Genomic DNA, 114,682 nt, shown 5'->3' with positions numbered 1-114,682 from the left:
GGCGATCACCCCGCACGCGCTCACCGCGCTGGCGCTGACCAGCGGCTCCGCCTCGCCGGAACGGATCGCGGCAGCCACCGCCATCGACGCCGGCGGTCTGGTGCCGGACCTCGATCCCGTCAACAGCTGGGTGCAGCGGGTGCACGAGGTCAACCCGGTCGAACTGCTCGAAGTGCAGCTGTGCAACGTGACCGCGCCGTTCGTGCTGGTCAGTCGGCTGCGACCGGCGATGGCCGCAGCGACCGCCCGCCGCAAGTACGTGGTGAACGTGTCAGCGATGGAGGGCCAGTTCGCCCGCGGCTACAAGGGGCCGGGGCACCCGCACACCAACATGGCCAAGGCCGCGCTGAACATGCTGACCCGGACCAGCGCCCAGGAAATGCTGGCCGACGGCATCCTCATGACCAGCGTCGACACCGGCTGGATCACCGACGAGCGGCCCCACCCGACGAAGATGCGGCTGGCGGACGCCGGCTTCCACGCCCCGCTGGACCTGGTCGACGGCGCGGCCCGGGTCTACGACCCGATCGTCCGCGGCGAACAGGGCGAAGACCTGTACGGCTGCTTCCTGAAGGACTACGCGCCCTGCGCCTGGTGACCAGCCCGCCCACCCCCGCGGTCGGCCGCCGGGCTCAGGCCGACATGCCGTGACCTGGATCGAACGGACCTACCATCATCGCCGCCGGCAACGACGCCTCGGCAAGCTCACGCCTATTGAGTTGGAACAACAACCCGCACAAGCGGCCTGACCCACCAACCCCACGACTTCCTGTCGGTGGCTGTCGCCGAACCGGCGTGTACGACAGGAGGCCGCCTTCCGCCGTAGGCTGCCTCGCGCACGTGATGGACAGGAGGTCGAGGTGGGCGAGACGACGCCGAGCGAGGCGACGGTGGCCGAGGTGATGGCCGAGCTGGCCGCGCTCGAGGACCCGAAGACACGCGAGGTGAACGAAAAACATGGTGACGATCATGGTGTGCACCTCAGCAAGCTGCGCGCGCTCGCGAAGCGGCTGAAGACGCAGCAGGAACTCGCGTGCCAGCTCTGGAAGACGGATGACACCGCGGCGAGACTGCTGGCGATCCTGATCTGCCGCCCGAAGGCGTTCGAGCGTGACGAGTTGGACGTCATGTTGCGCGAGGCGCGCACATCCAAGGTGCACGACTGGCTCGTGAACTACGTGGTGAAGAGGAACCCGCACGCCGAAGAGCTGCGCCTGGCCTGGTCCGCCGATCCGGATCCAGTGGTCGCGAGTGCCGGCTGGGCGCTGACCACCGAACGCGTGGCGAAGAAGCCCGAGGGCCTCGACCTCGCAGGACTGCTCGACGTCATCGAGGCGGAGATGAAAGACGCCCCGGATCGCCTGCAGTGGGCGATGAACCACTGCCTGGCTCAGATCGGGATCGAGCACGCCGAGCACCGCGCCCGCGCAATCGACATCGGCGAGCGCCTGGAGGTGCTCAAGGACTACCCGACCTCCCCGGGCTGCACGTCTCCGTTCGCGCCCATCTGGATCACGGAGATGGTGCGCCGACAGCACGAGAAGTAGGAAGGTTCGCGCTCACACTCGTGCCGCTACTCCCTACTCTTCGAGTCACACCTGCGGCCGTTTCGCCCGGGCTTGAGGGCCTATGTCCTACCGTCAGGGTTGGGACATGAGGGGGTTGTCATGCGGGTCCGGGACGCGGTCGTCGTGATCACTGGAGCTTCGAGCGGGATCGGACGGGCCACCGCCCTGGCCTTCGCCGACAAGGGCGCGGCGGTGGTGCTTGCCGCGCGGCGCGAGGAGGCCCTGGCGGAGGTCGCCGCTGAGTGCGCGCAGCGCGGCGCTCGGGCGTTGGTCGTACCGACCGACGTCACGGATCCGGCCGCGGTGGAAGCGCTGGGCCGGCGGGCGGCGGAGCGGTTCGGCCGCATCGACGTGTGGGTCAACAACGCCGCGGTTACCGTCTTCGGCCCTTTCGAGGAGACGCCGCTGCAGGACATCCGGCGGGTGCTGGACGTGAACGTCATGGGATACGTGCACGGGGCACGCACCGCGCTGCCGTACCTGCGTGAGCAGGGCCAGGGCGTGTTGGTGAACGTCTCGTCCATCGTCGGGGTGGTGTCACAGCCATACACCCACGCGTACGTCATGGCCAAGTTCGCGATCCGGGCGCTGAGCGCCAGCCTTCGACAGGAGCTGCGGCTGACCGGGCCGCGCGGGGTGCACGTCTGCGCCGTCCTACCGGCGACCATCGACACCCCGCTGTTCCAGCACGGGGCCAACTACACCGGTCGCAAGGCGGTCGCGATGCCGCCGGTGTACGCGCCGGAGCGCGTTGCCCGTACCATCGTCAACCTGGTCCGCAGCCCACGACGAGAGGTCATCGTCGGGCCGGCAGGGCGGATGATGGTGATGCAATCGAGGCTGACGCCCGGGCTGATGGAACGCATGCTGGCCCGGCAGGTCGACAAGGCGCATCTGTCGCGCGACGAGCCGGCCCCGGCGACCTCCGGCAATGTTTTCTCACCCGCGCCGGGCCCCGGTTCGGTCGACGGCGGCTGGGGCGGTCGCCGGCGTACGGCGACGCGACGCCTGGTCACGGCCGCCCTCCTTACGACGGCCGCTGTGGCGGGTGCCCGCCGATGGCGGCGATGAGCAGCGGGAACCCTTCTCAGCTGACAGCGGCGGCCGGCACCCGGATGCATGCGGCAACACTCGGCCCGCCGGGGGCACCCGAGGTGGTGTGCGTGCGCTCGACATGCGCGGCCGGTCCGAGGCGCTCGCCGACTGGCTTGGTCGCCACGGGCCGCTCCGGGGCACCGTCGGTGGCCAACTCGCCCGGCTGCCAAGTCGTGGTTGACCTCGCCTGGCACTCACCGCAGCTTCTGGGGCCAGTTGTCCTCGTCGGTCCCACCATGGACGGCCGGGCACGTTCTGCTGTGCGCCAGATCCTGCGACTGATCCGCGACGCCGAGGCGGCCGTAACCCACCCAGCCCAGTGGACCTGGGAAGGTTGTGCCACAGAGGCCACCGGTCGCTGACTGGGGAGGGGCATTTCTCGGCGTGACGGGTTTGGACTGGCCTAGGCTCGGAGGTGCCACACAAAGCATTCGAGGGAGACTCATGGCCACCGACGCTATCGATCTGCTCATCGAGGATCATCGCAAGATACGCGGGCTGTTCAAGGAATTCCAGCAGGCGGGCGCGGACGCGAACAGGAAGGGCCAGCTGGTCAAACAGATTCTCGAGGCTTTGACCATGCACACCTACATCGAGAACGAGTGCATGTACCCGGAAACCCGCCGGCTCCTGCCGGACCTCGACGAAGCGATACTGGAATCGTACGAAGAGCACCATGTCGCGGACGTTCTGGGCTTCGAACTCGCCATGATGAGCCCTGACGATGAGCACTTCGAAGCGAAGACCATGGTCCTCATCGAGGCCGTTACACACCACATCGAGGAAGAAGAAAAGGAGTGGTTCCCGAAGGTACGCGAGGGTGTCCCCGCTCAACAGTTGCAGAGCCTCGGCGCGCAACTGGCCGAACTGATGAAGAAGGCCCCCCGGAAGCCGACTGCACCCGCTGCGCTGAAGAAGGCCATGGACGCCGTGCGGGCCTGAGCTGACGCTTACCCGTGCTCCCTTCGCCCGAATGAGTGCTGGATGCTGCAGTTGTCTTGTACAGGTCTGCTTGCGCATGGCGGGTGCCCACCTCCAGCCGCGACAGCGTGCCTCACCACCTCATAGCTGTAACGGCGGGTGACAAACAGGCGCTGTCCCTAGGAGATGGTCCTGCTGCAACGCCATCTCTTCGGCCGGGCGGGACCGTTGTCCCAGACCTCCCTGTGGTCTCGTCCTGCCCTCCCCATGTTCCATCCGCAACTGCATCCCCTGACGTTGCCGGAGGCCCCGTGATCGTCGAATCGACCACCCGCACCCCACCGTCTCGCTGGCCGGTCAACAACAGCCGGCCGGCGCCTGCCTGGCGGAGCCAGCCAACCCGTCCCCGGCAGCAGCCACCCCAGCGGCCGAACAACTGGCTTCCGTATGTGGTGTTGGGCGTCACCGCCCTGGTGATCGGAAGCCTCGCCACGATCGTGGTCGTCCTGGCTCGATAGCCAACCCTGGCCCCAGCCGACAGCGCGCTGGACGCATCTGACGGCAGCCGCGTGGTCAGGCGAACAGACAACCCTGCCACTCGTCGAGCTGATGGTTCGCCTGCCCAGGTCGGTCCCGTTACTGCCCGGGCTGATCGGTCAGAACCTTGCAGTCGTTGCCCGCTGCCGCGAGTAGTGCGCCCGCGGTGTCGAGCCGGCCGACCGCGCGGTGGGTGGCGGCGAGGGTTTTCCACTGAAGCGGGTCAACGGTCAGCACCGCCGCGGCCGGGTGGTTGACCAGGAGGTCGAGCCGGTCGGTGTCGGTGACTGATCGGGCTGCCTCGGCCAGGCACATCACGGGTAGCCCGAAGAGGCACCCCTCGTCGGCGACCTTGGCGATCGCCTCGCCCACGGCGGTCGAGCCCTCGGTGAACGCGAGGATGGCGGATGTGTCGAGGATGAGCCGGATCGGCAGGTTCTTCAGGGCGGGGACGGGCTGGTTTGGGCGGTTGGGTGGGGTGGATGAACGGTCGCGGGGCCGACGCTGCCTTGGAGTGCGCCACATGGGGTAGGTCGTGCTGCCGTCCGGGAGAGTGAAGGGTTCGAGGGGGACGTAGCCGTGCCGTGCGTACAGGTCTCGGTCGGCGAGGGTTGTCACCTCTGTGTAGGTGGGCAGCAGCGCCTGGCCCATCCGAGCGTTGCTGGTGGCGAGCAGGGTGCTGGCACGCCGGACCCGGTACGGCTTTGGTGCGACGGTGAAGAACGCCAGGTGGTTGTGCGGGCCGCGGGGTCGGTGCGTGTGCAGAACGTCGTCGAGGTGCAGGAAGCGGTCCACGTATTCGCCGGAGGCGACGGCGAGCCGCTCGCCGTACGCGGTTGGCGGGGAGAGGGGACCGTAGCGGTGCAGCCACACGGCGACGGCGGAATTGTCCTGCAGGAGACAGGCCTCGCCGAACAGCAGAGCGTGTTCGGTCCAGACGCGGACGACGGCGCTGAGAATGTCCCGTCGGCGGTGTTCGTCGGGTACGAGCCATGCGCCGATCGCGCTGTCGGCGAAGGGGCCGACAACAAGATCGACGATGTGGGGGATGTCGTGCCAATGGGCGCGGCAGACGGGCAGCTTGTTGATCACACGGTTCTCCGGATAGCAGATGCGGCTGCTCAGCGATGGCGTTGTCGCCGGCTGCGCAGAGTTCTGGGACGTCATGACGTCCGGAAGCAGAGGCGGCTTCTTCTTCACGAACCGTGCCGATGAAGCCAGGAGCGGTACGGGCAGAAGCGGTTCGGCAGGGCCGTGTAGGCGGGACCGGACCCCACGGGGCAGCGTTGATGACGGTGCCTGTGGGGGGAATGGTGGTCGCGGCTGTCCCGCCCCGGGCGAGGGTGGCCGGGGTTGCTCAGGCGGGCCTGATGTCCGGTTGACCGGAGCGGCTCGCGAGCTTCTCGCATCCGATCACGTAACCGCCGGCAGGCTGCAGGGCCGGGGCCCAGGAGCGCGGCGAAGCGTCAGCCGGGATTCCTGTCCCGGCGGCAGCGGAGCCGTGGCCGGCGGCGTTGGCGGGAGCGCCCTGAGTCAACCCGAGGGTGTGGACCAGGTCGCCTGCCCACTGCACGTGACTCGTCCCGACCGCCTTCGGCGACCGCGGGTCAAGGCTTGCTGTCACGGACGTCCGCGCCGGCTCCGGGGCTGGCTGCTGGACCGCGACCATCGGCGGTACGGGCCGGACGATCGTGGTGGGCGTCGCGACCGGCGGCGCCTCATCCGTCGACGCCGGCGTGTCGACGGCGGGGCCGGCGGGAGGCGTCGACGGTGCGGCGGGTGAGCGGATGATCGGCTGGATCAGGTCGAGCACCGGCGCCAGAGCGGGCGGTAGAACGTCAACAATCGGCTCGGTCACTGCCCTGACGACAGTGCCGACCGGTTCCAGCAGGCCTGCCCCGGCGGACTCTTCCACGACTGGCGACGCCAGGCCCACTGGACGCGTCGCCGAGGTGCCTTTCTCGACGACCGTTTCGGCCTCGGCGGCTGCCGTCGGGTCCACCACCTGGCCTACTGCAATCTGCACACCCGCCGACCGCTCATCCGCCGGCATTCGCCCCGGTAGCGGTATCTCACTGCCGACGCGGTCTGAGCGGCTTTCCATCGGGGCGCCGGTGGGCGATGAGGGCGCACACTCCAGGGAGCCGCCGAGGAGGGTTCCGCCGGCGCTGAGCAGGTTGCCGAGGGTGCAGGACGCCGCGGGCCCGGCGGCCAGAGCAGCGTCATCCGCAACCGCCTCGTGAAAGCCCCAAAGAGCGACGACGCCTCCGATCAGGAGAGCGCCACGCAGCGTCCACCGAGCCAGCCGGCCTGGACACCGCAACAACAGGCACCTCCATGGAACGGCCTTCGTTCACCCAACGCCTGCGATTGTGCCGGAGTGACCGTCCCGGCACCCTCCGACACACCGCGGAGTCGACGCCACCGCCCAGGCGCCGAGGCGACGGTCGGTCGCGCGCGACGGCGCTGACAGATCCTGTCCTGCCTCCGCCAATGTGGCATGGCCGCACCCCGCCGCATCACGTGTGAGAGCGGTTGACCGAGCCAGCGGGCGCGACGTCTCTGATCAGCCCGCCCACGGATGAGCAGGACGAGCGCAAGCAGGCGCCGCGCGCCTGGCAGCCGAATACGTCATCACCCGCAGCCCGGACAACCCAACCGGCGCCGGCGGTCCGGACGCCGGCTGAGGCCGTTTGCCCTGGGAAGCTCCGGGAAGACGATGGGCGACAGTGGTGCGGAGCCGCCCGCGCCACCGCACGACGGGGAGGTCGAGATGGGTAACCGGGATCAGCTGCACGATCTTCGCCAGCAGGCGCACAACGCGGGCATCGAGGGCAACTCCAAGATGACCGAGGAGCAGTTGCGCAAGGCGCTGCACAAGGTCGGCAAGGGTGAGCAGCCCGAGATGGCCAAGCACGAGGCCAAGCGATGACACCGTGAGCAGGCCGGCGCCGGCGGGGTGCCGGTGCCGGCGTCATCGGCGTCAGCTGATGGTGGCCAGCAGGTTTCGGCAGGCTTGCTCACCGGCGCGACACGCGTCGGCGCAGATTCGGCAGTGCTCATGCTTGCCGGCATGCGCCGCGCACTCGTCACCACACGACTGGCACGCCGTGGCGCACGCCTCGAGCACGCCGCGGGTGATGTTCGCGTCGTAGCCGGTGTGCCGGGACAGCACGCGGGCTGTGGTCGCGCAGATGTCGGCGCAGTCCAGGTTCGTCCGTACGCACTTGGCCAGCTCGGCGACCATGTCCTCGCTCAGGCAGGCGTCCGCGCACGCGGTACAGGCCTGGGCGCAGTCGTTGAGCGCCTCGATCGCGGCAGCCAGCTTCGTGCGGTCCACATTGATCGGCTTTGGGTACGTCTCCAGCATCGGCATCGTGGTGCCCGGCATCAGGACTCCCGTCTCTCGCTTCCCTGCCGCCGTACCCGGTGACCGCCGAGCCATACCTCGTCGCGCCTGTTTACCTGGTGCCGACGTCAGCGGTTACCGCCCCCGCATGCCGCCGCCCGTGCTCAGCGCCGCCAGCTGGGTGCTGTGGCAGGTGATCTTCCTCGCCGTACCGTTCCTGCGCTTCGCCCGTGCCGCCACCCTGCTGCGCGCCCCCGCGCCACCGGCGTGGTGGCCGGCGTCCGCGGCTCCCGCTCGGCGGGCCGGCTGTTCACCGACCGGCTGGCCCGGCTCACCCGCTCGTATCCCGCCTTCGGTCAGGCCCTGCACGACGCCGCCCTCGCCACCATTACGAAGCGACCCCGGCCGCACTTCCACCGCCCCGGCGGTCTCGTTCAGACGGTCCTGGTCGATTTGCGCCGTTTCGGTGCCGGCACGTCCGAGCTGGTGATCAAGGCTCGGATTGAACAGCACCACGCGGGGGGATGCAGCGGTGCATGAGGGCCGCATCTGTAGCAGCCGGCGCAGCCATGGCGGTATTGACCGTGGCGGGGTGCAGTTCGGCGACCGCCCGCGGTGAGGCGGCGGCTGCCGTCGCCGTGCGGATGCTGACCGCCGTCACGGAGAAGGACGGGGCCGCCGCCTGCGCCGCGCTGGCACCCGACACCGCCGCCGAGCTCGAGCAGTCCGCCGCCAAGCCGTGCGCGGAGGCGATTCTCGACGAGAACCTGCCCCAACCCGGCTCGGTGTCGGCCAGCGACGTGTACGGCCAGTGGGCACAGGTCCGGCTCAGCGGCGACACCGTCTTCCTCGCCGTCTTCCCCGGCGGCTGGCGCGTGGTCGCCGCCGGCTGCACCGCTCGCGGCGACAGGCCCTACGACTGTGCGATCCAGGGAGGCTGAGCCATGCGATTCCAGTTCGTTCTGCTGCTGCTCGTGGTCGCCGCCGGTCTCGTCTACTTCTCCGCGCTGGGGGTGCTGCACCGGTGAAGAAGTTCCTGCGCGACAACTCCCTGGGCCTGGCCTTCGGTCTGCTGTTCCTCCTGGCGCTGATCGGTCAGGCGTTCGCCGGGCACGCCGACTTCAACCAGCAACAGCTCAGCGAAGGCCTGCAACCTGTCTCGTTCGGCCGGTACGTCACGTCGGCGAGCTTCGCCGTCGACGTCACCGAGAACTGGCAATCGGAGTACCTGCAGTTCTTCCTCTACATCTTCCTGACCGTCTGGCTCCTGCAGAAAGGCTCACCGGAGTCCAAGGAACTCCACAAGGCCGGCCGCGAATCCGACAAGGACCAGATGGTCGGCAGGTACGCCACCGACACGTCGCCGGCGTGGTCACGGGTCGGTGGACTGCGACAGGCGCTGTTCGCCCACTCATTGGGCCTGGTCATGGGCGCGATCTTCCTGCTGTCATGGCTGGCCCAGTCCATCAGCGGGGTCGCCGCGTACAACGAGGAGCAGCTCGCCAACCTCCAAGATCCGGTGTCCTGGAGCCGCTACCTGATCGAGCCCGACTTCTGGAACCGCACCCTGCAGAACTGGCAGTCGGAGCTACTGGCCGTGACGTCGATGGTGGTCCTGGCGATCTACCTGCGGCAGCGCGGATCGTCGCAGTCCAAGCCGGTCGGCGCCGCGCACGCCGCCACCGGAGTGGAAGGCTGAGCCTGGACGCCAGCCCATGTCGACGGCACGACGGCGATGACGGCGCGGTGTCCGCCTCTCGTGCCAAGGCACCAGCCTCGGGCGGCCCGGATGCTCCGTATCACCCAGTTCGGGTGAGGACTTCTCCTCCTGAAACTGTCTAGCGTCGGGGTCATGGCGCAGATTCGTCCGACGCCGGCGGATCCCCGCCCTGGGGAGTGTCGTGATCCTGAGCAGCGTGTCGCGGAGGCCCGGGCGATGCCTCCGGATCTCGGTGCCAATTCGGTGGCCCTGGTCAACGGGTCGACGTTCCTGCTGTCAGCGCCGAACGGTGATGTGCCGTCGGGCAGTATCGGCGGTCTGGTGCACCTGGACACCCGGCTGCTCAGTCGGTGGGTGCTGCGCATCAACGGGACGCCGCTGCTGGCGCTGCGTTCGGACACGGTGGACACGTATTCGGCCCAGTTCTTCGTCACCAATCCCCCGTTGCCCGGGGTCCGGGAGGACACCGTCGCCGCCCGCCGGCTGCGTTACCTGGGCGACGGCCTGCACGAACGCATCGAGATCACCTGCTACTGCCAGGAACCCCTCCGAATCGAGGTGCGCCTGGAGACCGGCACCGACTTCGCCGACATCATGGAGATCAAGTCGGTGGTGCTCGACCGCTCCGACCGCATCCGCCGCCAGCACGCCCCCGACGGGTCACGGCTGGTGTTCACCTATGAACATGAGGGATTCTCCTCGCAGACCGTCATCAGCGCGTCGCCAGCGCCGCAGCGCCTTGACGGTGATGACCTGGTGTGGGCTGTCGAGCTCGCTCCGCACAGCACCTGGAGCGTGGACCTGCACATCCCGTTGCCAGCTGGTACGGAGATGCCGAACCGGGTCAGCGGCGACATCTCCGACGTCTTCCATCACCGTGTCGAGGATCCGAGCGCCCGGTGGGAGGCGCAGGTGTCCCGGCTGTCGAGCGAGCAGCCGCTACTGGAGCGGGTGCTGGCCCGCAGCCGCGCGGACCTGGTGGCGATGCGCATGGAGATGGAGATCCACGGGGAATGGGTCAGCCTGCCCGCCGCCGGGCTGCCCTGGTTCCTCACGCTGTTCGGCCGGGACACTCTCATCACCGCCTACCAGTCATTGGCGTCCGGGCCGCGTCTGGCCAAGGGCGCCCTTCTCGCCCTGGCGAGGCTGCAGGGCACGCGCTGCGACGACTTCAGCGACGAGGAACCCGGCAAGATCCTGCACGAGGTGCGCAGCGGGGAGCTGACCCGCCGTGGTGTCAAACCCTACGACCCCTACTACGGGGCCGCGGACTCCACGCAGCTGTGGCTGATCCTGCTGTCGGAGTACTGGCGGTGGACCGGCGACGACGACCTGGTCAGGTCACTGCGGGACAACGCGATGGCCGCCTTGGCCTGGATCGACACCTACGGCGACCGCGACGGCGACGGCTACGTCGAGTACGCCACCCACTCCACCGAAGGCCTGGGCAACCAGTGCTGGCGCGACTCCTGGGACGGAATCCGCTTCGCCGACGGCGCAATGCCCGTGCTGCCCATCGCCACCTGCGAGATTCAGGGCTACACGTACGACGCGAAGCTGCGCCTGGCCGAACTCGCCGACGGGCCGCTGGCCGACCCCGGCCTCGCCCGCCGGCTGCGCGCGGCCGCCGCGGAGTTGCGCGCCCGTTTCGACCGTGACTTCTGGATCGACGAGCGTGGCGGCTTCTACGCCGTCGGACTCGACGGTGACAAGAACTGCATCGATTCGATGACCTCCAACATGGGACACCTGCTGTGGAGCGGCATCGTGCCACCGCAGCGTGTCGACACCGTCGCCCGGCAACTGCTCTCGCCGCAGATGTTCTCCGGTTGGGGCATACGAACGCTCTGCACTGACGACCGCCCCTACAACCCCATCGGCTACCACCTGGGCACCGTCTGGCCCCACGACACCTCACTGGCGGTGCTCGGGCTGTGCCGCTACGGTTTCCGCGACGAGGCCAACACCCTCGCCCTCGCACTGCTCGACGCCGCCGCGCAGTTCGACTACCGACTGCCGGAAGCTCTCGCCGGCTATCCGCGCCATCAGACGACCTTTGCCGTGCCCTACCCAACGGCCTGCAGCCCACAAGCCTGGGCCAGCGGCGCCCCACTCGTCCTCGCCCGCGCCATCCTCGGACTCGAACCCATCGACGGACGGATCACCCTCGATCCGCACATACCCGAGAGCATCGGGCGTATCACCGTCGCACGGCTGAATGCCTTCGGCCGCTTCTGGGACGTCGAGGCGACAGGCGGCAGGGGCGCCGTGCGCCCCTCCGACCGCTGAGCGGCTCACGCGCACTTCGTTGCAGCACCCGCGATGACAATTGGCCTGGTGCCGCCAACCCGGTGCCACCCCTGACGACTGGCGTTCATTTGAGGTGGCGGAGGCGTTCGACCGGCAGGTCGAGGAGGGCGACGAGAAGCGGCGCCCACCAACCGCTGACCGTCCTCATAGTGGGTCACCCGACCGGTCCGTCACCTCGGGTCCTGGTGCAGGAGGACGCTGGCCGTTCCGGTCAGCGATTGGCCCGGTTCGGTCGCCTCGACCAGCTGCCGGTAGGCCGATCCGGCCGGGACCTGGTCCCGGTCCATCAGCAGCCCGAGTGCCCGTTGGATGAGGTCACGGGTGTGCAACGCACCGGCGAGCCCGGCTAGCAGTTGCTCGCTGCCGACGTCCAACCGGGGCCGCACCTGGGTCCGCCCGGGGTGGTAGCAGGACTCGACGCGTTGGATCAGCAGGCGCATGCCGGCGGCGTCGCGGGAGTAGAGGTTCAAGGCGCCAACCGGGTTGCCGCTGCCGGCGAAGAGCGGGATGGACAGCGAGGCCCGGACGCCGTACCGCCAGGCCACGTCCCGGAAGCCGGGCCACACCACCGCGCCGGCGATGTCAGGTACGCCGACCGTCTCGCCGGTGTGCAGGGCGACCAGGCAGGGGCCGGCATCGTCGGCGTACTGGGCCAGATCGAGGGCGTTGGCCGCCTCGTCGCTGGCGGCGTCGGTCCGGTTCCCGTCGGCGGCGAGTACGGTGACCGAGGCGAAATCCACCGGGCCCACCACCTCCGCGGCCAGTCGGACGATGGCGCGCAGCTGCTCCGGCAGTGCCGGAGCGTCGTCGGGCAGGCCGGCGAGGACGAGCAGCGTTTCCGTCAGGTCGTGAGAGGGCTGGTCGGGCCGGGGCGAAGACATGCTCATCTCCCTGAGCAGCGTGGCCGGAAAGCGCGGCAACGGACCAGGGTGTCCGGGAGCGGTCGGCCCCAGCTGCGCCCCGATCCCCTGCCGGTGGTCAGGCCGCTCACACTCAAGCGCTCTCGACCGCCTTGGCGACGAGGGCAGCGGCCACGTCGCGGACCTTTCGGTTGGTGTCCTGAGAGATCTTCGACAGCAGCGTGAAGGCCTCCTCCGGCGAGCAGCGCCGCTCCCCCATGATGATCCCCTTGGCCTGCTCGATCACCGCCCGGCCCCGCATCGCCTCCTGCATCTGCTCCGCCAGGGTGGCCGCGCTGTCGTAGAGGTGGGCGTTGGCCAGCGCCACCGCCGCGTACGCCGCGAAGCCCTCCGCGACCGCGATCGCCGGCGGGTCGAAGGCGTGCGCCACATCCCCGTAGACGTTCAGCGCGCCCACCACCGACTCCTGGATCGGCAACCCGATCGACAACGAGCTCCCCACCCCGGCGGAGCGGGCCCTGGCCGCCCAGGCCGGCCAGCGCTGTTCGGCCGCCATGTCCGGCACAGAGATGCTGTCGCCGCTGGCGGAGGCGTCCAGGCAGGGGCCCCGGTGGAGCTCGTACTGCCACTCATCGAGGTCACGGGCGAGCTCGCCGGTCGATACCACGGTCTGGCTCGTCTGGCCCCTGACCAGGGTGACCGACACGTCCCTGGTCCCGGGAACGCTCCGGTTGGCCAGCTCGGCGATCCGGCGCAACATCTCGTCAAGGCTGGTCTCGTCGAGTCTGATCCGGCCGAGCTCGGCGAGGGCGTCGGCGGGATCCACGGTCGGCTGCAGCATCCAGATCAGTCCTTTTCAACCGGCACACACCGGCGGTCGCCCGGGCACGGTCCCGGGACCGACGGGTCATACCTCCTGCCCTACCCCACCGGCCGGCGACTCACACCCGCCCCTGCTCCCGGGCACCGACACGCTCACAAGCGCGTCAGGCGCGGGATGTCCTGGCTGCCCGGTCGACGAGGGCTTGGGCCACGTCGCGGACCTTGCGGTTGGAGTCCTGCGACACCTTCGCCAGGACCGCGAACGCCTCCGCCGGGGAGCACCGGCGCTCGGCCATGACGATGCCCTTGGCCTGCTCTATCACCGCGCGGTTCGCCATCGCCTCCTGCATCTGCCGGGCCAGGGTCGCGGTGCTGTCGTAGAGCTGCGCGTTGGCCAGGGCGACCGCGGCGTACGCGGCGAACGTCTCCAGCACCGACACCGAATCATCGTCGAAGGCGTGTGGCGTGCGCGCGTAGACGTTGAGCGCCCCGACGACCGCCTCCTGCACCGGCAGGCCGATCGACACCGAACTGCCCACCCCCGCCTTGCGGCCGCCTTCGCCCCAGTCGGGCCACCGGTCGTCGGCGGCGAGATCGGGTACGGACATGACATCACCGCTGGTGGCGGCATCCAGGCACGGGCCACGCCCCTGCGCGTACTGCCGCTCGTCCATGTCGCGGGCCAGGTCGTCGGTGAACGCCGCCGTGTGCGCTGTCCCACCGCGTACCAGCGTGACCGACGCCTCCACCGGTGTGGGCAGCACCCGTTTGGCCAGTTCCGCGACCCGCTGCAGGACATCGTCGAGACCGACCTCGCCGAGCTTGATACGGCCGAGTTCGGCGAAGGCGTCAGCGGGGTCCGTCGGCAGGGGGCGAGTCATGGCACCAAATCCTCATGACCGGCACGCCCAGCCCGGAACCGGAGCCGAGGAGAACGCGCGGATGGCAGCCCAAACCTGGCGGGCCGCTGCACGGAACCACCAGGGCGGAGCCGGGACCTACGCCACTTCCTTGACGCCGGTTCGCCGCACCCGATACCGCGGATGCGAACTACAGGGCCCCCAATGTACTCCTCCTGCCGCGGAAAGCGTTCCTGCAGAGCACCAGGATTCGGGACACGAACGACTAGGCGAGGATCTCCGGGGCGGGAGGTCCGAGGGCCAGTCCGGCGGGATGGCGGCTCGGGCGGGTGACGTGCGACAGGCGCGCGCTGGCGAACAACGCCGTCACCCCAGCAGGGGACCCGGTCTCATCAGGGTCGAAGCCAAGAGGACGGCCGCACAACTGACTGTTCAGTCAGCTGTTGCGTCGATCCGCACCGCGTATCGGAATGGTTCTCTACCATCGCGACAGGCCACCACAACATTCTAAAACGCTGCGCAATCACCCCCTGACGCTCGGTAACTCGACTGCCTTCACGACAAACTCCTGAACGTTGCTGACGAGGAGATACCCAGTGGATGTTTTCCGCGGCACCTCGATCATTCGCAACACCGTGAGCCAAACAGCCTGCACCATCAGTCGGGACCCCGACGCCCCACCGGCCCTCACCGAACACGCCGAGGCCCTCGGCGCGCTCCTCAACGACATGATCACCTGCGTCCTGACCGAGGACACCTGGCCAGGGCCCCTCGTGCTCGTGTCGCTGTGCAGAACACTGGACATCGACCGCGCGGGCCTCGACCTCCTGGCGCACCACACCCTCACAGCTCTGCTCGCGCAGCAGCCCGGCCCGGAAGCCCTCGTGCGCACAGCAGCCACCTTCGCCGCCGCGACCTGTCACCTACCTGTTGCAGACGATCCGCACCGTAAGCCGCCTCTGCCCGGACCAACGCGCCCAGCCACCGCTCCGGCCGAGAACCACCTACCCATGCCACCCACCTGGGCCTGCAGCGGCTGCGCTCACGAATGGCCCTGCGCGACGAAACAGAGCCAACTTCTCGCGGAATTCGGCGGAACCCGACCCGCACTCGGCATCTACCTGGGCTCCTGTTTCAGTGCAGCCCTGTTCGATTTACCTCGGGCCAACAAACAACACCTACGACAGCGCTTCCTCGGCTGGCTACCGCGAGAGACCTTCTAGGCGAGGCAGCAGGGCATCTTCGCCTTCCGCCCACTTGTCGTGCGCGCCATTCCTGACTCGTACGAATTCATTGGGAGGTGACCGAGCAGCGCCGGCACCGCCGTTTCGGCAGACGGGCATCACGTCGGGCGACCCGGTACGAGCCCTCCGCGCGGGTCACTCACGCAGGCGGTGACGGTACTTCCGGTGCGCGCCCAGCAAAGTGGCGGGCGTCAGCCACGGCGACACCGAGCAGCACCGCGGCGGCGGCGATGGAGGTGGTCAACGCGGCGGTGAACGCGAGAGGCACCGTGAGCACCACCAGGGTGATGATCCCGACGGTCACCGCCGAACCATTCAGCCTCGGTTGGCCGACTGGTAGGAGTGGTGGCTGAGAGTCGGCGGTCGCGAACCGCTGCACGAACCCTGGTGCCGATCGGTACCCGCGCCGCCGTCACCGAACGTGAACATTGGCGGAATCGGCGGTCCGGCTCTACGCTCGTCCCTGGGTCAAGCCGCGCGCCCACCTCATCCCCGACGGGAGGTTGGCACGCGATGGCTTTTTCATCAGCGACGGACACGCACCAGGCACCTGGCGACATACGTGTCGTCAACGCCACGGGCGAGATCGACCTCGAGACCGCTCCCGCGTTGAGTGCGGCGCTGACCGCAGCCGTCCAGCGTCATTCCTGGGTCTGCTGCGACCTGAGCGGCGTCACCTTCTGCTGTGCCGCCGGCGTGAGCGTCCTGCTCGAGGCCGCTCACGAGGCGGCCCGCGTCGGACACCGGTTCCACGTCCGCGGAGCCCACGGGGTGACCGCCCGGGTCCTGCACCTCACCGGCGCCGAGGGCTTCCTGTCCGACAAGGGAAGCGCGCGGCAGACCGGGCGGGAGGGAGCACGACCGGCCGACGGGTCAACGGCACCTCATCGCGGGAAGGGCCGAGACGCTGCGGCGAACAGCCCCACGCCTTGACCAGGGTATCGATCAGCCACAGTCCCCGACGGCCGACCGCCTCGAAGTCCGGGCGGGTGAGCACCGGTAGCACCGGGTTGGAGTCCGAAACCTCCACCCGCACCCGGCGCCGATCAGGAACGCGAGCGGATTTCCCAGTCAAGCAGTCGGGCGGGGCATCCCCGCATGCGGGTACCGGTGGCGGGGAGAGCGGCGGTGTCCTGACAGCCGGTTGGGCGAGCGTTTTGCGCTCCGGGCAGTGGGCATTGCACCACTCATGGTGGAGCAGCGCGGACCGTATCTGGACGACACCCTCGGGTTGATGCTCAACGGCTACGCCTGGCTACCCGCGTTGTGGCGCCGCGAGGGCGGGCCCGCCGTGCCGACTCGGGTGATGGGCCAGCGCGCGCTCGCGCTGCGCGGGCCCGACGCGGTGCGGTTCTTCTACGACGAGCGGCACGTGCGTCGGCACACGGCCATCCCGGAGCCGGTCCAGGGGACGTTGTTCGGCCACCGGGCCGTTCACACGCTCGACGGCGCGGAGCACCGCCACCGCAAGGCGATGTTCCTGTCCCTGCTCACCGACCCTCGCCGCGTCGCCGCGTTGGTCGACCAGGTAGCCGTGGCCTGGGACGAAGCGATCGCGACGAACAGCGAGGGGCGACAGATCGTGCTCTTCGACGAGGCGAGTCACGTGATCACCAAGGGCGTCTGCGGCTGGGCCGGGATTCCGCTGGACGACGCCGGCGTGGCGCCCGTGGCCCGCGATCTGACCGCCATGGTCGACGGCTTCGCCACCCTGGGCCCGCGGCACTGGCGGGCACGGCGGGCCCGCGGACGGCGGGAGGACTGGCTGGGCGCACTCGTCGACCAGGTCCGCACAGGTGCCGTCACCGCCCCTGCGGGTTCCGCGCTCGCAGCGGTCGCTGGATACCGACACCGCGACGGGCAACCCATGGACGCCGAGCTCGCCGCGGTGGAACTGCTCAACATCATCCGCCCCACTGTCGCGGTGTCCTGGTTCGTGGTGTTCACGGCACACGCCCTGCACCGCTGGCCCGAACACCGCGACCGCCTGCGCTCCGGCGACACCGGCTACGCGACGGCGTTCGCCCACGAGGTCCGCCGCTTCTACCCGTTCGCCCCGTTCGTCGCTGGCCGGGCGGTCACCGACCTGACCTGGCAGGGCCAGCACGTTCCCGCCGGGTCACTCGTCCTGCTCGACATCTACGGGCAGAACCACGACGCGGCGCTGTGGCCGGACCCGTACCGCTTCGACCCCCACCGATTCGTCGGGCGTTCTCCCGACCCGTACGAGTTGATTCCGCAGGGCGGGGCCGACCGGAGCACCGGGCACCGCTGTCCGGGTGAGGACGTCACCGTGGCCCTGCTGGCGGCCTTCGCCGGCTGGTTGGCGCAGCTGGACTACACGGTGCCCGAGCAGGACCTGACGATCTCGCTGCGCCGCATCCCGGCGCTGCCCCGCAGCCGGTTCGTGCTGACCGACGTGCGTCGGTCCGGCACCTCCCCGACCTCGGGCCGACACACCGCAGCCCGCCGAGCTCATTGAGCACCGGCCAGCGGAGCGCACGTGCATGGGCACACGTTCGCGGTCGCCGACACCGGCGTGCGGAAGGACACGTTGATCGTCGTGCCGAAGCAGACCGTGGCGGTGGAGTTCGACGCGACCAACCCGGGTCAGTGGATGATCCACTGCCACAACATCTACCACGCCGAGACCGGCATGATGATCAACTTGGCCTACCAGGAGTAACCGGCCTTGTAGGCGTACTGGGTGAGCCCGGACCAGGCGACGGCATCCGCGCCTCCAGGCGACCTCCGTCGCGCCGCTGTTCCTGTCATCGGCTGACCAGGTACCAGAGCGGCCCGGCGGCGAGACCTGCGGCGAGGCTGAGCGCGGCGGCCGACACCGCCACGCGCGCCGACCACGGGCGACGGCTCAGGTGTGACTCCACCACCAGCTCGTCGTCCGCCTGGCGGTAGGTGGGCGTGATCCAGCGCAGGTAGTAGAAGAGGCTGAGCACGCTGTTGCCGAATACGACGACGGCGAGCCAGGCGTATCCCCCGTCCCAGGCCGCGGTCGCGGTGGTGAGCTTGCCGACGAACACCGCGGCCGGCGGGGTGCCGACCAGCCCGAGCAACGCGACCAGCAGGGCCATGGCGAGCCAGGGCCGCTGTGCGGCCAGGCCGCGGTAGTCGGCGAGGTCGCGGTGCTCGGGCAGGGCGGCGCTGACCGCGAACGCGGCGACGTTGGTCGCGGTGTAGCCGGTGAGATACACGAGCAGCGACGGCAGGGCGAGGTCGCTGCGGCCGGCCGCCACGATCGGTACGAGCAGGAAGCCGACCTGGCTGACCGTCGACCAGCCGAGCAGCCGCCGGGGGTCGGACTGCCAGTACGCGGCGAGGTTGCCCAGCGTCATGCTCGCCACCGCGAGCGCCGCCACCAGCAGCGGCCACGACGACGGGGGAAGCACGGTGGCGAGACGGTAGACCGCGACCAGCGCGCCGATCTTGGGCACGGTGGTGAGGAACGTCGCGGCCGTGGCCGTGGCTGCCTGGGCCGCGTCGGGGACCCAGAAGTGGGCGGGCACCCCGCCGGCTTTGAACATCAGGCCAGCGATCACGGCGACCGCCGCGACGGTCACCGCCGCCTGCGGCGCGCCGGTGAGCCGGTCGGCGAGTTCGGCGTAGCCGGTGGTGCCGGTAATCCCGGACAGGATGGTCACCCCGAACAGGAGCAGAATGCCGAACAGGGCCCCCATCAGGTACGTCTTCATGGCCGCCTCCGCCCCTGCGCCGGTGTGCGCGAGACCGATCAGCGCGTACAGCGGGATGCTGGCGAGAAGGAACCCGACGGCGAGGGCGAGCAGGTCGTTCGCCCCCGCCAGCAGCGCGGCGCCCGCGGTGGAGAACAGCAGCAGGGCATACGTCTCGCTCTCCCGTGCGCTGCCGGAGATCTCGTCGGCGGCGATCGCGAGGATGAGCAGGGTGCCGGTCGCCGTCAGGATGCGGGCGATCCCGGTGGCCGTGTCGACGGCGAACGAGTCGTCGAAGGCGCTTGTCGCCGGCTCGCGCAGCTGGATCGCGGCCGCGACGATCGTGGCGACGAGCACGATCGCGGTGAAGATCCGGATGATCCACTGCCGGTGGCGGGGGACGAAGGAACCGCCGATCAGGGCGGCTAGTGCGCCACCGGCGAGCAGCATCTCGGGGAGGAGCAGCAGCGGCCGCATCATCTCCGTCTCCACCGGTCACCGCCCGAGCAGGCCGACGACGGCGTGCGCGGCGGGTTCGATGACATCCAGCAGCGGGCGCGGCAGGACTCCGATCAGCAGGGACAGCAGCAACAGCGGCCCGACAGACCACAGTTCGCGCGCGCGCAGGTCGGTGAATCCGGCCGAGCTGCCGGCGGTGTCGCCGGTGAAGACGCGCTGCAGCGCGCGGAGGAACAGCGCCGCCGTGATCAGGATGCCGAGGACCGCGATGGCGGTGACCGGAGCCGCGGCGACGCTACCGGTGAAGATCTGGAACTCGGCGATGAAGCCTGAGAAGGCGGGCAGGCCGAGGGAGGCGAACGCTCCCACGGCGAACAGCGCCGCGAAGGTTGGCGCGGGTGCGGCGAGCCCGCCGAAGTCGCGCATGTCGTAGCTGCCGGCGCGGTCTTGCAGGACGCCGGCGAGCAGGAACAGTGCGCTGGTGATCAGGCCGTGGCTGACCATCTGGGTGACCGCGCCGGCGACCGCCACGCTGCGGGCCTGGGTGGCGTCGGCGGCGACCAGGCCGGCGACGCCGACAGCGAGGACGATGTAGCCCATGTGGTTGACCGACGTGTAGGCGATCATGCGCTTGACGTTGGACTGGGCCAGCGCCACGAGCGCCCCGTAGATCACCGACACGACGCCGACGACGATCACCACCCAGGCCCACGCCCGCCACGCCTGCGGCAGCATCGGCATGGCGATGCGGACGAAGCCGTAGGTGCCCATCTTCAGCAGCACCCCGGCGAGGACCGCCGAGCCGACGGCCGGTGCGTCGGTGTGCGCGGGCGGGAGCCAGGTGTGGAAGGGCACGGTCGGCGTCTTCACCGCCAGGCCGAGCAGGATCGCCGCGAGCACCAGTCCACCAGCGACCGGCCGGCTTTGAAGCGGCGGCGTGGCGGCAAGGTCCGGCATGTCGAACGTGTGCGGGGTAGCGGCGACGTACAGGCCGATGAAGCCGACCAGCAGTGCCAGCGAGCCGAGGAAGGTGTAGAGAAAGAACTTCAGCGCCGAGTGGGCGCGATTGCCGTGGCCCCAGCCGGCGATGACGAAATACATGCCGACGATGGACAGGTCGAAGAAGACGAAGAACAGGATCAGGTCGGCGGCGACGAACAGGCCGAGGCTGACGCTCTGCAGGAACAGGAACAGTGCCGCGTGAGTGCGGGGGCGGTGCCGCTCACGTAACGCGTACACCGCGCAGGCCAGGTAGATCGCGGCGGTCATCGCCACCAGCGGCAGCGAGAACCCGTCGACGCCGATGTGGTAGCTGCTGTTCACGCCGGGAATCCAGGCCGCCTGCTCGGCGAAGGCCAACTGCCCGGGCGGCGGAGTGTCGTAGCGTGCCCACACGACGGTGATGAGTCCGAGGTCGGCGGCCGCCACGGCGACCCAGGTCCAGCGCGCCACGCTGTCGCCGAGACGCGGCACGGCGGCCAGGGCCACTGCGGCGATCAGCGGTAGGAAGACGATCAGGCTGAGCAATGGCTTATCCCCACACGACGAGGACGACGACGGCGACGAGGAGCACGACGACGGCTTGCAGGTAGTACTGGTGCAGCTGACCGGTCTGCGGCCGGCGGGCAAGCTGTCCCAGCCGGCGAGCTCCGGCGGCGACCCGTTCCACGGCGCGGTCGAGCCATCGGTCGTCGACGTGGCCGGCCCGTCCGGCCAGGCGCAGCGTCCCAGCCGAGACGAGCTCGACGCCGCGGTCGAGGACCTGGTCGTCGAAGCGGGCAAGCGCTGCGGCGCAGCGCAGGGTCGGGCGGACGACCAGCACCCGTGCGGTGGCTTCCAGTCCCAGCCACCGCAACGCCCACCGCGGCTCGGGGGCCGGCCGGCGGGCGACGAGCAGCAGGACGGCCAGGGCGAGCACGGCCGAGACCGCAAGCTCGACCGGGGAGGCGTGGAACTCCCCCGGCTGTCCGACGGCCCGGGCGAGCACGACGCCGACCGGCGGAAGGGCCAGCAGACCGGCACAGGCGGCGCCCACGGCGAGCACCACCAGCGGCGCCTGCTGCAGGACGGTGACCCGTCCGGCTTCCGCCTGGTCGCGGTCGACGTCGCCGCGCCGGCCGGACGATTCCCGCCAGAGGACGACGAGCAGCTTGCCCGCGTACGCGGCCGACAACGCCGACGCAGCCAGGCCGACCACGTACAGCCAGGGTGACTGTTCCAGGACCTGGGCAAGGATGGCGTCCTTGGTCGCCCACAGCGACAGCGGCGCGATCCCGGCCAGGGCCAGCGCCCCGGCGGTGGCGGACCAGCCGACCAGCCGCCACCGCCCGGCGATCCCTCGTAGGTCGGCGAGCCGCGTGGTGCCCACCGCGGTCAGCCACGCCCCGGCCGCCAGGAACAGCAGCGCCTTGGTGGCGGCGTGCGCGATCAGATGGGCGGCGCCGCCGGCTACTGTGCCGGCGCCGGCGGCCATCACCACGAACCCGAGCTGGGCGGCGGTGGAGGCGGCAAGGAGCTGCTTGATGTCCCGCTGGGCGACCGCCACCGCGCCGAGCAGCAGCGCTGTCAGACCGCCGGCCCACATGGTCACCGGGGCTGCCCAGCCGGTGGCGGCGAGCAGGGGCTGTACCCGCAGCAGCAGGTAGCCGCCCATGGCCACCATCGCCGCGGAGTGCAGGAGCGCGCTGACCGGGCTCGGGCCGGCCATCGCCCGGGAGAGCCAGAACGACAGTGGCAGTTGCGCGGCCTTGCCGAGCGCGGCGGCGAGGATCCCGGCGGCGATGACGTGCCGCCAACCGGGGCTGCTGTGTGGCAGGTCGGCCAGCGCCAGACCCGCGCCACCGGCCAGCGCGGCTCCCGCGGCGACGTACAGTCCCAGGTCGGCCGAGCGGGTGGTGACGAACGCGGTCAGCCCGGCCGACACGCGGTCCTCGTCCCGCCACCAGAACCCGATCAGCGCGTACGAGGCCGCGCCCATGATCTCCCACGCGAACAGCAACGTGGGCAGGGTCGCCGCGGTGACGGTGAGCGCGGCGGAGGCGGCGAACAGCAGCATCAGGCCGTGAAAGCGTGCCTGCGAGCGGCGAATCTCCCCTGCCGCGGCGGCCAGCACCAGCAGGGTCACCACGGCGAGCATGGGCGCGAGCAGCGCGGCGAGCCCGTCGACGGTGAGCGCGAAGTCGACGCCGGCCATGAACGGCACCGCCACGGCAGGCCGTGCCACGGCGACGATCACCGCCAGGACTACCGAGGCTGCGGCGACGGCCAGCGAGACCGGGGCGGCGGCCCGCTCCGCCCGCCGGCTCGCGACCAGCAGGACCCCCGCTGCCGTCGGGAGGGCAACCAGTAACCACAGGGCCGCCTGCGCGAGTGGGCTCATCGGGACAGGTCACCGGCCATGTCGGTCATGTCGCTACGACGGATCCGATGCAGCTGGGTGGCCACGGCGAAGCCCATCGCCATCTCGACGGTCATCGCGACGATGATGATCAGCAACAGCACCTGCCCGGACGGGTCCGGGGCGAGGAACCACCAGAAGCCGGCGGCGGCCAGGATCAGGCCGTTGAGCATCAACTCCAGCCCCATCATCACCATGACCACCACCTGCTGCGACAGCGCGCCGTAGAGGCCGACGCTGAACAGCGCCGCCGCCACGAGCAGCACGGTCTGCAGGGTCATCGGCCGACACCTCCTGGCTGCGGGTCGTCGGCCGGTCGCCGACGCAGGTCGTCGCCGAACCGGTCGTAGCGGGTCCGATGGGCTGCCAGCACGACGCCGGAGACGATGGTGACGGCCATGACCGCGCCGACGGCCGCCATGGTCAGCATCTTCGGGCCCATCAGCTCCTCCCCCAACGCCTCGGTGATGTCGACGGGCGGGGCGCCGCGTCGCGTGGGCCAGGGCACGAACAGCACACCGGCGGCGAGGAGCACGAACACACCGACGGACACCGCCAGGGCGTGGCGCTTGTCGTGGACCATGCTCATCGGCATCAGCGCCGGGTTCATGCCCATGAACATGACCATGAAGACGGCCATGACGGCCATCTCCATGACCATCATCAGGATCGTCACCACGCCTACGTAGTTCTGCCGCATCAGCAGCACCTGCAGGCCGACGGCGATGAACGACACGGCGAGGGCGTAGCTGGCCCGGGCCATCGAGTCGACGATGAACACGGCGGCGCCGGCGAGGACGGCGACGACCGCCAGGGCCCAGAACGCGACGTGGGTGATCACCTCAGCTCCTGCCTGCGGCGACGACCGCGACGATCAGGTCCTGCAGCAGCACCGCGGGTAGCAGCACCAGCCACCCGGCCTCCATGAACAGGTCCGGCCGCGCCGCGGGCAGGCGGCGGTGCAGCCACACGAACACGGCCAGCAGGGCGAGGGTCTTGACCAGCACCCACGCCCAGGCGGGCAGCAGCGGGCCGGCGCCGCCGCCGAGGAACATCGGCACCGCGAACGCGGCCCCGGCGGCGAGCAGCGCGTACCGGCCGCCCTGGAACAGCAGCCGGTCGACGCCGGACAGCTCGGTGGTCACGCCGCCGGCCAGGTCAGCGCCGAGGGCCGGGGAGAACGGTCCCCAGACAGCGATCGCCAGGACGCCCGTGCAGAACACGAGAAAGGCCACCGGCATCCAAACGACGAACCAGACGCCCTGCTGGGCGGCGGCGATCTCCCCGACGTTCAGGCTCGACGCACCGACCGCGGGCGCCACGAGCGCGAACATCAGCGGCAGCTCGTAGGCCAGCCCGTGGGCGAGGAACCGGTAACCGCCGATCACCGAATGCGCCGAGTTGGCGCCCCAGCCGGTCAGCCACACGAACGCCCACGCGAGGACGTCCATGGCGTTGAACCAGATGACCCCGACGTCGAGGTCGAACAGGGTCCACCGTCCCAGCGGCACCACCGTGATGATCATCAACGCCATCAGCAGCAGTCCGGCCCCTCCGATACGCCACAACAGGCTGTCCGCCGCGACCGTGGTCCGCCGCCGCTGCCGCATCAGCCGGGCCACCTCACCGAATGGCTGGCTCAGCCCTGATGAGCCGATGCCGGTTGGCCGCGCGGTCAGGAACCCGTCGAGAACGGCAGCGGCAACCGCCAGGAGCCCGAGCAGCCCGGCGGCGGCCAGCGCCCACCCGGCGGGGACCACGGTGACCGCGGGTTCAGACATGGTTCGCCTCCCGGTCCGCGGCGAGCGGGTCGAGGTCGAGACTGGCGACGATGAGTCGGGCGGTGGCGAGGTCCCACCCGCGTACCAGATCAGGGATCGCGTCGACGGGTACGCCGAGCGACGGGCCGGTGGGCTGCTGGCCGGCGATACTGTGCGCGGCTCGGTCGAGCATGGCGAGCAGCCGGTCACGGACGTCGCCCGTCATGGTGGCCGGTAGGCCGCGGTGGGCGAGATATTGCGCATCCAGCGGCCCGACCCGGCGCAGCGACCACCGCAACCACCACGACCGGCCGACCATGCGGCGGAGCCGGTGGAGTTCCGACCCGTCAGGGTCATCGGTGAAGAGCAGGGCGTCACGCATCCGCCGAGCACGGGAGGCGGCATCACCCCAGGCCGCGAGCCCCAGGAGGCTGGCAGCGTTGTCGCATCGTCGGGCGGCGAACCGGCGCAGCTCCTCCGGCGCGTACCGCCGCTCTGCGGCTGCAGTGGGGTCGTCGGCGGCGATCAGGCTGGTCTCCGCCTCGACGATGACGTCGCCTTGGAGGGTGCAACGCAGGACGAGGCCCGCCGGCCAGTACGCCAGGACCGGGCCAAGTCGCAGCTGCAGAAGATCCATCTCCAAGCCGTCGCGGTCCTCACCGCCGCTGGCGAGTGGGATGCCGCCGGGGGCCATGTCCATGCCACCGTGGCCCACGTGGCCGTGATCTCCATGCCCCCGGCCTCCGTCGTCGGCCGGCTCACCGCTGCCGGGTGGCGGCTCGTGGTGGCCGACGTGGCCGTGCGCGTCGTGCCTCGGCCCTCCGCGGTGCGTACCTTTCTGAGTCTCCGCGGAGTTGGCGTCCGTGCCGTGGTCGGCCTGCGGCTCATGGGCCGCCCCGCCCTGCTGTCCGCCGCCACAGCGGCGCTCCGAGGCGGGGTGGGCGGTGTCGTGCCCGGCGCGGCCGTGTGGAGCGTGCCGTTCCTGGGCGTGATGCTCACCCGGATCGACATGGCCGGTCCCGGCCTGATCGGGCGACCGGTCCCGGCTGTCGGCCCGCTGCCGGGTGAGGTCGAGCAGCTCTTCCTCCGCTGCGACGAGGGCGGGCAGGACTCCCTGCGGGGATTCGACCTCGATGCGAGCGCGCGGGCCGGGCATCTGCTCCCACAGCCGATGCAGCGGTTCCACCAGGTGCGGGGGCGGCGGGCCGCAGACGGCCAGGATGTCGGCGTCCCCCGGGGACAGAGCCAGCCGCCAGCCCCGGGCAAGGACGTGCCGCTCGACCGCGGCCCGGGTCACCCAGTGCCCCGGCACCTCGGCTACGAGGACATGCGCGTGCCGGGCGGCGACCCGACCTAACGCTTCGCTCAGACCCACCGCAGTGCGCCTTCCCGCCAGGCCCAGAGCACGGCCACGAAGACCCCGCCGAGGAAGACGAACATCTCGACGATCGCGGTGGCCCCGAGTCGGGTGACGACCACCGACCACGGGTACATGAACAGCATTTCCACGTCGAAGGCGAGAAAGAGCAGCGTGGCGAGGTACCACCGGACGTGGTAGCGCGACAGTGCGTGCTCCTCGGGCTGCCACCCGGACTGGAAGGGCAGGCTCCCCAGCGGCGAGGAAGCGATCGCCAGGGCCCGGTGGGCCAGGTACAGGCCGGCGACGATGAGCGCGGCCACCAACGCCATGCTCGCTGCCCCTGCGTACATTCCGCTCCTATCCGCGGTGCCGATTCCGAGCTGCCGGCCGAGCGCTCGGCCGCCCGGGCCCGCGCCCACGAGGTAGTAGCGGACGCCTGTCGTGCGGCGAACGCGTCCACAGGGTTGGAGCCCTCCCGAGCATGTCGGGTCAGCGTTTCGGGCGGAGGGAATTCACTCGCGCGACGGACTGGTCGATGCGGTCCTCGGTGAGGCGCCCGGTCCGGACGAGATCGATGATCGCGTCGACTGTCTCCTCGACCACTCGCGCGTTGTACACCTGCTGGTTGGCGAAGACGAGCAGGTCGAGGCCGGCCCGCGACGCCAGGGCGACCGCCTCGGCGGCGCCGTACCGTTCGGTGATCGCGACCGCCTGCATGTCGTCGCTGACCACCGGCCCACGCCAGCCGAGCCGGCCGCGCAGCAGGTCGGTCACGGTCGCGGTCGACAGCGAAGCCGGATACGCCGGGTCAAGCTGCTTGTTGAGCACATGGGCGGCCATGACCGAGTCGGCGAGGCCGGCCTGGATCAGCCGCTGGAACGGCTCCAGTTCGACCTCCCGCCAGGTGTCACTGACGTCGACGACCTCGAAATCGGTGTTTCCGGCGGCGCTACCTGATCCGGGAAAGTGCTTCAGGCTGGTTTTCACACCAGCCGCCCGGTGCGCCTGGATCTCCTCCGTGGCATTGTTGACCACCACGTCCGGATCGGCGGAGAAGCTGCGGCCGAGCTTGCCGATCGCTCTGCTGTCGGGGTTGATGTTCAGGTCGACGACCGGGGCGTAGTTCAGGTTGACCCCGATCCGCGTCAGACTCGCCACCAGTCCTCGCGCCCAGTCGCGGGTCGCCGACGGCGAGTTCTCCGCGCCGATCTCGGCCTCCGACTTCGTGGTCGGGAAGCCGTTGCTCGGCTTGAGGCGGGAGGTACGGCCGCCTTCCTGATCGATGGAGACGATGAGCGGGCCCGGTGAGGCATCCTTCAAACTCTTCACCAGTCGCGTTACCTGCTCGGGCGAGCGGATGTTACGCACCGACCTGGTCTCGAGGTCCTCGTCGAAAAGGATGACGCCGCCGAGACCGTCCCGCACCGCCTTGATGATCCAGTTCGGGGCTTGGGTGCCGCGAAAGCCGACCACGAGCAGGCTGGCGATCTTTCGCCGCAACGCGGCCTCACCCCCGCCCGATGTGCCGGACGGCCCCGGGCTGCTCGTTGGCCGTGGGGTCGAGGACGTGGCGCGGTGCGACTCGCAGCCGGTCACGGTTGCCACCGCAGCTGAGCCTATTCCGGCGAGCAGCAGCCGGCGGGGCAGGTGCACGCTGTCCACCCCCGGCACGCTACGGCCCCACCCTCACCCCATGCGCACTCACCGACGAGACGTCATCCGCTGGTGGGACGGCCTCTTGACTTCAGGTCGACCTGAAGTCGGAGGGTGGCGTCCATGACCGAAGACACGACCATCATGGATGCCACTGCCGGGCTGATCGCCCGACTCGACGCCGCGGAGACCGAGCCGGGCGCGGTGCGTCTGCGGCACCGCAGCTATGACCTGCTGGACCTCTCCCCCGGTGCCTCGGTCGTCGACGTGGGCTGTGGCACGGGACGCGCCGTGGCCGAACTCAACCAGCGCGGCGTCGCCGCGATCGGCGTCGACCCGGATGAGCTGATGATCGCCACGGCACGCCGCCGCTGGCAGGGAGCCGAGTTCCGGATGGGCACCGCCCAGTCTCTCCCGCTCTCCGACCATGCGGTGTCGGGCTACCGGGCGGACAAGGTGCTGCACGAGGTGGCGGACCCCGCGCCCGCACTGGCGGAGGCGCAGCGTGTGCTGAGCCCGGATGGCCGGATCGTGCTGATCGGACAGGACTGGGATGCCCTGGTCATCGACTCGTCCCATCCCGACCTCACCCGAACCATCCTGCGAAGCCAGGCCGACTCCCGCCCGAACCCTCAGGTGGACAGGGCCCATCGGAACAGCGCGCCGGCGGCGAGTGGGATCGCCACCACGTTGTATCCGGCGGCCCAGGCCAGATTCTGGATCATCTTCCGGTACGGCGCCCGGGACAACCGGATGACGCCGATGACGCCGCGCGGGTCTGACGAGGCCAGGATGACCCCGGCGGACTCGATCGCGACGTCGGTGCCAGCGCCGATGGCCAGGCCGACGTCGGCGCGGGCCAGGGCGGGTGCGTCGTTGACGCCGTCGCCGACCATCGCCACGATCAGCCCCCGGGCCTGCAGGTCGGCGACCGCCCTGTCCTTGTCCGCGGGCAGCACCTCGGCGAAGACCTCGTCGACCCCAGGCCGGAACCCCAGGTCCGCGGCGACCGCCTCGGCGACCGGGCGGGCATCCCCGGTGATCATCACGATCTTCTTCACGCCCTGCTCGCGCAGGCTGGAGATTGCTTCGCGGGCCTCCGGACGGACCTCGTCCTCCAACGCGAACGCGCCGACCGCGGCCGGTTGGCCGGACTGGGGCAGGCGGATCAGGTGCAGCACCGCCGCGCCGCGGCCCGACCATTCTCGCGCGGTGGTGGCCAGCTCCTCGGGAACGTGCGCGCCGAGTTCCCGCAGCAGGGCGGGGCCGCCCACGGCCCAGGTGGTGCCGTCGACGACCGCCTGGACCCCTCGACCGGTCAGGGATCGGAAGTTCCCGGCGACCGCCCGCAGCCCCCGGTCCTGCGCGACCCTGACCAGAGCCTTGGCGAGTGGGTGCTCGCTGTCGGCCTCGACCGCGCCGGCGATGCGCAGCACCTCGTCCTCGCTGGTGCCGCTGGCGGCGACCGTGGCGGTAACGGTGTGCGCACCCTTGGTCAAGGTGCCGGTCTTGTCGAACAGCACCGCATCGACGGTGCGCATCCGCTCCAAGGCGAGGCGGTCCCTGACCAGGATGCCGGCCTTCGCCGACACCGCGGTGGACAGCGCGATCACCAGCGGGATGGCCAACCCGAGGGCATGGGGGCAGGCGATGACCAGGACCGTCACCGTCCGGACCACGGACTGGTCCAGGTCACCCAGCGCCCACCAGGCTGCAAAGGTGACCAGCGCGGCGGCGGTGGCGACGTAGAACAGCATTGCCGCGAACCGGTCAGCCAGGACCTGCGCCCGGCCGCTGGAGGCCTGCGCCTGCGCCACGAGCCGGCCGATGCCGGCGAGCGCGGTGTCCTCCCCGACCGCGTCGACCCGGACCCGCAGCGCGGAGTCGGTCGCCACCGTGCCGGCCACGACCCGATCCCCGACGCTGCGAGGCACCGGGCGGGACTCCCCCGTGATCATGGACTCGTCCAGTTCGGCGGCCCCGTCGATGATTCGGCCGTCGGCCGGTACCCGGCCACCGGAGCGGACCAGGACCACGTCGCCGAACAGCAGCTCGGCCACCGGCACCCGGTGCACCGTGCCGTCGGCGTCGACCCGTTCGGCGTCGTCCGGCAGGAGCGCCGCCAGTGCGGCGAGGGCGCCCTGCGCCTGGCCGATGGCCTTCATCTCCTGCCAGTGACCCAGCAGCATGATCGTGACGAGGGCGGCCAGCTCCCACCAGAAGTCCAGGTCGAACGCGCCGAGGCTGGTGGCCATCGAGGCGACGTAGGCCACCGTGATCGCCATCGAGATCAGCAGCATCATCCCGGGAGTCCGGTCGCGGACCTCGCTGGCACCGCCGACCAGGAACGGCCAGCCTCCGTAGAAGAAGACCACCGAGCCGAGAACCGGGCCAACCCAGCTCATGCCCGGAAAGTCGAGGGTGTAGCCGAGCCAGTCCATCACCATGTGGCTGGTCACCACGATCGGAATCGTCAGCGCCAGACTCAGCCAGAACTTGCGCCGGAACTGCTCCGGGTCGTGCCCCGCGTGCTTGTCATGAGCCCCGTGCCCGCCAGCGGATCCATGCCCCGCGTGGTGGTGGTCGCCGTTGTGGCCACCCGCCGGCCCGGCAGCGCCTCGATGCCCGTCATGCGGGCCACCGCCGGGGTGCTCACCCACCTGTACCTGATGGCCGTGCTGCTGCGTCTCACCGGCCAGGGCCATGCCATCGGCGTCGGTTGCGTGTTCCTGTCTCATGCCGTCCACCTCCACCCGGCACCATATGCCCCCGGGGGGTATATGGCAACTGAGCTGATAAGAGTGCACCCGGCGATGGCCGCCGCCGCGACGACGAGAACCACCGCTTCTACACCGTTCATGACAGTCCTCCTGGGATCACGTCCCAAGGCTTCGATACGGGTACCGGGAGGGGGTAGGGACTTTCGGCCCGGGGCCGGGGGTCCTGGGCCCGTGTCCTCCGAGCCGGTCGGGGCAGCATCGTCAAGGTGGAAGCAATCGAGAGGAGACGGTGATGAGACGTCAACGTCTGCCGCTATACGCCATCGCCCTGGCGATCGTGGTCGTCGGGGCACTGGCGGTCGGTGTACCGGCCAAGTCGCTGGCCTTCGGCCTACTGGCGCTCGCGTGCCCGCTGATGATGCTGTTCATGCACGGCGGTCACGGCGGTCACGGGGGTCACGAGGGTCACCACCACCACCAGGGTCACGACCCGGGCGACAAGGGTCGGCCGTCCTCCCCTGGACGGCTCAGGTCTGAGGTGAGGTCCGGCCCGCGCCGGGTATCCGATTCGTTTACCCAGATCGCGGAAGGGGCGCCGAGGGTCCCATGTCGGGAAGGGGAACTGTCATGCACGGCAACGGCTGGGTCTGGCCCATGGGCGGGATGATGATGATCGGCTGGCTCTTCCTGGCTCTGCTTGTGATCGGGGCGGTGTTGCTCGCCACCAGCTATGGGCGCCGACCGGCACCGGACGTGCATGACTCCGCGCGCCGCATCCTGGCCGAACGCTATGCACGCGGCGAACTGGACACCGGGGAGTATCACCGGCGCCTGGACACGTTGCGCTGACCACGGCGGGGCCGTCCACTTGGGACGGTCCTCGTTCAGCTGCGGCGAGGAGGATGAGGGTGGACGTCCGGATGATCGCCAACATACTGCGGCTGCGGCGCACCCTGGGCTACCGCGAGCGGTGGACTCCTGAGCAGCTCCGTGAGCACCAGCAGCGAGAACTCGCGGCGTTGCGAATCTTCACCACCGAACGCTCGCCGTTCTACCGCCAGTTCCACCGGGGCCTGGCCGCGGCTCCGCTTGACGAGTTGCCGGTGCTGACCAAGGCCACCCTGATGGACCATTTCGACGAGATCTCCACCGACCCGGTGGTTCGCTTGGCCGATCTGCAGGCATACCTGGACGGGCTGCATGGCAACGAACGCTTCGCCGGCCGTTACTGGGTGTCGGCCACCTCCGGCAGCTCAGGGCGCAGGAGCATCATCCCGAGCGACGCGCGCGAATGGGCAATGACGATCGCGTCGTATGCCCGGGCCAACCAGTGGGCCGGTATCCGAGCCGGCTTGCTGCATCCGATGAGCATGGCTGTGGTCAGCTCCACCACCTCGTGGCACCAATCATCTCGGGTGGCCGCTACCGTCCGCAGCCCGTTCATCCGAAGCGAACGCCTCGACGCGGCGGCCCGGATACCCGACATCGTCGCCCAGCTCAACGAACTACGACCTGACGTTCTCGTCGCCTACGCGTCGATGATCCGCGCCTTGGCCGACGAGCAGATCCAAGGACGGCTACGCATCGCACCTCGTGCGGTGAACTCTTCCTCGGAGGTCCTCACCGCGGAGGCGCGCGCCATGGCCACCCATGCCTGGCACGTGTCGCCGTTCAACGTCTACGCCGCCACGGAGACCGGCGGGATCGCGGCCGAATGTCACCACCACCGGGGCATGCACCTGTTCGAAGACCTCGTCATCCCGGAGGTCGTCGACGACGCCTACCGGCCGGTACCGCCAGGACAGCCCGGTGACCGGCTGCTCGTCACCGTGTTGTCCAGCCGTACCATTCCGCTTATCCGCTATGAGATGACTGACCGGGTCACCCTCGCTACCGAACCCTGCCCGGACGGGCTGCCGTTCCGACTCCTGGCCTCGATCGAGGGCCGGACCGACGACGTCCTCGTGCTACCCGCTGCGGCCGGCGGCGGAATCCGCATCCACCCGGTCGCGTTCCACCGCGCGCTCGACTTGATCGACGCCGCCGGATGGCAGGTCCGCCAGGGTGAACGCGACATCACCGTGCTTGTCGCCTCCCCCGGGCTCGGCTTCAACCAGACCGCAACCGAAGAGGCGGTTCGCGCCGAACTCACCACGGCCGGCGCAAGGCCAGCCACCGTGTCGGTCACCGTCGTGGACACCATCCCGGCAGGTGCCGCCGGGAAACGTCCCCTGGTGGTGGTGCACCATCCCACGACGTCGCACCTCGCGTAGGTCCCTCGTTGGATGGGAGTCAGGGGCGTCGCGAGTCGGCCACTGCCTCCGACGGGATGTTCGATGAGGTGAGTGTGGTGGTCGACGGCGGCGACTCCGCCACACCCAGCGGCGGAGTGCGCTCGGGGCCGTCAGCGGCGTGGGCCGGCCCGTACGGACCGGCCCACGGTACTTCGATCACTGCTTGGCGCCGACCCGTTGCGGCTGGGCGCCGGATACGCGTCAGCCCTGGATGAGCGAGGCGCCGTGGTAGGTGAGCGACCCGATCTGCGCGTCACCCACCGGCCGCAGCAGCGGGGCGTACCAGACGTTGCTGGAGCCGTTGGCGACGACGCCGGGGCAGACCGCCGTGCCGGTCACCCCGGCGGAGATGGTGCCGCGAGCGTCGACCCGCCCGTCGGAGCGGTACGAGTACACCGGCCCGCCGCTGTCGCCCGGGGCGGCGGCGCAGGCCCCGGCGGTGACGTGGTTGGCCTGCGTCACGGGCCCGATCACGTAGCCGACGTTGATGAACTGGTTGACGACGCTGACCCGGATGCTGCAGTGCTCACCGCTCGAGGCGCCGCCGGTGCAGACATAGTTGCCGACGTAGTCCGATGCCGCCCCGCCGACCCCGATGCTGGTGGCAGCGTTGTACGGTCCGGTGTAGATCCGGCCGGCGGCCGCGACCCTGATCATCAGGGTGTCCCGCGGGTTGTTGTCGTTGATGATCGGCCCCATGGTGTTGGTGGGGCCACCACCGTCGTACGCGACCTGACCGTTCGACCCGCAGTGCCCGGCGCTGAGGATCTGGCGGGCGTCGTTCCAGTACACCCCGAAGCCGGTACTGCATCCACCACCGGCGTAGTACCGCGCACCACCCCAGTACGGGGCGAAGTCGTTCTGGCGATTCAGCAGCGTCGGGCGCGATGCGGTGCTCAGGCTGAGCGGCAGCCGCGCGGTACGCAGGACGTCCTGCTTACCCGCCACCGGCGCCTTGCCGGTGACGGTCACCGCGAGGCCGCTGCCGTCGACCTTGGCGGACACCGAGACCGCACGCGGGTCCGCAGCGAGCCGCTGCGCCTCGGCGACCATCTCGCGCTGGTGGAACCGGGCCGGCTTGAACCTGACCGGTACGGCGAGCCGCTTGGCCAGGTCACGGACGGATCCGGGCACCTGCCCCTTCCAGTAGACGGTGAGCTTGCGGTCTTCCGGCGCGGCGACCACGCCGGCGAAGCCGTCGCCGCGGGCGGCCATGATCTCGTCGGCGGCCGAGTTGAGCCGCTCCTGCACGGAGAACAGCTCACGCCAGGTGGAGAACCCGCCCGGCACGGCCTCGGCCGGCTGGGCCGACGGGGTGACCGGCTTGCCGTCGGCCACTGCCGGTGTTCCGATCGCGCCGGTGGCGACGATCGCGGCGGCCAACGCGAAAAGGGTACGGCGCATGATCGTGCCTCCGCGTCCGCCCGATCTCATTCGACTCATGGGGATTTACCTCCTGAAGTGAGAGCCGCCGGGGCAACAATTCCCCGGTCGGATTCAATTCTGGAGCGATGAATCCCATTCACAAGGCTCCTGCCACCAAGCGGACTCAGCCATTTACCGGAGCGGACCGCCGTGCGAGCATTGTCGGTTTCGCAGGCTCACCAAATGCAAACCCGGGCTCCTTTCAGGAAATGAATTCGCATCCGTCAGGTGAGCCACCTGGTCGCCGGCCATCGCCACTGACCAGGAAAGACGTTGATCTGACGGAACCGCGACCCGCCATGCGAGCGTGACTCCGTAACGCTGAAACCCTCAAGTAAGCGTCGCCGCACGATTCTCGCCTCTTCAATCGCATCCCAGGTATCCATCCGCTTATCGCAGAGCCGGCGCTCCAACTCTTGCAACGCCGCCTCGATCGACCCCGGGCAAAATGTCAAATGCCCGACCTTCCGCCATGCCCGTCCACGACGGAAAAAGGGTGATCCGGATGCTTGAGTTCGTGGTGTCCTGCGACTGCGACCCGGAGTGCACCGACCCGACGTGACCGTGCGGCTGCTTAAGAGATGTCTCCTAACCCCGGTGTCGGGTCCGCCTGGTCGCCGAGCGCGGTGGGGACGCCATCGCCGACGGCCGGCCGGGCCGGCAGTGAGCTCTAGACCTCGCCGATCGGGTGCTGCTGATGGGCCACTTACTGGCGCACCAACCTGACCATGCGGCAGATCGGGCCGCTGGCCGGGGTGTCGTACTCCGCGCGCATCGGGTCATCGACACCCTCGGACCGCTGCTCGCCCTCGCGCCGGCGCGCTGGCGGCCGGTCGACCAGAATGCAGGGCCAGTACAACCACGGCGACGCGCACTACCGCTGCCGCTTCCCCCAGGAATACACCCTCGTCAACCAGGTCGCGCACCCCCGCAACGTCTACCTGCGGGAGGACGCCCTCACCGACCCGCTCGACACCTGGCTGGCCTCCGCCTTCGCCCCGGACCGCATCGAACGAACGATCAGCATCGAGGTGCTGTTCAAGCCGATCGAGGCGCGTGTGGAGGGAGCGTCACGCAAGCGTCGGTTCTGGCCCTCGACGAGCGGCGGACCGCAGCAGGCCATTCGCGGTCACCTTATCCCGCTGGTCGGGCCGGGAGCCCCACTCGAGCGATGGTCGCGGGCAATGCTCGGGGCTACCTGACGGGGTTGACGGGGCGGACGTCGGTCAGGATGGTCGACGGTGGCGGCTCGTGCAGCCGCCGCCGTAGTTCGCCCGCGCGGCGGGAGTCGATCATAATGACGGCGGCGGTGACGGCGGTAAGGATGGTCAGCGCCCACAGTGGGGGCAGTCGGTTGGTCGCCGGCGCGAGGATCGCCACCAGCAGGATTCCGGTGGCCCGGACCCAGCGAATCTCGTGCTGGATGCGCCACCAGAATGCCTGGTTGGCGAGAAGATAGACGACCACTCCGGCGAAAAGGAGGGCGTACCCGAGCGGGTCGCGCGCCGGTCCTGACGGATCGCTGACCACGTCGAGGGTCCTTCGCAGGCCGAAGGCGAGCAGCATCAGCCCGATGATCATGGGTAGGTGCAGGTAGGTATAGGCGTCGCGGGCCAGCGCGACTCGCTGGTTGCGGGCACGGTCTCGCATGACGTGTTCTGCAACGATGGCGTCGGTGTCGAAATACGCCCACCAGAGGGTGGCCAGAAGGGCCATGCTGGTGGCGACGGCGACGATCACGGACCAGGAGATCGGGCGGCCAAAGACGGCCACTCCTGCCGAGATGACCGCCTCGCCCAGTGCGATGAGGATGATCAGGGCATACCGGTCGGTCCAGTGTTTGGCCGAAGTCACCTGCCAGAACCGCCGCACGACGAGGTAGCCCCCGGCGAGGTCGACAACGATGGCCGCCAGCCAGAGGCCCGCCACGAGCTGGCTCAGCCCTGCGGGGGCATGGGGCCGCGAGGATGCCAGCGCGGCGAACACCAGCAGGACGAGCGCGGCCACGTTCGGAACGCCCGCCCGCAACAGTTGGGCGCGTGGTATCCGGTCCCGAGAAAGGACCAGGAGTGCCGTCAGGTGCAGCATGCGTAGCGTGATGTAGCAGATCACGACGATCAGTGGGCCGGGCAAGCCGTCGGGTACGACGTCGAACGCCTGCGGGATGGCGATGCCGATCGTCAGGGTCAGTGCCACGACCAGCAGGGCGCTCAACCGCACAGGGATGGACTCGCTGCGAAGGACGTTCCCCACCTGGGTGTAGAGGGACCAGGCGACCCACAGCACGCTGAGCACAGCCAAGGCCTGGACGACCCCGACCCCCGTGGGGTGTCGGGTCATCAACACCGTCACCTGGATGAACGTGTAGACGACCACCAGATCGAGGAAGAGTTCCTTGGGTGTGACTCCGCTGGTGGCGGCCCGGACGGCCGCCTGCGCCGCCTGCCGATGCAGCACGTGATGCCGCCGGCGGAAGACGGTGAGATCAGCCAGGACCATGCTGGTGAGGATGGCGGCGAGCAGCCCGACCGCGCCCACCGCTGGCAGGCGGACCGCGATCGGAACCAAGGCGGTCACCAGGACAATCCCCAACAACGGGCTGCGACCCAGCAAGCGGATGGTGCGGCGCTCGAGGGCCACCTGGCCGAGCAGGTAAACGAGGACGCCTCCATAGAGGACGAGCGCGCTGAGCAGGTCCCACCGGTGCGCGGTGTCGGGCTCGACTGAACTCAACGCGCGTTTGAGCCCCAGCGCAGTGAGGACGAGACCGACGATCATCACGACGTGCAGGACGGTGTGCGCGTCCCGGCCGAGTCGTGACCTGGTGGCTGCCGGCCGCTGCTCCAGCGCCTGCTCGGCGGCGAATCCGGCAATGTCGAAGTAGCGCCACCAGAGCACTGCCACGACGACGAGGCTCAGGGCGGAGCCCGCGATGACGGACCAGGTGATCGGTGGGTCACCGATGAGGCCGCGGCTGGTGCCGATCGAGATGATCGTTTCGCCCAACGCGATGAGCATGACCAGCCGGTGCCGCTCGGCCCAGTGCGGCACGGAGACGATCCGCCAGGTGCCCGTGCCGAGCGCCCGCACGCCGATGAAGTCGACGGCGGTGGCGGCGAAGAACAGGGCCAGTTGGACGGAACCACCGTCGACGTCCGAGGGCAGGTGGCGAGGCAGCAGCGCACCGGACAGGAGCAGGATCGCGCCACCGGAGAACGGCAACCATGCGCGTAGAAGGGGTCTTCGGGTCCTGTCCGAAACGGTGTACGTCAAGATCAGTAGCGCGCTGGACTGGGCCAGCAGGAAGGCGACGACGAAGATCATCGGCCCGAACAAGCCACCCGGCCGATCCGTGAAGATCACCGGCGTGGCGATCCCGATCAACAGGATCGTCGCGGCCAGCCCGAAGATGAGCGGCCGCATGAATCCCCGGTCCAACCTGACGACGTTGCCGAGCAGGGTGTACGAGCTCCAGCACCGCCACAGCAACAGGACCACCAGCACACCCTGGAACAGGCCCTCGATCCGAAAGTTCTCCGCCATGAGGTCCGTCACGCTCAGGAATGCGTACACAAACACCAGGTCGAGGAACAGCTCCAACCGCGTCACCCCGACGCCCCCGACGGAAAGGTGAATACTCCCTAGAAATCGCAAACGACGCTCACCCGGATGCGGCGCCGGCCAACTCCTGGTCACCCCCCAACTTTGCCAATTCGACGGGCGCCGCAAGCCGGCTTCGGCCTGCCACCTGCGGTCCGGCCGGATCGCCGCCCGATCGAGGTCGACCGGCTCGTCAACGCCACCGGCCTGATCAGCCTCGCCGGCCGGCAACACCCCGTCGGCTACCACTTCGCCGGCAGGCGCGTCACCGTCCGACTCGACCGCTGTCGGCCGTTGCCGCACCGGACACGGTCACGCTGGAACCGTCCGCGAATCGGACCTCCAGGTCACCTGCATCGCTGACCTGAGCCCGCTCCACCGTCAGGCTGTTCAGGTCGAGCAACCTGACACATCCGCCGAAGCCGACAACGCCCCGCTCGTCCCCGAAGGCGACCGAACCTGCCACACGCTGTCGAGGTAAAGCCGAGCTTCACGCGACGGCGTGCTGCGACCCTCGGCAACGGTGATGAACGGCCGAGCCTGCCGCTCCCCGACCTCCACAACCACGCAGCCTGCAAGCTCATCCGGATCCACGTCTCGCTGGCAGCCGGCTGCCTGGTCTCGCATGGTGGTTGACACTACGGCCTCAGTTGATGCTTGCATGACCACGACAAGTCTGGCCGACTCAAGGTCTGCGGGGACGACCGTCACACCGCCTCGGCGGCGTGCCCGCTGGTGGCACCCCTCTGTGCGGCGAGGAGCGGTGTTCTAGGCTGGGGTTCGGCGGGTCCGGGAAGTGACTGTTCCGAAGTGTTGACCATGGGGATCGGGTCGACCGCGCTGGATTGAAGAGTCGCCCCCACGTGTCCTCCCGGGCCCGTCCTCGCTGCCGCGGTGTCCTTGATCATCTGCTTGTAGACGACGTCGGATAGGCGTCGTGGGGTCTGTTGCGTTGCTCGTGTCCAGGGGTCGAGGCAGGCTTGACGGGTGAAGCTATCGAGTCCTCGTCGTCCCTGGTCCCGCTCGGCGACCTCGTCGACAAGCACACGGGTGCGGGCGTCGTTGACGCGTACGCGCCGGTCGCAGCCGACGGCCAGGACGTAGCCGATCCCGCGCTGCTCGAGGTCATCGCGTAGGCCGGGGTCGGCGCCGTAGACCTCGTCGCCGGTCACCCAACCGACGGGGACACCGGCGTCGAGTGCGGCCGCGATCATCTGGCGGACCAGGGCCGGTTTCGCGGCGAACTCGACCTGGTCGGGGACGCTGGCGGCGGCGCGGCGATCGGGGCGGTCGCACCAGGTCGTCCTGGGTAGGTAGAGCCTGCGGTCGATCAGCGCCCGGCCTGCGGGTGATACGTAGGCCAAAAACACCCCCGACCTGGCTGTTTTCGACACGACCCGCGGTGCCCGTGTACTGCCGCTGCACCCCGGCCGAGCGTACGCCCTTCTTCAGGAATCCGGTCTCGTCGGTGACCAGCACCCTGTCGGGGTGGCCGAGTTGCTTGATCAGCCAGTCACGCACGTCATCGCGGACGGCGTCGGCGTCCCACGCCGCCGTACGCAACAACCGCTGCATCGCCTGCGGAATTGTGTGACCAGCCCGTTCCGCGAGGGACCAGCAGCTTTTGCGTTCCACGCCCGACAGCAGCCCTTCCACGAACTGCCCGGCGGTCCGGCGCGGCTCCGCCCGCACGAATCGGCCCGCGACACGCGTCACCGCCTCGTCCAGGATGACCCGCCACCCGGCCAGGCGAGTGCCAGACGGATCCACGGCGCTGTGACATATTGCCCACACCCAGGGGCCAGCGAATCCGACCGACAGCCGATACCTACAGTCGGGCCATGAGCACCGACAAAGGCGTGCGGGTCTGGCTCCGCCGGCGCGGAGCTGAGCAGATCGCGCATCCCGGGGGCAACCTGTACGCGCACCTATGTCGAGTCAGTGAACGACTCGCCGTGCTTGGCTGCAGCAGTGAAGTGCAAGCCGCGGGCCTAACCCACGCCGTCTACGGCACCGACGGGTTCGACCTCGCCCTGCTTGATCGGGCCGATCGTGCTGTGCTACGGGATCTCGTTGGTGCCGATGCCGAGGAGCTTGTCTATCTGTATGGCGCCTGCGACCGTAGACGCAGCTGGCGGGAGCTGGCAAAGACCGGCCAGGTGTTCGACCGCTTCGTACGTCAGGTGAGAACGCCGAATGCGGCTCAACTTCGGTCGCTCATGGACCTGAGCATCGTCAACGAACTGGACGTCATCGAGCACGATCCTGCGGTGGCGGACCGGCACGGTACCTACTTCCGGGAACTGTTCGCCTCTTGGGCCCCACTGGCCTCTGAGCAGGTCATCCGCGATGTGCAACGGGTCTTGCGGCCGTGACACCCGAACCATCGGCAGGGCCAGGTTCGATAGCACGCACCCCCGGTCGCGTACGCGTGCGAGCCGTCTACCCCGGCAGCTTTGATCCCTTCACTCCCGGGCATTTGAATGTGGTGAACCGGGCACGCGACCTCTTCGACGAAGTGGTCGTGCTCGTCGCGGTCAACAGCATCAAGCATCCGGGCACCGACGAAGAGGAGCGAGCGGCCGCTGTTCGGGCCATTCTGCCGGTCGAGTGGACCTCCGTCACCGTTGCGGCCTGGAGCGGGTTGACCTCCACCTACTGCCGTCGCCATGACGTAGGAGTGATCGTCCGCGGCGTGCGTAACACCACCGACCTTCGGACCGAGTACCAGCTCGCCGCGATGAACCAGTCGCTGGGTGTCCCCACGGTATTTCTGCCTGCGCAGCCCGAACTGGCCGTGGTGTCTTCGACTGCGGTGCGCACGCTGGGAAAGTCACTTCGTCCACGCAGCCGTAGCATGCCCGACATTGGCGAACCGCTCGTCGGACCGCCGCCCGGATAATTTTTGAGACTGCCGCGTCAAGATCAAGTGACGTTGGAGCACTAGGCAGACTGCGGTGCCGGCCGACGCCTTCCACCGGTTGCCAGACCCTAACGACCTGGATCAATAGGCCGAGGCCCCACGCTCCCCCACTTGTCGGCCACACGGTCCATCATGTCGGCCAAGCGGCCCACCCGTCGATCGCCCGACAGATTTCGGCGATCGGCCGTTGGCCCACGCTGCCGGGTCGGATGGAGCCCTGTCGCCCGGGTTGCAGCCTGCCGTCGTGCCCTGTCGGGGGTCGGTCGTAAGTTCTGCAGCCGTGAGCGCCCTTCAGACTTACCGCTACCTCCAGCCGTCCACGCTGCACCGGGGTGACCTGGCGCTGCAGACCAGCGGCGGGCCCGCGACCAACCCGCGGTTCTTCTCCGGTTTTCTGACGACTCCGCAGGCCGCGGCCGCCGGGCTGCTGGCGGTCGCCGAGGTCGCCCGGACCCGGTACCACCAGCCGGTCAGCCCGGCGAGCCTCGATCCCGTGGTCACCGGCAGCCGGGACCGGATGCGCTTCGAATCGTTCTCCGGCTGCTGCGGGGTGTACGCGCGGCTGGACGTCGTGCCGGCCGGGTTCGACGGCGACATCGTCGAGCACGGCACCACCAACGTCGACGTGAACGCGCCGCTGCGGGAGGCGCTGGCCCGGGTGGGCGGCATCGACCCGCTGCACCTGTCGGTGGGGCCGGACGACCTGACCGTGTCCACCCTCGACGGCCCGGTGGTGGAGAAGAAGGTGCCGCTGCCCGGGCGTTGGCTGCGGGGGCTCGCCGAGGTCCACCTGATCGCCGCGGCCATGGAACCGCGGGCGGAGATCCCGGCGGCGGAGGCGGCCGCCTTTCTGCGCCGGCTGCCGGCGGGCAACGACCGGTCGGTGCTCTGGGTGGTGCCGGCCGGGCGCTCACTGCGGCTGACCTCGCGCCCGGCGCCCGGCGCGGTGTGCCTGGCCGGCGCCGGACGGCTCGCCACGCTGCGTGGGCTGCTCCGGTACGCGAAGACCCTGCGGGTGTACGGGCCATCGGCGGCGGCCGGGTCGCCGCCGCTGCCGAGCGTGTGGGAGCTCGACACCGGCGCGCTGCGGCTGTCGCTGACCCTGTCGCCGGAGCCCTACCGGGGCTTCTCCGGCGAGGGCGGCGCGCTGACCGCGCTCGCCACGGACGACGTCGCCGACGACGCCGCGCTGGTCGCCGCGCTGCTGTCCTGGGACCCGACGATCGATGTCCACGCGCTGGCCGCCTCGGCGGGGATTTCGGCGGACCGGGTCCGGGCCGCGCTGGCCCAGCTGGGCACCGCCGGCCGGGTCGGCTTCGACGTGGCCGAGGCGGGCTACTTCCACCGGGTGCTGCCGTACGACGCCGGCCGGGCCGAGCGGGACAATCCCCGGCTGGTCGGGGCGCGGGCGCTGGTCGAGGCGGGCGCGGTCACGCTCGACGGCGAGGCGGCGACCGTACGCCACGGCGTCGAGGTCTATCGGGTCCGCCGCCGGACGGACGGCTCGTACACCTGCTCCTGCCCCTGGTGGGCGCGGCACCGCGGTCAGCGCGGGCCCTGCAAGCACGCGCTCGCCACGACGATGGTGGGCGCTCCGGTGGAGGTCGGGGCGTGACCGATCCGTTCGAGTTCCTGGTCCGGGGCGACATCGGCGCGGCCGTCGACGCGGTCACCGGCCTCGACGACCAGGGGCGGCGGTCGTTCGCCGACGGGCTGGTGGCCCACGTGCGCCGGCGGCGCGACAACTGGTGGTGGAACACCGAGGCGACGGCCCTGGCGGTGGCCGCGGTCGGGTGCCTGCCCACCGCCGCCACGGCGGCCGAGCTGCTCGGCCGGCGGAACGTGTCGCTGCGGGGCGCCGACGCCGGGCTGGTGGTCCAGGTCGCGCGGACGCGCGGGGTGCCCTGGCTGGCCGAGCTGGCATACCGGCTGGCGGACCGGCTCCGCCGGGACGACCCGATGGACGGCTGGGGATTCGTCGCCGAGATGCTCACCGCCGAGAAGGCGGCACCGCCCACCGGTGACCAGTTCGTGGAGGGTTGGCTCGCCCTGATGGCGTGGCCGCCGGAGTGGCAGCGACCGGTCCCGCTGGTGGACCGGCTCCGGGCGGACGTGTTCCTCGACGCCCTGGTGCCGCGCCTGTTCGAGGTGGACGGCGCCGGGACGCGGATGTCCTTCGACGAGTTCATGACCGACGAGAAGCTCGCCCTGCCGCGCGCGCTGGCGCGACTGGCCGGCGAGGGCCGCCTGGACCGGACGATGCTGCTCGACGGCTGCGTGAGCCGGCTGTTGCGCGGCGACCGGCCGGCCGCGTTACGCGCGTTCGTCACCCTGCACGCCCTGCTGGAGCCCACCGCCAGCGAGGTCGACCGGCATCGCGGAGACTACCTGCGCCTGCTCGCCGACGCCCCCGGGTCCGTGGCGTCGATGGCGCAGAAGACGCTGCGGGCTCTCGACGGCGTGGAGGTCGAGGGGCTGCTCGACGCGTCGCGGGCCGTCCTCGTCCGGCCCGACAAGGCGCTGGTCCGCGCCCAGCTCGGCTGGCTGGACCAGCTCGCCCGCCGGCACCCCGACCGGGCGGCGGAGATCGCCGAGGTCATCGCGACAGCGGTCGACCACCCGGCGGCGGACGTCCGCGACCGGGCCGGCACGCTGGCCGCCCGGCACGGGCACGTGGTCGCCCCGCGGGTCGTGGTCGGTGCGGTGGGCGACGACCTGCCGCCACCGGCCGGCCCGCTGCCCGCGCCCCCGGCCATCACCGACCCGGACGAGCTGGCGGAGGAGGCCGCCTCCCTGCTCGGCGGCCCCACGACGGCGTCCGGTCTGGAACGGGTCCTCGACGCAGTGGTCCGGCTCGCCGGTGGCGACCGGGCCCGGCTGAAAGACGCCCTGATTCCGGTGCTGCGGCGGCACCGCGCCGGCGCGGAGGAGCACCCGTGGGATCCGTGCTGCCTGTGCGGTCTCCTCGGCGGGGTGCTGCACGCGGCGGCCGACCCGGTCGAGGGGGGCGTACGGCGGGGACGGTGGGCCGCGATGCTGGCGGCGTTGCGTCGCCGCACGCCGGGCGGACCGTCCCTCGATCCACGGGTACCCCCGCCGCACCGGCTGCTGCGCGCCCGGCTGGCCGAGATCGGTGACCGCGTCGGCCCGCCCCAGCACCCCGGTCTGCTCGCGGCCCCGACCAGGGCAAGCGGTGCCATCGACCCGGAGGTGCTGTACGACCGCCTGACCCGGCTCGGCGAGCGCGGCGCGTGGGAGGTGGACCTGACGCAGGCCCTGCTGCGGCTGCCCGCGCGGGTCGACGAGCCCCTCGCGGCCAGGGCGGCGGCGCTCGGCACGCCCGCCGGTAACCGGCTCGCCGGATGGCTGCGCGCCGGCGGCCTGCCGACCCCGGACCAGCAGGTGGTCACGCTGCCCCGTAGCGAGCACCGACAGGGCCACTACTGGGGGTACGAGCACCTGCCCCGGCAGCGGACGCACGTGCTGGTCAGCCCGCCGGAGGGCGTCGACGACCCGTTCGGCCTGCTCACCGTGCCGGCCGGATCCGTGGACAGCTACGTCGGCGGCGCGGCCCTGCTCTGGCCGGCCGTGCTGCCCGGCTACCGGGGACTGGTCGCGGCGTACGCGCTGCCCGACATCGCCAGTGGCGCCGACCAGGACCTGTCCGGCGGCGCCGCGATCCTGCCGCTGCTCGCCGAGTGCGGCGGCGACGGCGGTCCCGCCGTCGACCTCGCCCTCGCGTACGGCCTGGGTGCCCGGCACGAGTCCGACCGGGTCGCCGCCGTTGACGCCCTGCTGATGCTGGCCGCCGCCGGCGACCTGGACGCCCCCACGGTCGGGGCCCACCTCGGCGCCCTCGCCGCCGTCGGTGACCTCACGCTGACCCGCACCCTGCAGCCGCTGCGCGACGCGGCCGCCGCCGGTGCCCCGCTCAGCACCTGGCGCCTGCTCGCCGCCGCGTTGCCCGCGCTGCTCGCGGCGCCGAAGGCCCCGCGCGGCACCCCGGACCTGTTGACCCTGGCGGCGGAGACGGCGGGCGCGGCCGGCGCCCGGATCGACGTGCCCGGGCTGGCCGAGGTCGCCGCGCGCGGCGGGTCGAGCCGGCTGGTCACCGAGGCCCGGCGCCTGGCCGCCGCGCTCGACCGGTGACCGGGATGCTGGTGGCGAGGCGTGGATGGAAGCCGGCTCACGACCTCCGGCCCTGTCCGGCGGGACCTCCGCGGCGCGGTGCTGCCGCTGTTCCTTCAAGAACAAGCAGGAGGACTGCGTGAAGGTCGTGCTGAAGCCGTAGCGGCGGCGGGCGGGACGGGGCGGGGTGCGGCCGGCGACCCCGCCCCTACCCCTGGCCCGGGACCGCCGGCGACGCCGCGCCAGCGCTGGGGACGAGCCCGGCCGTCAGGTCGGCGACGGTCAGCGGTGTCCGCCGAAATCCGCTACCGCGCCGCCCTCGACGCCGGAGCGGACCCCGCGGTGGTAATCAACTGGATCTCTCAGACCCAGGCCGAACGCGCTCGCGCTGAAGCCGATCTCTTCGCAGTCGGGAGACAGCCCGCGCCGGATGAGCCGAGCCGCGCCACTACCGTCATCGGCACCACACCAGAGCAACGAGACTGTCCTCCACCTCCCTGCTGCAGGCGGTCAACCGCGGGCGGCGGAGACGTCACCCCGGCGGGAGACCGGGGACTCCCTGGTGGAAGTCCCCGGCCGGGCAGGGATCAAAGCAGGCGCGACTCGATGGCGTCGATGATGCGCGGACGCAGCTCGGCGGCGCGGATGACGGCGTCCACCGAGCCGACCTCGACGGCGCGCTGGATGTTGTGCACGCGGTCGAACTCCGTGGCAACTTCGCCGAGCTTCTCCGCGCGCACCGAGGAGCGCAGCTCGTCGAGTTCCGCGGTCAACGCGGCGCGTGCGGTGCCGGCCGCGGCCGCAGCGCGGGCCTCCAGGTCCCGCACCCGGGGGTCGGCCGCCGTGCGGGCGTTGACGTCGGCGGAGAACACCACCGCGGCGGCGGGGGCGCCGCCGAGGACCGAGGCGTACGAGCCTTCCAGCGCGAGGACCGTCATGTTCGGGTTCAGCGCCTTCGAGAACACCACGAACGCGCCGCCGTGGTACCGCGAGATCACGCAGAAGACGATGGGCCCGCGGAAGTTCACGATCGCCCGGCCGATCTCGGCGCCGTACTCCAACTGCAGCTTGCGCATCGACTCCGGTGAGCCGTCGAAGCCCGACAGGTTCGCCAGCACCACCAGCGGCCGGTTGCCGCTGGCCGCGTTGATCGCCCGCGCCGCCTTCTTCGACGACCGCGGGAACAGCGTGCCCGCCGTGTAGGTGTCCGGGCCGTCGGTGGGCGGGAAGCCGCGCCGTGGCACGGCTCGTGACTCGATGCCGAGCAGGCACACCGGGATGCCGCCGAGGTGTACGTCCTGCACCACCGCAGTCTCCGCGTCGGCCATGCCCGCCCAGCGCTCCAGCACCGGGTGGTCCTGGTCGGAGAGCGCCCGCATCACGGTCCGGATGTCGAACGGCTTCTTGCGTTCCGGGTTGGCCTCCGCGGAGAAGATCTGGCCGACGGTGGTGAAGTCGCTGCCGGCCACGGCATGCGGGAAGTCGGAGATGTCACGATCGAGCGGGTCGGTGGTGGTCGCCCGACGCGGCGCCTCCTCGCCGGGCGCGACGTACGTGTGGTCGTAGTGCGACATCAGCACGTCCCGCGCGGCGGTCAGGTTCGGCGCCCAGTACTGCGCCTGCCCGTTCGGTCCCATCACCCGGTCGTAGCCGCCGATGCCGAAGTTGTCCTCGGCGGACACCCCACCGGAGAAGTCGAGCGACTGCTTGCCGGTGAGCACCATCGCCGATTCCGGCGTCATCACGAGGACGCCCCGGGTGTGCATGAGCATCGTCGCCTCGGCGTTCCAGTACGGCTGCGCGCCCACGTTGATGCCCGCGACGACGATGTTGATCTCACCGCCGGCCTGGGTGAACTCGACGATCCGCTTGAGCGCCGCGGCCACCCAGTCCATGTTCTCGGTGCCCGAGGTCATGGAGATCCGGGCCCCGGCGGACAGCGCCCACCACTCCAGCGGCAACCGCATCCGCTCCGCCAGGTTCAGCGCGGCGATCACGCGCCGGCACTCCGGCTCCGACAGGGCGCCCAGCGACTTCGTCGGGTCGCCGAGCAGCACGACCCGGGCGACACCCTGCGGATGCCGCGCGGTCGGCGTGGTGACCACCCCGGCGACGATGGCGGCGCTGTTGCGCCCCCTCGGCCGGTCCACCGGCACCAGCGCGTGGTGGTCGTCGAGGTCGTGCTCGACGAAGTCCCCGAGCAGGCCGGTCAGCTCGTACGGGTACACCGTGTTGCGGCTGCTCGCGCGCAGCACCTTCAGCCGGTACTCGTCGAGCGGCTCGACGGGCTCGACCGGCGGTTCGCCGACGGTCAGCTCGGCGCCGCCCGCGGCGTCGAAGAAGATCCGTACGGCAATCTTGGTCAGCTCGCCGGTCCGGCGGTCGCGCTGCCGCGCGATGAACAGGATCTCCTCCAGCCCGGCGCCCGCCGTCGTCGGGCGCACGCGCCCGGCGATCATCTCCATCTCCTCGCGGGTGAGTTCACTCGGCGGCCAGACGTAGACCACAATCCGGTTGGTGGTGAAGCGCGTCTTCGACGGTCGGCGCGACTGGGCGCGGCGGATCGAGTCGAGGCAGGCGGCGATGGCGTCCTCGGTGGTCGGCAGCGCGACCAGCCGACCGTCCTGCTCGCGCAGCTCGGTCAGGTCCCGCACCTGGGCGAACGCGACGAGGCGCTCGTCGGACGGGTTCTCCCGCGCCACGCACTGGAAGAGGTAGACCTCCTCGTCCGACGACGACAGCCGGGTCAGGTCGAACTTGTGCAACCGCTCCAGCTGCATCCGCTGCGCGATGTACGGGTGCAGGCCGCGGATCAGCCGGTCCTCGGTGATCCCCGTACCCGACGGGCGGAAGGTGAAGTGGTGGTGCATCACCGCGCCGCCGCGACCCGCGACGGTGGTGGTGAGCCGGCGGACCCGCGGCAGCGGGTGCGCGGTGATGACCTCCAGCAGCGCGGCAGCCATCGCGTCGAAGTCCTCCGGCTGGTCCTCCCAGCCGAGGTAGATGTCGGCGTCGACGGCGTCCTCGTCGCCGGCCAGCTCGGCGAGCCCGCGCAGCGCGCTGCCCAGCGCGTCGAAGCGCACCGCGGTGGAGACCACGCTGGAGTCCGCGCGCTCGGCGACCACGAACCGGCAGCCGGCGACCGCGCGGGCACGCACGCTGGTGAGCGCCTTGTTGCCGTAGTACCGCCGGGTCAGCACCTCCAGCATGACCGTGTTGTCGAGGTGGTCGCGCACGAGCCGCTGGCCGAGCAGCCGGACCAGCGGCTCGGTGCTGCGTACCATCTCGGCGATGCGCTCGGCGCGGTCCGGCGCGTCCGGGTGCGCGTCCAGCTGACGAAGGTGGCCCCGGACCTGGGCGTAAACGCGGGCGCGGTTGCGGCGCAGCAGCGGCTGGGCGAACCAGGCGAACACCACGCCGCGGGCGAGGTCGGCGACCACCGGGAAGCGGACCTGCGTCGCGGCCACCAGCCGCTCCAGCGCGAGGCCGGCGGGCTCGCGCAGCGTCTCGTCCGGCGGCGGCTCCCGCAGCCACGCGCGCAGCAGCGTCGCGACGACCGTGGCGTCGGCGGACGCCCGTTGCTGGGCGAGGAAGATCCGGAACACGGCGGCTTCGAGCTCGGCAGAGCGCTCCAGGTCGGTGACCCCGTAGTGCCCGAGCGCCTTGGCGAGCCTGGCCTGGAACGAACCGGGCAGGCCGGCCCGTTCGATGTCGAGGCTCTGCAGGTATGTGTGGAAGTACTCGCGGGCGCTGTAGACGTGGCCGTCGCCGTCCTCGCCCGTCGGCCGGTTGCGGCTCAGCTCGGTGAGGTCGGCGAACACGGTGACCAGGTCGAGCTCCTCGGCCAGGGGCCGGTGGCCGTCCTCGGTGGCCGCCCGCCGCGCGGTGAGGTAATCGTCGAGCACTCGACGGTCGTCGTGCGGGTCGACGTCGAAGCCGAGCAGTAGGCCGCGCAGGTCCTCCTGGCCGCGCCTGCTGCGCCGGTACGCCGGAACGTCCTGGGACGCGGCGGGCAGGTCCAGCTCGACGGGAACGGCGGCCGGGCCGCTCGCGGTCTCGGCGGCCCCGTCGGTGAGTGGCTCCAGCCGCAGCAGCGGCGCACCGGCCTCCACCTGGCTGCCCACGGCGACGGCGCACTCCTTCAGCCGCGCCCGGAACGGCGCCCGCAGCACCGTCTCCATCTTCATGGCTTCGAGCACCAGCACCGGCGCGCCCGCCTCGACCTCGTCGCCGGCCTGCAGTGGCGTGGCGACGACCAGCGCGGGCATGGGGGAACGGACGACGCCGCCCTCGTCGCGGCTGACCCGGTGCGTCACGCCGTCCACCTCGACCAGGTGGGTGGGCCCGTGGGTGCCGGTGAGCAGGCGGTACCGGGAGCCGTTGACGACGATGTGGCCGGTGTGCCGGTCGAAGCGGTCGAGCTCGACATCGGCGGTGCGTACGGCGGAGCCCGCTTCGATGCCGACGCGGAACCGGTGCGCGCCGACCCGCGCCACGCGCATGCGGTAGGTGACGCCGCGCAGTTTGAGGTCGAGCGGCCGGCCGCTGCGGTGCTGCACCTGCGGGCGCCCGCCGGACGCCGTCGACAGCAGCCGCTGCCGCTCGACGCGCTCCTCCTCCTCGTACGCCTCGATGGCGGCGGCGGCCAGCGCGACCGCGGAGTGCCGGTGCGCGACGAGCCTGCCCTCGCCTCGGACGCGGTCGATCCAGCCGGTGTCCGCGCTGGCGTCGATCACTTCGGGCTGGTCGAGCAGGTCGAGGACGAAGCTCTTGTTCGTCGCCCCACCCTCGATGATCACCGTGGTGTTCGCCATCGCCCGGCGCAGCTTGCCGAGCGCCTCGTGGCGGTCGCGGCCGTACGCGATGATCTTGGCGATCATCGAGTCGAAGTCGGCCGGGATGGTGTCACCCTCGCTGACGCCGGTGTCCACCCGGATCCCCGGGCCGGTGGGCAGGTCCAGCCGCGCGATACGACCCGGCGACGGCGCGAAGTCGCGGTCGGGGTCCTCGGCGTTCAGCCGGGCCTCGATGGCGTGCCCGCGCTCCGCCGGCGGCTCGCCGTCGAGTCGCCCACCGGAGGCGACGTGCAGCTGCGCCTTGACGAGATCGAACCCGGTGGTCAACTCGGTGATCGGGTGCTCGACCTGCAGGCGGGTGTTGACCTCGAGGAACGCGAACACCCCGTCGCCGGGGTGGTACAGGAACTCGACGGTCGCCGCGCCGCGGTAACCGACCGCCACGGCCAGCCGTTCGGCCGACGCCTTGAGCTCGGCTGCCTGCGCCGGGCTGAGCACCGGCGACGCCGACTCCTCGATGACCTTCTGGTTGCGTCGCTGCACCGAGCAGTCGCGGACACCGAGCGCCCACGCGGTGCCCTGCCCGTCGGCGATCACCTGGACCTCGACGTGCCGGGCCCCGGTGACCAGGCGCTCCAGGAACACGACGCCGCTGCCGAACGCCCGCGCCGCCTCCTGACTGGTGCGCTCGTACGCGTCGGCGAGCTCGTCCTCGTTCCTGATCACGCGGATGCCGCGCCCGCCACCGCCCGCGGTCGCCTTCAGCATCAGCGGGTAGCCGATCTCGGCCGCCGCCGCCCGGGCGGCATCCACAGTCCCGACGGCACCGCGGCTCCACGGCGCGACCGGCACACCGACCTCCTCGGCGATCAGCTTCGCGCCGATCTTGTCGCCGAGCTGGCGCATGGCCTCCGCGCTCGGCCCGACGAAGGTGACCCCGATCTTCTCGCACAGCTCCGCGAACGCCGGATCCTCGGCGACGAAACCCCAGCCGACCCACGCGGCGTCGGCCCCGGTCTCCGTCAGCGCGCGCTCCAGCGCCACCAGATTGAGGTACGGGCGGGCGGACGCCGGACCGAGATCGTAGGCGATGTCCGCCGCACGCACGAAGGTCGCGGTGCGGTCGACGTCGGTGTACAGGGCGACGGTCTCGATCGGGACGCCGGTCTCCGCAGCCAACTCTCGGACCGCGTGGATGAGCCGCATGGCAGCCTCACCACGGTTGACGATGGCGACACGGTTGAACACCCGATTGACCCCTTTTGGTAGACCCATGGCGTGCGCCGCGAGACGACGGCTCCCGGCAGTGGTTACCCTTCCGCCTGCCGGCCGGGAGCGCCATGGCGCTATCACCGAACCACCCACCCGTCATTTGTAGGAAACCACCAAAAGTTTTTGGTCCCCGCACCGCCGGTTCGGCCCCTCGACCACGACCCGACGGCAATCGCCCCGGCCGCCCGTCGCCGCCGACGCCGGCGGCAATTGGCGCAAGCAAGCCGGCGACGCCCCCTCGTCCCCGCCCCAGACGGCTCAAGGCCCGGCCGGCGCTCGCCTCCAACGAGGGCGTCGCCGGCCGGAAGTGCGCGGTCAGGAGTTGCAGGGCCTGCACCTCGGCGGCCCGGTCCGCTTCGATCTTCGTGGCGAGGGCCTTGGCCTCGGCGGTGGAGCCGTTGGCTCGCTGGCGCTACAGCTCCACGCCTCTGCCTCGCCGTCACCGACTACCGCTCGACGGCCGGCCCTGACACCAACCAACACCGCCACCCAGACAGAGCGAACTGACGGTGGCGCGCTGGACGACCAGACCGCTCCGGTCGTGCGCCGAATCTTCGACGAGTTTCTCGCCCGCGACGGACTCTTCACCATCGCCGAAGGCCTTACCGCCAACCACGTGCCCTGCCCCTCGGCGCACGACCGCGCCCGCAGTCCGCACCGCAGCGGCATCGCCTGGTCCAAGAGCGCCGTCCGCGTCATCCTCACCAACCCCCGGTACACGGGGTTTGGAACAAGCAACGTACGGACGAAGTACTCCTCGACGTCGATGACGTCGCCATGGGCCACACCGGCGCCATGCGGTGGAACCCCCGCGACAAGTGGGTGGTCTCCAAGGAAATCACCCACCCATCGCTCATCGACGACGCGACCTTCGAAGAAGCGCAGGCTCTCCTCAGCCGGCGTCGGCAAAGAACCGACGGCGAAAGAACCAGGCAGCGCACCCGCAACCCGTACGTCTTCCGCGGCCTGATCTACTGCGCCGCCTGCGAGCGCACGCGTACTACCGCTACCGCTTCCCCCAGGAATACGCCCTCGTCAACCGGGTCGCGCACCCCCGCAACGTCTACCTGCGGGAGGACGCCCTCACCGATCCGCTCGACACCTGGCTGGCCTCCGCCTTCGCCCCGGACCGCATCGAACGAACGATCAGCGCTGTGGCTAACGCCAAGGCAACTGATGATCTACCCGGCCTCGGCACCGCAGCATGGGTCGTGTCCGAGGGGCCACACGAACTATTGCCCCACCGCCGATGACGATCGCCAAGACCTTGAGGCTCACACAAGTCCAGGTGCTCCGGTGACCTGGGGCTGTCTCGCTAACGGGGACCTCGATGTTGCCAACACCTGCACACAGAGAGGGGCCTTAGAGGGCGTCTGATTCACGTAATTTGTGAGTGATGCGCTTTTAGGTGTCTCGCCAGGTTGGGGTGGTTTCATTGGTGAGTCGTCTGGCGAGGTTGTCGATCATGGCGATGCGGATCATGTTGGCGGAGTTCCCGGGCAGGGCTTCGTAGTCGCGGGCCAAGCGCCGGTGGAGCATGATCCAGCCCAGGGTTCGTTCGACGACCCAACGGCGTTTGACCACGGAGAACCCTTTGACGTGTGGGTCTTTGGCGACGACCTCGACGTCGATGCCGAGGGTGGCGCCGTGTTCGATGACCTTGTTCTTGAAGCCGGCGTCGACCCAGGTTTTGGTGAGGGCTGGGTGGGTGGCTTTGGCCTGTTCCAGCAGGTCGATACCGATGGTGTTGTCGCTGGCGCTGGCGGCGGTGACGATGACGGCGAGGAGCAGGCCGAGGGTGTCGGTGACGATGCCGCGTTTGCGTCCGACGATCTTCTTGCCGGCGTCGATGCCCTGCGTGGCGGCAGATGCGTTGGTGGAGGTCTTCACGCTCTGGGTGTCGATGACGCAGGCCGACGGTTGCGTGGTGCGTCCGGCCCTGGCGCGGGCCAGTGCGGTGAGGTCGTAGTTGAGCTGGGTGAAGATGCCGTCGCCGGTCCAGGCGGTGAAGTAGCCGTAGACGGTCTGCCAGGGCGGGAAGTCATGCGGCAGGTAGCGCCAGGCGATGCCGGTGCGGTTGACGTAGAGGATGGCGTTGAAGATTTCCCGCAGGTCGTGGGTGGCGATACGTCCGCCGACGCCGGCGTCGGTGCGGGCCTGGCGCCAGGCGGTCAGCCGTGGCGCGATCAGCGCCCAGCGGGCGTCGGACAGGTCAGAGGGGTAGGCGGGTCGCTCGGCCATGCCGTAGGTCTACTGTGGACGAGGCGCGGTGGATCGCACCTGGAGTCCGACGATACGAGAGCTTTCCTGAACCAGACACGTTCTGCGGAACGAAGCTGGCATATCGATGCGGCATCAGCCGGGGCAAATGGTGTCCATAGCCATGAGTCGACCGCGCTGCTAACCTCGGCATCGGCGGGCCGAATGCCGTCAATCACATGCAGACAAGATTAAAACGCCCACTTAAGGCGTGTTTCATACGCCGGTCAGAGCCACTCGGGTCGATGGGCAGGGTCGGCGCCGCCGGCGACAACGCCGCCAGGGAATCGTTCGTCGGCCTGCTGCAGAACAACGTCCTTGATCGCCGAACCTGAACACCCTGCCCCTGCGGAGGAGGCGACACATCCGGAGCCGCAGCCTCAGCGTGTCGGCCTGGCTCTTCCGCCGCGCGCCCCGCAGTCGGCCCAGCTGCAGGCCCGTGTGGAAGAGAAAGATCACCACGGTGGGCACCGCCAGGTCGCCGAAACCGATGGCCCAGGGCGGTCAGCTGCCACACCTGGCCGCCCGACTGGCGGACCATCACGACCTGGAAGCCCTGCCCTACCGGACGCACGCACGCACGCACGCACGCAATAGCATCGCTCCTGGCCGCGTCGGTGAGGTCAATGCTGGGTTGCTAGCTCCGCCAAATTCCTTGAGTCCGCATTGCTCGGCATCGGTGCATTACTCAGCCCATGGCGCTATGTCGTGCAGGTGGGCGATGCCGCATGCCCCACCGCCGGATGTGCTCTCATGTTGGAGACGGCAAATTTGGTCACCTTGCCCACCTGGTGACGGAGTTTGTCAAAATCCACCACCACCGACCTTGCATCGAGTGTCCTGAGCGAACGGAGACGGTTGTGCAACCGATGTGGCTCGTGATGCTTTCGTGGGCTCTGCTCCTTGTGGGGTTGGCCAGCACTGCCGTTGTCATTGTTGACCAATTTGGGCTGGGATACCGCCAGCCGGTCAAGGTTATGGAGATGGTCTGGCCGGCAACCGCCACCTACCTTGGCCCAGCAGCCGTCCTGGTCTACTGGAAGTGGGGCAGACCCCAATCTCCACGGTGGTTGGACCGGCACGGCAGCCCGCCCAGGTGGTCGCGACGTGGGCTTACGACAATCAAAGCTTGCCATTGTGCTACGCACTGCACTCTGGGTGTCATCATTGCTACGCCCATCACCTACGGCATTGGCTTCAAAATGTTCGGCAGCGAACTCTGGTCCGAATTCGTCGGCGACTTCTTGGGTGCAGTGGCGATAGCGTTATCGATCAGGTACCGCCAGCGTCCGTCCGCGCCGCGGCGCACGACATCACTTGCCGAGCCTTCGAGGTGCACGTGCTCGCCGTCGGAACCTGTGCCATCTTCGGTTCCATCTGTCATCGCTCTTGGTTGGCCTGCGCCGTGGTGCGGCCATCCCCGCCGTGCACCTCCCGCGGGTGAAGGTTCGGGAAAGAAGCACGGCCGAGACAGCCACGCCCCTAGCGTGAGCGCCGACGGCAGTAGCGTGCGGCGCACCGGCGACATATCGATACCCGGCGTGTCGTGAATCGAAACGGGGGTCGACTTTCGATGGTGAAGAAGTTCATCAAAGAGGCGGTGTCGCGCAGCGCGGAGTCGGATGACGATCGACGGAAGCTCGCGTCGATGACGGACCCGACGAACCCCGGCGCGCAATCGCCGGACGGCTCTGGGCCGAGTGACGCGACGGTCCTGAACTTCGCCCTCAACCTCGAATACCTCGAAGCCGAGTTCTACCTGCGCGCCACCACGGGGCAGGGACTGCCCGACGAGATGACCACCGGTACCGGCACCCGGGGTGAGGTGACCGGTGGGGGCATGGTCAACTTCAGCAACTCGGTAGTGCGCAAGTTCGCACGGGAGATCGCGTCGGACGAGCAGCAGCATGTGGCCTTCCTGCGGTCCGCCCTCGGGGAGCACGCCGTTTCCCGTCCGGCGATCTCTCTTGACACGAGCTTCACCGCAGCGGCCACCGCGGCCGGGCTCATCAAGTCGGGCGAAATATTCGACCCGTACGCCAACGATCTCAACTTCCTGTTCGCCGCGTTCCTGTTCGAGGACGTCGGCGTCTCCGCGTTCAAAGGAGCGGCACCGCTGCTGTCCAACAAGACGTACCTGGACGCTGCCGCGGGTATGCTCGCCACGGAGGCGTACCACGCCGGGATCGTCCGCCACGCGCTCTACAACGAAGGCATGATCGACGATGCCGTCTTCGCGGGCGTGCAGAAGCTCTCCGACGCCCGCAACAGTCTCGACGGACCGGTCGACGACGACCAGGGTATCGGCACCAGCGCCGAGGCGAACCTTATTCCTAACGACGCCAACGGCATCACCTACGGCCGCTCGGCCCAGTCGGTCCTGAATATCGTGTACCTCAACGCGAGCCCGGCGAACTCCGGCGGCTTCTATCCCTCCGGCCTCAACGGCGACATCACGATGAGCGGCGGGGCCCCCAGCTAGTCACCTGGCCATCGCCGCGGTCCCGGCGCGCACTGCGGCACGTGTTCCCAGGCCCGTACCGGACGGGCCCGTGCGCCCAGCACACGGCCAGCGCCAGACTCCACCTCAGCGGCACCGGATCGCCGCCGTCACCGCCGGGCAACGACCAGGATAGAAAGCACATGATGCACCTCGAACTCCACCCGATCCACCGACGGGTTCGACGCGCCGCAGGGCAGCTTCGGCACAGTGATCGAGATGGGTGTCGTCGACCCACCGCCGGTGGCACGCGCGGCGCTGCAGAACGGCGCCTCGGTGGCCGGCCTGCTGCCGACCACGAACACGCTGGTCGTTCGAGAGCAGACACCGTGGGATGGCAGCCCGTCGCCGATGACCCAGTTCGGGCCGCTGGACGAGGGGCTGCGACAGCCGTCGCCGGACTCCCGTACGCCGCAGTCGCTCGGGCTCGGGCCGTCGGTCCGGGTGAGGCATGGGCCCCGTAATCGGTGACGGCCGATCACCGGCCGTCACCGAGCCCGCCGCACCCGTCACCGAGCTGAGCGATCTGCAGCTGCTGCGCTCCCGCGGGCGGCTGCGCGGGGTGCTGGCGCTGCTCGGTCCGGCGTTCGTGGCAGCGGTTGCGTACATCGACCCCGGCAACTTCGCCACCAACTTCACCGCCGGCGCGAGGTTCGGGTACACGCTGGCCTGGGTGATCGTGGTGGCCAACCTCATGGCCATGCTGGTGCAGTACCTGTCGGCCAAGGCTGGCGTGGCGACCGGGCGTGACCTGCCGGAGCTGTGCCGCGAGCACCTGCCGCGCCCGGTCTCCCGGGGCCTGTGGGTCCAGGCAGAGGTGATCGCGATGGCGACCGACCTGGCCGAGTTCGTCGGCGCGGCGGTCGGGCTGAATCTGCTGTTCGGCGTACCGCTGTTCCCGGCCGGGCTGATCACCGCGGTCGTCGCGTTCGGGATCCTCGGCCTGGAGCAGCGCGGCTACCGGCGCTTCGAGCTTGCCATCGTCGGGCTGCTCTGCATCGTGGTTCTCGGTTTCCTCTATGACCTGGCCGTGGTCGGCGCCGACCCGGTCGGTGTCGCCGACGGGATGGTTCCCGGGCTCGCCGGCAACGACAGCCTGCTGCTCGTGGCGGGCATCATCGGCGCGACCGTGATGCCGCACGTGGTGTACCTGCACTCCGCCTTGACGAAGGCCCGGGTGGCCTGCCGGGATGACGCCGAGCGCCACGAGCTGCTGCGCTTCCAGCGGCTCGACGTGGTTGTCGGGCTCGGCGCGGCCGGTGTGATCAACCTGTCCATGCTGGTGATCGCGGCCTCGCTGTTCAACCGCACCGGCCATGCCGACGTCGACTCGATCGAGGCCGCCCACGCCGGGCTCGGCCACCTCGTCGGTGGCGGCGCGGCCCTCGCGTTCGCCGTGGCCCTGCTCGCCTCCGGACTGTCGTCGTCGAGCGTGGGCACCTACGCCGGGCAGGTCGTCATGCAGGGCTTCATCCGCCGGCGCATCCCGCTGTTCGTCCGGCGCGGGCTGACAATGCTCCCGGCACTGCTGGTGCTGGGGTTGGGCCTGCCGGCCACGGACAGCCTGGTCGTCTCGCAGGTGGTCCTGTCGTTCGGCATCCCCTTCGCTCTGGTCCCGTTGCTGTTGCTCACCCGCCGCGCGGACATCATGGGCTCGTTCGTCAACAGCCGGGCCACCACGGCGGCGGCAGGTGGCATCGCCGCAGTGATCATCGTATTGAACGTGTACCTGCTGTACGTCACGGTCCTCGGCTAGCCCCAGGGCCAGACCTTCGGCCAGCCCGCTCCCGGTCGGGGTCACAGCGCCGCCTCGGCCTGCTGTCCAACGATCACGAGATTTGGCAGGCGTCGAGGTGTACCTACGGCGTGGACCGGGTGCACCGGCAGCTACGCCGTGACGGCATCAGCGTGGACGGCGCGCGGGTCGAGCGGTTGATGGCGTCCCAGGGTTGGCAGGTGCGTTCCTGCGTCGCGGCTGGCGCGGCTGCCCGGGATGGCCGCCGTCCGTCATCCGCGGCGCCGTCCGCTGGGCGTGAGGGTGTTGATGTGCGCGATGGCCATGTCAAGGGCCCGGGCCAGCGGTCGGGCGGTCCGCCGGGTCTTGGCCAGGAGCAGGCCGCCCTGCAGGGCGGCGATGGGCGCCTCGGCGAGGGCCGCGGGATCCGCCTCGGACACCAGTTGCCCGTTGGCCCGCATCGCGGCCAGCCCATCGGCCAGCCGCGCCGCCCACCGCCGGAAGGAGGAATCGAGGACACCACGGGTGTTCTCGTTCCGGTCGGCCAACTCGTTGGCCAACGAACCGAGCGGGCACCCCCCGACCCGGCCAGCGGCCTCCTGGGTCGCGACGACCAGATCCCGCCAGCGCCGGAGACCCTCGATCGAGTCGAGGTCGTCCAGTTGGGCGCGCTGAGCCTCCAGAATGCGGCCGGTCTGTCGGTCGATCACCGCCCGCAGCAGGTCGTCCTTGTCGGCGAAGTAGTGGTAGAGCTGCGATTTGCTGACCGCCGCCTCGGCCATGACCTCGTCCAGGCTGGTTCCGGCGGCGCCCTGGCGGAAAACGAGGGTGGCTGTCACCTCGATGATCCGCTCCCGGGTCCGGGCACCGCGGGCGGTCAGCCCGGTGGACCTCGTCGCTGTCATGTCCGTCACGACGGCTTAACTGGACTTGTCGGTCCAGTTTTCGTGGCGTTGACTCAATGTGATCGTGAACCGGCTGACAAGGAGACGCAACATGGCTCGACTCGACAACGGCCAGACCTTTCCGACCCTCGAGGTGCCCCGTACCGGCGGGGGCACCCTCCGGCTACCCGATGAGTTCGCCGGGCATTACGGCGTCGTACTGATCTACCGGGGCTCCTGGTGCCCCTACTGCACCGCTCAGCTCGCGGCGTTCCAGCGCGCCACCGACACTCTCACTGCACTCGACGTCCGGGTCGCCGCGCTCTCCGTCGACGATGAACCCACCACCAGGGCGCTGGTCGACAAGCACCACCTCGCGTTCCCCGTCGGCCACAGCGCGGACGCCGAGCAGGTCGCCGCCCTGACCGGCGCGTACCTCAACGACGACCGCCGTCACCTGCAGTCGACCGGCTTCGTCCTCGGCCCGGACGGCTCCGTACTCAACGCCGTCTACTCCAGCGGGGCCATCGGCCGCCTCGTACCGGAGGATGTAGCCGGGCTGGTGCGCTTCCTGCGCTCCCGCGCCTGACCTCATGGCCCGGCCGCGCCGGCCATGCTGGGGTGCTCGCACAGACGCCCCATCAATGGCCGGGTACGCGGTGGACACCAGCCGCCGGAACCGCCACCCGTGGAAGCAGCGGGGTCGCCCTGCTCGCCTTCAGCGCCCGCCTCCCCACCGATTGCGTCTGACCTCAGCCGTCAGCCGCAATCGGGACTTGCCGTCAGATTGGTTGAGACGGGCCGGCGGCGGCACCGACCCGGCGGCCATGGGAGTGACCTTGACCACCGGCTGCCGCTGGTCGCCCGCCCGGCGTCTACCGTAGTCATCAAGCGATGACATCAGTTGATGACATGCGCGCCGGACGCGGGTCGCCGTACCCGGCGGTGAGGAGCAGGGCCAGCATGACGGTGGTACAGGAGAAGCCGCCCACGTATCAACGGCGCTCGACACGCGGTCTGGTCCCCACACTGATCTTCCTGGGCACCGTGGTCGCGGTGGTGAGCAGCCTCGGCGCGCCGCTCATCCCGAAGATCGCCGCGGCCGACGGCGTATCGGTGACCGACGCCCAGTGGTCTCTGACGATCACGCTACTGGTCGGGGCGATCGCGACGCCGATCATGGGCCGGCTCGGCGACGGTCCCGCACGGCGCACGGTGATGCTCGCAGGGCTCGTACTCGTCACGGCGGGTTGCGCGCTGGCCGCGCTGCCGACTGGGTTTGCCGCCCTGCTCGTCGGCCGGGGTTTGCAGGGCGCCGGTCTGGGCCTCACACCGCTGGCGATCGCGACGGCCCGCGACTCGCTGCCGCCGCAGCGCGCACGACCCACCATGGCCATGCTCTCCATCACCACGGTGGCCGGCGTCGGCCTCGGGTACCCGGTCACCGGACTGATCGCCGAGTACGGCGGGCTGCATCTGGCGTACTGGTTCGGGGCGGTGGTCAGTCTGGTCGCGCTGCTCACCGCGGGGTGGATCGTGCCGTCATCGCGTCACCTGCCCAGGGTCCGGCTCGACGTACCCGGTGCGGTTCTCCTCGGCGCCGGACTGGCGGCCCTGATCCTGTTCATCAGCGAGGGCGATGCCTGGGGTTGGTTCTCGCCGCGCTCGGTGGTGGCTATCGTCGTCGCGGTGGTGACGACGGCAACCTGGGCCGGGTACGAACTGCGCCACCAGCGGCCGCTGGTGGACCTGCGGCTGTTACGCCACCGCGGGGTACTGGCGGCGGACGTCGCCGCGGTGCTCGCCGGGCTCGGCATGTACCTGCTGATCTCCCTCGTGGTGCAGTTCGTGCAGACCCCTGTCGGTACGGCCGACGGGCTCGGCGGCTCAGTCGTCGTCGCGGGTCTCGTGCTGCTGCCGTTCTCCGCCGGCAGCTTCGCGGCTAGCCGGATCACGCCGGTAGTGGTCTCCCGCGGTGGCGAGCGGCTGCTGATCCCGGCCGCGTCCGCGCTCGCGCTCGCGGGCATGGTGCTGTTTGGGCTCCTCCGGCACACCATCGGGGAACTGGTGGTCGTGATGGCCGTGGTCGGGCTGGCGGTCGGTACGGTGTTCGCGGTCATGCCCGGCATGATCACTCGAGCCGTGCCGGCTCAGGCGACCGGCAGCGCGATGAGCTTCAACCAGGTGCTGCGCTACGTCGGCTACTCCACCGGCAGCGCGCTGAGCGCCGAGATGCTGGCCGTGCACACCCCGAGCTGGCAGCCGTACCCGTCCGCCTCCGGGTACACCGCCGCGGCCTTCCTCGGGGTGGCCCTGTGGCTGATGAGTCTGGCCGCCGGCGCACTGCTCCCGGCCTGGCACCAGCCAGCGGGCCGAGCGCGCCGGTGTCTCACAAACCGAGCGGCGAGGAGTCGGCATGAGTGACTCGCGCGGCGGCGCGGCCTCCCCGCGGCGGCGCCGGGACGCGGACGGTACCCGGGCCGCGCTACTGAAAGCCGGAGCCGAGCTGTTCGCCGAGCGGGGCTACGACCACGCCACCACCAGGGACATCGGGGAGCGGGCCGGAGTGGACGCCGCCATGATCGCCCGCTACTTCGGCGGCAAGGCGCAGTTGTACATCGCCGTGCTGCGCGAGGAGATGGGTGACGACGTCCCCGTGGACATCCTCGACCCGGCCCGCATGCGGCACCTCGTCGACCGTGCCGTCCGCCGTGGACCCAGCCCGATCTACCGGGTCGCGATCCGGCCACACGACGATCCGCGGGCGCAGGCCGCGTCGCGGGCGGAGCTGCACAGGCGGATCGTCGGCCCGCTGACTGCCAGGCTGGCTGCCGACGGGGTGGACCGGCCGCAGGAGAAGGCGGAGGTACTCACCGCTGCGTTCATCGGCGTGCTCACCGCCCGGGCCTCTGGCGCATTCGACCGGCTGCCGGACCTCAGCGCCGACGATCTGACCTCGCTGCTGCTGGAGCTGCTGCCACCGCAGCACTGACCCCTGCCTCCCCGTGGGTCCGCGATGGACGCCCCGAAGAAGGGCGGCCGTGGTTGATGCTCGCCGGAGGACGTGCCAGCGAGCCCATCATCGTGGTGAGCAGGACTCCGCCTGCCAGCCAGCCCGTGATCGCCGGAAGATGGACCCGGGCCGCGACGCCGATCGGCCGGCGCGGCTGCCAGATCGCCCGGAAGGTCCCCGCCCCGCTGCGCAGCAGGGCACTGCCGACGTCGCAGCGGGCGGCCAGCCGTACCGCCACGCCGCCCAGGGCTACGCCGGCACGCGCGAGAAGGGCGAGCACCCACCATCGTTGGTGCCCGAGGCGCGCACGGGCAGCGCCATGGGGCTGCTCGGCACCATGTCGGCCGTAGGCAGGGCACTGGGACCGTCGGTCGGCGGTGTCCTGGCCGAGGCCCTCGGCTGGCAGGCCGTCTTCCTCGCCGATCTACCACTGGAAGTAGGGGCCGGGGTAGGCCTTCACGAACTAGGTGAGCACAGGTCGAGTCACGGATCTCACCAGCGGGCGCGACCACGTGCGCGCCGGCGGGGCCACGCTCTCGCCGAATCCGCTGGTGGTCTCCCCCGCGGGCCCGGGCTGCGGACGCGTAGGGGCACGTCCGCAGCCCGCCGGCGTGATCCCGGCGTTACGTTTCGAGGATCTGTTGCGGCCGGCCATGATGTCGACGTCGGCGATGGCGCCGGTCATCCAGCTCGACTTGTCCGGCAGCAGGAACGACACCGCGTTCGTGATGTCCTTCGGGCGGCCGGGCGCTGGTTACGCCGGGTGCCCGCTCAGTCCGATGACGTCTTCAATACGAGTCGTCCGAACCTGCCACGCGGTTGACGCTGATCCACAAGGAGAGCGGGACCGCTCGCTGTCCCCGAGCCCTCAGGGACGAACGCGGATGATCGTCTTCCCGGTGATCCGCTTGGTCGGATTGAGAGCCGCGACGGCGTCGTCGAGGGTCGCGACGTTGCCGATGTTTGTCTGGAGTCGTCCGTCCCGCACCCGCCGGACGAGCTCACCGAGTTGAGCGCGATCGGGCAGGACGACGAAGTCGACCGCCAGGCCGTCGGCGGGCCGCGCCTCCGGCGGCCCGACGACGGACACCAGCGTTCCGCCGGCGCGAATCAGGCCTGCCGACCGCTTACCGATGTCGCCGCCGATGACATCGAACACGAGATCGACCCCGCCGACGTCTTCCAGGGCGTCGTTCTCCAGGTCGACGAACTCCTGCGCGCCGAAGCCGAGCGCCGCCTCACGGTCGGCAGTGCGCCCGGTGCCGATGACGTAGGCGCCGGCCTCGCGTGCGAGCTGCGTCACCATCGAACCGACTGCGCCGGCCGCGCCGTGTACGAGGACGCACTGCCCCGCCTGAAGGCGGCCGTGCTCGAACAGTCCCTGCCACGCGGTCAGTCCCGAGATCGGCAGGCTCGCGCCCACCGTGAAGTCGACGTCGCCGGGCAGCTGCGCGAGGTTGCGCGCCTCGACGGCCACATACTCGGCCAGGGTGCCGTCGCGGGTCCAGTCCGTGAGGCCGAACACCCGCTGTCCCACAGACAGGCCCGTCGTGCCGTACCCGAGAGCGCTAACCACCCCGGCCAGCTCGTGCCCAGGGATCGACGGCGTCCGGTCTCGGCCGAGGCGATCGGTCCAGGTCGAGGGCCACGACATCTCAGTCGGGACGAATCCCGACGCATGAACCTGAACGACGACGTCGTTCAGCGCCGGTACCGGCTCGGGCCGCTCCACCAGCGTCATCCCGGCCGTTCCCGCAGCCTGGTCCGTCACCACAATCGCCTTCATCCGGCGCCTCCCTGTATCCAGTCCTCGTTTGTACGGTCACGAGGTGCAAATGTCGTTTCACCAGCATTAGCGGCGCCGCCTCGGTCTCTACCACGTTGATCGGTAGCGGTTGTGGCGCGAGGGCGTCGAGGAACGAGCGCGAGAGCGAAGTCGTCGGTAAGGCGCCGCCGGGGTCGCGGCCCCCGCTGGCGCGATCCTGGCGTCACGTTTCGAGGGTCAGTTGCGGCCGGGCATGATGCCGCCGTCGACGTCGAGAGTGCGCCGGTCATCCAGCTGGTCTCGGCCCGTGATCACGACGGTGCCTCCCGCGGCGACGACCTGGTGGGCCGTGGCGAGGCCCATGCCGCTGCTGCCGCCAACGACCGCGACCTTTCGGCCCTCGCAACTCTCAGTCATGACAGTTGTCTCTCCCCACCGAATCGCGATTCATGTTCGCAGCACCGGCACCCGGTTCCCGGGCAGTGGCGCGACGTCCGCAGAACTCGGCGCCGGTGGGTAAGTCGGACAGTCGTCGCTATCGGAGGCACCCAGTCAGGCATCCTGAACCTAGCCGCAGTAGAACTGGTCCGTCAAGTCCACTCTTGGTTCAAGCGGGTGCTACCGTGGCGGCGGTTTATCCCAGGCCGCCTGCCGTAACGAGGGCACCCAACCAGCTGCTTGCGGGAATCTTACTGGACTCGTTAGTCCAGATACGGTGGGGCCGCGGGAATACCACCGGCCGTAGGGTATCTGTACATTCGGGCATCCAGGTGCGTTTCACCTCGTTACCCAGCTTCGCGCGCCGAAAGGCCGGGAAGGGAGAGCGGTGCCTCAGCAGACCCAGTACCACAAAGAACCAGGAAGCCGTTTCGCGGCTCGACCCGGAGCAGTACCGCGTGACCCAGCAGGACGCCACCGAGCGCCCGTTCGCCAACGCGACGACTCCGGCCACGGGACGAGCCCGGACTGAGGCCCTCTCGCTGCACGGGGACAGCCACCTCGGCCACGTCTTCAACGACGGCCCCCCGACAAGGGTGGACTGCGCTACTGCAGCAACTCCGCGTCGGTGCGGTTCAGCCACCTCGACGCCCTGGAGAACGCAGGGTATGGCGAATACCGCACCATGTTCACGAGTGACACCAACGACAAGTAAGGAGGCGTTGTGACCACCGAAAAGGCGATCCTCGCCGGCGGCTGCTTCTGGGGCATGGAGGAGCTGTTCCGCCAACAGCCCGGCGTCGTGTCCACGCGCGTCGGCTACAGCGGCGGCGACGTCCCGAACGCCACCTACCGCAACCACGGCACCCACGCGGAGTCCATCGAGGTCGTCTACGACACCGGGAAGACCGACTTCCGCGCGCTGCTCGAGTTCTTCTTCCAGATCCACGACCCCTCAACGAAAAACCGCCAGGGCAACGACATCGGCACCAGCTACCGCTCGGCGATCTTCTACACCAGCGACGAGCAGAAGCGGGTCGCCGAGGACACGATCGCCGACGTCGACGCCTCGGGCCTGTGGCCCGGCAAGGTCGTCACCGAGGTCACCTCCGCAGGCGACTTCTGGGAAGCTGAGCCCGAGCACCAGAACTACCTGAGGACCTACCCCGACGGTTACACCTGCCATTTCCCCCGCCCCGGGTGGAAGCTCCCGAAGCGGGCGACCGCCTGACACCTCCGGCGCGCGGACCCCCGGTCCGCGCGCCGGCCCGGGGCCGAGGTGGTCGCCTGGACGAGGAGCCAGCCGGATGGGTGCAGGCTCTCTCCGAGACCGGCGCCGAGCGCGACGCGGCATTCGATCGGCTGCACGGACTGCTGGCGCGCGTGGGTTGCGGGAGGTGCGCCGGGGTGCGACGGGCTCCCCGGTGCCCGGGCCCGCGCTGACGGACGTGTTGCTGCCACAGCGAGGACCAGATAGTCCCGGGAGACTCGCCCTATCGATGATCTCCCGGACGCAGCACCCCGCTCAATCAAGCTGGCGGCGCATGCGTTCGCCCTTCGCCATCACGCGAATGCGACATAACGCCGACTGGACTCCAAGGCCCCATCGCCCGTGGGTAATCTGGCGCGCCGCTGGATACACTTGACCGATGGGCGACGAGCAGGTGGCTGCGCCGTCGAGGCAGCGGAGGATCAGTCAACGGGGCATCGCGACGCGAGAGCGGATCCTCGAGGCGGCAAACCGGCTGATGTTCGTGCGGGGAGTGAACGCGACAACCCTTGACGACGTCCGCGAGGCAAGCCAGACGAGCAAGTCTCAGCTTTACCACCACTTCGCCGACAAGCAGGAGCTCGTGCGCGCGTTGGTCAAGTATCGAGGCGCGCTGGTGCTTCAGCGTGAGCGCGGCGGGCTCGAACGGCTGAGATCGTTCTCCGGGCTGGTCCGGTGGCGTAACGCGCTGGTCCAGGCCAACTCGCTGAACAACGGCAGATACGGGTGCGGCCTCGGGTCGATGGCTGTCGAGCTGTCCGATCAGGATGAGCAGGCTCGATCGATGCTGTTGGAAACGTTCGCGGCATGGGAAAAGCTGATCAGTGAGGGTCTGCACCGGATGCGGGACAGCGGTGCACTACGCCAGGACGCCGACCCGGAGAAGTTGGCCACGGGGTTGATGGCAGCTTTGCAAGGCGGCTACTTGCTGGCGAACGCCGCGCACAACGTCGCGCCCATGGAAGTTGCGCTGGACATGGCGCTGGAGCACATCAAATCGTTCCTCACGGAGCCGTCCGGCGAGCCGACCCGTTAACTGAGATCCGATGCCCCCACCGGGGCTCGTCGCGACCCATGCGCGACCCCTGCGCGGCGCGCGCACACCAGTGCCGCCGTGTCGGCGGCTGCCTGTTGGAGCAATGCTGCTCGACATCGCGGATTGATCTCCCCAGCTGATGCACCGAACTGCCGATCCCACCCCGATTGACCACGCCGTCTTCGATGAGCCATTTTCATCCTGCGTAGCGGTTTGCTTCGACGTGGTGCAAGACGAGGATGGCCTGCACGATTGCGGTGGCGCGGCGCGGGCAGCAGCGCAGCTTGGCCAGGATCTTCCAGGTCTTGAGCGTGGCAATGGCCCGTTCGCCGCGGGCTCGGATCCTCGCGTGCGCCCGGTTGACCGTCTTCTGCCGGCGCGACAGCTTCGGCCGGAAGCGGCGCCGCTTGAACGGCGTGCGCACGCTGCCCCGCGCGCCCTGGTAGCCCTTGTCGGCGAAGGTCATCACGTCCGCGCTGGTCAGCGCGTCGATGATGCCGTGGATGCGGGCGGCGGTGAGGTCGTGCGCCGAGCCCGGCAGTGCCGGTGAGGCCCAGACGAGCCGGCCGGCGGCATCGGCGATGACCTGCACGTTCACGCCATGGCGCTTGTGCTTGCCGGAGTAGTACGGCTTCTGGTCTGCCACGCGGTCGATCGGAATCAACGTGCCGTCCAGGATCGCGTACGCCAGTTGCCGGATACGCCGCATCGCCGTGGCCAGATCCTCGGCGACCGCTGCGAGCAGCACGATCGCTTCCTGTACGTAGCGCCAGGCGGTGGCGACGCCGACGGCGAACCCGGCGGCGAGCCGCGTGTAGGTGTCGCCGTTGCGCAGGTGGGCCAGGGCGAGCAGCGCCTGCCGGCCCGGATCGAGGCGCCGCCACCGGGATCGATGCTGGTTGCGGTGCTGGCGGATGAGGTCAGCGAGGTGGTTCAGGGTGCGGCTGGACAGCGAGATCGTGGAAGGGTAAGACAGCACGGGCGAGGCTCCCGGTCGGGGCATCGGATCTTGGTCGACTGCTGTCTTACCTGGAGCCTCGCCCTCATCGATCCCCGGGCTCGCCGCACCTGCCCTGAGCTGCAAGATCAGCTTGGAAAAGGCTCGATGAACGCTCCAACGCCCCAACGAGCTCGACTGGCCAGGCGCCGGCCGGGCCGGGGGCGCTGCGTCGGGAGCAACGCTTGCAGGCTCGGTGTTCAGCGAGCTCGGCGCTGGCCCCCGTCGGGTGAAAGTCGACGTTTCCCTCGCGAGGGCTTGGCGCGACACGGTGGCCGACAGTAGGTGCCGGTCGTCTTCACCGCGGCGAGGAAGCCGCCATCGAGTCGTTCCTCGCGTGGCTGGATCGCCTCGCACTGCCACTGCAAATCATTGAGCGTCGATGTTCCTCACGTTGTCCGGTTTGAGTCCGCGTGTCGCGGGAGGCGACGACGATCGCCACCCCGCTGCGTGAACGACGACAAACTCTAACCTCGAAGGACCAATAAGTCCACTCCGGCTGTGGCGTTGAGCGAGTTATGCTGGGGGCAGCTTGATCCCAACCACCTCTCAGTGCAGCTTGAACACCCGCGAGGTTGATGATCACGAGCGCCGCGCAGCTGCCGACACGTGAGATCAAGTGGACTATCTGGTCCACCACGGCTAGCCTGCTGAGGTACTCGGTCATGGGGTGAAGACGCCCGGCCGCAGCCCCCGCTCCGACTGCGGCCGGCTGCTGCTGGATCCGAGTATCTGGAACCTCACACCAGGATCTACAGGAAGGCACGGCTGATGGAAACCGATCGGGATCGTGTCGTCGCATCCGCCCGAGCTGTCCTTCCGGCCACTGAGCGCCGGCGCACGGGCATGACCACCGGCGGCTTCACGTTCGTCGCCGATGAACCACACCACGGCACACTCGGCGAAGGCCCGACGCCGACGGAGTACCTGTTGATGGCGCTCGCGTCGTGCACTGCTCAGACGCTCAGGCAGTACGTCGACTACAAGTACGACACCGCCGGTGACATCACCGTCGAGATCGACTACCACGAGCCCGAGCAGGAAGGCGCAGAGCGTTACCTGCAGCGCACGATCACGCTGAGCGAAGACCCTGACCCCGACGACTTGAAGGTGATGCATGAGATTGCCGAGAAGTCCCCGGTGACCCTGCTGATTCAGTTCGCATGGAGCGTGAGGACCGAGTTCGTCGGAACGCGCTGAAATCAGGCCGCATGCTGCTCGGTGATCACGGCCGAGCAGCAAACGGTTGTCGTCCCGCCCTCGGACGGCGACAGCGTCTCCGTCGACCGCGACAGCTTGAACGCGATGCGGTGCAGTCGGCGAAGTGACGGTGGAGCGTCCGCCGAGCAGGGCGGACTTGTCGGAGGTCGTGTCGTCGGGGATCGGCAGCCCGTGGCGCTGCAATGCCTGGTTCGACCCGTGCCCGGACGAGGTTGCGGTGATGACGGGGGCGTGCGCTTAGTTGCCCGACCCCGCGTCGGCCAAGGCGTCGGCACTGGTCCTGGCGGATGCCGGCTTCGAGGCCATCGGCACGTCGTCGGCGGCCCTGGCGGCCGCGCTCGGCCGCGTCGACGGATGCCACAGCATCACCCGCGACGAGCATCTCGACCACGCACAGCTGCTCGGCCGGCTCACGGGGTTGCCCGTCAACGGTGACTTCGAGGACGGCTACGGCGTCACCGCCGAGGACGTCGCCGCGACCGTGGACGGTGCCGTCGCACACGCGCTGGCCGGCATCGGGATCGAGGACACCACCGGGAATCCCAATGACCCGATCCGCGACTTCGACGACGCGGTGGGCCGGGTTCGCAGTGCGGTCGCCGCGGCGAAGCGACGCATCGTCGTCACCGCTCGCACCGACAACTTCATCCAGGGGCGGCCTGACCTCGATGACACCATCCGACGGCTGACGGCCTTCGCTGAGGTCGGCGCCGACGTGCTCTACGCGCCGTTCCCGCCCGAACTCGAGTCCCTGGTCGCGATCGTCACCGCCGTCGCGCCGACACCCGTGAACGTCCTCATCTCACCGGCGGACCAGGTGCTGACCGTCTCTGAACTGCAGAAGGCCGGGGTCAAGCGCATCAGCCTGGGCCCTGCTCTCTACACGCATGCGATGGGTGCTCTCGAACAGGCGGCCACGGCGCTCAAGGCCGGCGACATCGCCTCGGCCACGACAGGCATCAGCTTCGACCGGGTGGGCGAACTCCTCGCCCGCAAACCCTAGTCGTATCCGACTTCCGCTATCTACAGCCCCTCAGCAGCTGCTGAAGTTCCTGCGCTCGGCTCCCACGTCGACGAACCTCCAGCCGAACCACTTCTACGTCGTGTCCACCCAGGAGGGCAAGGAGCGGCTGGCGGCCAACCTCGGCGAGCGGTCAGCGTGGACATGGCCTTCAACATCCGCGCGACCGGACACACCACCACCGTGCTGCTCGCGCTCGGCTACCCCGACGAGGCGAAGCAGTACAAGACCCCGGTGTCGCGGTTCGAGCCCGAGCGTCGCTTCACCTTCGCCTGAGCGGCCCGGCCCGGGCGAACCGATCGTTAGAGGAGTTGATCAGCTATGGACGGACAGGAACTCCAGAAGGTCGCGAACGAGTACGCGACAGAGCTGCCGGACGTGACGTTCGAGCACCGTGTCGGCCCGAATTGGGAGCTGTACAAGGTGGGCGGCAAGCTCTTCATGCTCATGACCGACATGCCGGGACACCCCGTCGTGATCCTGAAGGCCGATCCGGACGAGGCCGTTGGGCTGCGCGAGCAGTACGCAGAGATCACGACCGGCTACCACATGGACAAGAAGCACTGGATCACGGCAGCAGGTGGGCCCAGCCTCGACGAGAACCTGGTGAAGGAACTCGTCACCGACTCCTACCGGCTCGTGGTCGACAAACTCCCGAAGTCCAGGCGGCCCGTGGATCCGAGCACGAACCCGGCCGCCTGAAACCCGAAACACGCCCAACAGAATCAACACAGGAGGAAGAACCATGATCGGACTCGGTGTTCGAGCCGCCAACGGCGCTCTGGAGATCCTCGATCTTCCGGACCCCCGCCAGCCTGACGCGGGCGAGCTCGTCCTGGAGGTCGTCGCGGCAGGGATCGGGCCGTGGGACGCCCTGCTTCACACCGGCGGATGGGACGTCGGCCTCGTTCCGCCCGCAGCTCTGGGCGTCGAAGCCGTCGGCCGCGTCACCGCGACCGGCCCGGACGAGACCGAATTCCGCACGGGAGACCTCGTGCTGGTCCACGAGGCGCCCCTGCCCGGCGGCAGCGGCACCTGGGCAAAGCGCGTCCTGGTCCGTTCCGCGCACGTCGCACGACTGCCCGAGAACCTGGCTCCGGAGATCGCGGCGGCACTCCCGGTCGCCGGGCTCACCGCCCAGCAGGCCCTCGACGAGCTCCAGGTCGACGCCACCACCCGCCTGCTCGTCGTCGGAGCGTCCGGCCCCACCGCGTCACTGGCCGTGCAACTCGCCCACCTCCGGGGCGCCGACATCGTCGCCGGTGCCGGGCCGGCCCACGCCGATCGGCTCCGCGCCCTCGGTGCCAGCGAGGTCATCGACAGCCACGCTGACGGTTGGGCGCAGAAGAGCGATCGCCGATTCGACGCCGTTCTCATCGCCGCGAAAGGCACCGCCGAGGACGCGGTCGGACTGCTCACCGACGGAGGCCGCCTCACCTCCATCACCTCGGACGCACCCGACCCGATTCGCGGAATCACCACCTCGGACCTCTACGTGCAGCCCGACGGACGTGCACTCGGCGAACTCGCGGCACTCGCCGCCTCCGGCGAACTGAGAATTGACGTCCAAACGACACCAATCAAGAACGGCGCCGCGATCGCGGACCAGGTCGCGCGGGGCCGCTCTGGTGGGGTCAAGTACGTCCTCGAGTTCTGACGTCCGCGGTAGAAGGAGGTTGTAGATCGTCCGAAGGGATGATCGGTTTGTCCGGCGTGGCGGAGCGGACCGATCTTGCTGAGGCCTTGCCGTTGGACCTCGCCGACGCAGTGGATACGCCACGCAGGGCTCGTCGCGGATCACAGCATCGATGTTTCATGTTGTCTGGATTTGAGGCCGCCCGAGTCGCGGGAGGCGACGACGTTGATGATGCACGAGGGCCGAGCGGTTCTGACCAGAAGCAGTAGATTGGACTATAAAGTCCAGGGAGGCTAGCCTGGAGAGGTACTCGGTCACGGGGTGACACGCCCGGCCGCAGGCCCCACTCAGACCGCGGCCCGGCTGCTGGCGGAGCCGCGTAGCTGGACCGTTACTACCAGGATTCACACAGAAGTCGCGGCTGATGGGAACTGATCGGGATCGTGTCGTCGCATCCGCCCGAGCTGTCCTCCCGGCCACTGAGCGCCGGCGCACGGACATGACCACCCGCGGCTTCACGTTCGTCGCCGATGAACCGCACAACGGAGCGCAATCGCGACATTGAAGTAAGACGGCGCCGCGAACCGACACCAAACAGTCGGACCATGACGCCGTTCGTTGTGCCCACCTACAGCGCACGTCGAACCGCACAGTTCAGCACAACAGAGAGGCGCAGATAGATGCTCAACACGGTACCAGTGACCAGCGTGGCCGGCCGGGGCGGAACGCTCCGGCTGACCTTCATATCTGCGGTGGTCTCCCTGGTGGCCGCGTTTGCCGCTGTGGGCTCGACGATCCCGCTGTTCAACATCTATCGGGCCGAGGACGGGTTCACCAACGCCGGCATCTCGATGACCGTCGTCGCGTACTCCACCGCCACTCTGACCACGCTGCTGGTGCTGGGGCGACTGTCCAATCATCTGGGCCGGCGGCCCACCTCGATCGCCAGCCTCGTCCTGCTCCTCTTGGGCTGTGTGCTGCTGTTGAACGTGCACGACATCGGCGTCCTGATCACCGGCCGGCTCCTGATGGGCCTTGGCGCCGGGCTGGCCAGTAGCAGCCTCACTGCGTACATCGTCGACGCCGCACCCGCCAGGCCGGCGTGGTTGGCCTCTGTCGCCTCCAGCCAGACAGTCATGCTTGGCCTCGCCGTCGGCGCCATCGCCTCCGGCGCCCTGGTTCAGTTCGGGCCGTGGCCACGCGACCTCGTCTTTCTGGTTGTCATCGGCCTTCTCCTCCTGTCTGTCGGTCTCATTGCCGTCAGCCCGGAGACCGTCACCCGGATGCCGGGTGCTTGGCGATCGCTGCGACCCCGGGTCCACGTGCCAGCCCGGGTCAGGCATCTGCTCCCCGTCGCGGCGGCGGTGTTCCTGGCCACCTGGGCGGCCGGGGCCTTCTACCAAGCGTTCGTGCCTGCGCTGGTCGAGGATCAGCTCCACACCAGCAGCCCGCTCGTCGTCGGACTGGTGTTCGCCGCCTACATGGGTCCCAGCGTTCTCGGCGCTCCCCTCGGCGGCCGGTTCACCACAACGGCAGCCCAACGTCTCGGCATGATCGCCTTCCTAGCCGGAATGATCGGCATCATCACGGCGATCGCCACCGGCACACTGGCGTTGTTCATCGCCGCAACGATCGTCGCCGGCGCCGCTCAAGGGATCGCCATCAGCGCCGCCACTCGCGGTCTGCTGCACGGAAGCACACCGGCCGACCGGGCATCGATCTTCAGCGTGATCTACCTGCTCTGCTACAGCAGCGCTACGATTCCGGCCCTTCTCGCCGGCCAACTTTCCCACGCCCTCTCGCTGCCGCAGATCGCGCTCGGCTACGGTGCACTTGCCCTCATCGCCACCCTGTTCACGTCGACTTCGCGTTGGGCGCGGGCGTCGCGATGACGGGCTTGACGGCATGGCAAGGTCCGTGCGAGCACGGCCGCCTTCGTGAAGGGCAGAGCCCGCGCAGTCGGCTCGATGGCGGCACAGCTCGCCCGTCAGGCCGGCGCATACGTCATCGGCACCGGACGCGCTGCCGACCGTCAAACGGCGCTCGACTTCGGCGCGCGGGAGTCGACAACTGAGTGAGATCGTCCAGCAGGTGCGGGACGGGCGGCTGCGGGCAAACATCGCCACCGTGGCGGCTCTCGATGATGCCGTCGCCGCTTTCAACCCGACCGAGCGCGTCAAGGGGAAGACGCTGGACGAGTACGACTGTCGCCGCGAGCCGGGACCGATCTGATGACCATCAACGAAGGGACACCCACATGACCGGCCCAGCCGAGCCGACCCGCTACGCCTCCGAGTACCCCGACGAGGCCGGACACCCCGAGGAGAAAGGCACAGCCAGTCAGGACCAGGCCGTCCTCATTGACGAGGTCCTCGATGATCCCCATGCCCGCGCATTCGACTTCGCCGTCGTCAACGACGAGAAAACCGGCATCTACGACGCCATCGTCGGCGACCGCGAGATCGCCGGGCTGACCTACAACGTCGCCGGCGACGACCGACTCGTGCTGCTGGCCGCCCTGGTGTACCCCGAGTTCCGCAAACAGGGCGTCGCCACCGAACTGATCCGACGCGTCCTAAACGACGTGCGCGCGCAAGGCAAGACGGTCACCATCCTGTGCCCGATCGTGCGCACCTTCATCGAGCACAACCCCGAGTACGCCGACCTCATCGACCCTGAGCACCCGGGAGTGACCAAGGGTTCACCCCGGTCCTGAACCACCCATCAGCTCCCCGACAGGAAGTGTGACGATGCCGATCAATCCCGAGGCCGAGGCGGTCTCCCGCGAAGAGAACAACGCGGCGATCATCGCCGCTTTGGACAAGTCAGGTCTCAGCGAGGTGGAGTCCAGCTGGGAGCTCGATGTCATCAACGACGCGGAGCACGGGCGATGGGTCGCCACCCTCGGCGCCGAAGCGATCGCCGAGCTCCCGTACCGGTTCGTGGGCGGCCGTGTCGTTCTGCTGACGACCTGGGTCGATCCCGCCTACCGCCACCATCGGGTAGCCACGGAACTCGTCTCTCGCGTCCTGAACGAGATCCGCGAGAGCGGGAAGAAGATCACGATCATCTGCCCGGTCGTGGGTGAGTTCATTGCCCGCAACCGGGAGTACACCGACCTCATCGACAAGATCCATCCCGGCTCCGGCGCGTACCCCAAGCACGAACCCGTGGGAGGCCGGGACGACGAGCAGCTCACCGCGTTCGAACGCGACCTCGGCTGAGCTACCCTCGCTGACTCCGCGCTCGCATCATGCCCCTCGACGCGGACCCCGAGTTCGTCCACGAGGATGTGTACCGGCCTCGCCACGAGGTTGGACCTGCGGGCGACGGTGCGGCCGCTCTTCTCCGGTGATGGCGACCCACGTTCCGCTCCACGCCGGATGGGTTCTGGCGCGCGACGCGCACCCTCGCCGGCCCCCCGCGACGCTGGACGTCCAGATGGGGGCGGGTGCGGAGCGTTCTCATCATCGGCTTCGGCGGGGGTAGGGCCGTAGCCGCGAAGATGGGCCGGTCCGCCGGCCAGTCCCTGGCAGGAGGTCGCTCTCGTCACGTGAGGTCTCCTTGACCAGCAGAACAGGCGACGGCCGGTACCGGAACATCCGCCCCGAGGCCGCCTGACACCGGCAGCCGACACTCAGTAACCCAACCAGTTTCAAGATCGGCAGGAAACATCCTAGGTTTCCGCCATCGCTCGAGCCTTACGAAGGAGAGACGGCCGTGAGCCAGACCGAGAGCATCGAGCCCGTCGAGGAGTGGGACGCGATCGAGGACGAGGGGGTCCTGGACGCCTCGGACACCCTGGACGACGATCGCGTCAGTGATCCCCTCGATACCGGCATCGTCGCCGCAGATCGCTGGACGGGCGCGAACCGCTTCGGCACCACCATCGCCGAGCAGCGGGCGGGCGAGTCCCTCGATCAACTGCTGGGTCAGGAGGAGCCGGACCTCGATCCGTACGCCGAGGTGGCCGACGACGAGGATGAGCTGACCCGGCGGGGGTACGAGCGGGACACGCGCGCGGGGCGCCTCGTCGCCTACGACGAGGGTCTGGGCGCGGACGAGGAGGCCGAGTCAGTGGCGTGGGACGCCGGAATCGACGCGGGTGCCGCGAGCGCCGAAGAAGCCGCGATCCACCTGGTCGACGACCCCAATGGCCCCGGCGATGGCCCGTTGCGATAAGTCGGGCCGTTCGCACAGCTCTAACTTGATCTAACCTCGTTCTACCGCTGCTTGACCGTGCCAGCGGACGCGTTGTTCGACCTGACGGACGCCGCGTTGTGCGTCGATGGGCCGGTCCGGTCGTTGGTGGAGTTGTCGCTGGTGGGTGAGCACCGTCGGGGTCAAGGGGCGTTGTATGACACCCTCGCCTGCGGGCGGCTGGACATCGGCCGGCTGCGCACCGCCCTCGCCGGGGTGCCGCTGCCGCGGGCGTGTGGGGCTCGAATACTCGGTTCGGCTGTCTGAAGTGCGGTTCTGAGCGAGTTCGAGCCCTGCGCTGCCGTCATGCCCGTGCCCATGAGCGCGCCGTTGCCGTACCTGCTGCTTCTCCAGATCCTGCCGGTCCACACAGTCGTAGGAACCCGTTACCAGCTCCGCGTACCGCGCAGCGAACCCATCGATCACGCTCACACCGTACGGCCCGCCCGGCGCTCTGGGCGCGGTCGGCGTCAGCGTGATCAGTCGGCGGAGGGCGGGACGCGGAACGAAGCGGGATTGACGGGACGGCTCTGCTTCGGCAGGCCGGCAACGACGAGGAGGTACGACTCGGTCACGAGACTGTCGACCAGCGCGGGCCCGACGTCCGCACCCGCCCGCACTGTGATCCAGTGCTTCTTGTTCATGTGGTAGCCGGGCGAGATGCTCGCGTGAGCTGCGCGGAGCGCCTCCGCGTCGCTTGGATCAGCTTTCAGGATCACGACAGGCTCGCCGGGCATGGACGTCTGCAGCATGAACACCTTGCCGCCGACTTTCCATACCTCCCAGTCGCCGGTGAACTGGTGTGTGTGCTCGGAGCCGGGAAGCTCGGCGGCGCGGGTCGCGGCTCGATCCTGCACTGCCTTATCAATCTGCATCTTGACCTCCTCGAAGTCCTCAGGGATCGATTGCCCCGGCCTCCGTCGAGGAGGTGCGGACGCCGGGCAACCGAGTCGCGGTGAACGGGGCCGGCATCGCGGTCCGATGTCCGCCCCGTCCGTCACATGTGCGTAAAGATCTTCTCCGCGTCGAACCGCGAGACCGGCTGGTGGGAGACCCGAGCCTCGTCGGGGTAGCCGAGCACCAGGAGCAGCGTGGTCGTGTAGTCGGTGTCGGTCAGGTCGAAGGCCGCGTCCACGGTCGCCCGGTCGAAGCCCTCCATCGGCGTCGCGTCCACCCCGAGGGATGCGGCGGCCATCATCGTGGCGCCGACGACAAGGTAGGTGTTCTTCTCAAGCCAGTGGAGCACGTTCCCGCCATAGTTCTTTGTCTGGATCTCCACGAAGTTGGAGGCGCCCGCCTCCCATCCCTTCTGGATCTCCGGGTCGGCGAAGCGCCCGTCGGCGCGCTCCTTCTCGAAGATCTCCTGCAGGTGCGTGTCGGGGATGTCCTTGCGCGTCGTGAAGACGATGGCGTGCGACGCGTTGCGCACCTTCTCCGCGTTGTCCGCGAAGCGGCCGACCAGTGCGTCCGCGAGCTTGTCCTTACCATCCTGCGTCTCCAGCACATGGAAACGGTTCGGCTGGATGTTGATCGTCGTCGGCGAGGTGCGCAGGTAACGCAGCAGCTGCTGGAACGTCTCCTCCGGGATCCTCTTGCTCGGGTCGAAGTAGCGGGTGAGGTGCTTCGTGATCAGCTTGTCGAGATTCAACATCGCGCTTTCCTTCGTTTGAACGGGGGGTGGAGAGGAAAGTCAGGCCGACTGGTGGTCGGCGCCGGGGACGTCGACGACGGCGTCGCTGACGTTGTTGAGGTAGTTCGTGAGCAGGGTGACGACCACGATGGTGACGATCGCCTGGATCTCCGGGTCGAGATATCCGACCTCGCGGATCGCTGCGAGGTCCTCGTCGCTGACCTGGCCACGCGTCTCGATCACGTGCTGCGCGAACTTCGCGACGGCGGCGCGCTTCGGGTCGCTGGACGTGCCCATGCGGGCGAGCTCGATCTCCTCCGCCGACATACCGCCGAGGTTCGACGAGATGAAACCGTGGAGTGCCTGGCAGTAGTGGCAGCCGTTCGACTGAGAGACCGCGAGGGCGATCGTGTGGCGCGTCTTCGCGTCCAGGAGCTTCGCGATGCTGCCCTGCAGGCCCATCACGATCTTGAGCACGGTCGGGTTCGCGGCGAGCGTGGTGAACATGCTGGGCGCGAAGCCGAACTGCTTCGCGATGGCGTCGAGCGCGCCCTGCGTCTTCGCGTCGATGTCGGCGCGCGCGGGAGCGGTCAGGCGAGACATGGGGATGAACCTCCGGGTGACTGTACTGGACCATTTCGTCCACTCGCTTGAGTGAACACCGTCGAAAGTGGGTTTCCAAGCCCAGTCTGTGTAACGTCGATTACATACAGGTGGACAGCGGGGCGGAGGCAGCCCGGAAGCTCACTCACCAGGGCCACACCACGCGCGAGCGGATACTGGCGCACACGGCCGTCGCATGAAATTTTGGACTATTCAGTCCAGTAGCCTGAGTGAACACCCGCAACGCGGCTCTTCGTGGGCGGCCGCATGGGGCCGCCCGCGAAGAGTTCCGCGTGGTGTGGCGTCAGCGGTGGCGGCAGAGCAGGAGACGGAGGGCGGTCGCCGCTTGGGCAGGGACGACGCCGTTGCCGAGGACGCGCAATGCGCCGGTGCGTGGGAGATCGAGCGTGGGGTCGGTTACCCATTTGGCGGGTAGGCCCATGAGCCACTCCACGAACGGCGGTGCGAGCACGGGCTTGCCGTGCTGGCCGGGTTGGGTGGGCGCGGGATCGGGCCGGCCGATCAGGAGCTCCCAGCGTGCGATCGCCGGTGCCTAGATCCCCCCATGTCGCCTCATCGGGTGTTCCCAGGCTGCCGGTGGTGAGGTGGGCGACGGTGGTGCGTAGGTCGGGCCCGCCGTCGCCGTTGTTCGCCCACTACGGCGTCGAACTCTGGGTCCCCGAGATCGGCGGCCCCATCGACCCCGACAACGAGGCCCACGAACTGGTCATGTCCGTTTTCGGCGGCATGAGCAAGGGCGAACGAAACCGGATCAAGCTCCGCGTCCGCACCGCCATGGCCGCCCAGACCCTCCTCGAGGGCCGCTACCTCGGCGGGCGCCCGCCCTACGGCTACACACTCCGCGACCTTGGCCCCCATCCCAACCCCGCCAAGGCTGCCGACGGCAAACGCCTCAAAGGTCTCACCCCGGACGAGCACGGCCCCGATCGTCCGGCGAATCTTCGCCGAGTTCCTCGCCGGTATCGGCATCTTCGCCATCGCCGAGGGACTCACCGCCAATCACGTGCCCTGCCCATCAGCACACGACCGGGCCCGCAATAGGCACCGCAGCGGCGTCGCCTGGTCCAAGAGCGCCGTCCGCGTCATCCTGACCAACCCCCGCTACACCGGCCGGCAGGTCTGGAACAAGCAACGCACCGACGAGGTGCTGCTCGACGTCGACGACGTGGCGATGGGCCACACCGGCGTCATGCGCTGGAACGCCCGCGACAAGTGGGTGGTCTCCAAAGACATCACGCACGAACCACTCATCGACGACGCGACCTTCGAGCAGGCCCAAGCGATCCTGCAATGGCGCGGACAGGGAACCGGCGGACAACACGTCCGGCAGCGCACCCGCAACCCGTACGTCTTCCGCGGCCTCATCTACTGCGCCGCCTGCGACCGACGCATGCAGGGCCAGTACAACCACGGCGACGCCTACTACCGCTGCCGCTTCCCCCAGGAGTACGCCCTCGCCAACCAGGTCCCACACCCCCGCAACGTGTACCTGCGCGAGGACGCCCTCACCGACCCGCTCGACACCTGGCTGGCCTCCGCCTTCGCGCCCCACCGCATCGAACAAACGATCACCGCGATGGCCGACGCCCAGCCCCTAGATCATCCGCCCGCAACCGGCACAGCAGCCCAGACGATCATCACCGAGTGCGACGCCAAGTTGGAGCGCTACCGCGCCGCCCTCGACGCTGGTGCCGACCCGGCGGTCGTCACCGGCTGGATCGCCCAGACACGGGCCGAACGCGCCCGCGCGGAAGCAGATCTGCACACGAACGCGGGCACCACCCTCGCGCCGGATGAGCCGAGCAGAGATCACGGCCCTGGTGAACGTGCTCGGCGACATCGCCACCGTGCTCCGCGACGCCGACCCCGCCGACAAGGCCGAGGTCTACCGGCAACTCGGACTCCGGCTCACTTATCACCCTGAGACGCAAACGGTGCGCGCTGAAGCTGATCTCAGCGCGCACCGTGGGGTTATGAGTCGTGTCCGAGGGGGGACTTGAACCCCCACGCCCTATACGGGCACTAGCACCTCAAGCTAGCGCGTCTGCCATTCCGCCACCCGGACCTGCTCGTCCAGCCTACCCTGTCGGCGTCGCCGGCTCTCCTGCCGGCCAGCCGCCCCTGGTGGGCCGCACGGGGCATTACTGTACACCGCCGAGATGGATCATGCACATCGCCGCCGGCCCGGTGCAATGTCGCGGCATCTGCCCAGGTCAGGGGCATGGGGCGGGCAGCATCGGCGGGGTGTGCCGTCGGGCGGGTAGCGTCCGGACACCGTCTACCGGCAGCATTGCTCACGTGTCCCAACCGTCCCCCCTCGTCGCCGCCCAGCAGCGGGCGCTCGCCCTCCGTTCCGCCGGTGATCTGCCCGCCGCCCGCCGGCTGCTGGCCGACACGATCGCCTCGGCCCGGCCCGCGTACGGCGAGGACCACCCGGAGGTGCTGGGCACCGCCCACCTGCTGGCGCGGATGCACCGCGAGGCCGATGACCCGACCGCCGCCCGTCGGGTGCTGGAGGAGGCGTACGCGGCGGGCGAGCGCCGGTGGACCGGCGCCGAGCCGCTGATGCTGGCCATCACCTTCGACCTGGGTTCGGTGGCCGAGGAGCTCGGCAATCGGCATGAGGCCCGCCGCAACTACACCCGGGTGGCCACCGCCGGGCCCGCCGTGCTCGGTGAACACCATCCCGCGGTACGGGCGGCCCGGCAGTACCTCGGCGGCGGGCCGCCGGCGACGCAGCCCGCGCCCGTCGCCCCGCCCTGGCCGGCCCCGCAGCCCGGTCCCGTTCGGCAGCCCGGGCCGGTTCCGCTCCAGCACCCCGGGCCGCCCGCCGTTCGGCAGGCCGGACCGCCGAGCACCGCGCCGAGCACGGGCGGCGCGTTCTCCGCACCCACGACCGGTATGCCACAGCAGAGGCCTGCCGTACCGCCGGTGCGGCAGCAACCCACGGCGCCGGTGCCGCCGCAGCGGCCCGTGCCGCCGGCACCCCAGGCGCCACCCCTGGCTCAACAGGTCTCTGCACCACCGCAGGCCCCACCCGCACGGCAGGTGCCGCCCTCGCCGGCGCCACCCGCGCCGGCGCCACCCGTCGCGGCCTCGCAGCTTCCGCCCGCGCCGCACCGCCAGGTCTCCGTGCCGCCGGCGCCCCAGGTGCCGGCGCCCCGGTCGGCCCCGCCCGCGCCGCATCCGCCCGCCCGGCCGACCCCGCAGCCGCCCGTGGTACCCGATCCACCCCGACCCGGGCCACCCGCGCACGTCGATGCCACCTTCCCCACCACGTCACCGTGGGCGCCGCCGCACCTGCGGGCACCGGCCGTGCCACCGAGCACGCCGCACCAGGCGACCGCGCCGGCAGATTCGCCGTCCGGACCCGACGCCACCTCGAGCCTGCCGCCGACGCCTGGGCCCGCCGCCACGCCGCCGGCTCCGCGCCCGGCGCCGGCTGCGGCGGTGCCACCGCCCCCGGTCCCTCAGCGGGCAGAGGTACCGCCTGGACCGGTGACCGCATCCGAGGTCATGCCACCTGCACCCCAGGTGCCGAGCAGGACGGTTCCGGCGCCGCCGGCCGACGCGGCGCCGGCGCCACTTCCGCCTCCGCCGCACCACCGGCCCGCCACGGGTACGCCGGTGACCACCGGAGGCACCATGCCGAGTCCGGTGACCACCGCAGGTACGCCGGGTCCGGTGACCACCGGCGCCACCGCGTCGCATGCTTCGCCGGTCACGCCGCCCGACAGGTCGGCCGAGCCGCCCGCCGCGGAGGTCCCGCAACCGGCGGTTCCAAAGGCGCACGGCTGGGACCGGCCGACCATCCAGGTCCAGCAGATAGATCCGCTCCTACGCGAGGAGGCTCAGCGCGAGGCGGCGACGCCGCGGGCGACGACCCGACCGACGAACGCCCCGGTCAGCACGCCGCCCGTCAGCGCCCCGCCGGTCAGCGCCGGCCCTGTCAGCGCAGGCCCGGGCACTACCGGCCCGGTCAGCGCGCCGCCTCACGCCGGGACATCCCAGCCCGTCAGCGCGCCGCCGGTGAGCGCACCACCGGCGCCCCGGGCGCCCACGACCGCCCGCCCGGTACCCGCACCGCCGGTCGTCAGCGCACCACCGGCCACCGCTTTCCCGGCCACCGCAAACCAGGTCAGCGCTCCCCCGGCCACCGCGCACCAGGTCAGCGCTCCCCCGGTCCCCGTGCGGCCGATCAGCGCGGCCGCCATCCCGCCGGTCAGCACGCCACCGTTCAGCGCCACCCCGCCGATCAGCGCACCACCCGCACCGGCCACGCCGCCGCCTGCACCGCCGGTCCCGCCGGTCCCGCCGGCACCCGTGCCGCCAATCAGCGCGCCGCCGGTCCCGGCACCCCCGCACCCGATCAACGCCCCGCGACCACCGCACCGTCCGGTTGCCCCGCCGACACACCACCTCAGCGCGCCCCCCGTGGCCAGCGCCCCGCCCGCACCCACCTACCCGGTCAGCACCCCGCCGGCACCGCATCACCCCGTGAGCACCCCGCCGGCCCACCAGGCGCACCGGCCGCCGATGCCGCCCGTGGCCAGCAGGCCGCCGGCACCACACCATCCAATGAGCGCCCCGCCGGTCAGTACGCCACCGTGGGGGCTGACCGCGCCCCCGTGGAGCAGCGCCGCGCCGCCGCAGCCGCTGACCACCTCCCCGGTCCGCGACGAGCGGGCGGACGACGACGCCAGCATCCAGGCCGACACGGACGGGCCGCTGGAACTCGTCGACGAGCCACTGGTCGCGTACGACATGCCGCCGCGCGTGGTGGCGGAGGAGACCGACGCCCCAATCGAGCAGCCGCGCCAGGAGACGACGTATCCGCCGGTGTACCAGCCACCGCCGGCGTACCCGGTCGAGGCGCCGCCGGAGCGGCGCGGGCGGGGTCGCGTGGTGCTGGCCGTCGTGGCGGGCGTCGTGGTGCTGGGGGTCGCGGGGGCGGTCGGCGCGGTGGCGCTGGACCGCGACGAGCCGGGCGTGCCGCCGGCGCCGACCGGGGGCACACCGGGGGCGGCGAAGGCGACCGGCGCGCCGCCCACCGGCCTGAAGCTCCGCGACGACGGGACGAGCGTCACGATCACCTGGTCCGACCCGGCGGGTGGCGGGGTGCCGTTCATGGTCGCCGGCGGGCGCGCCGGTAAGGCGCTCGGCGTGATGGCCACTGTCGACCCGGGACAGACGGCCTACACCGTGAACGGGCTCAGCTCCACGGTGGACTACTGCTTCACGGTGCTGGCGGTGTACTCCACGGACGCCTTTGCCACGTCGGGACAGGTCTGCACGGACCGGGAGCGGCGGACGCCGGCGGGCTGACCGTCCACGGCGGACACGCTGGGTGTCCATAGGGGGACCCAGCGGGTTCCCCGGTGCCGGCGCGGCCCATATGATGTCCCACGGCTCAGGGGAGGGTCGCCGGGGACACGGCGCGCCACCTGGACAGCCAGACGGGGAGGCAGCCGGACGTGGCCACCATCGACGACGCGGGGCGGAGCACCGTGACCGACACCGCCGCACCGCCACGCCGCTCCCGGATGCGCGGCGGGCTGGTCACCATCGGCATGGTGGGCGCGCTGCTGGCGGCGATGGGGCTGACGGTGCTCGGGCTGGGCGCCGCCGACAACGCGGTGGCCAACTACGACGCGAGCAGCTGGTTGTGGAGCGCGGCGCGCAGCGAGATGGCCCGGGTCAACGGCGTCACCGCGCGGGTCGACACCCGGATGGAGGTCCCCGGCGCGCGGCGGCACCCGATGCAGGTCACCCAGACCGATCGGCTGCTGATCCTGCGCGACCTGAACACCGGCCAGGTCAGCTCGCTGGACCTGGCCACCCTCCAGATCACCGCGACCACCCGGACCACCCCGGGCCTCGGGGTGAACGTCGTGCTGCACGAGGACGCGGCGTTCGTCGTGGACGCCGTGCAGGGCATCGTCCGGCAGCTGGATCCGCACCGGCTCACCCCGGTGGGTGAGCCGGTGCGGTACCCGCCGGGCATCACCGGCGGCGCGTTCGACGGCAAGGGCCGGCTCTGGATCGCGATCCCCAGCGAGGGGACCGTCTCGGCGGTCACCGCGGCGGAGCTGCCCTCCGCCCCGACCGACGGCGGCGGCCTCAGCCCGAAGCAGGTCGAGACCTACACGGTGGCGGAGCCGAGCCACGAGCTGGTGGTGTCCACGCTGGACGACGGCGTGGCGGTGCTGGACCGCACCTCGGCGTCGCTGGTCACTGTCCGCGCCGGCGAGACGGTGCGCACCCCGCTGGCCATGTCGTCCGCGGGCACGCTGCCGGCCCGGACCAGCGGCCCGGCCGTGCCGGTCACCGTGGGCGGCGAGCGGCGGGTGCACGTGGTGGCCGACGGCAGCGAGGTACGCCAGTTCACCGTGCCGGGCAGCGGTGACCGGCTCAACGCGGCGGTGGCCTGGGCCGGCCGGTTCTACTGCGCCGACGAGGCCAGTGGGACGGTCTACGCGTTCGACGGCGCCGGCCAGCTGGTCGACACCATCCGGGGCAAGGGGATGACCGGCCCGCTGGAGCTGGACGTGCGGGAGAACCGCCTGTTCATCAACGCGCCCGACTCGTCGACCGCCCGGGTGGTCGACGACAAGCACCAGGTGCGCGAGGTCAACAAGTACGCCAACGACGTGCTCGGCGGCGACCCGCCGCCGGTTCCCCCGCCGCCGCCTCCGCCGAAGAAGCCGAAGGTGGGCAAGCCGAGCGCGCCGCGCAGCGTCACCGCGTCCGCCGGCAACGCGCGGGCCCGGGTGAGCTGGAAGCCGGCGGCCGCGAACGGCGCCGAGATCACCAGGTACGTGGTGGAGGGCGGCGGCCAGAAGCACGAGGTGGGCGCCAACCAGCGGGCGGTGGAGATCACCGGCCTGACCAACGGCGAGTCCTACACGTTCGCGGTGCACGCGGTGAACGCCAAGGGCGACGGCCCGGCTCGGCGGAGCAACCCGGTCACGCCGACGGCAGCCGTGCCGGACCCGCCGGCCGGCGTGACCGCCGAGGCCCGGCCGGACGGCACCGTGCTGGTGAAGTGGCCGGCCGCGAACGGGCAGGGCAACACCATCGCCAGGTACGCGGTGACCGCGACCTCGGCCGGCACGAACGCCCCGGCCGGCGAGTCGGCGAAGACGGAGCTGGTGGTGCCGGCCGGTGAGCTGGAGTACGGCACCCAGTACGCCTTCACCGTGGTGTCCGTCAACGACAAGGGCGCCGGCTCGGCGGCCTCACCGGTGAGCAACACGGTGGTGCCGTTCGCCCCGCCGGGGCAGCCGGCCGAGTTGCGGGCCACCACGGTCGCCGACCAGCGGGGCACCGTCGCCGTGCAGTGGTCGCCGGCGCTCGACAACGGCCGCCTGGTGACGAAGTACCTGGTCGACGTCGGGGGCAGGGTCAGCGAGGTGACCGACACGCAGACCACGGTGCGCGGGCTGGACGACGGGCAGAGCGTGACGGTGAAGGTGAAGGCGGTCAACGAGGCCGGCCCCGGCCCGGAGGCCACCACCACCGCGCGGACGGTCGCGGCGCCCCGGGTGACGGTGACCGGCTCGTCGGCGACCGCCACCGCGGCCACCGTCACCTTCACCGTCGACGCGGGCGGCGGGCAGGCCACCTGCTCGTTGAGCACCGCCGGCGAGACGGCGAAGCCGGGTCCCTGTTCCAGCATCACGATGCCCGGCCTGACGCCGGGGACGGCGTACACGTTCACGGTCACGGCGAGCAACGCCGCCGGCAAGGGCACCGCGACCCGGGCGCAGACCACCGACCCGCTGTACGGCGTCGCCACCTGCAACAACGGCGCGTCCGGGCCGGAGGCGAGCTACTGCGACAACGACGTGGCCGGCCGCAACGGCAATGAGGTCTTCTCCGTGCCCCGGCAGGACAACAACAGGCAGGTCGGTTGGGCCAAGCCCGGCACCCGGCTCAAGGCGTACTGCAAGAAGTCGGGCGAAGAGGTCTACGCCTACATCTACAACCACAACAAGCGCAGCACGTGGTGGGTGCAGGTCGAGTACTCCGGGCGCAACTACATCCCGTGGGCGTGGCTCAATCTCGAGGGCGGCGACGACATCAACGTCCTGCCCACCTGCTGACGCCGTACCAGCCAGTCGAGGAGCACCACCACCGTGAACAGCCCCCAGGAACCGCTCACCCACCCGGAGGTGCAGGGCTTCGCCGCTCTCGCCGCCCGGCTGGCGGAGAACGTCAACGCGGTCGTGCTGGGCAAGCCGCAGGTGGTACGGCTGGCGCTGACCGCGCTGTTCGCGCAGGGGCACGTCCTCCTGGAGGACGTGCCCGGCGTCGGCAAGACCACCCTGGCCCGGGCGATCACCGCGACGGTCAAGGGTGAGTGGCGCCGCATCCAGTTCACCCCGGACCTGCTCCCCTCGGACGTCTCCGGGGTGACCATCTTCAACCAGGCCACCCGGGGCTTCGAGTTCCACCCGGGGCCGGTCTTCGCCAACATCGTCATCGCCGACGAGATCAACCGTGCCTCGCCGAAGACCCAGTCGGCGCTGCTGGAGGTGATGGAGGAGCGCACCGTCACCGTGGACGGCGTCCGGCATCCGGTGCCGCAGCCCTTCCTGGTGGTGGCCACGCAGAACCCGGTCGAGATGGACGGCACCTACCGGTTGCCGGAGGCGCAGCTGGACCGCTTCCTGGTGAAGCTGTCGGTCGGGTACCCGGACGAGGCGGTGGAGGTGGAGGTGTTGCGCGGCGCGACGGTCCGCTCCCCCGACTCGCTCAGCGCGGTCACGGACACCGCCACCGTCGGGGAGATGGTCCGGATGGCCCGCCGGGTGCACATCGCCGAGCCGCTCTACGCGTACGCGGTCCGGCTGGCCGCCGCGACCCGCAACCATCCGCAGGTACGGGTCGGGGTCAGCCCCCGGGGCGTGATCGCGTTGACCCGCGCGGCGTGCGCGTACGCGCTGATCGACGGCCGGGGCTGGATCATGCCGGAGGATTTGAAGACCCTCGCCGAGCCGGTCTTCGCGCACCGACTGCTGCTCACCCCGGACGCGCAGGTGCGCGGGGTGACCCCCGCCGAGGTGCTGCGCCAGGCGATCGCGTCGGTGCCGGTGCCGCTGCCGTCGGGCCAGCCGGCCCCGGCGCACGGCTGACGGCCGTACGCCGATGGGGATCACCGCCCGGGGCGTCGGGCTGCTCGTCGCCGCCGTGCTGCTGCTCGGCGTCGGCTTCCGCTTCGCGTACCCGGAGTTGGCGCTGCTCGGCGCGGCGGCCGCGGTGGCGGTCGGCTACGCCGTGGTGACCGCGGCCCGGCGGCCCCGCCTGGAGGTCTCCCGCAGCGCCGACCCGGACCGGGTGGCCCGGGGCGAGCCGGCCCACATGACGGTCATGGTGCGCAACGCCGGGCGGCTGCGGGCGGCGAACCTGCTGGCCGAGGACCGGTGCGGCGCGGCGACGGTGCCCGTGCCGGTGCTGCGGCTGCGTCCCGGGCGGGACACCACCGTCCGGTACGAGGTGCCGACGCGACGCCGGGGTGTGGTGCCGGTCGGTCCGCTGCGGGTGACCCGGCGCGACCCGCTGGGGCTGGTGGCGCTCTCCCGCCCGTACGGGGGCACGGTGCCGGTCTGGGTGCACCCGCGGATCCACCCGCTGACCGCGGTGCCCACCGGCGCGGGGCGCAGCCTCGACGGCCGGTCGGACAGCGTGCCGCACGGGTCGATCACCTTCGACTCGCTGCGCGAATACGTGGTCGGCGACGAGCTGCGTCGGGTGCACTGGCGCACCAGCGCCCGGGTCGGCGAGCTGATGGTGCGGGAGAACGTGGACACCAGCCTGCCCCGGATCGTGGTGCTGCTGGACAACCGGGCCGGCGCCCATCCGCAGCGGGTGGGCGGGGTGGCCGAGTCCTTCGAGTCCGCCTGCGAGGCGGCCGCCTCGGTGGTCACCGCCGCCGTCCGGGAGGACCTGCCGGTGGCGCTGCTGCTGGTGGCGCCCGGGGAGGACCGGGCCGGCGAGCCGCCGCTGGACCGGCTGGCCGCCGTGGAGCTGACCGACGGCGATGCCGACACGTTGCGCACCTCGGCGAGCCGGCTGCGGCAGGACCGGGCCGGCGACACGCTGGTCTTCCTCACCGGGCCGGGCGGCCGGGGTGACCTGGGGCAGGTGGGCGCGCTGCGCGGGGCGTACCCGTCGGTGGTGGTGGCGGTCCTCGGCGCGGACGGGCCGACGCCGGCCGCCGCGGCGGGCCTGGTGGTGCTGGACGTGGCCGACGGCGCCGGGTTCGCCGCCGAGTGGGACGGGGTCCGCCGGTGGTGACGACGCAGGCCCGCCCGGCCGCGCCCGGTCCGGCGGCGCCGCCGGGCGACGGTCGGGGCGCGACGGTACGGCGGGGGCTGCGGGCGGTGCCGGTGCCGGTGACGCTGGTCGTGCTGACCGCGCTGGCCGGCGTGGTGCTCGGTCGGGTGTACGCGGACGACCTGCTGACCCGGCTGATGCTCGGCGCGGCGGTCGGCTCGGTGCTGGTCAGCGTGGCTGCCCGGCGGTTGCCGTCATGGCTGGTGGCGCCGGTGTCGGTGGCCGCGATGGCGGGCTGGACGGCGTTCTCGCTGCACCTGGCCGCCCGGCACGCCGACCTGCCGGGCGGCTTCGGGCCGATCGTCGCCGACGCGGCCCGCAACGGCATCCCCCGGCTGCTCACCGCGATGATCCCGGTCGAGCCCGCGCCGGACACCGTGCTGGTGCCGCTGGTGGCGGCCTGGCTGGCCGGGCTGACCGGCGCGGAGGTGGCGCTGCGCGCCGGCCGGACCCTGCTCGGCTTCCTGCCGCCGGCGCTGCTCTACGCCGGCGCGCTCTACGTGGTGGGGCCGAACGCCGACCCGGCCACCTGGCCGTCGGTGGCCTTCGCCGGCGCGGTCGCGCTGGGGCTGGCCGCGTCCGACCGGCGGGGCGCGCCGGGGACGGCCGACCCGACGGCCGGGCTGGCCCCGGCGGTCCGGGCGGCCGTGCGGGCCCGGCTGATGGCGGGCACCGCGATCGGCCTCGCGGTGGTGGTGGGCCTGGCCGCCCTGCTCGGGCCGCTGCTGGCCGCCCGGGTCGACGACCGGCCGGTCGACCCGCGCCGGTACGTGGAGCCGCCGCGGGTGGAGTCGCTGGACGAGAACCCGCTGATTCGGATCTCCGGCTGGGCGCTCAACCCGGAGCAGAAGCTGCTGGACGTGACGACGCGGGCGCCGGCGGGGACCGAGAGCCGGATCCGGCTGGCGGTGCTCAGCGACTACGACGGGGTGACCTGGCGGGTCGGCGCGACCTACCGCAACGCGGGGCGGATCCTGCCCGCCACGGCACCCGGCGTCGGGCCGGTGGAGACCGTCCGGCAGGAGATCACCGTGGCCGACCTGACCGGACGGCTGCTGCCGGCGGTGGCCACTCCGCGCGAGGTCACCGGGGCGCGGGTGGCGTACGACCCGGCGACCGGGACGCTGATCCGCCCGGAGGGGCTGAGCCCGGGACTGCGGTACACGGTCACCTCGGCGCGGGAGCGGCCGGACGCGAACCTGCTCGCCACCGCCGACGTGCCGGCCGGAGCGGAGGTGGCGCGGGTGCTACGGGTCGCCGACGGGACGCCGGAGCCCCTGCGCAAGCTCGCCGGCCAGCTCGCCGAGGACAACGGCGCCCCGTACGCGCGGGCCGCCGCGATCGAGCAGTTCCTCGCCGAGCACTACCGGGTGGTGGCGGACGCGCCGAGCGGGCACGCGTACCCGAACTTGAACTTCTTCCTCTTCGGACCGCGCGGGGGCGGCGGGCAGCGCGGCACGTCGGAGCAGTTCGCGGCGGCGTTCGCGGTGCTGGGCCGGCTGACCGGTCTGCCGACCCGGGTGGTGGTGGGTTTCGAGTCGCGCGGCGACGGTCCGGTCCGGGCCGCGGACGCGTTCGCCTGGCCGGAGGTGCTCTTCTCGGGCGTCGGCTGGGTGCCGTTCGACCCGCTGCCCCGTCCGGACACCGAGCCCCGCCCGGTGGAGGAGGACTTCCGGCCGACGCCGGACGACCCGCCCCCGTCGGAGGTGCCCGAGCCAACCGTGGAGCCGACCGCGACGCCGCCGGCGGTGGCCGCCGCGGACCGTCCCGGAGGTGACCGGGGTCTGTCGACGCCGGTGCTGGTCGCCGTGGCGGTCGCCGGCCTGCTGCTGCTTCTCGGGGCGGCGCTGGCCACGCTGGCCGGGATGCGCCGGGCGCAGGCGCGGGCCCGCCGCGAACGGGGTGACCCCGGCGAGCGGATCGCCGGCGCCTGGCGGGAGGTCACCGACGCGCTGCGCCTGACGGGCCGGCCGGTCGGCGGCGACCTGGCGGCCACGGAGGTGGCCCGGCACGCCCGGCGGGCGCTGGCCGACGCCCGCGCCACCACGACCACCGACCGGACCACTCCCCCGACCGGCGACCCGACCGCTCCCCCGACCGGCGAGACCGACCACGCCGGGTACGGCCCGGCCGTCGCCACCGCACCGACCATGGTGGACGGACCGGACGTGGACGAGTTGGCCGTCCTGCTCAACCAGGTCGCCTTCGCACCCGGTAGCGCCACCCCGGCACACGCCGACCGCGCGTCGGCACTCGCCGAGCAGTACGTGGCGGCCCTGCGCGCCGCCCGCCCCCGCTGGCGCCGCCTGCTCTGGTCGGTCCACCCCGGCCCCCTCCGCTGGCGCCCCTGACCCCACCCAGCGCCCCCACCCACAAGGGCCAAGCCAAGCCAGGCCCGGCCCGGCCCGGCCGGGCCACGATGATCAAGAGGTTTGCGTCAGGAAACCGGCCCGCTGAGACGCAAATTCTTGATCACCGGGCCGAGCGGGCGGGAGCAACGGGAGGGGGTGGGAGGCGGGAGCGGTCAGGCGCGGAGGCGGCGGACGAGTTTGCGAAGGCCGGCCTGCCAGCCGTCGGGGTCCTGGGCGCGGCGCAGGGCGTACGCGGCGACCTCGGGGTGCGGCAGGATCAGGAAGCGGTCCTCGGCCAGCCCGGCGATGGCCGCGTCGGCCACCTGATCGGGGGTGAGCACCGCGCCGGAGGCCGCGATCACGCGGGCGCCGAGGTGGCCGGCGGCCAGCCCGTCGGCGAGCATCGGCGTGTCCACCCCCTGCGGGCAGAGCGCGCTGACCCGGACGCCCTGGTCGCGGTAGGTGATCGCCAACCACTCGGCGAACCCGACCGCCGCGTGCTTGGTGGCGGTGTACGGGGCGTCGCCCACCGCGGTCAGCACCCCGGCCGCCGAGCAGGTGTTCAGCAGGTAGCCCTCGCCCCGGGCCAGCATCGCCGGCAGCACCGCGCGGGCGGCGTACACGTGGGACAGCACGTTGACCCGCCAGGACCGGTCCCACTCCGCGTCGGCCGCGTCCACGCCCCCGCCGGTGGCCACGCCCGCGTTGGCGCAGAACAGGTCGATCCGGCCGTACCGTCGCTCGGTGTCGGCGACCAGCTCGCGGACCTGGTCCTCGTCGGTGACGTCCACGGCGACGGCCCGGGCGACCGGGCCGACGCTCTCGGCCACCGCGCCGGTGGCGGTGGCATCCAGGTCGGCCAGCACCAGCGCCGCCGCGCCCTCGGCGGCGAACCGGCGCGCCAGCGCCGACCCGATGCCGCCGGCCGCGCCGGTGATCACCGCAACCCGGTCGGTCAGGTTCACGCCCGCTCCTCCCCCGCCGGCCCGAGCCGGGCGATCAGGTCGCCCAGCGCCGCGGCGCCGGCGGACGTCAGCTCCGGGGTGGGCAGCAGCGCGAGCACCGGCACGTCCACCCCCGCCTCGGCGTAGCGGCGCACCTGCGCGCGGCACCGCTCGGGCGAACCGTGCAGCACCAGCGCGTCGACCACCTCGTCGGGCACCGCCGCCCCGGCGCCCCGCCGGTCCCCGGCGGCCCAGGCCGTCCACATCGGGCCTAATGCGCTCTCCCGGCCCAGCCAGCGGTGGAACTCGGCGTACGCCGGCACGGTCAGGTAGCTGGTGATCAGCCGCCGGCCGAGGGTGCGGGCGTAGCCGGCGTCCTCGGTGGGGCAGACGAAGATCCGGGCGACCACCTCGAAGCCGGGGCCGCGCCCGCCCAGCTCGGCGAGGGCCTTCGGCACGTCGTCGGCGGCGAGCCAGTTGAGGATCACCCCGTCGGCCTCCGCGGCGGCCAGCCGGAGCATCCCGGGGCGCAGCGCGGCCAGCAGCACCGGCGGCGGCACCGCCGGTGGGCGTTCGAGGGTGAACCGGCGTACGGCGAAGGTGTCGAACGCCCCGTCCACCGTCTCCCCGCGCAGCGCCGCCTGGAGGAAGCGCAGCACGTCCCGGGTACGCCGGAACGGCTCGGTGAACGGAATCGCGTTCCAGTCGTCGACGAGCACCGGCGAGGAGGCGCCGATGCCCAGCGCGAAGCGCCCCGGAGCGGCCTCGGCGAGCGCGGCGGCGCTCATCGCCAGCAGCCCGGGCCCTCGGGTGAAGACCGGAGCGATCGCGGTGCCGAGGCGCAGCCGCGGCTGCCAGGCGGCGGCGAGCGCGAGCGGGGTGAACGCGTCGGCGCCGTTGACCTCCGACGACCAGACGTCGGTGAACCCGGCCCGGTCGAGGGCCGCGTAGACCGCGGCGTGGTCGGCGAGCGGGACGCCGCCCAGCGGCACCGTCATGCCCCATCGGTTCGTCATCCGGTCGATCGTGCCCGCTCGCCCGGCCGCGGACAAGGGTCGGGGATCGTCGGGCGGCGCCCGCCCCGGTTCCGGGCCGGGCGGCGCCCGCCCCGGTCCCGGGCCCGAGCAGAGACGGACGAAAATGTCCCGCCGTCGGCCGGTCCTGCCGGGGCCGGGACCGGAGGCTCGGCAGGCTCCGCCGTCGGCCGGGCCGGCCAGCCCCGGTCGGTGGCGTCGGTCACCCCGGCCGGGGCCGCCGACCGCCGCCCGCACTCGGGGGCTCCCGGGTGCCCCACGGCGGCGCTAACCTTCACCGGTGACCTTCTCCCTCGTCGCCCGGTCCGCCGACGGCCGCCTGCACGGCGTCGCCGTGGCCAGCAGGTTCCTCGCCGCCGGCGCTCTGGTGCCGGGGGCCGAGGCCGAGGTGGGCGCGGTGGCCAGCCAGGCCCACGCCAACCTCTCCTACCGGCCGAGCGGGCTGGCGCTGCTGCGCGCGGGCGTCCCCGCCGCCGACGTGATCGCCCAACTGGTCGCCGCCGATCCGGGCCGGGACGACCGGCAGCTCGGTGTGGTCGGCGCCACCGGCCCCGGCGCCACCTGGACCGGGCCGCGCTGCGGCGGCTGGGCCGGTGGCCTGGCCGGTGACGGCTGGGCGGCCCAGGGCAACATCCTGGCCGGCCCGCAGGTCGTCGAGGCGGTGCGCGACGGCTGGCTGGCCGGGGAGGCGCTGCCGTTCCCGCAGCGCCTGCTCGCCGCCCTGCGCGCCGGTGAGCAGGCCGGGGGCGACCGGCGCGGTCGCCAGAGCGCGGCCCTGCTGGTGGTCGAGCGCGGCGGTGGGTACGCGGGCACCGGTGACAACCTGGTCGACCTGCGGGTGGACGACCACCTCGACCCGGTCGGGGAGCTGCACCGGCTGCTCGACATCCACACCATGCTCTTCGGGAAGCCCGACCCGGCCACCCTGCTGGAGCTGGCCGGCCCGCTCGCCGACGAGGTGGCCGGTCTGCTGGCCGCCGCCGGCCACCCGGTCGGCGGTGCCGGGCTGACGGCCGCCGTCCACCCGGTGGGCGCCGGGGCGCCCGCGACGGTCGCCGGGCCCGCGCTGGAGGAGGCGCTCGCTTCCTGGGCGGGCTGGGAGAACCTCGAGGAACGGCTGGTGTCGGGGCACATCGACCCGATCGTCCTGGCGCATCTGCGCCGCACGGTCGCCGCGGTCCCCGCGCCCCGGACCGGCGACTGACCCGAGCTACGGCGGACCGGCCGCCAGCACGGCGGGCGCGAGCCTGCTGCGCGGCCGGCGAACCCAAACGGCCGGCGGACGGTTACCGGCCACCGGCGACCCAAAGGGCGGCGGACGGTTTACCGGCCATCGGCGACCCAAAGGGCCGGCGGACGGTTACCGGCCACCGGCGACCCAAAGGGCCGGCGGACGGTTTACCGGCGTCGGGCCGAGCCGGGCACGTCAGCCGGCGAAGGAGAGCCAGCGGAAATCCGCCGTCGCGATCTCGGCGCGCTCGGCCTCGGTGAGCGGCAGCCGCCCGGTGGTCTTGCGGATCACGGTGAGCGGGTCCCAGCCCAGCCGCGCCGGGACGGGCCGGCCGCCGGTGAGCAGGTCGGCGACCACCCGGGCGGCGGTCGGGGTCAGCCACGGCCGCCGGTCCAGCGCCCGGGCCAGGTCGAGGCCGTGCACGCCGACCTCCACCACCCGGGTGACCAGGAAGTCGGACAGGGTCATCGCGTCGCCGTGCCGGGTGCGGACCACCCGGTCGGCGGGCTGCGCCGCGACGGCGGAGTCGGTGCCCCGCCAGGCGGCGGTGAAGGCCTCGGCCGTCGCCGCCACGTCGGCCGGTCGGCGGGCCTCCCGGCGGGCGCTGTCGACCCGCGCGGCGTCGACCTCCGGGGTGAACTTCGCCGCGCCGAAGTAGCCCGCGGCGTCCACCTCCGCCCGGGGCGGGGCCGGCGCGGCGAGCATGTCGACCAGACGGCCGGCGCCGGTGCTGACGTGGGCGACGAGGTCGCGGACGGCCCAGGGTGGGCAGGGGGTCGGGCGGTCCAGGTCCGCCTCGGTCAGGGTGCGCAGCACCCCGTCGAGCCGAACGCACTCGTCCCGGAACGCCGTCCGTACCGTCTCCACCGGGCCGATCCTCCCCCGCCGTCCTCGCGCTCGTACCCTGCCACGTCGGTTTCGGCCGGCCGGTCGCGGGTACGCGCCGGGCCGACGAGAGGGGGCGGGCGACAGATGGCCGGCATCATGCTGCGCAGCACCGCGTTCAACGACCACGACCAGTTGCCGGGGCGGTTCTCGCGAGACGGCGGGAACGCCTCACCGCCGTTGGAGTGGTCCGACGTACCGGAGTCCGCGACCGAGCTGCTGCTGCTGGTCGAGGACCCGGACGCCGGGCGGAGCCCGTTCCTGCACTGGCTGGTCACCGGGATCTCCCCGACCTCCGGCGGGGTCGGCGAGGGCATGGTCCCCGAGGGCGGCCGGGAGTGGCCCAACGGCTTCGGCACCACCGGGTGGGGTGGACCGCACCCGCCGCAGGGCGAAGAGGCGCACCGCTACTTCTTCCGGCTGTACGCCCTGGAACGCCCGGTCGACCTGGCCGACGCCCCGCAGGCCGCCGACGTGCACGCGGCACTGGCCGGCCGGGAGCTGGCCAGCGGCACCATGGTCGGGACGTACCGGCGCTGATCAGCCCTTGTAGCGGGGCACCAGGCGGTGCATCGGGAGCAGCACCAGCGCGGCCACCACGGCCATCGTGCCGGCGATGCCGGCGGCGCTGCCCGCGTACCCGATGAAGAGCGGACGGCGGCTCAGCTCGTCGACCGGCACCTGCTGCTGGTCGAGCAGCCAGGACAGGGCCAGCCCGCTGGCGACGACGGCCGCCAGGCCGCCCAGCCCCAGCAGGGCCGCGCCGACCCGGTGCGCCTCCTCGCCCCAGACCTGCGCCTGCTCCCGCTGGAAGGCCAGCAGGAGCAGCCCGGCCAGCGCGGCCCAGACGCCGACCACGAGGAACGCGGCCACGGCGTCGCTGGGCCGGTGCCAGCCGGCGGAGAGGGTGGCCACGCCGGCGCTGGCGGCGTACGCGACGCCGAGGAACGCCCCGAGCGGGCGCACCTTGGGCGGCAGCACCAGGACCAGCGCCAGCGCCACCGAGGCGGCGATGGTGGTGTGCCCGCTGGGCAGGCTGTTGCCGGCGGCGTCGCGTTCCGGGTCGATGCCCAGCGCCGGCCGGTCGAGGATGTGTTTGAGCAGTTGCGTGCTGACGTTCGCGCCGGCGATCAGCAGGGTGGCCGCGACGGCGAGCCCCTTGCGGCCACGGATCAGCGCGATGAAGCCGATCACCGCCGTGGCGGCGAGCAGCGACACCACCGACATCGCGTTGAGGATGCGGCTGACCGGCCCGTCGATGCGATCCTGGCCGATCTGGTTGCCGGTCAACGCGACCGTGTCCAGCCACTGGCCGGTCCCGGTGTGCACGGCGAAGCGCCACAGCACCACGAGAGCGGCCGCCTGGAGCAGAGCCAGTACGACCAACCAGACCGCGGTCCAACCCCTTGCCGTCGCGCGCACCCGCACACCGTAGCGGCATGTCCGGCAGGTCGCTCGGCGGGCCACCGGAGCGTCCCGGCTAGGTTGGGGCCGGACCACGGGAGGTGACGGTGGGCGGTACGGCGGAACGGGAGCCGGCGGTCGCGGAGCAGCCGGAGTCGCTGGCGGACCTGCTGGGCGGGCGGCGCGGTGCGGTGGACGCGACCCTGCCACCGGTGGCGTTCACCCTCGGCTGGCTGCTGACCGGACGGTCCATCGCCGGCGGGGTGGCGGCGGCCGTGCTGGCCGGCACGACGGTGGCCGGGTGGCGGCTGCGCCGGGGCGACCGGCCGAGGTCGGTGCTGGTCGGGCTGCTCGCCGTCTGCGTCGCCGCGTTGATCGCGCTCTACACCGGACGGGCGGCCGACTTCTTCCTGGTGCAGCTCTTCTCCAACGCGGCCAGCGCGCTGGTCTGGGTGGTCAGCATCGTGGTGCGCTGGCCGCTGCTGGGAGTGGTGGTCGGGGTGGCGCTGCGGCAGCGGGGCCGGTGGCGGCGGGACCGGGCGCTGCTGCGGGCGTACTCGCGGGGCAGCTGGGTCTGGGCGGCGACGTACGCGTTGCGGGTGGCGGTGTTCCTGCCGCTGTACCTCGGCGGTCAGGTGGTCGCGCTGACGGTGGCCCGGGCGGCGCTGACCTGGCCGCTGGTGGCGGCGGCGCTGACGGTGAGCTGGATGCTGATCCGGCGGTCGCTGCCGGCCGGCCACCCGGGGCTGCGGCACCCGGTCACCCCGGACGGCAGCTGAACCCGGGGAAAATTAAGGGAGAGGCCGCCACGGGGGGAGCGGCCTCTCCGAGAAACACGGTACTCCGTCGCGCGGCGTCGTGTGATCCCACGACGCCCTCTTTTTTCGCGGCTTTTCCCCGACGCACACGGCTGCGGGCGGTGGGGTGGGCCGACCGTCCGCTGCGTCGACCGGACGGTCGACCCACCCCCGGCCCGACCGTGGGAGTCAGGCCGCCCGCCGACCGGGCGGTCCGCTCCCCCGGGCCCGGTCGGCCCCCGGGTGGGTGGCGCCGCGCCACCCACCCGGGAAGGTCACCTCACCCGTTCGGGAACAGGTTGCCGTAGTCGGCGTACGCCATGGCCACGTCGGCCTGGGCCCAGAACCGGTGGTAGTTGAAGGTCGGCTCGGCGCCACCGTTGAGGTAGGCCTGCACCTTCGGCCAGTCGGGGTCGTTCTTGTAGAACGACCGGATGTCCAGGAAGCTCTTACCCGCGGCGATGGCGTCGCCGTTGGGCATCTTCCCGGTCCAGCCGGGCGGAACGTAGAGGCCCTGTCCGTCGGCGGCGGTGTAGACGTCGTCGAAGCGCCGGTAGTCGCCGCGCTTCTCGGTGGTGGAGACGCCCTTGGCGTCGCTGGCCGCGGAGAGGGCGTCCAGCAGCCCCTTGGCGGTGTTCTTCGCCGACACGTTGCCCGACTTCGCCGCGTACGCGATCAGGGTGCGGGCGTAGGCGGCGGCGACGCCGACGTCCTGGCCCTTCACCGTCACCTCGACGTGCAGGTTGGTGTTCGCCTGCGGGTTGGCCGGGTCCCAGTTGTCGGGCTGGCCGGTCCACTTCATGTCCGACGGGATCGACCAGTTGGTGCCCACCGTGGTGTTGGCGATCGCCCACGGCACCCACTTGTCCAGCAGCGCCTTGGCCCTGGCGTTGCCGGTCTGCAGGTACAGCTCGGCGATCCGCTGCATCGACCAGGCCTGCATGCCGAACCACTGGTTGGACGGCGGGTCGTTGTAGACCGGGTCGACGTCGTAGTACATGCCGTAGAAGGTGGCGGTGCCGGCCGGCGGCTGGGCGTAGCTGCCGTCCCAACTGTTGGTCGCGCCACCGGCGATGCCGCCCTCGGCGGACTGGAGCCAGGTGTAGAACTCCAACTGCCGGTCGAAGCTCTTCTGCCAGTCGGCGACCGCGGTCGGCGACTTGGGCTTCAGCTCCGGCACGTTGGTCAGCGCCCAGGCCGCGAGCGGGTTCTGGTAGCCGAAGTGGTTGTGGCTGGAGCCGATCCGCCAGGACCAGTTCTGGCTGGGGTCGTACGCGCCGCCCCAGGCGTAGTACCAGGACATCAGGTAGTGCGCCGAGTCCCGGCCACTGCCGGCCGGGCAGGTGCTGGCCCCGACGCAGTTGCCGATCTTCTTGAAGTACTTGTCGAACATGGCGTAGCGCAGGTAGTCACCCATCTTGGCGGCCTTCGCCACGGTGGCCGCCACGTCGGCCTCCCTGCCCTGGGCCTTGGCCCAGGTCAGCGCCCAGTACGCGGCCTGCACGGCGCGGGCGTCGGCGTCCGGGGCGTTGGTGTACTTCCACTGCTTCGCGGGGGCGCTGCCCTCCTTGACGAACAGGTCGAGGTAGCCGTACTGGCCGCCGTGGGCGAAGGTGTCGCAGGAGGGCTGCGGCACTGTCTCCCACACCGATTCCTGCGTGCCCCGCTGGAAGGTGTTGATGTACGCCGGCCGGGTGGTGCCGTCACCGCAGCGGCCGAAGCCGTAGGTGTTGTCGACGTCCAGCAGCCAGTGCATGCCGTAGATGTCACCGGTGCCGTAGGTGCTCTGCAGTTCCGAGCGGAGCGGGTCTTGGCCGACCGGAACGGAGGGCTGCAACTGCGACGGGTACTGGCTGGGCAGGTTGTACTCGGCGGCGTACTGGGCGGTGCCCGCCGCGCCGGCGGTGGGCTGGTCCGAATGATTCGGAATTATGTATTTTTCCATCACCGTCCAGGCGTTGTTGAACGGGGCCCAGTTCTGGGTGACCCGGCCGTACTGCGCCTCCAGCCAGAGCCAGAAGCTGAACGCCTCCGAGGTGGTCTCGTGGCCGTGGTCGGGCGCCTCGACGATCAGCGTCTCCACCGAGTGGTACGGCACGCCCTCCGGGCTGAAGTACCCGGAGTTCTTGATCTTGCCGTACTGGTCGAGGAACCGCTTGAGGTAGGCGTTGTCCCCGCCCGGGGTGTCGTTGTCGATCTCCGTGACGGCGATCGCCAGTGGCGCGAAGCCGCTGGCCGAAGCCGTGACGGTGGCGGTGCCGCCCAGGGTGTCCGCATCCTCGGCCGCGGCGACGGTGGCCGTCACCCCGGTGTTCCAGTTGGTCGGCGTCAGCGTGACCGTCGCCGGGGTGACGGTGACGTCGGTGTCGCCGGTGCGGGTGAGGGTCACCGGCACGTTGGCGCTGGGCGCCGCGCTCAGCTTCAGGTTGACCGTGCCGGTGCCGCCCTCGGTCACGCTGACCGCCGACGGGGTGGCCACCAGCACCGGACCGGAGGCGGGGTTGACGGTGAACGTCCTCTCCGCAACCGCGACGCCGTTGGCGTTGTCGTACGCCTTGGCCTGCACGGTGTAGCTGCCGGCCGGCAGGTCCTCCAGGGTGTAGCCGTACGGGGCGGTGGTGTCGGTGTTGACCAGCAGGCCGTTGCGGTAGAACTGGACCTTGGCGATCGTCCCGTCCGGGTCGCTGGCGGTGGCGGTGAGCGGCACGTCGGCCGGCGCCTCGAACGGCCCGGTCGGCAGCCCCAGCGACACCGTCGGCGGCTGGTTGGCCGGGGTGCCGTTGCAGGCGACCCCGTTGAGGGTGAAGGCGGTGGGCTTCGGGTTGCTGCCCGAGTACGCGCCGTTGAACCCGATGGTGGTCGACGCGCCGGTGCCGAGGCTGCCGTTCCACGACTCGTTGGTCGCGGTGACCTCGCTGCCGGTCTGGCTCCACTTCGCCGACCAGCCCTGGGTGACGCGCTGGGAGCTGTTCGGGAAGGAGAACTTGAGCGTCCAGCCGGTGAGCGCGTCGCCGAGGTTCTTGACGGTGACGTTGGCGGTGAAACCGGTGTTCCAGTCGTTGGTCGCGTAGACCACGTCGCAGGCGGGGGCGGCCTGCGCGGCGCCGGCCGGCAGGGTCACCCCGCCGATGGCCAGCGCGGTGGCGGCGACCATCGCCGTCCGGCGACGTCTTGCCCAGAGTCTCATGTGCGCGGTGTCTCCTCGGAGGAGGGCCGGAGCCTGACGGGGCCGCCGGCGAGGCGCCTCCACGCGAGCAGGAAACGCGGGGGGACGGAGGCGCCCGGGAAGGTGGTCGGTGGGGAACTGCGCCGGTCTGCCGCCCCTGGGGCGGCACCGGCGGCCGTTCCTCGGGCGCCGTCCGGAGATCCGGATGCCCTCGGCGACCCACGCTCACGCGAGCTGGCTCCGCTGCGTCGATTCGACAGTCTGCCATGGAAGCGCTCCCACGACAACACCGCAGGTAGGGCCCGATCGATGTTTCGATCTCGTTTTGGGGCTTTCACAAACCCGTGACGGGCGTTACAGTCGCTGCATCGCCGATGGGAGCGCTTCCATCGACGAACTGCAATTGTTTCGTCGACCGTGGTCGCCCGGCCGCGGTGCAAGCCAAGAGGCTGACGGCGGGCCAGCCCGGACACCGTCGTCAGCCGACACCCGCCAGTGACGGAGGGAGGTGGAACCAGAGCCACTCGCGTGGCCCGGCTCCCGCGCGACACGCACGGCGGACGCCAATTCGACTCGTGCGTGTGTGCATCAAGGTGGGGACGGGGGTTGCCCTCCCCGTCCCCACACTAAACCCCCGTAGTCGACGGGAAAAGAGGCCGACGGGACAGGCGCGTACGCCGCCCGGCCGGCCTCGCTCGCTATCTGCGCCCCGCCCGGCGCGTCGGACGACCGACGGCGCCCGTCACATCTCCACTTCCCCCATCCCGGCCGCCTCCGCGCGGCCCTCTAGGCTGGCGGTCCGCCCCCGAGGCGGCCGGAACGCCGCACGCCGGTGCTGGGAGCGCTCCCGGCCGTCGGGGTGGCCCGCACCCTGAGGAGAAAGACCGATGTCGATACTCACCCGACGGCGACTGCTCCACCGCGCCGCGCTCTCCGCCACCGCCGGCGCCGGGCTCTCCCCGGTCGGGGCCGCCGTGGCCGGCGCGGCCGCCGCCGTGACGGCCGGCTGCGACACCCCGCCGGACGGGGACCCGACCGCCACCCCCGGCGCGGGCACCCTGCGCTTCCCGCGCGACTTCGGCTGGGGCGCGGCCACCTCGGCCTACCAGATCGAGGGCGCCGCCAAGGAGGACGGGCGCGGCGAGTCGATCTGGGACACCTTCAGCCGTACCCCGGGGCGGACCCGCAACGGCGACACCGGCGACGTGGCAGCGGACCACTATCACCGCTGGTCCGAGGACCTGGACCTGATGCGCGACCTCGGCCTGCGCAGCTACCGCTTCTCCGTCTCCTGGCCCCGCATCCAGGCCGACGGCACCGGCCGACCCAACCAGCGCGGCCTCGACTTCTACCGCCGGCTCGTCGACGGCCTGCACGAGCGCGGCATCGCGCCCATGGTCACCCTCTTCCACTGGGACCTGCCCCAGTCGTTGCAGGACGCCGGCGGCTGGGAGAACCGGGACACCGCGTACCGCTTCGCCGACTACGCCGACGCCGTGTTCCGGGGCCTGGGCGACCAGGTGCCGGTGTGGCTGACCGTCAACGAGCCGAAGACCGTGGTGCAGAACGGCTACCTCTGGGGCCACCACGCCCCGGGCCGGCAGGATCCGGACGCCGCGTACCTGGTCGCCCACCACCTGCAGCTCGCGCACGGCCTGGCGGTACGCGCCCTGCGCGCCAACGGCTCCACCGCGCGGATCGGGCCGGCGTTCAACCTGCACCCCTGCTACCCGGCCGACGACACCCCGGCCGCGGCGGCCGCGACCCGGCTCTACGACGGGTACGAGAACCGGCTGTACCTGGACTCCGTCCTCACCGGTTCGTACCCGGCCGACGTGCTGGCCGACCTCGGCGAGGAGAGCCGGCTGGTCCGGGGCATCGCCGACGGCGACCTGGAGATCATCTCCAGCCCGGTCGACCTGCTGGCCGTGCAGTACTACACGCCGATCTACGTCACCGCCGACGGCGGCACCGTGCAGCGCTGGGCCACCTCCGAGGCGGAGTGGCAGCAGATCTACCCCGAGGGGATGTACGACATCCTGACCCGGGTCACCCGCGACTACGGCCCCGTCCCGATCACCGTCACCGAGAACGGGCTGCCCTGCCCGGACGTCCTGGGCGCCGACGGCACCGTCGACGACGCCGGCCGGATCGCCTTCCTGCGGGACCACTTCGCCGCCGCGCACCGCGCGATCGCCGCCGGCGTGCCGCTGGAGAGCTACCACGTCTGGTCGCTGCTGGACAACTTCGAGTGGGCCGAGGGCTACGACCAGCGCTGGGGACTGGTCTACGTGGACTACGCCACCCAGCGCCGCATCCCCAAGCGCAGCGCCCACTGGTACCAGCGGCTCATCAGCGACAACGGCCTCTGAGCCACCCGCCGGCCGGGACCGGCGCACCGGACCGCGTGGGGGCGGTCCGGTGGTCCGACCCGCCGGGGCGGGCGGGTCCGGCCGGGCGGGACCGCTCCCGCCACGGCGGGAGCGGACGTCGTCAGCGGGGCAGCGCCTGCTGCAACTCGGCGCGCAGCGCCGGGGTGAGCATCTCACCGGCCTGCTTGGCCAGCCGGGCCATCTCGTAGCCCACCACGCCGATGTCGGCGTCCGACGCGGCCAGCGTGGCGAGGATCGAGCCGTCGCGGATCTGCATCACCAGGAAGTAGCCGCGCCCCATCTCGACGACCGTCTGCTTGACGATGTCGCCGTCGAACATCTGGGCCGCTCCCGCGGTGATGCTCATCAGGCCGGAGGTCACTGCGGCGAGCTTGTCGGCGTGGTCGCGGGGCAGGTGCGCCGAGATCGCGACCAGCAGCCCGTCGGAGGAGACCACCACGGCGTGGGCCACCCCCGGCACCCGCTCCGCGAACGCGTTGACCAGCCAGCTGAGGTCCCGCGCCTCCTGGCTCAAGGTCGTCGTCACTGTCGTCCCCCTTCGCTGTGCCCACCCGACGGCGGCAAAATTATCTCCCGGGTCTCCTCGGCCTCGGCCCGGCGGACCCCGCTGTACAGCCGCGACAGCATCCCACCGACCGCCTCCGGGTCCGGGTCGTCCCGTGCGGGCGCAACCTCCGGACGGGCCGGCTCGGTGACCGCGGAGAGCTGAGCCATCGGCACCCGAACCGGGAGGCCCCGCTCGTTGGTGCCCCCGATGACAGGCGTCGCGGGCGGCGCGGGCGTCACATCACCCGCCGGCACCGCCGCGGACGATGCCGGCCCCTGGCGGGACCACCAGCCGCCACCGGCCGCCGGGCCGTCCGTGGCCGGCGACAGGACGTCCTCGGCGCGGACCGGCACCGGCCGCCCCTGGGCGGGCACCACCGGAGCCGGGTCGGGACGACGGCCGGCCACCGGCAGCTCCGTCGGCGCCGGCGCACCGGCCGGGCGTCGCGGCCCGCCGGGTCGGGTCGCGCCGGCGACCGCCGTGGTCAGCATCCGGGGTGAGACCGGCGCGTCCAGCTCCGCCGGGGGCGCGGCGGCCAGCAGCGCGGCGGGCAGGTCGATCCGGGCGACCAGGCCCTGGGCGCCACCGCTGAGGCGTACCCGGATGCCGTGCCGGGCGGCGAGGTGGCTGACCACGAACAGGCCCATCCGCTCCGAGGCGGCCACGTCGGCGGCCGGCGGGGAGGCCAGCAGGATGTTGGCCTGTTCCAGCGCCGCCGGGCTCATCCCCAACCCCTGGTCGACGATCTCCACCACCGCGCCGCCGCCCTCGACCCGGGCGCCCGCCCGCACCACAGTGTCGGGCCGGGAGAAGGCGGTGGCGTTCTCCAGCAGCTCGGCCAGCAGGTGCACCAGCTCGCCGACGGCGTGCCCGACCAGGTACAGGTCGGCCACCGACTCGCGGCGGACCCGCTGGTACTGCTCGATCTCGGCGCTGGCGGCCAGCAGCACCGCGCCGAGACCGACCGGGCGGTTCCACCGCCGGGTGGACTCCGTGCCGGCCAGCACCAGCAGGCTCTCGTCGTTACGGCGCATCCGGGCGGCCAGGTGGTCCAGCTTGAACAGGTTCTCCAGCTGGTCCGGGTCGGCCTCCTCCCGTTCCAGGTCGTCGAGCAGCTCCAGCTGCCGCTCCACCAGCACCTGGCTGCGTCGGGCCAGGTTGACGAACATCGCGTTGACGGTGCGCCGCGTCTCCGCCTGCTCCATCGCGACGCTGACCGCGCTGCGGTGCACTGCGACGAACGCCTCGGCCAGCTCGCCGATCTCGTCGGAGGAACGGACGACCGGGGGCGGCACGTCGATGGCGGGCACGCCGCCCTGCACCGAGCGGAGCCGGTCCAGCGCGTACGGCAGCTCGACCTGGGCGATCCGCAGCGCCTGCCCGCGCAGGCGCTGCAGGGAGTTGGCGATGGACCGGCCGATGAGCAGGGCGAGCAGCACGGCCAGCCCGAGCACCACCACGATGCCGCCGACCACCAGCAGGGTGGTGCGCAGCCGGTCGCCGCTGACCGTGTCGGCCCGGGTCACCGCGTCGTCCAGCACCCGCGCCTCCAGCTGGCGCAGCAGCTCCTGCCGCTGCTCGCTGGCGGCCCACCACTGCGGCGCGGGCAGTACCTCCGCGCCGGCACCGCCGGTGGGCAGGCTCTTCTCCTCCAGCTTCATCGCCGCGACGAACGCCGGATCGACCGAGGTCCGGTCGTAGAGCCGGACCTGATCGTTGGTGGCGGCGACCCGGAACGCGCCGAGCGCGGCCAGCTGCTGCGCCCGCAGGTCGGTGAGGGTCACCTGGTCGTCCAGGTCGTAGCGGCCGGCCCGGGCGGCGGCGTAGAGCTGCCCGCGGATCCGCGACGACAGCTCCTTGACCCGGGCGAGCTGCACGTACCGCAGCACGGCGTCGGTGAGCACGGGCTGCTGCTCCCCCGGCGAGGGCTCCGCCAGCAGGTTGAGCAGCGCCTCGATGGCCCGGTGGTAGTTGCTCAGGATGGTGTCGCTGTTGAGCACCGCCGGCGGCACCGCGGCCCGGATGTAGACCACCTGGTCGTACGCCTCCAGCGCCTCGCCGTACGCCACCCGCCAAGACGCGTCGGCGTCGGCCAGCGGCTGCGCGGCCCCGCGCAGCTCGCTGACGGCCTGGTCGGTGGCCGCCTGCAACGGCCGCAGCGCGCTGATCGCCGCCTCCCGGTCGGCCTCGCTCCCGGCCCGGCGCAGCTCGGCCAGCTCCCCGGCGGAGCGGTCCCGCTCCTGCTGGAGCCGGTCCACCACGGTGGTGATCTGCCGGCCGATGCCGACCTGCCGGGCGAAGTCGCTCAGCGCGGTGGTCTGCCCGACCAGCGCCGCGGTCTGCACGCCGGCCAGCACCAGGAAGGCCACCGACGGGATGACCAGCACGGTGGCGAGCTTGGTGCGCATCCGCCAGTCGCGCAGCCGGAACGGCGAGCGCCGCCGGTGCGGTACGACCCGGACGCCCCCCCGGCTCCGACCACCCTGCTCGCCCTGCCTCGGGTCGGGACCTGCGCCCACACCTGCCTCCTCGGTCCCCCGCCTCCCCCGCGTCAGGGAGCGGGGTCCATCCAACCAGGCCCGCGAGCTGTGTCAACGGGGCATGGCACAGCTCCGGTCAGGAAGCGGCGCCGGAGCGCTGCGGCGCGTGTCCCTCGTCGAGCGGGTCGGTCATCGCCAGCCGCCCCGCCTCGGGCACCCGGCCCAGCGCCACCAGCGCCGCGCCGATCGCCCCGATCTCCGGCTCGGCGCGGTGCCGCACCGGGCGGGGTGCCAGCGCCGTGGCGAACGCCGAGCGCCACCAGGCGGAGGCCGCCATCGCTCCCCCACCCAGCACCACCTCCATCGGCGTCTCGACGGTGGACTCCAGCACGGTCAGATCGTCGGCCACCATCCGGCACAGGCTGGCCATCAGTCCGGCCAGGATCTCCACGCCGGTGGTGGAGAAGCTGAGCCCGCGCAGCCCGCCGGAACCGGCCGGAGCGAAGCCGGGTGGCCGGTCGCCGCCCAGGCGGGGGTCGGCCGTCACCGCGCCGCCGTCCAGCGGCACGCGGGCCAGCGCGGCATGCAGCTCCCGGCTCTCGGGCAGCCGCAACTCCCGCTTCGCCCAGGTGTACAGGTTGCCCCCGCTGGAGTAGGCCGCCCCGGTCACCACGTACTCGTGGTCCACCCGGTAACGCCAGAGTTCCTCGGGCAGCGGCGGCAGCGGCTCACCGGCCGGCAGCCGATGCAGCAGCCGGACCGCCGCGGAGGTGCCCACGGTCACCGCCGCACGCCGCCCGTCCACGCAACCGGAGCCCACGTTGGAGGCGGCCCCGTCACCGACCGGGACGGACCAGGCGACGTCGGCCAGCTGCGGCCACCGACGGGCGTGCTCCGCGCGCAGTCGCCCGCTCCACCCCGTCGGCGCCAGCTCGGGCAGCTCGCCCGGGCGGACCCCGGCCAGCTCGCAGGCTTCGGCGTCCCAGGTCAGCGTGCGCAGGTCGAGCAGTCCGGTACCGGAGGCCATGGAGACCGACATCGGCGCGGTGTCGAGCAGCTGGCCGAGGACGTACTCGGCCAGGCCGGCGAACCGGGCGATCGGGGTGTCGCACCGCGCCCGGAGCCAGGGCAGCCGGAGCGGCCAGTAGCCCCGGTGCCACCACCCGCCGATCCGTCGGTGGTAGGCGTCGGGATCGGCCGGGCCGCCGTTGCCGGGGGGCGCCATGGCGCGGGTGTCCAGCCAGGTCAGGACCGGCCCGAGCGGCGCGCCCGCGGGGTCGAGCGGCAGCACCGAGTGCCACTGCGCCGAGACCGCGACCAGGTGCACGTCGCGCAGGTGCCCGGCGGCGGCGAGCTCGTCCAGGCACTCGACCAGGCAGGCCAGGTATTGCGCGGGGTCGAGGGTGCCCGAGCCCCGGTCGCCGATGTCCACGTGCACCTTGCGCCGCGCCAGCGCACCCGGCCGCGGCTCCGCGTCGGCGTCGAGCACGAGCCCGCGTACCGAGGAGGTGCCGAGGTCGAGAGCGAGAATGTTCATCGCCGGTCACGGTACCCGCCGACCGGCCCGGCGAAGCCTCGATCGGTGGCCAGGGCGCGGCCGTGTACCTCGGACGGCTTCCCCGCCGGGCGGGCGCCGCGTAGGGTGGTCGACATGCTCGCGCACCTGTCCTGCTGGTGGCCCGCCGACCCGGCGGCCACCTTCCGCGCGTAGCTTTCCCACGCGGCCGCCCGACGAGGCGGCCGCCGGTCTCTCCCCCGGCTCCCGGGCCGCCCCGACGGGCGGCGCCGACGGCCCCGGAGGAGACACCGATGAACCGCCCGCACGACCTGCTCGCCGCCCTCGCGCACGACGCCGACCCCGGCCCGTTCGCGCTCGTCCGTCGCGAGGGCGCCGCGCACCTCGACCTCTTCACGGGTACGGTCCGCACCGCCGACCGGCTCGTCGACCTGCCGCTGCCGGACGGGGCGGCCGGCCCCCGCACGCTGGCCCTGGTGCCGTACCGGCAGATCGCCGAGCGGGGCTTCGAGTGCGTCGACGACGGCACGCCGCTGGAATACCTGGAGATAGCCGGGCACGCGCCGATCGCCCTGGCCGACGCGCTCGCCGCGCTCCCGCAGGCCCCGGTGGTCACCACGGGCGCCGCCTTCGACGTCGCCGACGAGGAGTACGCCGGCACCGTCGAACGGGTGCTGACCGAGGAGATCGGCCGCGGCGAGGGCGCCAACTTCGTCATCCACCGCACGCTGCGGGCGACGGTGCAGGGATCGCCGCTGCGGGCGGGGCTGGCGGCGCTGCGCCGGCTGCTGCTCGCCGAGCGGGGCGCGTACTGGACGTTCCTGGTGTACACCGGGCACCGGATCCTGGTCGGCGCAAGCCCGGAGCGGCACGTCAGCGTCGACGACGGGCTGGTGATGATGAACCCGATCAGCGGCACCTTCCGGCACGCCGGCGCGACCCCGGACCGCGCCGCCCTGCTGCGCTTCCTCCGCGACCCCAAGGAGGTCGAGGAGCTGTACATGGTGCTCGACGAGGAGCTGAAGATGATGGCCACGGTCGCCGAGCACGGCGGCCAGGTGGTCGGGCCGTACCTGAAGGAGATGGCGCACCTCGCGCACACCGAGTACCTGCTCGCCGGACGCGGCTCGAAGGACGTCCGGGAGGTGCTGCGGGAGACGATGTTCGCCCCGACGGTCACCGGCAGTCCGATGGAGAACGCCTGCCGGGTGATCGCCCGGCACGAGCGCTCCGGACGGCGCTACTACTCCGGCGTGTTGGCCCTGCTGGGGCGCGACAGCCAGGGACGGCAGACGCTGGACGCGCCGATCCTGATCCGGACGGCGGAGATCTCCCCCGCCGGTGAGCTGCGGGTGCCGGTCGGGGCGACCCTGGTGCGGCACTCCACCGCCGCCGGCGAGGTCGCCGAGACGCACGCCAAGGCGGCCGGCGTGCTCGCCGCGCTGGGGCTGGCTCCGCAGGCGCCGGCCACCGACCCCACCCGGGCGGTACGCCTCGCCGACGACCCCGAGGTGCGGGCGGTGCTAGCCGCACGGAACACGCCACTGGCCCGGTTCTGGCTCGAGGAGCGGGTGCCCGGAACGACCAGGCTGGCCGGGCTGGCCGGCCGGCGGGCGCTGATCGTGGACGGTGAGGACACCTTCACCGGGATGCTCGCCCACCAGCTCGGCGCCCTGGGTCTCGACGTGGACGTGCGGCCGTGGCAACGGGCGGCCCCGCTCGACGGGTACGACCTGGTGGTGGTGGGGCCCGGGCCGGGCGACCCGGGCGCGATCACCGAGCCGAAGATGGCGGCGCTGCGGGCGCTGCTGGCCGACCGGCTCGCCGCCGGCCTGCCCACGCTGGCGGTCTGCCTCGGCCACCAGCTGCTCGCCGGCCTGCTGGGGTTGCCGCTGCACCGACGGGAGGCGCCGTACCAGGGACTGCAGCGCGACGTGCGGGTCTTCGGCACGTCCCGGCGGGTGGGCTTCTACTCCACCTTCACCGCCCTGGCCGACCGCGACCGGCTCGGCACCCGGTACGGGCCGGTGGAGGTGTCCCGTGACCCGGCCGACGGGGCGGTGCACGCGCTGCGCGGCCCCGGTTTCGCCGGGGTGCAGTTCCACCCGGAGTCGGTGCTCAGCCGGGACGGGCTGGCCGTCCTGGCGGACCTGCTCGGGCACCTGCTGGCCCGTCCGGCGCTGATCGCGCATGGACCGGCCGATCGCGGGTAGGGGTTGCGGCGACCGGTGGCCGGACGGGCCGAGAGCCCCCGCCCGGGCCACCGGTCGCCCAGTACGTCAGCCGGCGGCCAGGCCGCGCTTGACCGCGGCGCCGATGCGCACCGCCCGCTTGGCGGTCAGGGCGGTCGCGCCCAACGCCAGCTGGTCCGGGGCAGTCTCCCCGTTGTTGCTGGTGTGCGAGGCGCCGTACGGGTTGCCCGCGGCGAACTGGCTCGGGTCGGTGTAGCCGGGGGTCACCACGAGCCCGCCCCAGTGGTAGAAGATCGTGAACAGCGACAGCAGGGTGGACTCCTGCCCGCCGTGCGAGGTCGCGGTGGAGGTGAAGGCGCTGTAGACCTTGTCCACCAGGGCGCCCTGCGACCAGAGCGGGCCGGTGGTGTCGATGAACTGCTTGAGCTGGGCGGCGATCATGCCGTAGCGGGTGGGCGAGCCGAAGATGATCACGTCGGCCCAGGACAGATCGTCGAGCTGGGCCTCGGGGACGTCCTGCGTCTCCAGGTGGTGGGCCTGCCAGCCCGAGTTGGAGCGGATCGCCTCGTCGGGCGCCAGCTCGCGTACCTTGCGCAGGCGCACCTCGGCGCCGGCCTCGCCGGCCGCCTCGCAGGCCGCCTGCGCCATCTGGTAGGTGATGCCGGTCGCGCTGTAGTAGACCACCGCTACCTTGACCTGGCCGTCCATCGGCACGTCCCTCCTCGGTTCGAATCAGCTCCCGCGACTACCCGTCCCGTGCCGGGTCAAACTGCAAGATCGAGCGATCGCGCGGAGCCTGCCCCGGTCGAGGCCGGCATCCCGGCACCCGGAATCGATGGACTGCCCGCGGCCGTGACGGGAAGAAGAGGCGGATGAGCATCGGAACGCGCCGGCCCTCGTGCCCGCCCTACCCGGGGTCCGACCGGCGATGAGCGACTACGGTCACCCGCTGCTCTTCGGATCGTTCACCACACCGGCGAGCGACGACCCGGCGGGCACCGTCGCTCTCGCCGTCCTGGCCGAGCAGGTCGGGCTGGACCTGGTCACCTTCCAGGACCATCCGTACCAGCCGAAGTTGCTCGACACCTGGACCCTGCTGAGCTACGTCGCCGCGCGGACCAGCACGGTGGGCCTGTCGGCGAACGTGACGAACCTTCCGCTGCGCCCGCCGGCGGTCCTCGCGCGCAGCGTGGCGAGCCTCGACCTGCTCAGCGGCGGCCGGGTCCGGCTGGGCCTGGGGGCGGGCGCGTTCTGGGACGCCATCGAGGCGATGGGCGGCCGCCGGCTCACCCCGGCCCAGGGGGTGCGGGCCCTGGAGGAGGCCATCGACGTCATCCGGCAACTGTGGGACGCCGACGGGCGCGGCGGCGTGCGGGTCGACGGCGAGTTCCATCGGGTGCACGGCGCCAAGCGCGGCCCGGCCCCCGCCCACCCGGTGCCGATCTGGCTGGGCGCCTACAAACCCCGGATGCTCGCGCTCACCGGCCGGCGGGCCGACGGCTGGCTCCCGTCGCTGGGCTACCTGCAACCCGACGACCTGACCACCGGCAACCGGATCATCGACGACGCCGCCGAGCAGGCCGGCCGGTCGCCCCGGGACGTCCGGCGGCTGCTCAACATCACCGGACGGTTCGGCGCGGTCGGTCGCGGCCCGCTGGACGGGCCCGCGGAGCAGTGGGCCGAGGAACTGGCGGACCTGGCACTGAGCGAGGGCGTCAGCGTCTTCATCCTCGGCAGCGACGACCCCGACGACCTGCGCCGATTCGCCGCCGAGGTGGCGCCCGGCGTACGCGAGCTGATCGCCGCCGACCGGCACTGAACCGGCGGCGGCACGGAGCCGGGCAGCAGCGGCCGGCCGGCTGCCGGTCGGCGAAGGTCGCTCTCGGCGCTCCGGTCGCGACCCGCTGATCAGGACGACCACGCGCCCCCCGGCTCAAGATTTGCGCAAGTTCCCTGCGGGGCGATGCCCGCCGGCCGCGCCGGCCGGGATCCTGATCGCACGGGTGCCGGCGGCCCGGGACACCGCCGACGCACGACGGAACCTGAACGGGGGGATCGCGCTCCGCCCGCGAGAGCGGGCGTAGCGCGATCAGGGCCCGTGTCAGCTGGGGGGCTTCGCCAACAGGTCGGCGGCCCGTGTCCGGCTCAGTCGTCGAGTCGGTCGCGCAGGTCGTCGACCTGTTGCTGGAGGCGGTCCACCGCACCCTCGTCGTTGACGAAGGTGCTGATCCCGGCCGCGAGGGCCAACCCGAGCAGCACCGCCAGGATGCTGAGCACCAGCCCCCCGATCGCCACCCCCCGCCCGGTCACCCCCGGGCGGCGGCTCATCTTCAGTCCGACGATCCCCAGGATCACCCCGATGATCCCGAGCAGCAGACCGATCCAGGCGAGGATGGCGGTCAGCACGCTGAACAGCGCCGCGACGCCGAACACCAGGGCGAAGGTGGCGGCGGCGCTGGTCTTGGCCGGCGTACCTCCGGCAGGACGGGCGCGCGGGGCGGGCTCACTGGACGCGGTCATCTCATACCTCGCATTCTTCGCTACGGTCCCGGACGGCGCATCCCCGATGTCCCGACACTTATGCGTCCCCTCCGGCACCTGTTCTCCCGCTGCTGCTATCCACGGCCGTCCTCACGAATGTGCTCCGCGCGGGCCGGGTAGCCACGTCGTGACCCACGAGAGGAAGGACGAACGATGCGACTCACCGAACAGCAGGTCCGCTCGCTGTACGGGCAGGACGTCCAGGACCGCTCGGGCGCCAAGATCGGCACTGTGGCCCAGGTCTGGGCCGATCCGGCCGGCGAGGCCACCTGGGTCAGTGTGAAGACCGGCGTGATGGGACACCACGAGTCCATGGCGCCGCTTGCCGGGGCCGGGATGGCCGAGGGTCGCCTGCGGGTGCCCTACGACAAGGCGACCGTGCGCAGCGCGCCCGCCGTCGAGTCGGGGACCGAGGCGCCGCTCGGCGCGGACCAGCTCGCCCAGCTCTACCGGCATTACCAGATCCAGCAGCAGCAGGAACAGCCGCAGCGGCGGCCCGGTGCGCCGGAGGTGACCCGGTCCGAGGAGCGGCTGCGGGTCGGTACGCAGAGCGAGCCGGCGGGCAAGGCCCGGCTGAACAAGCACGTGGTGACCGAGGACGTGCACACCACGGTGCCGGTCGAGCACGACGAGGTACGGGTGGTGCGCGAGCCGATCACCGCGGCGAACCGCGGCGACGTCCGGCCGGACATCCGCGACGAGCAGCGTGAGATGGAGCTGCGCGCCGAGCGGCCCGTGGTCGGCAAGGACCAGGTGCCGGTCGAGCGGGTCCGGCTGACCAAGGACGAGATCGTCGAGAATGAGCCGATCGACGCCCAGGTCCGCCGCGAGCGGGTCGACGCGGACGTGCCGGAGCCGGCACGCCGGCGGCGCTGACCGCGCACGCCACGGTCGGTGATCGTGGACGTCGGGCGGGTGGGCCGTGGCCCGCCCGCCCGGCGCCGTGTCCGGATCGGTGTCGGTGCCGCCGCCTAGGCTGACCGTCGTTACCGGGCGAAGGGCGGCACTGTGCGGTTGACCGGCGGCCAGGCGTTGGCGTTACGGATGACCAGCCTGCTGTTGCGGGAGCACCCGCGCGGCCGGCCGCGGGACATCGCCGGCGTGGTCGAGTGGTTCGGCGCGATGCAGGCGCAGGACGCGGCGAGCGGCCTGTGGTCGCTGGGCACCCGCCTGCCCGGGTGGACGGTGGCGGACGTGCGGGCGGCCCTGGAACGCCGGGAGGCGTTGCGTACCTGGCCGATGCGGGGCACCGTGCACCTCGTACCCCCGCGGGACGCCCGCTGGATGCTCGAGGTGACCGGCGTGCGGGCGCTGCGCGGCGCGGCGGCCCGCCGGAACGCGCTCGGCCTCACCGAGGCGGACGCCGACCGGGCGGCCGACGTGCTCGGCGCGGCCCTGGCCGGCGGCGGCCGGCTCACCCGCGCCGAGTGCCTGGCCACCCTGGCCGCCGCCGGCATCGACCCGGCCGGCCAGCGCGGCTACCACCTGCTCTGGTACGCCAGCCAGCGCGGCGTCACCTGCATCGCCCCGCACGTCGGGACCGAGCAGACCTTCGCCCTGCTCGACGAGTGGGCGCCCGAGCCGCGCCGCCTCGAGCGCGACGAGGCGCTCGGTCTGCTGGCGCTCCGCTACTTCCGGTCCCACGGGCCGACAACGCGGCAGGACTTCGCCGGCTGGACGGGGCTGACCGCGACGGACGCCCGGCGGGGCATCGCGGTGGCCGGCGACGACCTGGCCACGGTGGAGGTGGACGGGGTGCCGGCCGTGCTCGACGCGGCGTTGCTGGACGCACCCCGCACCGCGCGCGACGACGTGCTGGCGCTGCCCGGGTTCGACGAGTACCTGCTCGGCTACAAGGACCGCACGCTGATGCTCGACCCCGCGCACCGGCAGGCCGTGGTCCCCGGCGGCAACGGCGTGTTCCAGTCCACGATCGTGCGCGGCGGCCGGGTCGTGGGCACGTGGAAGCGCACCATCGGCCGGGCCCGGGTCAGCGTGACCGTGCGGCAGCTGACCCCGTTCGACGACACGGTGCGCGGTCGGGTCGAGGCCGCCCTCACCCGGTACGCCGACTTCCTCGGCCTGCCCCTTCATCACTCCTGGTGACCCCGGCTCCGCGCCACCCGCATCGTCACCATCCGTAACCGGACTGACCTCCACCCGCGAGCGACGCCGGCCGCCCAGACACGCGCCATCTCCCTGACCTGCCTGGATGCCGAACTCTTACCCCACCCCGCCACCCTCGCCTCGCACGCTTTGCTCTGCTGCCCTCCCGGCAACAGCCACGGATCGTCACTGTTGCCGGGGCGGCAGCAGAGCAAAGCGTGCCGCTCGGGTGTCGGCCGGCACGGGCGGTGTGACGGTCGGTGAGGACGCCCAGGCTCGGTAGCTGCTCCGGGACTGGGGCCGGGGCGGCAACGCGAGGGGGCCGGGGGTGGACACCCACCGGCCCCTCGGCGACGACCGTCAGTCGGCCAGCGCGCCCGCGGCCCGGCCCTCGTGCAGGGTCAGGTTGCGACCGCTGGACGGGTCGAACAGGTGGATCTTCTCCAGGTTGAACCAGACCCGGCGGCTCGTGCCCTCCGCCACCGGGGACTCGGCCGACAGGCGGGTGACCAGGCTGGCCCCGGTGCCGGTGAAGTCGGCGGCGCCGGCGTCGGCGGCCAGTTCCTCCAGCTCGGCGGCGCTGGCCCGCTCCCCCTCGACGGTGAAGTAGACGTACTTGTCCGAGCCCATCGACTCGACGATGTCCACCGGCGCCTCGAACTCCATGCCCCGGCGGCGGGTCTCGTCGTCGACCAGCTCGGCGTCCTCGAAGTGTTCCGGACGGATGCCGAGGATCAGCTCGCGGGGAGCGTCGGCCCCTTCGAGCTGCCGGCGAAGCCGATCGCCGATCGGCACGTCGCCGAGCGCCGTCCGCAAGGTGCCATCGGAGACCGCCGCGTGCAGGAAGTTCATCGACGGGGAGCCGATGAAACCGGCGACGAAGAGGTTGCGGGGGTGGTCGTAGAGCTCCTGCGGCGGGCCGACCTGCTGCACCGCGCCGCCCCGCATGATCACCACTCGGTCGCCGAGGGTCATCGCCTCGGTCTGATCGTGGGTGACGTAGACGGTGGTGGTGCCGAGCTGCTTCTGCAGCCGGGACACCACGGTGCGCATCTGCACCCGCAGCTTGGCGTCCAGGTTGGACAGCGGCTCGTCCATCAGGAACGCCTTGGGCTGGCGGACGATGGCCCGACCCATCGCCACCCGCTGGCGCTGGCCGCCGGAGAGGTTCGCCGGCTTACGGTCCAGCAGCGCGGTCAGCTCCAGGACCTTGGCCGCCTCGTCCACCTTCTGGGTGATGGTCTCCTTGTCCAGCTTCTGCAGCCGCAGCGGGAAGGCCATGTTCTCCCGGACGGTCATGTTCGGGTAGAGCGCGTACGACTGGAACACCATCGCGATGTCCCGGTCCCGGGGCGCCTTGTCGTTCACCCGCTGCCCGGCGATGCGCAGCTCACCGGAGCTGATGTCCTCCAACCCGGCGATCATGTTGAGGGTGGTGGACTTCCCGCAGCCGGAGGGGCCGACCAGGATGACGAACTCGCCGTCGGCGATCTCCAGATCGACGTCCTGCACCGCCACGGTCCCGTCCGGGAACCGCTTGCTCACCTTGTCGAGCACGATGTCAGCCACGACTACCACCTATCCCTTGACTGCGCCGGAGGTCAGTCCGGAGACGATGCGGCGCTGGAAGAAGAGCACGAACAGGATGATCGGAATGGTGATCACCACGGCGGCGGCGCAGATCGCCCCGGTGGGATCCTCGAACTGCGACTCGCCGGTGAAGAACGACAGCGCCACCGGCACCGTGCGGGCCCGCTCGGTGGAGG

The 114,682-nt window shown here is 71.2% G+C and carries 96 protein-coding genes, 1 tRNA gene and 10 pseudogenes (2 of these 107 running past the window's edge); 61 read left to right on the top strand and 46 right to left on the bottom strand.

The window, feature by feature from the left end; genetic code table 11:
* The 4 genes from GA0074696_RS13605 to GA0074696_RS13590 all read left to right on the top strand — a co-directional run.
* Window positions 1-598, top strand: partial view of an SDR family oxidoreductase gene (locus GA0074696_RS13605; protein ID WP_088961446.1) — the final stretch only. The gene continues 860 nt to the left of window position 1, outside the view; the window shows 598 of its 1,458 coding nt (coding positions 861-1,458); its start codon lies beyond the left edge, outside the window; its stop codon occupies window positions 596-598.
* Between the two features lie 262 nt (window positions 599-860).
* Window positions 861-1,547 carry a DNA alkylation repair protein gene (locus tag GA0074696_RS13600; protein WP_088961445.1) on the top strand — a complete coding sequence of 229 codons (687 nt, stop codon included), beginning with the start codon at window positions 861-863 and terminating at the stop codon, window positions 1,545-1,547.
* A gap of 120 nt (window positions 1,548-1,667) precedes the next feature.
* Window positions 1,668-2,639 carry an SDR family oxidoreductase gene (locus GA0074696_RS13595; protein WP_088961444.1) on the top strand — a complete coding sequence of 324 codons (972 nt, stop codon included), beginning with the start codon at window positions 1,668-1,670 and terminating at the stop codon, window positions 2,637-2,639.
* A gap of 468 nt (window positions 2,640-3,107) precedes the next feature.
* Complete coding sequence (locus GA0074696_RS13590) at window positions 3,108-3,605, top strand: hemerythrin domain-containing protein (RefSeq protein WP_088961443.1); 498 nt, start codon at window positions 3,108-3,110, stop codon at window positions 3,603-3,605.
* Window positions 3,606-4,220: 615 nt separating this feature from the next.
* Here GA0074696_RS13590 and GA0074696_RS31815 read toward each other — a convergent pair.
* Window positions 4,221-5,321 (bottom strand): hypothetical protein, encoded by a 1,101-nt coding sequence (locus GA0074696_RS31815; protein WP_231925363.1) that lies wholly within the window; start codon window positions 5,319-5,321, stop codon window positions 4,221-4,223.
* Between the two features lie 157 nt (window positions 5,322-5,478).
* Window positions 5,479-6,126: a hypothetical protein gene (locus GA0074696_RS13580; protein ID WP_157745891.1), complete on the bottom strand. Its 648-nt coding sequence runs from the start codon at window positions 6,124-6,126 to the stop codon at window positions 5,479-5,481.
* A gap of 768 nt (window positions 6,127-6,894) precedes the next feature.
* Here GA0074696_RS13580 and GA0074696_RS13575 point away from each other — a divergent pair.
* Window positions 6,895-7,053, top strand: a complete 159-nt coding sequence (locus GA0074696_RS13575) for a hypothetical protein (protein ID WP_157745890.1) — start codon at window positions 6,895-6,897, stop codon at window positions 7,051-7,053.
* Between the two features lie 51 nt (window positions 7,054-7,104).
* Here GA0074696_RS13575 and GA0074696_RS13570 read toward each other — a convergent pair whose 3' ends face one another.
* Entirely contained in the window at window positions 7,105-7,512 is a 408-nt protein-coding gene (locus tag GA0074696_RS13570; RefSeq protein WP_088961440.1) for a four-helix bundle copper-binding protein, read from the bottom strand.
* A 93-nt stretch (window positions 7,513-7,605) separates the two neighbouring features.
* The gene (locus GA0074696_RS30760) at window positions 7,606-7,986 is read right to left on the bottom strand and encodes a hypothetical protein (RefSeq protein ID WP_157745889.1); all 381 of its coding nucleotides are present in this window, start codon (window positions 7,984-7,986) and stop codon (window positions 7,606-7,608) included.
* Between the two features lie 53 nt (window positions 7,987-8,039).
* Between GA0074696_RS30760 and GA0074696_RS13560 the strand changes: the two genes are divergently transcribed.
* From GA0074696_RS13560 to GA0074696_RS13550, 3 genes are all read left to right on the top strand, one after another.
* Window positions 8,040-8,411, top strand: a complete 372-nt coding sequence (locus GA0074696_RS13560; RefSeq protein WP_231925362.1) for a hypothetical protein — start codon at window positions 8,040-8,042, stop codon at window positions 8,409-8,411.
* 83 nt (window positions 8,412-8,494) lie between these two features.
* The gene (locus GA0074696_RS13555; protein ID WP_088961437.1) at window positions 8,495-9,169 is read left to right on the top strand and encodes a DUF6766 family protein; all 675 of its coding nucleotides are present in this window, start codon (window positions 8,495-8,497) and stop codon (window positions 9,167-9,169) included.
* 153 nt (window positions 9,170-9,322) lie between these two features.
* Window positions 9,323-11,479: an amylo-alpha-1,6-glucosidase gene (locus GA0074696_RS13550; RefSeq protein ID WP_088961436.1), complete on the top strand. Its 2,157-nt coding sequence runs from the start codon at window positions 9,323-9,325 to the stop codon at window positions 11,477-11,479.
* A gap of 191 nt (window positions 11,480-11,670) precedes the next feature.
* Here the strand turns inward: GA0074696_RS13550 and GA0074696_RS13545 are convergent, their stop codons facing one another.
* The 3 genes from GA0074696_RS13545 to GA0074696_RS13535 all read right to left on the bottom strand — a co-directional run bounded on the left by GA0074696_RS13545 (window position 11,671) and on the right by GA0074696_RS13535 (window position 14,063).
* The gene (locus tag GA0074696_RS13545; RefSeq protein WP_157745888.1) at window positions 11,671-12,381 is read right to left on the bottom strand and encodes a GAF and ANTAR domain-containing protein; all 711 of its coding nucleotides are present in this window, start codon (window positions 12,379-12,381) and stop codon (window positions 11,671-11,673) included.
* A 112-nt stretch (window positions 12,382-12,493) separates the two neighbouring features.
* Complete coding sequence (locus GA0074696_RS13540; protein ID WP_088961434.1) at window positions 12,494-13,201, bottom strand: GAF and ANTAR domain-containing protein; 708 nt, start codon at window positions 13,199-13,201, stop codon at window positions 12,494-12,496.
* Window positions 13,202-13,346: 145 nt separating this feature from the next.
* Complete coding sequence (locus tag GA0074696_RS13535) at window positions 13,347-14,063, bottom strand: GAF and ANTAR domain-containing protein (protein WP_088961433.1); 717 nt, start codon at window positions 14,061-14,063, stop codon at window positions 13,347-13,349.
* A gap of 575 nt (window positions 14,064-14,638) precedes the next feature.
* Here GA0074696_RS13535 and GA0074696_RS31810 point away from each other — a divergent pair.
* Window positions 14,639-15,265 (top strand): hypothetical protein, encoded by a 627-nt coding sequence (locus GA0074696_RS31810; RefSeq protein ID WP_231925361.1) that lies wholly within the window; start codon window positions 14,639-14,641, stop codon window positions 15,263-15,265.
* Window positions 15,266-15,425: 160 nt separating this feature from the next.
* Here the strand turns inward: GA0074696_RS31810 and GA0074696_RS30755 are convergent, their stop codons facing one another.
* Complete coding sequence (locus GA0074696_RS30755; protein WP_157745887.1) at window positions 15,426-15,590, bottom strand: hypothetical protein; 165 nt, start codon at window positions 15,588-15,590, stop codon at window positions 15,426-15,428.
* Window positions 15,591-15,799: 209 nt separating this feature from the next.
* On the opposite strand from GA0074696_RS30755, the gene GA0074696_RS32595 reads away from it, so the two are divergent.
* From GA0074696_RS32595 to GA0074696_RS13515, 3 genes and pseudogenes are all read left to right on the top strand, one after another.
* Window positions 15,800-16,219 (top strand): STAS domain-containing protein, encoded by a 420-nt coding sequence (locus GA0074696_RS32595; RefSeq protein ID WP_088961432.1) that lies wholly within the window; start codon window positions 15,800-15,802, stop codon window positions 16,217-16,219.
* 238 nt (window positions 16,220-16,457) lie between these two features.
* Entirely contained in the window at window positions 16,458-17,768 is a 1,311-nt protein-coding gene (locus GA0074696_RS13520; protein ID WP_231925360.1) for a cytochrome P450, read from the top strand.
* A gap of 18 nt (window positions 17,769-17,786) precedes the next feature.
* Window positions 17,787-17,972: pseudogene (locus GA0074696_RS13515) on the top strand (multicopper oxidase domain-containing protein); the annotation flags it as partial.
* 85 nt (window positions 17,973-18,057) lie between these two features.
* On the opposite strand, the gene GA0074696_RS13510 reads toward GA0074696_RS13515, so the two are convergent.
* The 7 genes from GA0074696_RS13510 to GA0074696_RS31805 are packed head-to-tail and all read right to left on the bottom strand — an operon-like array spanning window position 18,058 to window position 25,291.
* Window positions 18,058-19,467, bottom strand: coding sequence for an NADH-quinone oxidoreductase subunit N (locus GA0074696_RS13510; protein ID WP_172894277.1), 1,410 nt, complete (start codon window positions 19,465-19,467; stop codon window positions 18,058-18,060).
* A 3-nt stretch (window positions 19,468-19,470) separates the two neighbouring features.
* On the bottom strand, window positions 19,471-20,961 hold the full coding sequence (locus GA0074696_RS13505; protein WP_088961430.1) for a complex I subunit 4 family protein: 1,491 nt from the start codon (window positions 20,959-20,961) through the stop codon (window positions 19,471-19,473).
* A 4-nt stretch (window positions 20,962-20,965) separates the two neighbouring features.
* Window positions 20,966-22,813, bottom strand: a complete 1,848-nt coding sequence (locus GA0074696_RS13500) for a proton-conducting transporter transmembrane domain-containing protein (protein WP_088961429.1) — start codon at window positions 22,811-22,813, stop codon at window positions 20,966-20,968.
* Entirely contained in the window at window positions 22,810-23,112 is a 303-nt protein-coding gene (locus GA0074696_RS13495; protein ID WP_088961428.1) for an NADH-quinone oxidoreductase subunit NuoK, read from the bottom strand. Before GA0074696_RS13495 ends, GA0074696_RS13500 begins: the two co-directional genes overlap by 4 nt.
* Window positions 23,109-23,672 (bottom strand): NADH-quinone oxidoreductase subunit J, encoded by a 564-nt coding sequence (locus GA0074696_RS13490; RefSeq protein ID WP_088961427.1) that lies wholly within the window; start codon window positions 23,670-23,672, stop codon window positions 23,109-23,111. The genes GA0074696_RS13495 and GA0074696_RS13490 overlap by 4 nt, the downstream gene beginning before the upstream one ends.
* A 1-nt stretch (window position 23,673) precedes the next feature.
* Complete coding sequence (locus GA0074696_RS13485) at window positions 23,674-24,612, bottom strand: complex I subunit 1 family protein (protein WP_088961426.1); 939 nt, start codon at window positions 24,610-24,612, stop codon at window positions 23,674-23,676.
* Window positions 24,605-25,291 carry a hypothetical protein gene (locus tag GA0074696_RS31805; RefSeq protein WP_231925359.1) on the bottom strand — a complete coding sequence of 229 codons (687 nt, stop codon included), beginning with the start codon at window positions 25,289-25,291 and terminating at the stop codon, window positions 24,605-24,607. The genes GA0074696_RS13485 and GA0074696_RS31805 overlap by 8 nt, the downstream gene beginning before the upstream one ends.
* A gap of 15 nt (window positions 25,292-25,306) precedes the next feature.
* On the opposite strand from GA0074696_RS31805, the gene GA0074696_RS31800 reads away from it, so the two are divergent.
* Window positions 25,307-25,948 carry a hypothetical protein gene (locus GA0074696_RS31800; protein WP_231925358.1) on the top strand — a complete coding sequence of 214 codons (642 nt, stop codon included), beginning with the start codon at window positions 25,307-25,309 and terminating at the stop codon, window positions 25,946-25,948.
* Between the two features lie 8 nt (window positions 25,949-25,956).
* On the opposite strand, the gene GA0074696_RS13475 is transcribed toward GA0074696_RS31800, so the two are convergent.
* Together GA0074696_RS13475 and GA0074696_RS13470 are read right to left on the bottom strand one after the other, a co-directional pair.
* Window positions 25,957-26,280 carry an NADH-quinone oxidoreductase subunit A gene (locus tag GA0074696_RS13475; protein WP_197700866.1) on the bottom strand — a complete coding sequence of 108 codons (324 nt, stop codon included), beginning with the start codon at window positions 26,278-26,280 and terminating at the stop codon, window positions 25,957-25,959.
* A gap of 160 nt (window positions 26,281-26,440) precedes the next feature.
* Complete coding sequence (locus GA0074696_RS13470) at window positions 26,441-27,613, bottom strand: glycoside hydrolase family 3 N-terminal domain-containing protein (protein WP_231925357.1); 1,173 nt, start codon at window positions 27,611-27,613, stop codon at window positions 26,441-26,443.
* 114 nt (window positions 27,614-27,727) lie between these two features.
* Between GA0074696_RS13470 and GA0074696_RS32590 the strand changes: the two are divergent.
* A pseudogene (locus GA0074696_RS32590) lies at window positions 27,728-28,132 on the top strand (methyltransferase domain-containing protein); the annotation flags it as partial.
* Between the two features lie 104 nt (window positions 28,133-28,236).
* Here the strand turns inward: GA0074696_RS32590 and GA0074696_RS13460 are convergent.
* Complete coding sequence (locus GA0074696_RS13460) at window positions 28,237-30,342, bottom strand: heavy metal translocating P-type ATPase (protein ID WP_231925356.1); 2,106 nt, start codon at window positions 30,340-30,342, stop codon at window positions 28,237-28,239.
* Between the two features lie 274 nt (window positions 30,343-30,616).
* On the opposite strand from GA0074696_RS13460, the gene GA0074696_RS32585 reads away from it, so the two are divergent.
* From GA0074696_RS32585 to GA0074696_RS13445, 3 genes are read left to right on the top strand one after another with little or no spacing between them, the layout of a single operon-like run.
* Entirely contained in the window at window positions 30,617-30,991 is a 375-nt protein-coding gene (locus tag GA0074696_RS32585) for a DUF2933 domain-containing protein (protein ID WP_088961421.1), read from the top strand.
* Window positions 30,952-31,173, top strand: a complete 222-nt coding sequence (locus GA0074696_RS13450) for an SHOCT domain-containing protein (protein ID WP_088961420.1) — start codon at window positions 30,952-30,954, stop codon at window positions 31,171-31,173. The genes GA0074696_RS32585 and GA0074696_RS13450 overlap by 40 nt, the downstream gene beginning before the upstream one ends.
* Window positions 31,174-31,232: 59 nt before the next feature.
* Window positions 31,233-32,597 (top strand): phenylacetate--CoA ligase family protein, encoded by a 1,365-nt coding sequence (locus tag GA0074696_RS13445; RefSeq protein WP_157745886.1) that lies wholly within the window; start codon window positions 31,233-31,235, stop codon window positions 32,595-32,597.
* Window positions 32,598-32,819: 222 nt separating this feature from the next.
* Here GA0074696_RS13445 and GA0074696_RS13440 read toward each other — a convergent pair whose 3' ends face one another.
* On the bottom strand, window positions 32,820-34,022 hold the full coding sequence (locus GA0074696_RS13440) for a S1 family peptidase (RefSeq protein ID WP_157745885.1): 1,203 nt from the start codon (window positions 34,020-34,022) through the stop codon (window positions 32,820-32,822).
* A 625-nt stretch (window positions 34,023-34,647) separates the two neighbouring features.
* Between GA0074696_RS13440 and GA0074696_RS13435 the strand changes: the two are divergent.
* Together GA0074696_RS13435 and GA0074696_RS13430 are read left to right on the top strand one after the other, a co-directional pair.
* Window positions 34,648-34,866 (top strand): annotated as a pseudogene (locus GA0074696_RS13435) (helix-turn-helix domain-containing protein); the annotation flags it as partial.
* Window positions 34,867-34,885: 19 nt separating this feature from the next.
* Entirely contained in the window at window positions 34,886-35,245 is a 360-nt protein-coding gene (locus tag GA0074696_RS13430; protein ID WP_088961417.1) for a hypothetical protein, read from the top strand.
* Here GA0074696_RS13430 and GA0074696_RS13425 read toward each other — a convergent pair.
* On the bottom strand, window positions 35,238-37,643 hold the full coding sequence (locus GA0074696_RS13425) for a low temperature requirement protein A (RefSeq protein ID WP_172894274.1): 2,406 nt from the start codon (window positions 37,641-37,643) through the stop codon (window positions 35,238-35,240). The genes GA0074696_RS13430 and GA0074696_RS13425 overlap by 8 nt on opposite strands.
* 707 nt (window positions 37,644-38,350) lie before the next feature.
* Window positions 38,351-39,359, bottom strand: a pseudogene (locus tag GA0074696_RS13420) (IS701 family transposase).
* A 125-nt stretch (window positions 39,360-39,484) separates the two neighbouring features.
* On the opposite strand from GA0074696_RS13420, the gene GA0074696_RS13415 reads away from it, so the two are divergent.
* From GA0074696_RS13415 to GA0074696_RS13400, 4 genes are all read left to right on the top strand, one after another.
* The gene (locus tag GA0074696_RS13415; protein WP_088961415.1) at window positions 39,485-40,018 is read left to right on the top strand and encodes a DUF6817 domain-containing protein; all 534 of its coding nucleotides are present in this window, start codon (window positions 39,485-39,487) and stop codon (window positions 40,016-40,018) included.
* Window positions 40,019-40,074: 56 nt separating this feature from the next.
* The gene (gene coaD, locus GA0074696_RS13410; RefSeq protein WP_231925355.1) at window positions 40,075-40,545 is read left to right on the top strand and encodes a pantetheine-phosphate adenylyltransferase; all 471 of its coding nucleotides are present in this window, start codon (window positions 40,075-40,077) and stop codon (window positions 40,543-40,545) included.
* Between the two features lie 301 nt (window positions 40,546-40,846).
* Complete coding sequence (locus GA0074696_RS13405) at window positions 40,847-42,181, top strand: SWIM zinc finger family protein (RefSeq protein WP_088961414.1); 1,335 nt, start codon at window positions 40,847-40,849, stop codon at window positions 42,179-42,181.
* A complete protein-coding gene (locus GA0074696_RS13400; RefSeq protein WP_088961413.1) occupies window positions 42,178-44,715 on the top strand; it encodes a DUF6493 family protein in 2,538 nt (845 codons plus the stop codon). Before GA0074696_RS13405 ends, GA0074696_RS13400 begins: the two co-directional genes overlap by 4 nt.
* Window positions 44,716-45,281: 566 nt before the next feature.
* On the opposite strand, the gene GA0074696_RS13395 is transcribed toward GA0074696_RS13400, so the two are convergent.
* A complete protein-coding gene (locus GA0074696_RS13395) occupies window positions 45,282-50,738 on the bottom strand; it encodes an ATP-binding protein (RefSeq protein WP_088961412.1) in 5,457 nt (1,818 codons plus the stop codon).
* A 331-nt stretch (window positions 50,739-51,069) separates the two neighbouring features.
* On the opposite strand from GA0074696_RS13395, the gene GA0074696_RS32575 reads away from it, so the two are divergent.
* On the top strand, window positions 51,070-51,732 hold the full coding sequence (locus GA0074696_RS32575) for a recombinase family protein (RefSeq protein ID WP_088961411.1): 663 nt from the start codon (window positions 51,070-51,072) through the stop codon (window positions 51,730-51,732).
* A gap of 434 nt (window positions 51,733-52,166) precedes the next feature.
* On the opposite strand, the gene GA0074696_RS13385 is transcribed toward GA0074696_RS32575, so the two are convergent.
* Both GA0074696_RS13385 and GA0074696_RS31795 read right to left on the bottom strand, forming a co-directional pair.
* Window positions 52,167-53,003 (bottom strand): IS5 family transposase, encoded by an 837-nt coding sequence (locus GA0074696_RS13385; RefSeq protein WP_157745867.1) that lies wholly within the window; start codon window positions 53,001-53,003, stop codon window positions 52,167-52,169.
* 1,201 nt (window positions 53,004-54,204) lie between these two features.
* Window positions 54,205-54,405, bottom strand: a pseudogene (locus GA0074696_RS31795) (hypothetical protein); the annotation flags it as partial.
* Between the two features lie 192 nt (window positions 54,406-54,597).
* Here GA0074696_RS31795 and GA0074696_RS13375 point away from each other — a divergent pair.
* The 4 genes and pseudogenes from GA0074696_RS13375 to GA0074696_RS32570 all read left to right on the top strand — a co-directional run.
* On the top strand, window positions 54,598-55,503 hold the full coding sequence (locus GA0074696_RS13375; RefSeq protein ID WP_197700837.1) for a ferritin-like domain-containing protein: 906 nt from the start codon (window positions 54,598-54,600) through the stop codon (window positions 55,501-55,503).
* 228 nt (window positions 55,504-55,731) lie between these two features.
* A complete protein-coding gene (locus GA0074696_RS13370) occupies window positions 55,732-55,992 on the top strand; it encodes a hypothetical protein (RefSeq protein ID WP_197700836.1) in 261 nt (86 codons plus the stop codon).
* Window positions 55,973-57,277, top strand: coding sequence for an Nramp family divalent metal transporter (locus GA0074696_RS13365; RefSeq protein ID WP_088961409.1), 1,305 nt, complete (start codon window positions 55,973-55,975; stop codon window positions 57,275-57,277). Before GA0074696_RS13370 ends, GA0074696_RS13365 begins: the two co-directional genes overlap by 20 nt.
* Window positions 57,238-57,471 (top strand): annotated as a pseudogene (locus GA0074696_RS32570) (IS3 family transposase); the annotation flags it as partial. The gene GA0074696_RS13365 and the pseudogene GA0074696_RS32570, both read left to right, overlap by 40 nt.
* Before the next feature lie 57 nt (window positions 57,472-57,528).
* Here the strand turns inward: GA0074696_RS32570 and GA0074696_RS13355 are convergent.
* Entirely contained in the window at window positions 57,529-58,161 is a 633-nt protein-coding gene (locus tag GA0074696_RS13355; RefSeq protein WP_088961408.1) for a TetR/AcrR family transcriptional regulator, read from the bottom strand.
* A gap of 91 nt (window positions 58,162-58,252) precedes the next feature.
* Here GA0074696_RS13355 and GA0074696_RS13350 point away from each other — a divergent pair, with 91 nt between their 5' ends.
* The 4 genes from GA0074696_RS13350 (at window position 58,253) to GA0074696_RS31360 (ending at window position 61,976) form a co-directional block, all read left to right on the top strand.
* The gene (locus tag GA0074696_RS13350) at window positions 58,253-58,729 is read left to right on the top strand and encodes a peroxiredoxin family protein (RefSeq protein ID WP_088961407.1); all 477 of its coding nucleotides are present in this window, start codon (window positions 58,253-58,255) and stop codon (window positions 58,727-58,729) included.
* Between the two features lie 374 nt (window positions 58,730-59,103).
* On the top strand, window positions 59,104-60,564 hold the full coding sequence (locus GA0074696_RS13345; protein WP_088961406.1) for an MFS transporter: 1,461 nt from the start codon (window positions 59,104-59,106) through the stop codon (window positions 60,562-60,564).
* Window positions 60,557-61,132 carry a TetR/AcrR family transcriptional regulator gene (locus GA0074696_RS13340; protein WP_088961405.1) on the top strand — a complete coding sequence of 192 codons (576 nt, stop codon included), beginning with the start codon at window positions 60,557-60,559 and terminating at the stop codon, window positions 61,130-61,132. Before GA0074696_RS13345 ends, GA0074696_RS13340 begins: the two co-directional genes overlap by 8 nt.
* Before the next feature lie 139 nt (window positions 61,133-61,271).
* Window positions 61,272-61,976: an MFS transporter gene (locus GA0074696_RS31360; protein WP_197700835.1), complete on the top strand. Its 705-nt coding sequence runs from the start codon at window positions 61,272-61,274 to the stop codon at window positions 61,974-61,976.
* 45 nt (window positions 61,977-62,021) lie between these two features.
* On the opposite strand, the gene GA0074696_RS13325 is transcribed toward GA0074696_RS31360, so the two are convergent.
* Together GA0074696_RS13325 and GA0074696_RS30750 are read right to left on the bottom strand one after the other, a co-directional pair.
* Window positions 62,022-62,939, bottom strand: coding sequence for an NADP-dependent oxidoreductase (locus GA0074696_RS13325; RefSeq protein WP_088961403.1), 918 nt, complete (start codon window positions 62,937-62,939; stop codon window positions 62,022-62,024).
* Between the two features lie 216 nt (window positions 62,940-63,155).
* A complete protein-coding gene (locus GA0074696_RS30750) occupies window positions 63,156-63,335 on the bottom strand; it encodes a hypothetical protein (protein WP_157745883.1) in 180 nt (59 codons plus the stop codon).
* Window positions 63,336-64,080: 745 nt separating this feature from the next.
* On the opposite strand from GA0074696_RS30750, the gene msrA reads away from it, so the two are divergent.
* Together msrA and GA0074696_RS13310 are read left to right on the top strand one after the other, a co-directional pair.
* Complete coding sequence (gene msrA, locus GA0074696_RS13315) at window positions 64,081-64,587, top strand: peptide-methionine (S)-S-oxide reductase MsrA (protein WP_088961402.1); 507 nt, start codon at window positions 64,081-64,083, stop codon at window positions 64,585-64,587.
* Between the two features lie 418 nt (window positions 64,588-65,005).
* Window positions 65,006-65,662, top strand: coding sequence for a TetR/AcrR family transcriptional regulator (locus GA0074696_RS13310; RefSeq protein ID WP_088961401.1), 657 nt, complete (start codon window positions 65,006-65,008; stop codon window positions 65,660-65,662).
* Window positions 65,663-65,858: 196 nt separating this feature from the next.
* Here the strand turns inward: GA0074696_RS13310 and GA0074696_RS13305 are convergent, their stop codons facing one another.
* A complete protein-coding gene (locus GA0074696_RS13305) occupies window positions 65,859-66,641 on the bottom strand; it encodes a transposase family protein (protein ID WP_088961400.1) in 783 nt (260 codons plus the stop codon).
* 64 nt (window positions 66,642-66,705) lie between these two features.
* A pseudogene (locus tag GA0074696_RS32565) lies at window positions 66,706-67,027 on the bottom strand (Ada metal-binding domain-containing protein).
* A gap of 403 nt (window positions 67,028-67,430) precedes the next feature.
* Here GA0074696_RS32565 and GA0074696_RS13290 point away from each other — a divergent pair.
* From GA0074696_RS13290 to GA0074696_RS13240, 12 genes and pseudogenes are all read left to right on the top strand, one after another.
* Window positions 67,431-67,859 (top strand): OsmC family protein, encoded by a 429-nt coding sequence (locus GA0074696_RS13290; RefSeq protein ID WP_088961398.1) that lies wholly within the window; start codon window positions 67,431-67,433, stop codon window positions 67,857-67,859.
* Window positions 67,860-68,121: 262 nt separating this feature from the next.
* Window positions 68,122-68,883, top strand: a complete 762-nt coding sequence (locus tag GA0074696_RS13285) for an isocitrate lyase/PEP mutase family protein (RefSeq protein ID WP_088961397.1) — start codon at window positions 68,122-68,124, stop codon at window positions 68,881-68,883.
* Window positions 68,884-68,887: 4 nt separating this feature from the next.
* Window positions 68,888-68,986, top strand: a pseudogene (locus tag GA0074696_RS32560) (hypothetical protein); the annotation flags it as partial.
* A gap of 53 nt (window positions 68,987-69,039) precedes the next feature.
* Complete coding sequence (locus tag GA0074696_RS31790; protein WP_231925354.1) at window positions 69,040-69,177, top strand: nitroreductase family protein; 138 nt, start codon at window positions 69,040-69,042, stop codon at window positions 69,175-69,177.
* A 45-nt stretch (window positions 69,178-69,222) separates the two neighbouring features.
* The gene (locus tag GA0074696_RS13275) at window positions 69,223-69,603 is read left to right on the top strand and encodes an MmcQ/YjbR family DNA-binding protein (protein ID WP_088961396.1); all 381 of its coding nucleotides are present in this window, start codon (window positions 69,223-69,225) and stop codon (window positions 69,601-69,603) included.
* A gap of 43 nt (window positions 69,604-69,646) precedes the next feature.
* Complete coding sequence (locus GA0074696_RS13270; RefSeq protein WP_088961395.1) at window positions 69,647-70,558, top strand: NADP-dependent oxidoreductase; 912 nt, start codon at window positions 69,647-69,649, stop codon at window positions 70,556-70,558.
* Window positions 70,559-71,217: 659 nt separating this feature from the next.
* On the top strand, window positions 71,218-72,429 hold the full coding sequence (locus tag GA0074696_RS13265; protein WP_088961394.1) for an MFS transporter: 1,212 nt from the start codon (window positions 71,218-71,220) through the stop codon (window positions 72,427-72,429).
* A 199-nt stretch (window positions 72,430-72,628) separates the two neighbouring features.
* Window positions 72,629-72,769 carry a hypothetical protein gene (locus tag GA0074696_RS31785; protein ID WP_231925353.1) on the top strand — a complete coding sequence of 47 codons (141 nt, stop codon included), beginning with the start codon at window positions 72,629-72,631 and terminating at the stop codon, window positions 72,767-72,769.
* A 25-nt stretch (window positions 72,770-72,794) separates the two neighbouring features.
* Window positions 72,795-73,253 (top strand): GNAT family N-acetyltransferase, encoded by a 459-nt coding sequence (locus GA0074696_RS13255; protein ID WP_157745881.1) that lies wholly within the window; start codon window positions 72,795-72,797, stop codon window positions 73,251-73,253.
* Between the two features lie 34 nt (window positions 73,254-73,287).
* Window positions 73,288-73,761, top strand: coding sequence for a GNAT family N-acetyltransferase (locus tag GA0074696_RS13250; RefSeq protein ID WP_088961392.1), 474 nt, complete (start codon window positions 73,288-73,290; stop codon window positions 73,759-73,761).
* A 496-nt stretch (window positions 73,762-74,257) separates the two neighbouring features.
* Window positions 74,258-74,719: a DUF5709 domain-containing protein gene (locus GA0074696_RS13245; RefSeq protein WP_088961391.1), complete on the top strand. Its 462-nt coding sequence runs from the start codon at window positions 74,258-74,260 to the stop codon at window positions 74,717-74,719.
* 39 nt (window positions 74,720-74,758) lie between these two features.
* A pseudogene (locus tag GA0074696_RS13240) lies at window positions 74,759-74,989 on the top strand (transposase); the annotation flags it as partial.
* Window positions 74,990-75,216: 227 nt separating this feature from the next.
* Here GA0074696_RS13240 and GA0074696_RS13235 read toward each other — a convergent pair.
* The 3 genes from GA0074696_RS13235 to GA0074696_RS13225 all read right to left on the bottom strand — a co-directional run bounded on the left by GA0074696_RS13235 (window position 75,217) and on the right by GA0074696_RS13225 (window position 76,970).
* The gene (locus GA0074696_RS13235; protein ID WP_088961390.1) at window positions 75,217-75,612 is read right to left on the bottom strand and encodes an MmcQ/YjbR family DNA-binding protein; all 396 of its coding nucleotides are present in this window, start codon (window positions 75,610-75,612) and stop codon (window positions 75,217-75,219) included.
* Between the two features lie 122 nt (window positions 75,613-75,734).
* Window positions 75,735-76,388, bottom strand: coding sequence for a nitroreductase family protein (locus GA0074696_RS13230; RefSeq protein ID WP_231925352.1), 654 nt, complete (start codon window positions 76,386-76,388; stop codon window positions 75,735-75,737).
* Window positions 76,389-76,427: 39 nt separating this feature from the next.
* The gene (locus tag GA0074696_RS13225; RefSeq protein WP_088961389.1) at window positions 76,428-76,970 is read right to left on the bottom strand and encodes a carboxymuconolactone decarboxylase family protein; all 543 of its coding nucleotides are present in this window, start codon (window positions 76,968-76,970) and stop codon (window positions 76,428-76,430) included.
* A gap of 868 nt (window positions 76,971-77,838) precedes the next feature.
* Between GA0074696_RS13225 and GA0074696_RS13215 the strand changes: the two genes are divergently transcribed.
* On the top strand, window positions 77,839-78,915 hold the full coding sequence (locus GA0074696_RS13215) for a recombinase family protein (RefSeq protein WP_197700833.1): 1,077 nt from the start codon (window positions 77,839-77,841) through the stop codon (window positions 78,913-78,915).
* A gap of 57 nt (window positions 78,916-78,972) precedes the next feature.
* On the opposite strand, the gene GA0074696_RS13210 is transcribed toward GA0074696_RS13215, so the two are convergent.
* Window positions 78,973-79,056: transfer RNA gene (locus tag GA0074696_RS13210), tRNA-Leu, on the bottom strand.
* Window positions 79,057-79,157: 101 nt separating this feature from the next.
* On the opposite strand from GA0074696_RS13210, the pseudogene GA0074696_RS31780 reads away from it, so the two are divergent.
* Window positions 79,158-79,463, top strand: a pseudogene (locus tag GA0074696_RS31780) (hypothetical protein); the annotation flags it as partial.
* Between the two features lie 1,520 nt (window positions 79,464-80,983).
* Here the strand turns inward: GA0074696_RS31780 and GA0074696_RS31175 are convergent.
* On the bottom strand, window positions 80,984-81,271 hold the full coding sequence (locus GA0074696_RS31175) for a hypothetical protein (protein ID WP_172894105.1): 288 nt from the start codon (window positions 81,269-81,271) through the stop codon (window positions 80,984-80,986).
* Between the two features lie 298 nt (window positions 81,272-81,569).
* On the opposite strand from GA0074696_RS31175, the gene GA0074696_RS32555 reads away from it, so the two are divergent.
* The 5 genes from GA0074696_RS32555 to GA0074696_RS13180 all read left to right on the top strand — a co-directional run bounded on the left by GA0074696_RS32555 (window position 81,570) and on the right by GA0074696_RS13180 (window position 89,680).
* Window positions 81,570-82,316, top strand: a complete 747-nt coding sequence (locus GA0074696_RS32555) for a fibronectin type III domain-containing protein (RefSeq protein ID WP_231925434.1) — start codon at window positions 81,570-81,572, stop codon at window positions 82,314-82,316.
* Between the two features lie 218 nt (window positions 82,317-82,534).
* On the top strand, window positions 82,535-85,096 hold the full coding sequence (locus GA0074696_RS13195) for a fibronectin type III domain-containing protein (protein ID WP_088964537.1): 2,562 nt from the start codon (window positions 82,535-82,537) through the stop codon (window positions 85,094-85,096).
* A gap of 33 nt (window positions 85,097-85,129) precedes the next feature.
* A complete protein-coding gene (locus tag GA0074696_RS13190) occupies window positions 85,130-86,128 on the top strand; it encodes an AAA family ATPase (RefSeq protein ID WP_088961388.1) in 999 nt (332 codons plus the stop codon).
* A gap of 13 nt (window positions 86,129-86,141) precedes the next feature.
* The gene (locus GA0074696_RS13185; RefSeq protein ID WP_088961387.1) at window positions 86,142-87,290 is read left to right on the top strand and encodes a DUF58 domain-containing protein; all 1,149 of its coding nucleotides are present in this window, start codon (window positions 86,142-86,144) and stop codon (window positions 87,288-87,290) included.
* Window positions 87,266-89,680, top strand: a complete 2,415-nt coding sequence (locus tag GA0074696_RS13180; protein WP_407940580.1) for a transglutaminaseTgpA domain-containing protein — start codon at window positions 87,266-87,268, stop codon at window positions 89,678-89,680. The genes GA0074696_RS13185 and GA0074696_RS13180 overlap by 25 nt, the downstream gene beginning before the upstream one ends.
* Window positions 89,681-89,853: 173 nt before the next feature.
* Here the strand turns inward: GA0074696_RS13180 and GA0074696_RS13175 are convergent, their stop codons facing one another.
* Window positions 89,854-90,645: an SDR family oxidoreductase gene (locus tag GA0074696_RS13175; protein ID WP_088961386.1), complete on the bottom strand. Its 792-nt coding sequence runs from the start codon at window positions 90,643-90,645 to the stop codon at window positions 89,854-89,856.
* Window positions 90,642-91,622 (bottom strand): LLM class F420-dependent oxidoreductase, encoded by a 981-nt coding sequence (locus tag GA0074696_RS13170; RefSeq protein WP_088961385.1) that lies wholly within the window; start codon window positions 91,620-91,622, stop codon window positions 90,642-90,644. The genes GA0074696_RS13175 and GA0074696_RS13170 overlap by 4 nt, the downstream gene beginning before the upstream one ends.
* 316 nt (window positions 91,623-91,938) lie before the next feature.
* On the opposite strand from GA0074696_RS13170, the gene GA0074696_RS13165 reads away from it, so the two are divergent.
* A complete protein-coding gene (locus GA0074696_RS13165; RefSeq protein WP_088961384.1) occupies window positions 91,939-92,862 on the top strand; it encodes a DUF1028 domain-containing protein in 924 nt (307 codons plus the stop codon).
* 222 nt (window positions 92,863-93,084) lie between these two features.
* Here the strand turns inward: GA0074696_RS13165 and GA0074696_RS13160 are convergent, their stop codons facing one another.
* A complete protein-coding gene (locus tag GA0074696_RS13160) occupies window positions 93,085-93,765 on the bottom strand; it encodes a maleylpyruvate isomerase N-terminal domain-containing protein (RefSeq protein WP_088964535.1) in 681 nt (226 codons plus the stop codon).
* 96 nt (window positions 93,766-93,861) lie between these two features.
* Between GA0074696_RS13160 and GA0074696_RS13155 the strand changes: the two genes are divergently transcribed.
* Window positions 93,862-94,314, top strand: coding sequence for a YbhB/YbcL family Raf kinase inhibitor-like protein (locus tag GA0074696_RS13155; RefSeq protein WP_088961383.1), 453 nt, complete (start codon window positions 93,862-93,864; stop codon window positions 94,312-94,314).
* On the opposite strand, the gene GA0074696_RS13150 is transcribed toward GA0074696_RS13155, so the two are convergent.
* Window positions 94,315-95,202 carry a phosphatase PAP2 family protein gene (locus GA0074696_RS13150; protein ID WP_172894272.1) on the bottom strand — a complete coding sequence of 296 codons (888 nt, stop codon included), beginning with the start codon at window positions 95,200-95,202 and terminating at the stop codon, window positions 94,315-94,317. It abuts the gene before it with no gap.
* Between the two features lie 83 nt (window positions 95,203-95,285).
* Between GA0074696_RS13150 and GA0074696_RS13145 the strand changes: the two genes are divergently transcribed.
* Window positions 95,286-95,957, top strand: coding sequence for a DUF3159 domain-containing protein (locus GA0074696_RS13145; RefSeq protein WP_088961382.1), 672 nt, complete (start codon window positions 95,286-95,288; stop codon window positions 95,955-95,957).
* Between the two features lie 298 nt (window positions 95,958-96,255).
* On the opposite strand, the gene GA0074696_RS13140 is transcribed toward GA0074696_RS13145, so the two are convergent.
* Window positions 96,256-99,162, bottom strand: coding sequence for a glycoside hydrolase family 48 protein (locus GA0074696_RS13140; RefSeq protein WP_088961381.1), 2,907 nt, complete (start codon window positions 99,160-99,162; stop codon window positions 96,256-96,258).
* 866 nt (window positions 99,163-100,028) lie between these two features.
* Here GA0074696_RS13140 and GA0074696_RS13135 point away from each other — a divergent pair.
* Window positions 100,029-101,513, top strand: coding sequence for a GH1 family beta-glucosidase (locus GA0074696_RS13135; RefSeq protein WP_088961380.1), 1,485 nt, complete (start codon window positions 100,029-100,031; stop codon window positions 101,511-101,513).
* Window positions 101,514-101,634: 121 nt separating this feature from the next.
* Here GA0074696_RS13135 and GA0074696_RS13130 read toward each other — a convergent pair whose 3' ends face one another.
* The 3 genes from GA0074696_RS13130 to GA0074696_RS13120 form a co-directional block, all read right to left on the bottom strand.
* Window positions 101,635-102,060, bottom strand: a complete 426-nt coding sequence (locus GA0074696_RS13130) for a roadblock/LC7 domain-containing protein (RefSeq protein ID WP_088961379.1) — start codon at window positions 102,058-102,060, stop codon at window positions 101,635-101,637.
* Window positions 102,057-104,600 (bottom strand): sensor histidine kinase, encoded by a 2,544-nt coding sequence (locus GA0074696_RS13125; protein WP_231925351.1) that lies wholly within the window; start codon window positions 104,598-104,600, stop codon window positions 102,057-102,059. The genes GA0074696_RS13130 and GA0074696_RS13125 overlap by 4 nt, the downstream gene beginning before the upstream one ends.
* A gap of 97 nt (window positions 104,601-104,697) precedes the next feature.
* Entirely contained in the window at window positions 104,698-106,098 is a 1,401-nt protein-coding gene (locus tag GA0074696_RS13120; protein WP_088961378.1) for an FGGY family carbohydrate kinase, read from the bottom strand.
* Window positions 106,099-106,370: 272 nt separating this feature from the next.
* On the opposite strand from GA0074696_RS13120, the gene GA0074696_RS13115 reads away from it, so the two are divergent.
* On the top strand, window positions 106,371-108,290 hold the full coding sequence (locus tag GA0074696_RS13115) for an anthranilate synthase family protein (RefSeq protein ID WP_088961377.1): 1,920 nt from the start codon (window positions 106,371-106,373) through the stop codon (window positions 108,288-108,290).
* A 66-nt stretch (window positions 108,291-108,356) separates the two neighbouring features.
* Here the strand turns inward: GA0074696_RS13115 and wrbA are convergent, their stop codons facing one another.
* Window positions 108,357-108,977: an NAD(P)H:quinone oxidoreductase gene (wrbA, locus tag GA0074696_RS13110; RefSeq protein ID WP_088961376.1), complete on the bottom strand. Its 621-nt coding sequence runs from the start codon at window positions 108,975-108,977 to the stop codon at window positions 108,357-108,359.
* A gap of 220 nt (window positions 108,978-109,197) precedes the next feature.
* Between wrbA and GA0074696_RS13105 the strand changes: the two genes are divergently transcribed.
* Complete coding sequence (locus tag GA0074696_RS13105; protein ID WP_088961375.1) at window positions 109,198-110,088, top strand: LLM class flavin-dependent oxidoreductase; 891 nt, start codon at window positions 109,198-109,200, stop codon at window positions 110,086-110,088.
* A gap of 326 nt (window positions 110,089-110,414) precedes the next feature.
* On the opposite strand, the gene GA0074696_RS13100 is transcribed toward GA0074696_RS13105, so the two are convergent.
* Window positions 110,415-110,789 (bottom strand): DUF4190 domain-containing protein, encoded by a 375-nt coding sequence (locus GA0074696_RS13100; RefSeq protein WP_088961374.1) that lies wholly within the window; start codon window positions 110,787-110,789, stop codon window positions 110,415-110,417.
* Window positions 110,790-110,963: 174 nt separating this feature from the next.
* On the opposite strand from GA0074696_RS13100, the gene GA0074696_RS13095 reads away from it, so the two are divergent.
* Together GA0074696_RS13095 and GA0074696_RS13090 are read left to right on the top strand one after the other, a co-directional pair.
* A complete protein-coding gene (locus GA0074696_RS13095; protein ID WP_088961373.1) occupies window positions 110,964-111,686 on the top strand; it encodes a YsnF/AvaK domain-containing protein in 723 nt (240 codons plus the stop codon).
* 168 nt (window positions 111,687-111,854) lie between these two features.
* The gene (locus tag GA0074696_RS13090; RefSeq protein WP_088961372.1) at window positions 111,855-112,916 is read left to right on the top strand and encodes a winged helix DNA-binding domain-containing protein; all 1,062 of its coding nucleotides are present in this window, start codon (window positions 111,855-111,857) and stop codon (window positions 112,914-112,916) included.
* 360 nt (window positions 112,917-113,276) lie between these two features.
* On the opposite strand, the gene GA0074696_RS13085 is transcribed toward GA0074696_RS13090, so the two are convergent.
* Window positions 113,277-114,485, bottom strand: coding sequence for an ABC transporter ATP-binding protein (locus tag GA0074696_RS13085; RefSeq protein ID WP_088961371.1), 1,209 nt, complete (start codon window positions 114,483-114,485; stop codon window positions 113,277-113,279).
* Between the two features lie 9 nt (window positions 114,486-114,494).
* On the bottom strand, window positions 114,495-114,682 hold the 3' end of the coding sequence (locus GA0074696_RS13080) for a carbohydrate ABC transporter permease (RefSeq protein ID WP_088961370.1). 646 nt of this gene lie beyond the right edge of the window; only the last 188 of its 834 coding nucleotides appear in the window; its start codon lies off the right edge, out of view; its stop codon occupies window positions 114,495-114,497.

This window comes from Micromonospora purpureochromogenes (assembly GCF_900091515.1).
In the GTDB taxonomy this organism is placed as follows: domain Bacteria; phylum Actinomycetota; class Actinomycetes; order Mycobacteriales; family Micromonosporaceae; genus Micromonospora; species Micromonospora purpureochromogenes.
This window is presented reverse-complemented; position numbering and strand designations above follow the sequence as displayed.

What these genes read in the sequence shown, in the direction of transcription:
- GA0074696_RS13265 (WP_088961394.1), top strand. Translation starts at nt 71,218, where the DNA reads ATGCTCAACACGGTACCAGTGACCAGCGTGGCCGGCCGGGGCGGAACG.
- GA0074696_RS13385 (WP_157745867.1), bottom strand. Translation starts at nt 53,003, where the DNA reads ATGGCCGAGCGACCCGCCTACCCCTCTGACCTGTCCGACGCCCGCTGG.
- GA0074696_RS13195 (WP_088964537.1), top strand. Translation starts at nt 82,535, where the DNA reads ATGCGCGGCGGGCTGGTCACCATCGGCATGGTGGGCGCGCTGCTGGCG.
- GA0074696_RS13255 (WP_157745881.1), top strand. Translation starts at nt 72,795, where the DNA reads ATGACCGGCCCAGCCGAGCCGACCCGCTACGCCTCCGAGTACCCCGAC.
- GA0074696_RS13105 (WP_088961375.1), top strand. Translation starts at nt 109,198, where the DNA reads ATGAGCGACTACGGTCACCCGCTGCTCTTCGGATCGTTCACCACACCG.
- GA0074696_RS13140 (WP_088961381.1), bottom strand. Translation starts at nt 99,162, where the DNA reads ATGAGACTCTGGGCAAGACGTCGCCGGACGGCGATGGTCGCCGCCACC.
- GA0074696_RS13275 (WP_088961396.1), top strand. Translation starts at nt 69,223, where the DNA reads ATGGACGGACAGGAACTCCAGAAGGTCGCGAACGAGTACGCGACAGAG.
- GA0074696_RS32555 (WP_231925434.1), top strand. Translation starts at nt 81,570, where the DNA reads ATGAGCGCCCCGCCGGTCAGTACGCCACCGTGGGGGCTGACCGCGCCC.
- GA0074696_RS13540 (WP_088961434.1), bottom strand. Translation starts at nt 13,201, where the DNA reads ATGCTGCAGCCGACCGTGGATCCCGCCGACGCCCTCGCCGAGCTCGGC.
- GA0074696_RS13550 (WP_088961436.1), top strand. Translation starts at nt 9,323, where the DNA reads ATGGCGCAGATTCGTCCGACGCCGGCGGATCCCCGCCCTGGGGAGTGT.
- GA0074696_RS13310 (WP_088961401.1), top strand. Translation starts at nt 65,006, where the DNA reads ATGGGCGACGAGCAGGTGGCTGCGCCGTCGAGGCAGCGGAGGATCAGT.
- GA0074696_RS13225 (WP_088961389.1), bottom strand. Translation starts at nt 76,970, where the DNA reads ATGTCTCGCCTGACCGCTCCCGCGCGCGCCGACATCGACGCGAAGACG.
- GA0074696_RS13450 (WP_088961420.1), top strand. Translation starts at nt 30,952, where the DNA reads ATGCACGGCAACGGCTGGGTCTGGCCCATGGGCGGGATGATGATGATC.
- GA0074696_RS13500 (WP_088961429.1), bottom strand. Translation starts at nt 22,813, where the DNA reads ATGAGCCCACTCGCGCAGGCGGCCCTGTGGTTACTGGTTGCCCTCCCG.
- GA0074696_RS13090 (WP_088961372.1), top strand. Translation starts at nt 111,855, where the DNA reads ATGACCAGCCTGCTGTTGCGGGAGCACCCGCGCGGCCGGCCGCGGGAC.
- GA0074696_RS13270 (WP_088961395.1), top strand. Translation starts at nt 69,647, where the DNA reads ATGATCGGACTCGGTGTTCGAGCCGCCAACGGCGCTCTGGAGATCCTC.
- GA0074696_RS13250 (WP_088961392.1), top strand. Translation starts at nt 73,288, where the DNA reads ATGCCGATCAATCCCGAGGCCGAGGCGGTCTCCCGCGAAGAGAACAAC.
- GA0074696_RS13460 (WP_231925356.1), bottom strand. Translation starts at nt 30,342, where the DNA reads ATGAGACAGGAACACGCAACCGACGCCGATGGCATGGCCCTGGCCGGT.
- GA0074696_RS13095 (WP_088961373.1), top strand. Translation starts at nt 110,964, where the DNA reads ATGCGACTCACCGAACAGCAGGTCCGCTCGCTGTACGGGCAGGACGTC.
- GA0074696_RS13345 (WP_088961406.1), top strand. Translation starts at nt 59,104, where the DNA reads ATGACGGTGGTACAGGAGAAGCCGCCCACGTATCAACGGCGCTCGACA.
- GA0074696_RS13535 (WP_088961433.1), bottom strand. Translation starts at nt 14,063, where the DNA reads ATGACTCGCCCCCTGCCGACGGACCCCGCTGACGCCTTCGCCGAACTC.
- GA0074696_RS13120 (WP_088961378.1), bottom strand. Translation starts at nt 106,098, where the DNA reads ATGAACATTCTCGCTCTCGACCTCGGCACCTCCTCGGTACGCGGGCTC.
- GA0074696_RS13185 (WP_088961387.1), top strand. Translation starts at nt 86,142, where the DNA reads ATGGGGATCACCGCCCGGGGCGTCGGGCTGCTCGTCGCCGCCGTGCTG.
- GA0074696_RS13475 (WP_197700866.1), bottom strand. Translation starts at nt 26,280, where the DNA reads ATGGCGTTGGTGGCCGCGCTCATCGTCGCCGGCCTGTACCTGGCCCAC.
- GA0074696_RS31805 (WP_231925359.1), bottom strand. Translation starts at nt 25,291, where the DNA reads ATGGACATGGCCCCCGGCGGCATCCCACTCGCCAGCGGCGGTGAGGAC.
- GA0074696_RS13155 (WP_088961383.1), top strand. Translation starts at nt 93,862, where the DNA reads ATGGCCGGCATCATGCTGCGCAGCACCGCGTTCAACGACCACGACCAG.
- GA0074696_RS13115 (WP_088961377.1), top strand. Translation starts at nt 106,371, where the DNA reads ATGAACCGCCCGCACGACCTGCTCGCCGCCCTCGCGCACGACGCCGAC.
- GA0074696_RS13495 (WP_088961428.1), bottom strand. Translation starts at nt 23,112, where the DNA reads ATGACCCTGCAGACCGTGCTGCTCGTGGCGGCGGCGCTGTTCAGCGTC.
- GA0074696_RS13485 (WP_088961426.1), bottom strand. Translation starts at nt 24,612, where the DNA reads ATGTCTGAACCCGCGGTCACCGTGGTCCCCGCCGGGTGGGCGCTGGCC.
- GA0074696_RS13230 (WP_231925352.1), bottom strand. Translation starts at nt 76,388, where the DNA reads ATGTTGAATCTCGACAAGCTGATCACGAAGCACCTCACCCGCTACTTC.
- GA0074696_RS13340 (WP_088961405.1), top strand. Translation starts at nt 60,557, where the DNA reads ATGAGTGACTCGCGCGGCGGCGCGGCCTCCCCGCGGCGGCGCCGGGAC.
- GA0074696_RS30750 (WP_157745883.1), bottom strand. Translation starts at nt 63,335, where the DNA reads ATGACTGAGAGTTGCGAGGGCCGAAAGGTCGCGGTCGTTGGCGGCAGC.
- GA0074696_RS13100 (WP_088961374.1), bottom strand. Translation starts at nt 110,789, where the DNA reads ATGACCGCGTCCAGTGAGCCCGCCCCGCGCGCCCGTCCTGCCGGAGGT.
- GA0074696_RS13235 (WP_088961390.1), bottom strand. Translation starts at nt 75,612, where the DNA reads ATGCAGATTGATAAGGCAGTGCAGGATCGAGCCGCGACCCGCGCCGCC.
- GA0074696_RS13590 (WP_088961443.1), top strand. Translation starts at nt 3,108, where the DNA reads ATGGCCACCGACGCTATCGATCTGCTCATCGAGGATCATCGCAAGATA.
- GA0074696_RS32585 (WP_088961421.1), top strand. Translation starts at nt 30,617, where the DNA reads ATGAGACGTCAACGTCTGCCGCTATACGCCATCGCCCTGGCGATCGTG.
- GA0074696_RS13440 (WP_157745885.1), bottom strand. Translation starts at nt 34,022, where the DNA reads ATGCGCCGTACCCTTTTCGCGTTGGCCGCCGCGATCGTCGCCACCGGC.
- GA0074696_RS13355 (WP_088961408.1), bottom strand. Translation starts at nt 58,161, where the DNA reads ATGACAGCGACGAGGTCCACCGGGCTGACCGCCCGCGGTGCCCGGACC.
- GA0074696_RS13350 (WP_088961407.1), top strand. Translation starts at nt 58,253, where the DNA reads ATGGCTCGACTCGACAACGGCCAGACCTTTCCGACCCTCGAGGTGCCC.
- GA0074696_RS13560 (WP_231925362.1), top strand. Translation starts at nt 8,040, where the DNA reads ATGGCGGTATTGACCGTGGCGGGGTGCAGTTCGGCGACCGCCCGCGGT.
- wrbA (WP_088961376.1), bottom strand. Translation starts at nt 108,977, where the DNA reads ATGGACGGCCAGGTCAAGGTAGCGGTGGTCTACTACAGCGCGACCGGC.
- GA0074696_RS13545 (WP_157745888.1), bottom strand. Translation starts at nt 12,381, where the DNA reads ATGTCTTCGCCCCGGCCCGACCAGCCCTCTCACGACCTGACGGAAACG.
- GA0074696_RS13575 (WP_157745890.1), top strand. Translation starts at nt 6,895, where the DNA reads ATGGGTAACCGGGATCAGCTGCACGATCTTCGCCAGCAGGCGCACAAC.
- GA0074696_RS13365 (WP_088961409.1), top strand. Translation starts at nt 55,973, where the DNA reads ATGGGCCCCGTAATCGGTGACGGCCGATCACCGGCCGTCACCGAGCCC.
- GA0074696_RS13325 (WP_088961403.1), bottom strand. Translation starts at nt 62,939, where the DNA reads ATGAAGGCGATTGTGGTGACGGACCAGGCTGCGGGAACGGCCGGGATG.
- GA0074696_RS13570 (WP_088961440.1), bottom strand. Translation starts at nt 7,512, where the DNA reads ATGCCGGGCACCACGATGCCGATGCTGGAGACGTACCCAAAGCCGATC.
- GA0074696_RS13135 (WP_088961380.1), top strand. Translation starts at nt 100,029, where the DNA reads ATGTCGATACTCACCCGACGGCGACTGCTCCACCGCGCCGCGCTCTCC.
- GA0074696_RS13415 (WP_088961415.1), top strand. Translation starts at nt 39,485, where the DNA reads ATGAGCACCGACAAAGGCGTGCGGGTCTGGCTCCGCCGGCGCGGAGCT.
- GA0074696_RS13430 (WP_088961417.1), top strand. Translation starts at nt 34,886, where the DNA reads ATGCAGGGCCAGTACAACCACGGCGACGCGCACTACCGCTGCCGCTTC.
- GA0074696_RS13595 (WP_088961444.1), top strand. Translation starts at nt 1,668, where the DNA reads ATGCGGGTCCGGGACGCGGTCGTCGTGATCACTGGAGCTTCGAGCGGG.
- GA0074696_RS13170 (WP_088961385.1), bottom strand. Translation starts at nt 91,622, where the DNA reads ATGACGGTGCCGCTGGGCGGCGTCCCGCTCGCCGACCACGCCGCGGTC.
- GA0074696_RS13290 (WP_088961398.1), top strand. Translation starts at nt 67,431, where the DNA reads ATGGAAACCGATCGGGATCGTGTCGTCGCATCCGCCCGAGCTGTCCTT.
- GA0074696_RS32595 (WP_088961432.1), top strand. Translation starts at nt 15,800, where the DNA reads ATGGCTTTTTCATCAGCGACGGACACGCACCAGGCACCTGGCGACATA.
- GA0074696_RS31360 (WP_197700835.1), top strand. Translation starts at nt 61,272, where the DNA reads ATGGACCCGGGCCGCGACGCCGATCGGCCGGCGCGGCTGCCAGATCGC.